Source organism: Kistimonas ophiarachnellae (assembly GCF_057552235.1).
Genome location: NZ_BAAJPA010000016.1, coordinates 1 through 98936, shown reverse-complemented (window position 1 = coordinate 98936; position 98936 = coordinate 1). Strand labels below are relative to the sequence as shown.

The 98936-nt window shown below is 50.6% G+C and carries 86 protein-coding genes and 1 pseudogene; 50 read left to right on the top strand and 37 right to left on the bottom strand.

All coding sequences use genetic code 11. The annotated features are described in order from the left end of the window. The 7 genes and pseudogenes from pglX to AC27K1_RS18340 all read right to left on the bottom strand — a co-directional run. On the bottom strand, positions 1-2385 hold a 2385-nt coding region (pglX, locus tag AC27K1_RS18370; RefSeq protein WP_487152244.1), incomplete at its 3' end, for a BREX-1 system adenine-specific DNA-methyltransferase PglX. Between the two features lie 29 nt (positions 2386-2414). Further along, positions 2415-6047 carry a BREX system P-loop protein BrxC gene (gene brxC / locus AC27K1_RS18365; RefSeq protein ID WP_487152243.1) on the bottom strand — a complete coding sequence of 1211 codons (3633 nt, stop codon included), beginning with the start codon at positions 6045-6047 and terminating at the stop codon, positions 2415-2417. A 46-nt stretch (positions 6048-6093) separates the two neighbouring features. Further along, positions 6094-6672 carry a BREX protein BrxB domain-containing protein gene (locus tag AC27K1_RS18360; RefSeq protein ID WP_487152242.1) on the bottom strand — a complete coding sequence of 193 codons (579 nt, stop codon included), beginning with the start codon at positions 6670-6672 and terminating at the stop codon, positions 6094-6096. After that, complete coding sequence (locus AC27K1_RS18355; protein ID WP_487152240.1) at positions 6653-7441, bottom strand: DUF1819 family protein; 789 nt, start codon at positions 7439-7441, stop codon at positions 6653-6655. Before AC27K1_RS18355 ends, AC27K1_RS18360 begins: the two co-directional genes overlap by 20 nt. Beyond that, positions 7431-7946, bottom strand: coding sequence for a BrxE family protein (locus AC27K1_RS18350; protein ID WP_487152239.1), 516 nt, complete (start codon positions 7944-7946; stop codon positions 7431-7433). The genes AC27K1_RS18355 and AC27K1_RS18350 overlap by 11 nt, the downstream gene beginning before the upstream one ends. Before the next feature lie 246 nt (positions 7947-8192). Next, complete coding sequence (locus AC27K1_RS18345; RefSeq protein ID WP_487152246.1) at positions 8193-8774, bottom strand: group II intron maturase-specific domain-containing protein; 582 nt, start codon at positions 8772-8774, stop codon at positions 8193-8195. Positions 8775-8834: 60 nt separating this feature from the next. Beyond that, positions 8835-9824 (bottom strand): annotated as a pseudogene (locus tag AC27K1_RS18340) (reverse transcriptase domain-containing protein); the annotation flags it as partial. Between the two features lie 1702 nt (positions 9825-11526). Here AC27K1_RS18340 and AC27K1_RS18335 point away from each other — a divergent pair. Next, entirely contained in the window at positions 11527-11733 is a 207-nt protein-coding gene (locus tag AC27K1_RS18335) for a cold-shock protein (protein WP_487152238.1), read from the top strand. Between the two features lie 233 nt (positions 11734-11966). Here AC27K1_RS18335 and AC27K1_RS18330 read toward each other — a convergent pair whose 3' ends face one another. Continuing rightward, positions 11967-12182 (bottom strand): hypothetical protein, encoded by a 216-nt coding sequence (locus AC27K1_RS18330; RefSeq protein ID WP_487152237.1) that lies wholly within the window; start codon positions 12180-12182, stop codon positions 11967-11969. A gap of 678 nt (positions 12183-12860) precedes the next feature. Here AC27K1_RS18330 and AC27K1_RS18325 point away from each other — a divergent pair. Further along, complete coding sequence (locus AC27K1_RS18325; RefSeq protein ID WP_487152236.1) at positions 12861-13331, top strand: hypothetical protein; 471 nt, start codon at positions 12861-12863, stop codon at positions 13329-13331. Between the two features lie 102 nt (positions 13332-13433). Here AC27K1_RS18325 and AC27K1_RS18320 read toward each other — a convergent pair whose 3' ends face one another. Beyond that, positions 13434-13676, bottom strand: coding sequence for a hypothetical protein (locus tag AC27K1_RS18320; RefSeq protein WP_487152235.1), 243 nt, complete (start codon positions 13674-13676; stop codon positions 13434-13436). An 834-nt stretch (positions 13677-14510) separates the two neighbouring features. Here AC27K1_RS18320 and AC27K1_RS18315 point away from each other — a divergent pair. From AC27K1_RS18315 to AC27K1_RS18265, 11 genes are all read left to right on the top strand, one after another. Continuing rightward, positions 14511-15335 carry a PDDEXK family nuclease gene (locus AC27K1_RS18315; protein WP_487152234.1) on the top strand — a complete coding sequence of 275 codons (825 nt, stop codon included), beginning with the start codon at positions 14511-14513 and terminating at the stop codon, positions 15333-15335. A 158-nt stretch (positions 15336-15493) separates the two neighbouring features. Further along, entirely contained in the window at positions 15494-16939 is a 1446-nt protein-coding gene (locus tag AC27K1_RS18310; RefSeq protein ID WP_487152233.1) for an McrB family protein, read from the top strand. 13 nt (positions 16940-16952) lie between these two features. Continuing rightward, positions 16953-18287, top strand: a complete 1335-nt coding sequence (locus tag AC27K1_RS18305; RefSeq protein WP_487152232.1) for an McrC family protein — start codon at positions 16953-16955, stop codon at positions 18285-18287. Between the two features lie 78 nt (positions 18288-18365). Beyond that, a complete protein-coding gene (locus AC27K1_RS18300; RefSeq protein ID WP_487152231.1) occupies positions 18366-21791 on the top strand; it encodes a TM0106 family RecB-like putative nuclease in 3426 nt (1141 codons plus the stop codon). A 205-nt stretch (positions 21792-21996) separates the two neighbouring features. Continuing rightward, positions 21997-23319, top strand: a complete 1323-nt coding sequence (locus AC27K1_RS18295; protein ID WP_487152230.1) for a PD-(D/E)XK nuclease family protein — start codon at positions 21997-21999, stop codon at positions 23317-23319. 135 nt (positions 23320-23454) lie between these two features. Continuing rightward, positions 23455-24198, top strand: a complete 744-nt coding sequence (locus AC27K1_RS18290) for an FtsZ/tubulin family protein (protein ID WP_487152229.1) — start codon at positions 23455-23457, stop codon at positions 24196-24198. Positions 24199-24559: 361 nt separating this feature from the next. Further along, the gene (locus tag AC27K1_RS18285; RefSeq protein ID WP_487152228.1) at positions 24560-24931 is read left to right on the top strand and encodes a type II toxin-antitoxin system RelE/ParE family toxin; all 372 of its coding nucleotides are present in this window, start codon (positions 24560-24562) and stop codon (positions 24929-24931) included. Then, entirely contained in the window at positions 24924-25226 is a 303-nt protein-coding gene (locus tag AC27K1_RS18280) for a helix-turn-helix domain-containing protein (RefSeq protein WP_487152227.1), read from the top strand. The genes AC27K1_RS18285 and AC27K1_RS18280 overlap by 8 nt, the downstream gene beginning before the upstream one ends. Before the next feature lie 667 nt (positions 25227-25893). Beyond that, complete coding sequence (locus AC27K1_RS18275; protein WP_395178856.1) at positions 25894-26100, top strand: cold-shock protein; 207 nt, start codon at positions 25894-25896, stop codon at positions 26098-26100. A 407-nt stretch (positions 26101-26507) separates the two neighbouring features. Next, entirely contained in the window at positions 26508-28562 is a 2055-nt protein-coding gene (locus tag AC27K1_RS18270) for a cation:proton antiporter (RefSeq protein ID WP_487152226.1), read from the top strand. A gap of 218 nt (positions 28563-28780) precedes the next feature. Continuing rightward, a complete protein-coding gene (locus tag AC27K1_RS18265) occupies positions 28781-29083 on the top strand; it encodes a TehB family protein (RefSeq protein WP_487152225.1) in 303 nt (100 codons plus the stop codon). A 120-nt stretch (positions 29084-29203) separates the two neighbouring features. Here the strand turns inward: AC27K1_RS18265 and AC27K1_RS18260 are convergent, their stop codons facing one another. Then, positions 29204-29389 (bottom strand): hypothetical protein, encoded by a 186-nt coding sequence (locus tag AC27K1_RS18260; protein ID WP_395178853.1) that lies wholly within the window; start codon positions 29387-29389, stop codon positions 29204-29206. Between the two features lie 536 nt (positions 29390-29925). Here AC27K1_RS18260 and AC27K1_RS18255 point away from each other — a divergent pair. Beyond that, positions 29926-30309, top strand: a complete 384-nt coding sequence (locus tag AC27K1_RS18255; protein WP_395178852.1) for a DUF2541 family protein — start codon at positions 29926-29928, stop codon at positions 30307-30309. Between the two features lie 54 nt (positions 30310-30363). Here AC27K1_RS18255 and AC27K1_RS18250 read toward each other — a convergent pair whose 3' ends face one another. From AC27K1_RS18250 to AC27K1_RS18240, 3 genes are read right to left on the bottom strand one after another with little or no spacing between them, the layout of a single operon-like run. After that, positions 30364-30615, bottom strand: a complete 252-nt coding sequence (locus tag AC27K1_RS18250) for a hypothetical protein (protein ID WP_487152224.1) — start codon at positions 30613-30615, stop codon at positions 30364-30366. Positions 30616-30645: 30 nt separating this feature from the next. Beyond that, positions 30646-31182: an Lcl C-terminal domain-containing protein gene (locus tag AC27K1_RS18245; protein ID WP_487152223.1), complete on the bottom strand. Its 537-nt coding sequence runs from the start codon at positions 31180-31182 to the stop codon at positions 30646-30648. Next, complete coding sequence (locus tag AC27K1_RS18240; RefSeq protein ID WP_487152222.1) at positions 31179-31826, bottom strand: Lcl C-terminal domain-containing protein; 648 nt, start codon at positions 31824-31826, stop codon at positions 31179-31181. Before AC27K1_RS18240 ends, AC27K1_RS18245 begins: the two co-directional genes overlap by 4 nt. Before the next feature lie 322 nt (positions 31827-32148). On the opposite strand from AC27K1_RS18240, the gene chrA reads away from it, so the two are divergent. Further along, a complete protein-coding gene (chrA, locus tag AC27K1_RS18235) occupies positions 32149-33312 on the top strand; it encodes a chromate efflux transporter (protein WP_487152221.1) in 1164 nt (387 codons plus the stop codon). A 112-nt stretch (positions 33313-33424) separates the two neighbouring features. Here the strand turns inward: chrA and AC27K1_RS18230 are convergent, their stop codons facing one another. Both AC27K1_RS18230 and AC27K1_RS18225 read right to left on the bottom strand, forming a co-directional pair. Continuing rightward, on the bottom strand, positions 33425-33889 hold the full coding sequence (locus tag AC27K1_RS18230; RefSeq protein WP_487152220.1) for a DUF3144 domain-containing protein: 465 nt from the start codon (positions 33887-33889) through the stop codon (positions 33425-33427). A gap of 251 nt (positions 33890-34140) precedes the next feature. Continuing rightward, positions 34141-34635, bottom strand: coding sequence for a protease complex subunit PrcB family protein (locus AC27K1_RS18225; protein WP_487152219.1), 495 nt, complete (start codon positions 34633-34635; stop codon positions 34141-34143). A 196-nt stretch (positions 34636-34831) separates the two neighbouring features. On the opposite strand from AC27K1_RS18225, the gene AC27K1_RS18220 reads away from it, so the two are divergent. Beyond that, positions 34832-37225: a DNA polymerase II gene (locus tag AC27K1_RS18220; protein WP_487152218.1), complete on the top strand. Its 2394-nt coding sequence runs from the start codon at positions 34832-34834 to the stop codon at positions 37223-37225. On the opposite strand, the gene AC27K1_RS18215 is transcribed toward AC27K1_RS18220, so the two are convergent. Beyond that, entirely contained in the window at positions 37217-37603 is a 387-nt protein-coding gene (locus AC27K1_RS18215) for a nucleotide pyrophosphohydrolase (protein ID WP_487152217.1), read from the bottom strand. The genes AC27K1_RS18220 and AC27K1_RS18215 overlap by 9 nt on opposite strands. 176 nt (positions 37604-37779) lie before the next feature. On the opposite strand from AC27K1_RS18215, the gene purT reads away from it, so the two are divergent. Together purT and AC27K1_RS18205 are read left to right on the top strand one after the other, a co-directional pair. After that, positions 37780-38961: a formate-dependent phosphoribosylglycinamide formyltransferase gene (gene purT, locus AC27K1_RS18210; protein ID WP_487152216.1), complete on the top strand. Its 1182-nt coding sequence runs from the start codon at positions 37780-37782 to the stop codon at positions 38959-38961. A gap of 562 nt (positions 38962-39523) precedes the next feature. Then, on the top strand, positions 39524-39721 hold the full coding sequence (locus AC27K1_RS18205; RefSeq protein WP_487152215.1) for a hypothetical protein: 198 nt from the start codon (positions 39524-39526) through the stop codon (positions 39719-39721). 698 nt (positions 39722-40419) lie between these two features. Here AC27K1_RS18205 and AC27K1_RS18200 read toward each other — a convergent pair. After that, complete coding sequence (locus AC27K1_RS18200; RefSeq protein ID WP_487152214.1) at positions 40420-40716, bottom strand: cold-shock protein; 297 nt, start codon at positions 40714-40716, stop codon at positions 40420-40422. A gap of 146 nt (positions 40717-40862) precedes the next feature. Next, on the bottom strand, positions 40863-41630 hold the full coding sequence (locus AC27K1_RS18195) for a DUF2927 domain-containing protein (protein ID WP_487152213.1): 768 nt from the start codon (positions 41628-41630) through the stop codon (positions 40863-40865). Between the two features lie 576 nt (positions 41631-42206). On the opposite strand from AC27K1_RS18195, the gene AC27K1_RS18190 reads away from it, so the two are divergent. Next, a complete protein-coding gene (locus tag AC27K1_RS18190; protein ID WP_487152212.1) occupies positions 42207-43937 on the top strand; it encodes an amidohydrolase in 1731 nt (576 codons plus the stop codon). A 162-nt stretch (positions 43938-44099) separates the two neighbouring features. Here the strand turns inward: AC27K1_RS18190 and AC27K1_RS18185 are convergent, their stop codons facing one another. The 9 genes from AC27K1_RS18185 to AC27K1_RS18145 form a co-directional block, all read right to left on the bottom strand. Continuing rightward, a complete protein-coding gene (locus AC27K1_RS18185; protein ID WP_487152211.1) occupies positions 44100-44525 on the bottom strand; it encodes a hypothetical protein in 426 nt (141 codons plus the stop codon). A gap of 431 nt (positions 44526-44956) precedes the next feature. Next, complete coding sequence (locus AC27K1_RS18180; RefSeq protein WP_487152210.1) at positions 44957-45724, bottom strand: SDR family oxidoreductase; 768 nt, start codon at positions 45722-45724, stop codon at positions 44957-44959. 118 nt (positions 45725-45842) lie between these two features. Then, entirely contained in the window at positions 45843-46742 is a 900-nt protein-coding gene (gene mmsB / locus AC27K1_RS18175; RefSeq protein ID WP_487152209.1) for a 3-hydroxyisobutyrate dehydrogenase, read from the bottom strand. A 204-nt stretch (positions 46743-46946) separates the two neighbouring features. Beyond that, positions 46947-48710 (bottom strand): BatD family protein, encoded by a 1764-nt coding sequence (locus AC27K1_RS18170; RefSeq protein ID WP_487152208.1) that lies wholly within the window; start codon positions 48708-48710, stop codon positions 46947-46949. After that, a complete protein-coding gene (locus AC27K1_RS18165; protein WP_487152207.1) occupies positions 48704-50578 on the bottom strand; it encodes a vWA domain-containing protein in 1875 nt (624 codons plus the stop codon). Before AC27K1_RS18165 ends, AC27K1_RS18170 begins: the two co-directional genes overlap by 7 nt. Next, positions 50579-51598: a vWA domain-containing protein gene (locus AC27K1_RS18160; RefSeq protein ID WP_487152206.1), complete on the bottom strand. Its 1020-nt coding sequence runs from the start codon at positions 51596-51598 to the stop codon at positions 50579-50581. Further along, complete coding sequence (locus AC27K1_RS18155; RefSeq protein WP_487152205.1) at positions 51591-52091, bottom strand: DUF4381 domain-containing protein; 501 nt, start codon at positions 52089-52091, stop codon at positions 51591-51593. Before AC27K1_RS18155 ends, AC27K1_RS18160 begins: the two co-directional genes overlap by 8 nt. Beyond that, positions 52088-53038 carry a DUF58 domain-containing protein gene (locus tag AC27K1_RS18150; protein ID WP_487152204.1) on the bottom strand — a complete coding sequence of 317 codons (951 nt, stop codon included), beginning with the start codon at positions 53036-53038 and terminating at the stop codon, positions 52088-52090. The genes AC27K1_RS18155 and AC27K1_RS18150 overlap by 4 nt, the downstream gene beginning before the upstream one ends. A 14-nt stretch (positions 53039-53052) precedes the next feature. Next, positions 53053-54012, bottom strand: coding sequence for an AAA family ATPase (locus tag AC27K1_RS18145; RefSeq protein ID WP_487152245.1), 960 nt, complete (start codon positions 54010-54012; stop codon positions 53053-53055). A 218-nt stretch (positions 54013-54230) separates the two neighbouring features. Between AC27K1_RS18145 and AC27K1_RS18140 the strand changes: the two genes are divergently transcribed. Next, positions 54231-59078, top strand: a complete 4848-nt coding sequence (locus AC27K1_RS18140; RefSeq protein ID WP_487152203.1) for an NAD-glutamate dehydrogenase — start codon at positions 54231-54233, stop codon at positions 59076-59078. Between the two features lie 62 nt (positions 59079-59140). On the opposite strand, the gene AC27K1_RS18135 is transcribed toward AC27K1_RS18140, so the two are convergent. From AC27K1_RS18135 to AC27K1_RS18125, 3 genes are read right to left on the bottom strand one after another with little or no spacing between them, the layout of a single operon-like run. Further along, the gene (locus AC27K1_RS18135; RefSeq protein ID WP_487152202.1) at positions 59141-60238 is read right to left on the bottom strand and encodes a class I SAM-dependent methyltransferase; all 1098 of its coding nucleotides are present in this window, start codon (positions 60236-60238) and stop codon (positions 59141-59143) included. 27 nt (positions 60239-60265) lie between these two features. Further along, on the bottom strand, positions 60266-60424 hold the full coding sequence (locus AC27K1_RS18130) for a hypothetical protein (RefSeq protein ID WP_487152201.1): 159 nt from the start codon (positions 60422-60424) through the stop codon (positions 60266-60268). Positions 60425-60449: 25 nt separating this feature from the next. After that, positions 60450-61781, bottom strand: a complete 1332-nt coding sequence (locus tag AC27K1_RS18125; protein ID WP_487152200.1) for a hypothetical protein — start codon at positions 61779-61781, stop codon at positions 60450-60452. Between the two features lie 691 nt (positions 61782-62472). Between AC27K1_RS18125 and AC27K1_RS18120 the strand changes: the two genes are divergently transcribed. Beyond that, on the top strand, positions 62473-62961 hold the full coding sequence (locus AC27K1_RS18120) for a transposase (RefSeq protein WP_487152199.1): 489 nt from the start codon (positions 62473-62475) through the stop codon (positions 62959-62961). A 6-nt stretch (positions 62962-62967) separates the two neighbouring features. Further along, on the top strand, positions 62968-63243 hold the full coding sequence (locus tag AC27K1_RS18115; protein ID WP_487152198.1) for a transposase: 276 nt from the start codon (positions 62968-62970) through the stop codon (positions 63241-63243). Positions 63244-63582: 339 nt separating this feature from the next. Here AC27K1_RS18115 and AC27K1_RS18110 read toward each other — a convergent pair whose 3' ends face one another. Together AC27K1_RS18110 and AC27K1_RS18105 are read right to left on the bottom strand one after the other, a co-directional pair. Beyond that, positions 63583-65421: an aminopeptidase P family protein gene (locus AC27K1_RS18110; RefSeq protein ID WP_487152197.1), complete on the bottom strand. Its 1839-nt coding sequence runs from the start codon at positions 65419-65421 to the stop codon at positions 63583-63585. A gap of 138 nt (positions 65422-65559) precedes the next feature. Further along, positions 65560-66504 carry a DMT family transporter gene (locus tag AC27K1_RS18105; protein WP_487152196.1) on the bottom strand — a complete coding sequence of 315 codons (945 nt, stop codon included), beginning with the start codon at positions 66502-66504 and terminating at the stop codon, positions 65560-65562. Between the two features lie 311 nt (positions 66505-66815). Between AC27K1_RS18105 and AC27K1_RS18100 the strand changes: the two genes are divergently transcribed. Beyond that, entirely contained in the window at positions 66816-67835 is a 1020-nt protein-coding gene (locus AC27K1_RS18100) for a quinone-dependent dihydroorotate dehydrogenase (RefSeq protein WP_487152195.1), read from the top strand. Positions 67836-67921: 86 nt separating this feature from the next. On the opposite strand, the gene rmf is transcribed toward AC27K1_RS18100, so the two are convergent. Further along, a complete protein-coding gene (gene rmf / locus AC27K1_RS18095; protein ID WP_345198996.1) occupies positions 67922-68131 on the bottom strand; it encodes a ribosome modulation factor in 210 nt (69 codons plus the stop codon). 502 nt (positions 68132-68633) lie between these two features. On the opposite strand from rmf, the gene rlmKL reads away from it, so the two are divergent. The 4 genes from rlmKL (at position 68634) to AC27K1_RS18075 (ending at position 74728) form a co-directional block, all read left to right on the top strand. After that, positions 68634-70802 (top strand): bifunctional 23S rRNA (guanine(2069)-N(7))-methyltransferase RlmK/23S rRNA (guanine(2445)-N(2))-methyltransferase RlmL, encoded by a 2169-nt coding sequence (gene rlmKL, locus AC27K1_RS18090; protein WP_487152194.1) that lies wholly within the window; start codon positions 68634-68636, stop codon positions 70800-70802. A 495-nt stretch (positions 70803-71297) separates the two neighbouring features. Then, positions 71298-72506: an ammonium transporter gene (locus AC27K1_RS18085; protein ID WP_487152193.1), complete on the top strand. Its 1209-nt coding sequence runs from the start codon at positions 71298-71300 to the stop codon at positions 72504-72506. Between the two features lie 280 nt (positions 72507-72786). Next, a complete protein-coding gene (locus AC27K1_RS18080; RefSeq protein WP_487152192.1) occupies positions 72787-74031 on the top strand; it encodes a lipoprotein-releasing ABC transporter permease subunit in 1245 nt (414 codons plus the stop codon). Beyond that, the gene (locus tag AC27K1_RS18075; RefSeq protein ID WP_487152191.1) at positions 74024-74728 is read left to right on the top strand and encodes an ABC transporter ATP-binding protein; all 705 of its coding nucleotides are present in this window, start codon (positions 74024-74026) and stop codon (positions 74726-74728) included. The genes AC27K1_RS18080 and AC27K1_RS18075 overlap by 8 nt, the downstream gene beginning before the upstream one ends. Before the next feature lie 68 nt (positions 74729-74796). Here the strand turns inward: AC27K1_RS18075 and AC27K1_RS18070 are convergent, their stop codons facing one another. Together AC27K1_RS18070 and AC27K1_RS18065 are read right to left on the bottom strand one after the other, a co-directional pair. Beyond that, positions 74797-75099: a hypothetical protein gene (locus AC27K1_RS18070; protein ID WP_345198988.1), complete on the bottom strand. Its 303-nt coding sequence runs from the start codon at positions 75097-75099 to the stop codon at positions 74797-74799. 84 nt (positions 75100-75183) lie between these two features. Then, positions 75184-75711: a DUF2062 domain-containing protein gene (locus tag AC27K1_RS18065; protein ID WP_487152190.1), complete on the bottom strand. Its 528-nt coding sequence runs from the start codon at positions 75709-75711 to the stop codon at positions 75184-75186. Positions 75712-75804: 93 nt separating this feature from the next. Between AC27K1_RS18065 and AC27K1_RS18060 the strand changes: the two genes are divergently transcribed. From AC27K1_RS18060 to murB, 8 genes are all read left to right on the top strand, one after another. Next, positions 75805-78093: a DNA internalization-related competence protein ComEC/Rec2 gene (locus AC27K1_RS18060; RefSeq protein WP_487152189.1), complete on the top strand. Its 2289-nt coding sequence runs from the start codon at positions 75805-75807 to the stop codon at positions 78091-78093. Positions 78094-78165: 72 nt separating this feature from the next. Further along, positions 78166-78801, top strand: coding sequence for a MotA/TolQ/ExbB proton channel family protein (locus tag AC27K1_RS18055; protein WP_487152188.1), 636 nt, complete (start codon positions 78166-78168; stop codon positions 78799-78801). Continuing rightward, on the top strand, positions 78798-79217 hold the full coding sequence (locus AC27K1_RS18050; RefSeq protein WP_395178819.1) for an ExbD/TolR family protein: 420 nt from the start codon (positions 78798-78800) through the stop codon (positions 79215-79217). Before AC27K1_RS18055 ends, AC27K1_RS18050 begins: the two co-directional genes overlap by 4 nt. Further along, on the top strand, positions 79214-80257 hold the full coding sequence (gene lpxK / locus AC27K1_RS18045) for a tetraacyldisaccharide 4'-kinase (RefSeq protein WP_487152187.1): 1044 nt from the start codon (positions 79214-79216) through the stop codon (positions 80255-80257). The genes AC27K1_RS18050 and lpxK overlap by 4 nt, the downstream gene beginning before the upstream one ends. Further along, positions 80250-80429 carry a Trm112 family protein gene (locus tag AC27K1_RS18040; RefSeq protein ID WP_395178817.1) on the top strand — a complete coding sequence of 60 codons (180 nt, stop codon included), beginning with the start codon at positions 80250-80252 and terminating at the stop codon, positions 80427-80429. The genes lpxK and AC27K1_RS18040 overlap by 8 nt, the downstream gene beginning before the upstream one ends. 6 nt (positions 80430-80435) lie before the next feature. Further along, positions 80436-81218, top strand: a complete 783-nt coding sequence (gene kdsB / locus AC27K1_RS18035; protein WP_487152186.1) for a 3-deoxy-manno-octulosonate cytidylyltransferase — start codon at positions 80436-80438, stop codon at positions 81216-81218. Further along, positions 81215-81694, top strand: a complete 480-nt coding sequence (locus AC27K1_RS18030; protein ID WP_487152185.1) for a low molecular weight protein-tyrosine-phosphatase — start codon at positions 81215-81217, stop codon at positions 81692-81694. Before kdsB ends, AC27K1_RS18030 begins: the two co-directional genes overlap by 4 nt. Next, on the top strand, positions 81691-82719 hold the full coding sequence (gene murB, locus AC27K1_RS18025; RefSeq protein ID WP_487152184.1) for a UDP-N-acetylmuramate dehydrogenase: 1029 nt from the start codon (positions 81691-81693) through the stop codon (positions 82717-82719). The genes AC27K1_RS18030 and murB overlap by 4 nt, the downstream gene beginning before the upstream one ends. Before the next feature lie 55 nt (positions 82720-82774). Here the strand turns inward: murB and rne are convergent, their stop codons facing one another. Then, positions 82775-85813, bottom strand: coding sequence for a ribonuclease E (rne, locus tag AC27K1_RS18020; RefSeq protein ID WP_487152183.1), 3039 nt, complete (start codon positions 85811-85813; stop codon positions 82775-82777). Positions 85814-86360: 547 nt separating this feature from the next. Between rne and rluC the strand changes: the two genes are divergently transcribed. The 3 genes from rluC (at position 86361) to AC27K1_RS18005 (ending at position 89103) form a co-directional block, all read left to right on the top strand. Further along, a complete protein-coding gene (gene rluC / locus AC27K1_RS18015) occupies positions 86361-87323 on the top strand; it encodes a 23S rRNA pseudouridine(955/2504/2580) synthase RluC (protein ID WP_487152182.1) in 963 nt (320 codons plus the stop codon). Between the two features lie 72 nt (positions 87324-87395). Continuing rightward, positions 87396-88049, top strand: coding sequence for an HAD-IA family hydrolase (locus AC27K1_RS18010; protein ID WP_487152181.1), 654 nt, complete (start codon positions 87396-87398; stop codon positions 88047-88049). 79 nt (positions 88050-88128) lie between these two features. Continuing rightward, positions 88129-89103 carry a S49 family peptidase gene (locus AC27K1_RS18005; RefSeq protein WP_487152180.1) on the top strand — a complete coding sequence of 325 codons (975 nt, stop codon included), beginning with the start codon at positions 88129-88131 and terminating at the stop codon, positions 89101-89103. Between the two features lie 53 nt (positions 89104-89156). Here AC27K1_RS18005 and AC27K1_RS18000 read toward each other — a convergent pair whose 3' ends face one another. Further along, entirely contained in the window at positions 89157-89747 is a 591-nt protein-coding gene (locus AC27K1_RS18000; protein WP_487152179.1) for a Maf family protein, read from the bottom strand. Positions 89748-89889: 142 nt separating this feature from the next. Here AC27K1_RS18000 and AC27K1_RS17995 point away from each other — a divergent pair, with 142 nt between their 5' ends. The 12 genes from AC27K1_RS17995 (at position 89890) to AC27K1_RS17940 (ending at position 98780) form a co-directional block, all read left to right on the top strand. Continuing rightward, the gene (locus AC27K1_RS17995) at positions 89890-90426 is read left to right on the top strand and encodes a YceD family protein (protein ID WP_487152178.1); all 537 of its coding nucleotides are present in this window, start codon (positions 89890-89892) and stop codon (positions 90424-90426) included. Between the two features lie 21 nt (positions 90427-90447). After that, positions 90448-90630 (top strand): 50S ribosomal protein L32, encoded by a 183-nt coding sequence (gene rpmF / locus AC27K1_RS17990; protein WP_211830453.1) that lies wholly within the window; start codon positions 90448-90450, stop codon positions 90628-90630. Between the two features lie 6 nt (positions 90631-90636). Beyond that, positions 90637-91650: a phosphate acyltransferase PlsX gene (gene plsX, locus AC27K1_RS17985; RefSeq protein ID WP_487152177.1), complete on the top strand. Its 1014-nt coding sequence runs from the start codon at positions 90637-90639 to the stop codon at positions 91648-91650. Positions 91651-91787: 137 nt separating this feature from the next. Next, positions 91788-92720, top strand: a complete 933-nt coding sequence (fabD, locus tag AC27K1_RS17980; protein WP_487152176.1) for an ACP S-malonyltransferase — start codon at positions 91788-91790, stop codon at positions 92718-92720. Between the two features lie 31 nt (positions 92721-92751). Further along, complete coding sequence (gene fabG / locus AC27K1_RS17975) at positions 92752-93495, top strand: 3-oxoacyl-ACP reductase FabG (protein WP_487152175.1); 744 nt, start codon at positions 92752-92754, stop codon at positions 93493-93495. 152 nt (positions 93496-93647) lie between these two features. After that, positions 93648-93881: an acyl carrier protein gene (gene acpP / locus AC27K1_RS17970; protein WP_211830445.1), complete on the top strand. Its 234-nt coding sequence runs from the start codon at positions 93648-93650 to the stop codon at positions 93879-93881. 168 nt (positions 93882-94049) lie between these two features. Then, a complete protein-coding gene (gene pabC / locus AC27K1_RS17965; RefSeq protein WP_487152174.1) occupies positions 94050-94871 on the top strand; it encodes an aminodeoxychorismate lyase in 822 nt (273 codons plus the stop codon). After that, the gene (gene mltG / locus AC27K1_RS17960; RefSeq protein ID WP_487152173.1) at positions 94864-95925 is read left to right on the top strand and encodes an endolytic transglycosylase MltG; all 1062 of its coding nucleotides are present in this window, start codon (positions 94864-94866) and stop codon (positions 95923-95925) included. The genes pabC and mltG overlap by 8 nt, the downstream gene beginning before the upstream one ends. Before the next feature lie 9 nt (positions 95926-95934). Next, a complete protein-coding gene (gene tmk / locus AC27K1_RS17955; protein ID WP_487152172.1) occupies positions 95935-96585 on the top strand; it encodes a dTMP kinase in 651 nt (216 codons plus the stop codon). Further along, positions 96572-97582 carry a DNA polymerase III subunit delta' gene (locus AC27K1_RS17950; protein WP_487152171.1) on the top strand — a complete coding sequence of 337 codons (1011 nt, stop codon included), beginning with the start codon at positions 96572-96574 and terminating at the stop codon, positions 97580-97582. The genes tmk and AC27K1_RS17950 overlap by 14 nt, the downstream gene beginning before the upstream one ends. Before the next feature lie 69 nt (positions 97583-97651). Then, positions 97652-97996 carry a PilZ domain-containing protein gene (locus AC27K1_RS17945; protein ID WP_395183247.1) on the top strand — a complete coding sequence of 115 codons (345 nt, stop codon included), beginning with the start codon at positions 97652-97654 and terminating at the stop codon, positions 97994-97996. Between the two features lie 7 nt (positions 97997-98003). Further along, entirely contained in the window at positions 98004-98780 is a 777-nt protein-coding gene (locus AC27K1_RS17940; protein ID WP_487152170.1) for a TatD family hydrolase, read from the top strand. The last annotated feature ends 156 nt before the right edge of the window (positions 98781-98936 follow it).

Sequence of the window (98936 nt, the reverse complement as noted above, 5' to 3'; positions counted from 1 at the left end):
AAACTGTTTGCCGTAAGAATTTTTGTCTACTTCCCAAAATAGCCTTAGAAAACGTTCATCATCGGCTGAGCTCATTCCTATTTTTGCTTCAACACCTTGTGTGTCTGCTTTAGACCAACTGGAAATGACATTTATTGCTTCTAAGGAAATCCAGTATGCTAGAACACATGAAGGGACATTTAATAAATACTGAGGTAGAAAACAGCCAGAATGTTTTGATTCACAATTTGAATTTAAATTTATTATTTCATTTTTTAAAGTACTCTCCTTTTGTGTTGATCTCAAACACGTAATATATGAAGACATGCTACGTTTAATTTTGCTGATATCTGTGATTGTATATGCTGCGGCCTCTACTACGGCGTCATCAAGTACATTGTACCCAAGATCAGAAAATAGCCGTAAACTGTTATTTTCTAAAATAGAACTTTTTCTCCAATCTTCATACGTGCTTAGCATAAAAATGTTTCTAGTAGATAGCGCACCTACTAGACCACCCATGTTAAGCATTGATTGAGTTCTGTCAATAAATACCGCTGCCAAATCCTTTTTGCTGAGAGGGTAGTATTTGTTTAATTCATATTTAATTGAATAGCATGGATTGCCAAAAGGCGGATTCATCAAAACCACATCAAACCGCTTCCGACACAACTCAATAAAAGCAAACCCCTTAGCTGCATCTTCCGCAAACAGCCGTTTCTGATCCGCAGAAGATTCTGCCTGATCCGCGTAATCACTTAACGCCTGCAAAATATGCTGTTCAGCATCATCCCAGAAGGTTTCATTATCAATACCGCGCAGATCAAACCCCAGCTTTTTCTGAGGCGTTGCCGCATCCAGCTCGGACGGGAACATATCCCCCATGGTCTGACTGCCGCTCTCTTTCAGCCACTGCTCCCGGGCTTTTTGAATGGCGGTTTGCATCTCTTCTTCAATTTTCAGCAGGGTGCCCGCTTCACCGGCCAGCTGCATCTTATCAAAAATTACTTCCAACAGTTGCCCCAGTACGGGCGGGTCCAGCTTCTCGGTAAACTCCTGTAACAGCACTTTTTCACCGGGCATGGGCTCAGCACAGACAATATTGGATTTAACAATGGCGGGGCGCTGCTGAGGTTTAATCCCTTGTTGATGCCAGGTTCGCTGGGCCCGTTGCCACAAGCTTAAGCCGGCAATCTGCACGGCACGGGGGTCGATATCCACCCCATGAATATTGTGTTCAATAATCAGTTTGGGAATCTGTTGCTCAAATTCTTCCCGGGAGGCAAAAGTGTTTTGCAGGGCATCCTGACCCGCTTCCCGAACAAACGCATCGGGCCCCAGCTGCTGTTCCAGTTGCCAGGCTTCCCGATAGATCCTTTCAAACAGATCAAAGGCGTAGAGGCCAAAGTGCATGGAGCCACAGGCCGGGTCCAGCATACGAATGGAACGTGGGTCTTTTAATGGCCGGTGCGGAATATAGACTGGCTGCTGCAGTAATTCCTCCTGGCTTAATGACTCCGTTTCACCCTCAGGATTTTCCGGCACGGCTTCATCGGGTTTTAGAAAAATCTCGGTAGGGCGACGCACCAAATAACGACAGTTGTCTGCCAGTGCAGTATTCCCCCGGGTCATTTCATACCAGATACGTCCCAGGGTATTGTCCGTTAAAAATTCCACCACATAGCGGGGCGTAAAGAACTGGTTGCGTACCGCCAGCTCCCGGCTGTTGCGGGGCGACTGGGATTCCGCACGCATTTGCCGCCGCTCTTCCTGGGAGTTGAAGTACTGGTAGATCCAGCCAATGGTTTCATCTTCCGCCCACAGGTGTTCAATATCGGGGTGATTGATCTCATCCAGCAGGGCCAGCAGGGCGCTTTCCCGTGGGAAGAGCTGCCCCTGGGCGCTATGGCGATCAAACAGCACCGCCAAATCCAGACTGAATTCATCAAACAGGCTGAACAGATAATTGCGGTAGGCATCACCGGTTTCCCCATGGGCCGTGCCGGCCAGTGGTTTGTACAGCTGGAAACCTTTGGAGCTATAACCCTTGGCTACCGATTCCAGCAGAAAACCCCGAGCCTCTGCCATCCGCAGTGCCGCCAGGCGGTTCAGCACGGTAAACGCCTGTTCACGTATGATTCGGCCAAGGGCCTGTTGGGTACGTTGCTTGTCCCCTGTGCCGGTGGTGGTGGCTAAATAGTGGGCAAGGGTCTCCCGCAACAGATGGGCCGTCTGCCGCTGGCGGTTATCCAGATAGGTCAGGCTGGCCATATCCGCCACTGCCCCTTCACCGGGGTCCAGGCCATAGGTGGCCTGGAGCTGACGGGTAAATTCCTCAACCAGCAGCGCACGGGCGCTGCTGACAAAATCGCGCAGGCGATTGCGGGTGCTTTGATCAAAAGACATTGAACGATGTTCCTGAAGGTCGCTGGCCGTTATTCGCTGAGGCTGATTTCCAGCTCAAATTCATGGGCGTAGGCCAACTCGCCCTGGAGTTGTTGCAGCTCGAGAATAAGCTGGCCCAACTCCTCCAGGCTGGTGATGCGTTTTTTCGGTTGCACGCTGCGGGTGATTTTTGCCGTGCCAGTGCCGGTTTGCTGGGCCGCTTCCTGCTCTTCCCGTAATTTGTCTTTCAGGCGCTGCTGGCCAATGCGCTGGATACGGTCTTTCATATCCTTCAGTTCGGCCTGAATGGTGAACTCCTGGTTGACCAGGGTTTGCAGGCCTGCCAGGTCTTCACTGACGCTACCGGTCAGCTTTTCCAGATCGGCCAGCAGGGTGTTTTGTTCCTGCTGGGTCAGGGATTGCCACTCGGGAATCAGTACCAGATCCTGCTCCGCCGCTTTGATGCGCTCCCCCTGTTCCGACTCCATGGCCAGCACGGTATCGCGGACCCGGTTTTTAATATCCGTCAGCTGCCCGGCAAACTGGCTGCGATAATTGAGAAACTCGCTGTGGCCCAGACGTTCGTCAAGATCGCTCAGGAGATCAGCCAGTTCGGTCTGCAACTGGCCCGGTGTGCCGCTGGTGGGTAGTTGTTTCAGGGCCTGACGATGCCGCTGGAGTTCCGTCAGGGTCTCTTCGAGGCCTTGCTCCAGGCTTAGTTTCAACTCTGCCGCCCATTTCAGGCTGTTGTACAGGTCAGAGGTTTCACCACCGAGCCGGGCTGGGGCATCGGAGGCATCGGTAGCCAGTACATCGCGAATATCGTTGCTGAGGGATTCAATCCGGTCGGCACCTGGCAGGCCCAGTCGCTTGAGTTTTTCCGCCAGCGGACTGTAGTTGTGCTGCAGCTGAGGAAAGAGTTTGCTGGCCGCTTTGCTGATTTCATCTTCCAGGGGCACCACCATATCGCCGCTCAGGTCGGTCAGGCGATCGGCCGCCCTGGCCATCACCTCCATACTGGGGCGCTCTTCACGCAGTGAGACGCCAATGGTGCGGAAGCTGTTATTGGTTTTCAGGGCATCAATGGCCTGCTGACCATTAACGGTGACTTCCCGACCGGCCACCCGGAGTTTGATTTCGCCGGCCACCAACATGGCCGCCACCAGATAGCGCAGGGTATCCTGGGACCAGCCATAGGGGGCATCGCTGAAGATGTCGCTGAGTCGTTTACCTTCAATGGAACCCTGCCGCTCGATCATATCCCGGATGCTGGTAATGGCTTTATGGTCGGTGTTGATGGAGGGTTGTCCACCGACGCGCTGTACCAGGCTGAGGGGGTCGATATCGCTGGTAATCCCGGCCAGGCTGTTGGTGTTCAGGAATTTTTCCGCCAGATTGGTGTTGGCTCGTACGGGGGCTTCGTTGTAGCGGTCGAACACCTGCTCCGCCACATCGGCCAGATGCTTTTTGGCAGCTTCTATCAGTTGCAGATCCAGGTTTTCGACGGCAGTGACTTCACCCCGGAAGATAAACGACCCCTGCAGTAAACTGCGGCGAATCAGACCTTCCAGCTCACCGATTTTGCGTTTGGCAATATCCAGCTGGCTGGTACAGTATCGGTTGACATCCTGGTCCGGCTCATTGCGATATTTATTGGCAATCTCACGGCAGCGGTGAATTTCGCCCACCAGTTCGTCCATTTCCAGTGTTGCTTTGCCTATGGCAAAAATGGTGGTGCGGCTGCTCTGGTGTCGGCTCTCATCGGTGAGTCGTGTTTTGGTGGCGTCGTAATCATTGGGGGATACCAGTTCCACAATGGTTTGCACGGTATTTCGCTCCCCCGCCAGGGAGGACGGTACGCCCCCCATATTCTGGGCTTTCAGGCCGGTCTGTACCGATAGGGAACCGTGCAGCTGGGTGGCAGGCAGGGGCGAATACGCATCTTTTAACGCTTCGTTATGGATTTTGCGCAAATCGATACTGCGCAGGGGGATAGCGGCCCGCTCCTGTTCGATATTGTTCAGATTTTCACTGAAGAAGCATAAGTTACCGTCCTGCTCGCCAAAGGGAACGATGGCGTCATTAATCAGTTCATCCACCGCCTGTTTAACGGCATCGGTGGCGGAGGCATCACTGACGCCGGCATGCATTAAGCTGGTGACGTTCTGTAGCGATACGGGCAGGTTTTCCAGAATCTGCAGAACACAGACGGTCTTGGCAATGTTCTGGTGCAACTCTGAATCGGGAAAACGAATCTGGACCTTTTTAACGGATGAGTAGAGGGCTTGATAGCCTTTTTCGATATCTTTCTTCAGGGCATCGTACAGGGTAACGGTATTGGCCAGCCAGCCGATGGGTTGATCGGCAATGGGCGTGGTGCCATCGGCGCCTTCTACCAGGATATCCTGAATAACTTTAATGGCCGAACGCAGCCCGTAGCCACCGGTGGATTTGGCCAGGCTGCCCAGCAGGTGCAGCAGGATATCAAAATGTGCCGGCAGGAATGGATAGAGGTCGATAAACGTCTGTTTATCAAAGTCGGCCCCGTAAGCCCGGGCATCCACCAGTTTGGTATGGTTGCGCAGCGCCTGACCGTGGCTGTCGAACATTGCGCCCAGTTCGGTTTCACCGGCGGGGGATTTACCGAGCAGTCGGGTGTAGCAGATCTCCTTGATATCATTCGCTTCCAAGTCAATTTGGATGGGGAAGCGGTCTTTCAGTTTATAGAGTTCTGGTGAGTTCAGGGTGGCCCTGGGGTCATCTTCGGTCAGGGTTTGCTGTGCGGTACCAATCACCCAGACTTTGCCATCGCCAATGTTTTTCAGGTTTTTGGCCAGGCCATCCAGATTAAGGATCAGGTTTTGCCGGGAGCCGACGTATTGGCCGACCTCATCAATAATAAAAATAATATGCTCTTTGCCCGTTGCTTCCCGGGCAATATCGATCATTTCCGCTACCCGGTCATTTTCAAAGCGGATAATTTCGCTGGCTTCTGTGGAAAATGAAGTGGGCGTTCTAAAGATGGCCGGATAGAGCTGGTGGGCCAGTTCTGGAATAACGCTGTCCACCACCAGATCGTCGTTGCGGTAATCGTTCCAGTCCAGTCCACCGGTGTAGTTGCTGAACAGATCGAGAAATTCGTTGTGCCGGTTTTCCTGTTTTAATTTGCGTTCGAAGGTGGCGACTTTCAAATTGCGAGAGTAACCGGCCCACTGGAGTACCTTGTAATAGAGGACGGTGGAGACCTCTTCCATGGTGGCACCGGCAACCTGTTCGCTGGCCAGGTCCAGCATCAGAACCGCTGCAGGAAATTTTTTGGCAACCGAACCCAGTAATGCCCGGGTGGTGGATTTTTGCAGTCGGTCTTGCAGGTGTTGAATAAAGGGGGTGCCATCAATAGTTACCTGATCATCAAAGGCCAGGCCCAGGTATTTGGTAAAGGAACTTTTACCGGAACCGTAGAAGCCGGATACCCAGACACCCACTTCATTTTGGCCACCGGCTTCCATGGCTGCCTGCATTTTACTGAGCAGTTTTTCAAATTGTTCTTCTATGCTTTCGGTGACGACATATTCGGAAATTTCCGCTTTTAGTCTGGCTTCCTGTGATACGCCATAGGTGATGACTTTTTCGATGGCGCGGTAGATGTCTCTGTTAGTGTCAAATAGCGTTTTGATGGCCATGGTTGCTTCCTTTAATTGTTTGTGGATCTTCGCTGATCTTCAGTGGTTAACCACCGACATGGACAGATCGATAGTTGCCATCTTCCGGGTAAAAACCGAGAAACTTCAGGCGGGTACCGGAGCGAACGCCGGGATAGAAAAAAATGGTGGGGACGTGGAAACGACCTTGTAGTTTGTTTTCAATGGAGCCGATACGTAAATAGGGGTGTATGGCTTCAATATCGGTAATAAGCAGAATATTTTTTTCCAGCCCTTCCAGCTCCGATAATACCGCTTCCAGTTTGTTTTGCAGGGCGTCGTTCTGGATGAGTGCCTGGGCCAGGGAGTTATTGGTTCTTTGCCATTGCAGGGGAGCGACCGAGTCCTGGGTTTCCCAAATATTCCGGATAAATGGTGGCATTCCCGCAAAAATCTCCTGGATCGCCTCTGCCATGGAAAAGTGATGGACTGTCCAGCCATCGTTCCTTAGTTTTGCTTCCCATGCTGGCAGCTGACGTTTAACGTCGAGAATTTGTTCTGGTCTGAATACCAGGTAAAAAATCGGTTCGAAACTGGCGCTGGCAAATTCACGACCCGCTCGCACCCGTTCCATGAGCTCGTTAAAATCAGCTTTCAATGATGACATTGATCACTTCCTCCATTGATTGAAATTGCCAGCTAATGCGCGTGACTTCCCCGGCCGACTGAACAATCAGCCAGCCATTTTTGGCTAATGTTTTTAGCTCCTCGCGCACGTCAAGGGGATCTAATCCGAACAGTTTCCAGCTGTTGTGGTTGATCAGGGTGTTATCGCCAAGACCTGAAAAATGCAGCCAGTACGCCAGGTAAAGAGATGTGGTTGATTGAATGCGAACCGGCTGAATGGTTCTTTTGGACACTCTTCCGGCGGATAAGAGGTGATAATCGGCGCAGCAACCCAGCAGGTATGAAGCGACCCGTTTTATGGTGGAGTCGGACCAGGTTTTTTGGGTTTTGCCTTCTGTAACAGCATCAGCAACAAAATTTTTGGCATCTTCTGTGCTGATCACATCATGCCCACTGGAGTATTTCTCCCAATAAACAGTCGCAATAAAATCAAGCAGTATTGTATTGGCTAGGGCTGTATGAATCAGCAATAACTGATTGAGTGGCTGGCGAGAGGCACTCTCGGCGATTGCTTTTAGGTAGATTGCTACAGCTGGTTTTAAATATCTTGGAGAGAAACACTCAGAGACTATATTTCGTAGTCTCCTGGCAGAAACATTTGGAAAAGAGCCAGAATTCAGTGCTTGGTCATAAAGCTGGGTTGAAGACATTTCCGGTTGGTACAGTGATAATAGATGTTTCGTCTCTTCTATTAAGCCCAACCCAGCTTGAAGCTGAGTGGTATAAAATGTTGTGGCATCAGGTTGCATTATTTGCTCCCTTCATAAACGGGTAGCATGTGATGCCTTGGGTAAACGCACTTAAGTAATAACCTGCGCTTGATTTGACCAGCTGCTCAAGGTCTGTATCGGAAAATGAGGCTATGTCCACTGGCCCATCTTTTGCCTGCTCCTGACTTGCAAGCTCGGCCAGTCTGCTTAATGCCGTGTCTTGAGAGCTTAAGGTGCTGCGCAGTTGTGCACTGCTGGATAGTTCCTGAACCGCACTGGCCACATCCCGCTCAATAGAGTCGGGTAAGCGATATAAGTGGTAGTTTATTCCGGTACCGATAAAACGGTCATGTACCGCCAGGGCCGCTTCACTTACGCCATGGTATTGAGCAAGAAGAATGGTGCGGGGATAGGTCGGCGTCAGGTAGGCGGTACTGGATGAGCTGAGGAAATTACTTTCCCACCAGTTGAATTGGCTCTTTTCTCCAAGGAAGCCAATGATCAATTTCAGTTCGGCGATCAGGTGTTTCGCTTGTTTGTTCATGTATTACTCGTATTGGCTTGCTCGTAATCTAGAGTAATTCGTAAATTCCAATAACCGTCGGTATTGGATGCTTATCGATCAAGTTTTGCTCTAAATCTCCACGAGAATGTAATGTCTTCAGCATGGACTTCGCGGTGAGCTTGTCTGCAGGTCGGGTAGCCGGGTGACATTGCTGCCACCCAGCCCCCTAAGAACCGTACGTGCGACTTTCATCGCATACGGCTCAAGCCTCTTGGGCATTCACATTCACAACCGTTGTGCTATTCGGCACCACGGATGCACCAATTGACGATCAGATAACAGGCTGTCCATAGAATCATAAACAGCCTGTGGATCATGCAGTGGATTGCCATGTTGGAATGGTGCCCCACACACGACACAGCTGTTCTGTTGTCGGAACAGCACCTCTCGTCTCTGCTTGTAGAAGGATTCTTTCAGCTGCCTTTTCCGACGGCGCTGCTCCCAATATTCCCTTTGATCGGGGTTAAGGGGGCTATTACTCCCCTTGACTTTGATGTGACGGGTGACGGGAGTATGCTTATGCCGGTATAGGCGTATGGTGTCGTTCCTGAACATCCAGTCCTGACCGGGAAAGTACCGGTATTTCACCCAGTGCCTGGCTTTGTTCGGGTGTCGGCGCTTTGCCCAGTTCCATGTCAATTTCCATATCCGGTGATCGACATAGCTGAATGTCCGCTTGCTGTTGCCGTGGCGATAGTAGTGGCTCCAACCGCCAATAATCGGGTTGCGGCAAGCAATAAGCCCGGTTTGTGTGGCCTGCTTATAGTTTGAGATAAGATCCTTTATCCGCTTGATATGTGCTTTCACATTGGCCTTTGCCGGGCGGACAAGTACGATTTTCCCGCTGTATCGCTTAATGGTAAAACCCAGAAAATCAAAACCCTCATCAATGTGAACGACACGGGTTTTGGCTTCGCTCAGTTGCAGTCCCTTTGTTGCAAGAAACTGCTCAAGCTTTGGGATTACATAGTCATTAATTACTTCACCCGAAGGTGCCGTAATGACAAAATCATCGGCATAGCGAATCAGGTTAATGCCTTTGTTGTCTCCCCGGCGTTGGGCCGGACGCAATTGCCGACCGCTTGCGCTGGTGCAACCAAACAGCCTCTCCAGACCATCCAGAGCAATGTTTGCCAGCAGAGGGGAAATAATCCCACCCTGTGGCGTTCCTGCTTCTGTCGGTTGCGTGTGATTCCATTCAACAACACCGGACTTTAACCACCGACGTATTGTCTTGGCGAACACCGGTGTTCTGTCCAATATGGCTTCATGCCTTATGTTATCGAAACAACCGGATATATCGGCATCAAGCACCTATTGACTGCTATTCTTCTGATGCAGTGTATAGGCAATGGCAGTGATGGCATCCATGCAGCATCGTCCCGGTCGAAAGCCGTAGGAGTTAACCTCGAAACGGCTTTCCCATTCTGGCTCCATGGACAATTTCACCAATGCCTGCATGACACGATCTTTAACAGTGGGAATTCCAAGAGGGCGTTGCCTGCCGTTGGCCTTGGGAATGTATACCCGGCGCACGGGCTTGGGCTTGTACCCCCTCAGCGTCAATCCTTCTTTCAGTAACGTCAGGCGTTTTGTCGGCGTATCGCATACTACCCCGTCAATACCCGGCGTATTTCTGCCGCGATTTTCCATCGTCACCTGTCGTATGGACAGGAGCTTCGCGGCCAGTGAACGAACGAGCAGTTTCTGAAGGCTTTTGACCTTTTTCCACAACCCATTCTCTGCCGCACGATAGATACGGCCCTGCAGCCGACGAACACTGGCTGAGACTTTCGACCAGTTAATACCCGGCCAGCCGGAGTGCTGGTGTTCTGTGGTCGGTTCAATGGCCAGCATTGTCTAACCCTCTCCACAGACAAACGTCATGGCAAAGCTTGTCTATCGCTGAGACCAGCCGGAAGTGGGCATCCTTTCGGATTGGGTCAAAGTTCGAAACCCTATCTGTCTCATTACAAGACAGCCTTCGCTTTCTCCGGCCTCCTTTACCCTTTCCACCGTCCCCTTTCCTTGCGGTCAGGATACCTTCTTGGAAGGGGTGAACAGGGCTTACCCAGTTGATAAGCTTGAGTCAAATGAACCGGGGAGGGTGGAGTCTGTACTCCGGCAGGCGTAATGACATCGTCAGATTTAGCGCGCAGAAACTCTGATCCTGCCTGCATCCCTTTTGGGCTCTGCCTGTCAGTCTCTTTGGCAGATTGGCGGTGACGAAGCTTGAAACTCTTCACTATCGTTCACCCGTCCGGTTCGCTCCTGGCCCGCCGCCGGTCGAGACTACCCGCTTGAAGGCTTTGTCCCCGGAGCTTCACACCTTGGATTACTCCGCAGCATGTCCGGGTAGGAGCATCTGGATGTACAGAAGTCCGAATCACTCAATGTGTCGGCACCTCAAACTTACCCTTGTGAATCGGGATTATATGCGACCCCCGATTCGCTGGTCGCACGCACGCTACCGCCCGGAGGGGTTGCACGATTGTTTAGTCATCGGCAGAGCATGGGCCTCGGTAGCTCGGAGAGAAGTATATTGAACGTTCGATCAAGGATTAAACCAGAATGTGATTTGTGGTGCTACATGTAGAGTTGACAAACGACATGAAAAGATCTTTATTATCGCGATAAAGTCTGTCTGTACAAGAAAAGTCTCTATGGTCGTAAAATGTAAGGGATCCTTGGGCGACGCAAGCTGCCAAAAATGCTCTGGAAAAGTGGGACCATATGTTATTGGGTGACTCCACCAATGTGAACCTTATGGCTCACGTCATCGGTAATGCAGAGAGTTTTAGCATTGGCGATTTTGTGGATGTGGGGCAGGTTGTTGAAGATTATGCAGGAGCAAACTCAACAGTTATATGTGGCAGTAACATTTATGTGGCAGTAACATTTCTGGGGAGTTGGAGATGGGAGAGTATGAGGTAATAGCCACGGTAGTGGCAAGTTGATCATTTGTAGTAAGAGAAACTGAACACACCCCCGTTACCCAACCACCGCCAAACGATGAAAGGCTCGAAACTTCTACAGTTTCGGGCCTTTTTGCATTTTGGCCCTGCTTTCAATGGGTTATGACAGCCCTTCGCCCCGTCCAGTTCACCGTATTTCTAACAGAATAGCTGATTTTCGGGCTTTTCTGCTCTCTGTTCTCTGCAAAGACCTCACTTTTGGATTTTTGAGAGGTCTTTGGATTCTGTATATATATCAAATGGTTATGTAGTTCCCGAAAGACCGGTGTCAAAGTGTGGGTTTTGGTAGGTTTGCATAACCAGAATGTGTAAAAGCACACCTGTTTGGCTTACGAAAAAAATTTACGGAAAGGCGGCTGTTAGCATAGCGATGTACGGTATGTTCTGGGTTATAGTACCTATGACTTGCGGCAGAGTGTTGCTGTAACATGGTGTGCGTTAAAAGTGAGTTTTATTTTTTATGGCAAGATTGTGTGTTACGGGTGGTATCGCTCGTCCGGCTCTTCATAACTAATAGCGTTACTCTTAGCTCAACCGCCTTGCTGCAAGGCACTATTTATTATGAACGAAGAAGGATGACATTAATGTCTTATACTACCGGTACCGTTAAGTGGTTCAACGACGAGAAGGGTTTTGGTTTCATCGCTCAGGAAAACGGTCCTGACGTCTTTGCCCATTTCCGTCAGATCAAGAGCGACGGTTTCCGTTCCCTGGCTGAAGGCCAGCAGGTTCGCTTCAAGGTGACCCAGGGCCAGAAAGGTCCTCAGGCTGAAGAGATCGAAGTGATCTAAGCGACAGCTTGTCACTGACCCTTCGGGGTAGGAGTGAATAGTGAAAGGGCGATACCTGCGGGTGTTGCCCTTTTTTACATCTGCGGTATACGACTGATCACCCGTGTTTGGCAAAAACGGCTTCTCCTGTTCAATCCAGTTATCGGAGAATGGTGCCATGGCAGTCGTCCAGCGTCAGAAGCCCCAAACCCTCACCGGTCAGAATCGCTTCCTGAATGGTGGGGGCAGGCTAATCAAGCGAAGGATGCGTGATGCAAGTCCTTGGCTGATACTCCTTCTTTCATGACGATCTCCCTGATGCTGTTGGCCTGAACGGTTTCCAGTCGTTGCATCCAGATGTGGGCGCGTACCAGAGCGTCACGGAGGGCAGGTGCCGGGTGTTGTGAACTGAGTCGTCGGATATCTGTAAGCCATGCATTGCTCAAGCATCCTGATCGGGTCAAGGTCACGCCGGAGCTCTCTGGACGACGCCGCAATGACGGCTTTCAGATGGTGATATGGGGGGGCTGTCCGCTATTTCTGCCCACTATCTAGGCAACCACAGGCAAACCCGATTATGCGTCAGAGCCGGGCGGCGGTTCTGGCAGGGCGTTTTTTTGATGCAGCCGGTCAATATTAGCCATGAGATGGTGTTCAAACGAGCGACGCACTGGCAGCACTGAAAGCAGCTTTCTCAACGCTCTGGCAAGGTGATGTGGATGGGATTGTCGATTGAGAAACAATTGTTGCCCATTTATGAGCAGACCGGTGATCTGTTGGCAGCACTGGAATCCCGTCTGCTGTAGTGTTTCAGTGCATTGTTACAGCAGGAACACAATTTTGCGTTTAACATTGAGGGCAGCAGTGGCTGGCCCAATACATTCTTTTGCACGGATTTCTGTGCGGATTGTTGCTGACTCATCGGCATCCTCCGTCGTTTGCCTGTTCACCAAGGATATACCTCAGGGAGAGAACCCATGTCACAAGTTGACCGCAGTTGTATCGGTGCCGACAGCATCCATATCCAGCCATACGATCAATCTGCGCCACTGTTGCCCGTGGGCAATGTCAGTGAGTTTACCTTCAGTTTTGAGTAGGAAAAGAAGAAGCTGAAAAACTATCTCTGCGCTGGCGGAAATCGCAATATAGTGTCACGTTTCTTCGGTATTACCGGTTCCACCACCGCCCATGATTTCACTGCTCAGAATATCGCTCTGGCTCTACGCGCCTCGCTCAGTGGGGTTGGTGGTGCGGTGATCCATGAACCCCATGCCAGGCATGGCATTGTTGATGAGCTGGTTCTTTTCGACAAACTGCCAGATCTTGGGCAGACGATCACGGTTCGTGACAGTCTTTCAAATTTGCTCACCGATAATATGGACTATGAACTGACCAAATCCGGTATCCGGGTGCTGGACGGCGGCGCCATTAACGACAAGGGCATTACGGTTTCCTGCACGCCGCTGGGCGCCAATGTGGTAAAGGCACTGGTGAAGTCGGGGAAGGAGTTCGCGCTATATTATGGAAGGACTCAACGATGCTCAGGAAGGTGTGCCATTCAGTATTCGGGTGCACCGGGTTATGTTTTCCCCGGTGCAGAACCTGGGCTCTATTTCTGAAGACTTTGCCAGCATTCCGCTGGCTATGGATATCTTGGCCGACCCGACAATTATCGGCGCCAGCCTAAGCCCATTTATGCGGCTGGATCTGGCGCAGTAGTTTTATTCAGTGATGGTAAGAGAGTCGTAGCTGACAAGACTCGGTGAACGCTTTGTGTTGACATCACTGACTCTTACCTTAAAGCCTTTTTTGAGGTGGTCCAGAATCTCCTCGTAAGTATCGACATAGATGTAATCTTCCTGGAATCGAGTCTTGCTTACGACGAATTTGCCCGCTTGGGTTTTGTGAGGCTCACAAACGGTACCGGCTTTTTTTCCACGCGTGATGATATATTTGATTTCCATAATCGCCTCATTTCTAGTTGATTGTTGTCTACTCGTGTTTATCAGACTTCAGAAATGGCGGCATTTCAATAGGATAAACGAAATTATGGATTTACCTTGATATGATTCGTGAATCCGCTATTCGACTTACACTTAATACTCGTGATCAGCTCTCCGGGGTTATCCTCAAATCGGCGGTCTCTTTCACGGCAAGATCATGAAACCCCTTGCCATTACCGGGCTCAAGCTGGATGGATATAACGATGCTCTCCAGCAGCTAATCTCACACTGTATAATTTCAGCACATTTCTTGCTATCCCCTGTGTGGTAAGGAATAACAGGACATTACTAATCTCAATCACGGAATCAAATATTTACTTGGTATCTGACCAGGTTGGTATTGGAGCCAGCAACCTCAAAATCACAGTAATCATTGACGCTCAAATTTTCCTCAATCCCAGTGATAACAAGGAGTTTCATGCGTTTTTCCTGAGTGTTGGTGGTAATTGCTCGTGAAGTCAATGATAGCAAGGTCTTTCATAATCTTTCCCTGGGTCACATGGTCGTTTATTGACCAGCGGAGCATAGGCCTCAGTAGCTCAGATATTGGCGAGATGAACAGTTGTTCAAGAATTGGGCCGGAATGAAGTATGCGGTTCTATATGTAGACCTTGCAAGTGATATGGAACGTACGTTTCTATTGCGATAAAGTCTGTTTCCAGTAGTGCGCTATGATCCATCCAGACAATAACAAGCCCTCCAAGGTGATGTATGGACTCAGTAAAATCCAGGAAGATCTCTACCAGTGCCCTGGCAAAATCCCTTTCTCTATCAGCAAAAGACCTATTCCAAAAAATGGAATCGGCGGGTTGGATTGCTCGTGTTGAAGATGCCTGGGAGTTAACTGAGAAGGGGAAGGCGAAGGGCGGCGAGTACATCACCCATCCGAAATATGGGAAATACATCGCCTGGCCAGAGATGATAAGGGTCAATAATAATGAGTCTGAAACTGGCACAAGTAATGTAAAGAAGTTGATGACAGCCAGTGCTGTTGGTAAGCAATTGGAGTTATCCGCACAGCGAATTAATGCGCTTTTTTCAGAACTTGGCTGGATCAAAAAGGCTCTCAAAGGCTGGGAAGTGACATCTCAGGGTAAAGCCATGGGTGGCCAGCAACGGGAAGATAACCGTACAGGCATTCCTTATGTCTGCTGGCCGGAAAGTGTGCTGGAGAGCAAGGCATTCACCTTGTCGCTGAAAGAGATCCGAGGGGACCTGAGCCAGGCGATCGGCCTTGAAGACAATAATGGCAGCGATGAAGCAGGGTTCAGGGACAAGTTTCCGGCCAAACTGCGTACGGCTGATGGCCACTTTGTACGTTCCAAGGCCGAGATGCTGGTGGATAATTGGCTCTATATGGCGGAAATCGTTCATGCCTATGAGCGTAAGTTGCCCATCGAGGAAGATGTTTACTGCGATTTTTATGTGCCGACAGGCAAGGTCTACATCGAATACTGGGGGTTGGAAGAAGACCCCAAATACCGTAAGCGCAAGGCAGAGAAACTCAAGATTTACGAGAAGTATGGCCTCAACCTGATCCAGTTGACTGATAAGGATGTTCAGAACCTGGATGATGTCCTGCCCCGAATGCTGTTGAAGTTTGGGGTGCAGACCTATTGATATTAGGTTCTACGGGTTTGGCAGGCACAATTTATATAGTATGACCATATCATTCAGTCGTTGTATCTGGATGTCAGGTATGCCATTACGCTGGCCAGATTAACAGGCAGAATCTGCAATCGCAGCATTCTTTATAGATAGCATACATAAGGAAGATCATGCTTAATTCTGAAGAAGTTCACAGAGCCTTGAATGCTTTGGGGTATCGCATTGAGCTGGGCATGAAAGAGCCATCCTATGCATATGAGCATTCTCTGGGTAATAACGGTTATGTTTATGTCAAGAGAAAAGCTGATAAACCAGTCGTGAAATCTCCTTTGGTGCTTGATCCTGCAACACGCAGTCTACAGACCTCCATAAATAGGATTAGTGGTATTCATGTAGACTGGCTCACTCCTGTCAAGAGTACTAGTTATAGGAAGTTTCCGAAATTTGAGGGTATATCCTCTCAATATGGTTTTGCAGCGCAGGTCATGTCTGTTGAAGGACTAGAAGCACTCATGAATGTAATCACAGGCGGAAGTATTGATGGAACGCGAGACATCGTAGAGCCTCAAAATCCCTTTATGCCTGAAAAGGAAGTATCCCTCTATCTTCCTCTTAACCAGATTCTCTATGGTCCTCCCGGAACAGGTAAAACCTACCACACGGCTATTGAGGCGCTAAAAATCCTTGATCCTGACTCTTTCGTTGGAATGGAAGGCGATTATCAATCTATTCGTGAACACTACGATTCCCTGTACAACGAAGGTCGCATCAGCTTTGTGACTTTTCACCAGAGTTTCAGCTATGAGGACTTCGTAGAGGGGATAAAGGCCGAGACAATTGATGGGCAGGTGCATTACACCATCGAGGATGGCGTTTTCAAGCAAATTTGCGCCTTGGCCAGTTCAGATGAAGAGTGTAAACCTTATGTTATTGTCATTGATGAAATAAACCGTGGGAATATCTCTCGCATCTTCGGTGAATTGATCACCCTGCTGGAACCAACAAAACGAGCGGGGGCGGTAGAGGCGTTGACTGTGACCCTGCCGTATTCCAAAAAACCTTTCTCTGTGCCAGGCAATTTGTATGTTATAGGCACCATGAATACTGCGGACCGTTCGCTGGCACAATTGGATATTGCGTTGCGCCGCCGGTTTGAGTTCGTGGAAATGATGCCTGATGCAGAACTCCTGAATGATGTTGAGGTGGATGGAGTGGCTATCGGACTCCTGCTGAAAACACTCAACGAACGTATCGAGGTTCTGCTCGATCGAGATCATACACTGGGGCACAGTTATTTCCTCCCGCTCAGGCAGGAAGGAAACAATACAATGGATAACCTGGCTCGCATTCTTGAGAAACAGATCTTGCCACTGTTGCAGGAGTATTTCTTTGAAGACTGGCGACGCATTCAATGGGTTTTGAACGACCATCAAAAGCCTGGGCAGTACCAGTTTGTCAAGCAGGGCGGTGAGACTGATCTGGTGAGCCTGTTGGGTGATGTAGTCAGTGGTGAGATCAATGACCGCAGGTGGTTGATCAATTCTGAGGCGTTCAAACGGCCTGACAGCTATCGGTATACCATCAGATCCCGGGGAAACGATGAAGCCCGTCAATAAGTGGTGAGTGCGCATGAAGGCCAAGGCCGTTATCGTCAGAGAATATGCTGAGCTGACTACCGCACCGGTTGAGTCCACGATTGACCGGGCGCATATCCCGCAGAGTTGCTATGACTGGTTGCTGGATCTGCATGCCAGGTTGGGACGTTCCGGTAAAGTCCTGCTGGGCGTGGCCGGACGCAAAAGCCTTAAACTGGATAGCTATGTTGGGTTTCTACAAAGTCCCTGTGGTTTCTCCATCGAAATATTGCCAAAACATGTCCGGCATGCGCCCAGTGAGGGGGAGAGGGAGCAATGTCGTGACATTCTCCTGAAGATGATCAGTGTTAGCATGGGGTTACCGTTTCGCGAGATGGGGACTGCCCAGCTGAAATTGCTCAAGTTTCCCCTGCCGGAATGGATTTTTGCCCGATTCCTTCAGGAGTTGGATCTTCTGTATAAAAAAGGGCTGCGATTTACTTATGAAACGATAGAAGAAGAAAATCGTTTTCTTCGTGGTCAGCTGAATGCGACATTACAACTCTGTCAGCCTCCCGGAAGAGATCATCTTTTCCAGATACGTCATGAAGTTTTTACTCCGAACAGGCCTGAAAACCGGTTGATAAAACGGGCTCTGGATACCGTCAGGCAACTGGTCCAGCAGGCAGATAACTGGCGTCTGGCCAATGAGTTCAGCCATCTGCTTGATGCCGTGCCGGCAAGTGACAATATTGACGGTGACTTTCAGCGCTGGGTGGATAACCGGTTGATGGCTGCCTATCGGAATATCCGGCCGTGGTGTGAACTCATTATTCGCCAGCTCAGTCCGGTTGCGCAAAAGGGGTTGCATGAAGGAATCTCGCTGCTTTTTCCCATGGAACAACTGTTTGAGAACTATGTAGAACGCTGCCTGCGAAAATCTCTCCAGCCTGGATGGCGCCTGCAAAGTCAGGCTGCGACTCATTACCTCTGCCGTCATCAGCCAGTACACATGGTTAATGCCAGAAGCATGTTCCAGATGAGGCCGGATATTGTTTTAAGCCGGGAAGAGCATAAGCAGGTCTTGGATACCAAATGGAAATTGCTCAACGGTAAGGAGGTAAGCGACAAGTATGGCCTCAAGCAGGGTGACTTCTACCAGATGTTTGCCTATGGACAAAAATACCTGAATGGCGCGGGTGAACTGATGTTGATTTATCCGGTAACTGAGGATTTTCAGGTTGCTCTGCCTGAGTTTCTATTTGACGACCATCTCCGGTTGTGGGTAGTACCTTTTGATCTCCGGTCGGGGAAGCTTGTTCAGGGCGACTATGGCAGACACTTTCCATCATTATTTCCGTCGCAGAGGTCTTTGTCGGTTGCTGTCTGATAACAGAACAGTGTTGGCTGGAAACGCCGGAAATCAAACAATGGCGTCTTCGTGACAGGTTTTTAAGCGAGCATCTTCATGTACAAAAATCAGGGAAAGCTCATCTATTCACCCACAGACCTTACTCGCTACATGGAGAGTCCTTTCGCGTCCTGGATGGATCGCCTGACCTTGGAGCAACCGGATAACCCATTGGATCAGGATCCTGATGACCCGATGATGCAGCTGCTTGCCACCAGGGGGCTTGCCCATGAAGATGCCGTACTGGAGGATTTCAGGGCGCAGGGATTGTCGGTGCTGTTGGTTGAAGCCGATAGTAACGCCACGAAAATGGAAAAGACGCTGACAGCATTGCACGATGGTATTGATGTGATTGCCCAGGCGCGATTGGCGCTGGGATCGTTTGCAGGCTACGCGGATTTTTTAGTGAAAGTACCCGGCGAGAGTCATCTTGGGAATTTTCACTACGAGGTATGGGATGCCAAACTGTCCAGCAAGGTCAAACCGGCTTACCCGGTTCAGCTTTGCTGTTATGTGGAAATGCTGGAAGCGATCCAGGGTTGCCGGGCCGAATATATCACGGTCGTATTGGGTAATGGTGTCTGCGAGCGTTTGCGAACCAGCGACTGCTTTTATTATTACCTCTCGCTAAAAGAAGGTTTCCTGGCGGAACAGGCTGCCTTCGATCCCGATCAGCCGCCCGATCCGGCAGATTCTAATCACTGGCTGAACTGGAGTGAGGTGGCCGAGAGCCAGTTGCTCGCCCGGGATCATCTTTTCCAGGTGGCTAATATTACACGGGGGCAAATTAAAAAGCTGTCGCGTGCCGGAATCAAGACGATGCAGGCGTTGGCAGATACACGGAAAACGCACGTTACTGGCATGAATCCGCTTGTGCTGGAGCGACTCAAGGCCCAGGCAGCCATCCAAAAAGCCAGCGAGGGACATGACAAACCTCTGTATGACATTCTTGCCCATGGCGGTGAAGAGCGTGTGGGGCTGGAATTGCTTCCGCCACACAATGACCTGGATGTCTTTTTTGATATTGAAGGGTTTCCACTGGAGCAGGGAGGGTTAGAGTATCTTTGGGGCTGTTCCTGCTTCAATGATCAGGGAGAGCGCGAATTCAGGGACTTCTGGGCCCATGATCGAGATCAGGAAAAGGCCGCTTTTGAGGGGTTTATCCGCTGGGTATATGGCCGATGGCAACAAGATCCCGCTATGCATATCTATCACTACGCCAGTTACGAGATTACAGCCTGCCGTAAACTGATGGGGCGCTTTGGTGTATGTGAATATGAGGTAGACCAGCTACTGCGTAACGAGGTGTTTGTAGACCTTTACAAGGTGGTGAAAGGTGGCGTGAGGTTGGGGGAGCCTCGCTACTCCATCAAGAACGTGGAACACCTGTACCGCGGCAAACGTGAAACTGCGGTCGGTACTGGTGGTGATTCGATTGTCGTTTACGAACAGTGGCGAACGCTCCATGAAATCGGGGAGGAAGGAGACAGTTGGCAGACATCCGATATTCTAAAAAACATACGCGACTACAACATTGATGATTGTAACTCCACGCAGGAGCTGGTGGATTGGCTTCGAGGGCAACAAAGGAATCATAACATTGTCTATAAAGGCAAGGTTGAGGTGGTGGAGCCTGAGGAAAAAACAGAGGTTACAGAGCGAACCGAATTGCGGGATCGGTTACTGAAACAGGCAGAAAAAGAGCGTGTGACAGATCTTGAAAAAGCACAGCTGACAGCAAATATGGCCTGGTTTCTGGAATTTCACCGCAGGGAGTCAAAACCGATATTCTGGAGGCGGTTTGACCGGCTGGGATTGAGCCATGAAGAATTGCTGGATGACCTTGACTGCCTCGCCTGCTGTCAGCGAACCCGTCGCCCTGCGTTTAAACACACGGATCGTGCCCGCCAACTGTCATATGAATATCGGTTTGAACCTCAAGAGTATAAAGATGTGCATGAGTCCTTCTTCCTGGCTGGACGTGAGTCAAGTGATGGAAAAGGTATTAAGGTTAAATTCCTGAAAGAAGCCAGTGACATGGACAACGGTCTCGTGGTGATTCAGGCTGCTAATGAGCCACCGCCTTTTATCTCGCTGGTGCCGGATGAGTTTGTTCCGGCTCATGTCATTGAAGCGGCTATCATGCGGTCAGTGGAGGAGTACGAACAAGGAGATTTGGTCGGGAGTCGGGCCGCTATTGTGGATTTCCTGACCCGTTCCCGACCACGTATCAAGCATATTTCAACGGGCAGTGATATTGCGCCTTCCCATGATCCAGATGAACGCTTGGGGCAGATAATCAGCGCGGTAAAATGCCTCGATAATAGTTACCTTGCCATACAGGGGCCACCGGGGGCGGGGAAAACACATACTGCCAGGCATGTCATTGCGGAGCTGCTAAAGAGTGGCGCAAGGGTCGGGATCTCGAGTAATAGCCATAAGGCGATCAATCACCTGCTCCTCAGTACAGCGCGTTACTGTAGCCAGGAAAAAATAACGGCCAACTTCTACTGTACCCGGGATACCAGTCCTGAATTGGAAAAAACAGGGGTTTCAATTACCAAAAATTCAGATCTGGAGAATATCAACAAGCCCCCTTATGTTATCGGAACAACTGCCTGGGGTTTTTCCCGTAAGGATATGGAAAATACACTGGACTACCTGTTTGTGGATGAAGCCGGACAGGTCAGTGTGGCCAACCTTATCGCCATGGCGCGCTCTGCCCGCAACCTGGTCTTGATGGGGGATCAGATGCAGTTGGGGCAGCCCTCGCAAGCCAGTCACCCGGAAGACAGCGGTCTTTCTATCCTGGATTACCTCATGCGTGATACGCCCACGATACCAGCAGATAGGGGAGTTTTTCTTGATATCACCTGGCGGATGCATCCAGCGGTTAACCAGTTTATCAGTGAACAGGTGTATGAGGGCAGGCTGGAATCTCATCCTGACAACTATGGGCGGGTTATAGATGTTCCTGATAATGCCAGTGAACCGCTGACCAAGCATGCCGGTATTGTTTTCATTCCGGTTGAACATGAGGGAAATACCCAGGGATCAGATGAGGAAGCTGAGGTTATTCAGAGAATGGTGCAAGACTTGCGGGGCCGAAAATTCCACTTTACAGAGGATGACTCATCAGGGAGAGCCATTGGCTGGGAAGATATTCTTTTTGTCGCGCCATACAACCTGCAGGTAAACAAGCTGAAAAGAGCCTTGGGCTCAAGGGCGAAAGTGGGGAGTGTCGACAAATTTCAGGGGCAGGAGGCGCCGATCGTTTTTCTGAGCATGTGTGCGAGTGATGCCAGCGAATCCCCGAGGGGGATGGACTTTCTGTTTGATCGTCATCGCATCAATGTGGCAATTTCCAGAGCGCAGTCGCTGGCGATTGTTGTAGGTAATCCATCGCTGGGTCGTACATCGGTTAACCGGGTGGATCAGTTGCAGCTGGTCAATCTGTTTGATGCTATGGCGCAGTATGTCTAAACGTCAAGTTCAGATACAAAACACTTGTGATGTCGTCAGAAGTATGCTGCTCTTGTGCTCAGCTTCTGACTCCTTTTCTTCCTCAAGCTGCACTGACAACAGTGTCGTACTCTTTACTTATCAGGCAATTACTGACATGACGCAATTTGCCTCAATGACTAACCAGTACAATATTCAGAAATTTGATCTGTAAGAGATGCGAGTTGTGGACATTGGAAAAGCATTGAAGCTGGCCGAACAATTTGTTACTGATCCGCGTTACTCACAAGCTGTTTTTTACAATCAAAATCGTCAACTCTTTGATGTGCTTGGCCTGAAGGAGACAGGGCTGACGGAAGTGATCGCTTGGTTACTGCATCCACAGGAAGGACATGATTTAGGGGACTACTTTCTCAAATCCCTGTTGAAAGCTGCAATAGCTGCTCAGTCGGAAAGTGAAGTTCAACTGCCTTTAACCGCTCTGGAAGTCGATCAGTTGCTGCTCAGTAGCATGAGCATATATACAGAATACACGATCAGTAGCGGACGACGTATAGATATACTGGCCACCGACATAGTCAACAACCTGGTCGTGGTTATTGAACATAAATATGGCAGTAGTGAGAATGGCGACCAGCTGGCTGCTTATTCTGACTGGGCAGAGACCTTTATTGCTGCCAATCCTAATTCTGACTTCAGGTTAATGCGCATTCTGATAGATGGATGTGAAGTGCTTGATAAGAACAAGTTGCAGGAAAGCCAGCAGGACAAGTGGGCAATAGTCAGTCATCAGTGGCTTATAGATGCTCTGAGCAATGTTACCGAGACTGATATCATTACGGAATCCCGTAAGTGGATTCTGAAGGATTTGCTTATTCATCTCGATGGGCGTTACGGTCTGGATGGTACCTTGGCAAAGCCTCATGCATTCCGGAAAGAGTTTGCGGCATGTCATCGTCAGTTGGTGGATAACTTTGCTGATATCACGTTAGAGGATGAAAGTGGAGAGCAGTTGAACCTTTACAGTTTTGATGACATTGACTTTATCAAGCATCAACACTTACTTTCTCTTGGCATTAGAGATGGTGCTTTGCAGCTTCATCAATTTTTGAAGAAAAACGCAGGTCTTCTACAGTCTCTGGCGCAGTATTCATGTCTGGAGTGGTTACAGGAAAGCCTTGAGAGAGCATACCCGAATCAGTTGGAGTTTGAACGGACTTCTGGTAAGAAAACCGAACTGAGTTTCTTTCATCTTTCATGGGCGAAATATCAGAAAGACAAAGATGGAAAATGGCCGATCTGTCTGAACATCTCTGATAATGGCGATCAAAAAATACTGTACGCATGGATCCAGAGAGAGGGCCTGTCTGATCCAGAGATCGCGGAGTCATTAGCGCAATACTTTGGCAGCAAACTGCAGAGTAACTGGAAATACAAGAAACTGATCGAGAAGGATGTAAGTGAGTTTGGTGCAGGTGATCGTAAGTTGCTGGTTGAAATTCATGAAATGTTTAACCTGGTGAATACCGCCCTGGCTGGCATCCGGTAATCAAAAGTTTTGTGTCAGAACTCCTTTTAAGGCAGTAGACATAAGTTTGCCTAAAAGTGTAACGAGTATTCAGAAATGCCGGGGTTGACGGCGTGTTGGCCCCTATAAACTCAGGTGTTTGAGAGAGTGCTAGAAATGGAATTATCAGACAAGAACTTGACCAGGATCACCATTATTTCTTCAGGGCTGGAAGCTGAACAATCGGTTGGATTGTGGCATCAGGCTTTCCAGCAGAAAAAGCATGAGGAAGTAATACTCAGTCATTACACTCTTTCCACCCTGTCTGAAAATTTTGACCAGCTTGAGCAGGAAGATTTGATCATCGTTGTAGTAGGCTCTGAAGGTAAATCCCTGTCTACATCTTTTGGACGATATGTCAGCAAACGAAAAGTCCAGACGGTATTGCTAATGACTGATGCTTTAAAGCAGAAGCCAGGTGATGTGGGTATACAGGAAGATCTGGTCAGTGTCATCAGACATGATGTGCCAGTAGATGTTGCTGTTGAGAAATTGCTTGCGCCTTTTGTCTCAAAAGAGCTTATGAATGTAGACGTGAAGGATTTCGCACTGATTGCCCCTTCATGTTCTAGTGGCTTTATGGCTGTCGCCCGCGCGAAGGGGCCGTCAGGGGCAACGGAAGCTGCCCAACAGGCCCTTAAAAAGTGTGTTCAAATGTTATTGGGTGACTCCACCAATGTGAACCTTATGGCTCACGTCATCGGTAATGCAGAGAGTTTTAGCATTGGCGATTTTGTGGATGTGGGGCAGGTTGTTGAAGATTATGCAGGAGTAAACTCAACGGTTATATGCGGCAGTAACATCTCTGGGGAGTTGGAAATGGGAGAGTATGAGGTAATAGCCACGGTAGTGGCAAGTTGATCATTTGTAGTAAGAGAAACTGACCACACCCCCGTTACCCAACCACCTTGGGTAACGGGATTTGTATGTTCATACGAACCATCCGGTCATTGACAGCTGATTCCAGAACGGTTTCTGCTCCCGGGAAACAGTGCCGGTAAATACGATTATCGGCATGCAGGAGAAGTCAGGTAGGAGCTTCTACATGGCTAGTATGATTGACTACTGGGGGCTTAGGGGCTGAGAGTCATTAATGGTTTCCTATAACAATGTATTCTGATATTTCGGCCATCTCTCTGATAGAGAGGTGATCAACTAGATTTTTTTCTCTACAATATTGCACTAGGTGCTATATTTGTTGTCAAAAGGGTTGTCCTGAGCCGTGAGAGTCTTCAAAACCCGTTGGTTTCAGCGTTGGGCCAAGAAAGAGGGGCTTTCTGATAAAGTGCTTCTGGCTGCTGTCCAAGAGATGGAGCAGGGGCTGGTTGATGCCGACCTTGGCGGTTCGGTATATAAAAAGCGTGTTCCGCTAATGGGGAAGGGAAAGCGAGGAAGTACCAGAACGCTTCTGGCTTTCAGGATGGGTGAGTGTGCCTTTTTCATCTTTGGATTTTCCAAGAATAAACAGGCCAATATTGATCAAAAAGAGGAACGGGCCATCAAGCTGCTGGCTCGCGAGTTTTTGGGGTATACAGAACATGCCCTGAAAAAGGCACTGGATGCCGGTGAATTAGTGGAGATCCCGTATGAGTGAGTTATTAAATGCAGTCCATGAGACCGCCAAGGGCTTATATGATGCTGGTGTTATGGATGCCACTACCATGCACGAGTTCGATGCCTTATGCCTGACGCCAGTGAAAGAGCTTGCACCGCAGCAAATCAAGCGTTTGCGGCTGAAATGCAAGGCAAGCCAGGCAGTGTTTGCGGCGTTTCTGAATGTCAGTCCATCGACAGTACAGAAGTGGGAAAGTGGTCAGAAGCGGCCAAACGGGCCTTCTCTTAAATTGTTGAACCTGGTGAAGGATAAAGGGCTAAATGTTCTAGCCTGATCATCTGGAGATGGAAATAGAGAGCGGAAGCTCTTGCCCAGATAGCCGAATCATCACAACTGACAGGGGCTCAACTGCAGAGAATAAATGGTTGCCTGTTACCCAACCACCGCCACACAATGCAAGGCTCGAAACCTAACGGTTTCGGGCCTTTTTTATTTTGGCTTTGCTTTCAATACGTTACGATAGCCTCAGATCCCGCCGAGTTCACCGTTTTCTCTTACAGAATAGCTGACATTTACGCTTTTCCGCGCTTACAAAGACCCCATGTTCAGTGCTGGATATTGGGCTGGAATTTTAGTTTCCCCGTATATATCAAATGGTTATGTAGTTTCCGAAGAGAGCGTGCCTTAAAGTGGCTGATTTTTTGGTTTTAAGTCATAAAACTGTTCAAAAAATAGCCGATTTGGGTTGGAGTGAGAATTTTTACGTGTAAACGGTCAACCAAGTAACGATGTCCGGTGTTTTCTGAGTTATAGTACCTATGACTTGTGGCAGACTGTTGCTGTAACATGGTGAGTGTTAAAAGTGAGTTTTATTTTTTATGCCAAGATTGTGTGTTACGGGTGGTATAGCTCGTCCGGTTCTTCATAAATAATAGCGTTACTCTTAGCTCAACCGCCTTGCTGCAAGGCACTATTATTTTGAACGAGAAAGGATGACATTAATGTCTACTACTACCGGTACTGTTAAGTGGTTCAACGACGAGAAAGGTTTTGGTTTCATCGCTCAGGAAAACGGTCCTGACGTGTTTGCCCATTTCCGTCAGATCAAGGGTGATGGCTTCCGTTCACTGGCTGAAGGCCAGCAGGTACGCTTCAAAGTGACTCAGGGCCAGAAAGGTCCTCAGGCTGAAGAGATCGAAGTTATCTAAACAGCAGCTTGTTCCTTACTTTGTAGGGTATAAGTGAAAAGAAAAGGGCAATACCTGAGGGTGTTGCCCTTTTTTTATCCAATGATTTTGATAGCAAGGTGAGATGGGGGTGTCCTGCCATCTCCTGTCAGTCCTGACTCAATAAAAATATTATCCCTGAACTTTCTGTGTGTTTGTCGATAGCTGACAGTGCCAAAGACTGAACTCGGTCGCAAAATGTTCAGAATGAACCCTTGTCAGCATCAGGCATAGCGAGTGGGGTGAGTCCACATTAAGTCATTTGTTATTGTGTGGTTATCAGGGGTAATGATGTTCGAGCTTTCGCGCTCTGCCGGATCAAACTGAGAAAGTTTGCAAATAATGAGCGGTGACCTAATGTGAAGTAAAACAGTATATAGATAAATGTCATGGAAACGACGCTTCTTATCCTGGTCTTCGTGGTGCTGTCTATCCTTGTCGGAGTCACAGTCCGGGCTCTGCTGAAGAATACAGCGATCCCTTACTCCGTCGCGCTGCTGGTTTTTGGCTTGCTGCTTGGGTTGATGTCGCAGGCGGGCTACATCAAGGAACCAATAGAAGAAATCAATTTATCGATTCGCCTCGGTGCGGCGCTGGACCCTAACCTCATACTGTTTATTTTCCTCCCTGCTCTGGTATTTGAGTCTGCCTTTGAGCTTGAAGTACATCTGTTCAAGCGGATGTTTTCCCAGATAGCCCTGTTAGCGGTGCCTGGTCTGGTTATCTGTACCTGTATGACGGCATTTATGGTGTTGTGGCTACTCCCCTGGGAGTGGAGCTTTCCGGTGGCATTGATGTTCGGGGCGATTGTCAGTGCGACAGATCCCGTGGCCGTAGTGGCGCTGCTCAAAGAAATGTGTTCCCGTGCCCGGTTACAGACGTTGATCGAAGGTGAGTCGCTGATCAATGATGGTACCGCCATCGTTCTTTTCTCCCTCTTTTTGACCCTGGCGACACAACTGAATGCGGAAATGCACATCCCTACGGTTGTTTTTGAATTCTTCAGGGTTGTGTTTCTTGGCATCATCCTGGGATGCCTGGTTGGTGCAGTCAGCCTGATCTTTATTAACCGTGTGTTTAATGACAGCTTGATAGAAATTACCTTGACCCTGGTGACGCCTTACCTGGTGTTCTATGTCGCAGAGCATGTCTTCCATGCTTCAGGTATCGTGGCCGTTGTTACGCTGGCATTAATATATGCAGGCCCGGGGAGAACCTGCTTTTCTCCGGAAGTGATTCATCACCTGCATCACTTCTGGCAGACACTGGCGTATCTGTTCAATACCTTGATTTTCATTCTTGTGGGTCTGGTTGTCGCGACACGGGTGACCGATGCGTCTCTTGATTCCTGGGGTTATCTCTTTGTGATATTCCTTGGTGTACTGATAATCCGATCGTTGGCGGTGTTGGGATTGATGCCATTTCTCTCTCGTCTGGGCGTTGGCATCAACAAGGAAAAAGCCATTGTTTTAACGTGGGGCGGGTTGAGAGGCGCAGTATCCATGGCTCTGGCGCTTATGGTAGCTGCCAACGACTCGCTGCCGCTGGATATCCGAAATCAAATACTGTTTTTAACAGCCGGTGTTGTTGTTCTGACTATCGTCATTAACGGTGGCTCCATGCGATTTGTTATGGCAAAGCTCGGGCTGGACAAGCTGCCTAAAGCCAAGCAGAAGACACTCGAAAAAGTAAAATCCGCGATTCATCAGGATGTGGAGTCACTTAAGGGAACATTGAAGTCGGATCCGTCGATGCAAATGGTGAATTGGGACAAGGTGGAATCTAAACTGTCCGATTTGAAGCCCAGTGATGAAACATTGGCTCAGCAGGGGAAGGAAGAGGAAACGGGCACGGAATACCTGAGAAAACTGCTGGAAACTGAACGTCAGTATTACTGGAATCAGTTCTCCCAGGGCTTGCTCAGCAAGAAGGCGACATCGTTATTGGTGACGGCTATTGAGCAGGCGCTGGATGGGGAGCCCAAAATTGCGCCCCGTCCACATCTGGAAAAAAGCTGGGTTGTACCGAAGTGGATCGAGTATCTGGCATCCGTTCCATTGGTCCGGCGCTACGCCACGCAATATCGTTACATGCAACAGGTCCTGGTTTATGAAAGTGCTCGCGGTTTATTGGCGGCCAATCGTCAGACAATTACGCTTGCGAAAAGTATATCCATGTCGGAGAAAGACAGGGATGCGGCTCTGAGGGATATGGAGCGCAATATTCACCTGGGTGAAGAGGCGCTTGATAATATCAAGTCTCTGTCACCGGAGATCGTCGCGAAAATTGAAACGCATACGGCACTTCGTATCCTGCTGAACAAACAACGAAATAGTTTGACAGCTTTGTCGCATGAAGGCGTTATTTCCGAGGTCGATGCAGAAAAACTGGTGTCGGAAGTTGAATTCAAGATGCACAAAGCCGGTCAGGATAAGTTCAGTTAACGTTATCTGGTTCATCTCGGCTTCCTGGCTGCAGTCTATGTGTCGGGAAGCTACTTCTCCATATCATTGATCTGCTGGGAAGTTTGTCAGCATCATACTTTGACTCCCGCCATTCCTATACTTACACCTCTTTAGATGTAAACGTTGTGTCTGCCATCAAAAGCCACTTTTTTAATAGCTTTTGATGAGGGAAGTATCTCTCAGCAAGAGAAACTGTTATGAGTCATTTACGCATTCCTGTGAACTGGACGATTCAACGATCTACCCCTTTCTTTACCAAGGTGAACGTGCCCGCGGCATTGTTGTCCCATCACAATACGGCAGCAGGTGTTTTTGGTCAGATCTGTGTTATGGAAGGTACGGTAACCTACTATGGTTTCGCGGATGAATCGGCAACTGAACCGGAATTAAAAGTTGTCATCAGAGCGGGAGAGTTTGCAACCAGTCCACCCCAGTATTGGCATCGTGTTGAGTTAAGTGATGATGCACAGTTCAACATTAACTTCTGGTCTGAAAAATAGGTGGATCAGCCCTTGTTTCAACCCCGTTGAGTCATGTCAGCATTGCACAATAGTGGGAAATGTATCTGTGGCTGTATGCCTGAAATTGGTAAGCCACGCTGGCGTGGCTTACTGATGCGCCTAGCGTGAACGGCGTGTCCCGTTGCCGGACTCAACGGGAATAGCCTGCAGTACTTCGTCCCTGGCATGCACCTGGTAGATACGTCGAAAATATTCCGACTCAATGCCTTCTTTGGTGAGCGGTTTCAGCTTGACACCGATTCGCTTCAGATAGGCGAACATATGGCTCAGTGTCGGTTTACCCATGGCTTCACTTCCTCCGGGAAAACAAAACCCTGTTTCCACAGGGTATCTGGCCTGCTAAGGAACCTGTCGTGCTTTCACCCGTCCTTACGGTTGGTCGTCCTTGCCTGCCAATTTTCCTTTTTCCCTGAGAGGAAGTTATTGACAGGCAGCAAGTGGTTATCATCCGTAAAAAAATTAGCAGGGGATATGCCAAGTTTTCCATGTCCCCGTCTGGCGCAGTCCTCGTGCCACTACCTTACCGATGATGACGCTATCGTAAGTGGCTTTTGTGACAGTTTGGAGAATAAGGCTGTCACGGAAGGAAACTCTTGGTAACGGACGTCAGTACAATGTAAACATGGCCAGAGAAACGCATTTGTACTGTTGTTCGTATGAAAAGCAGCAACCTGTAGGACAGGTTTCCTCCGTATGTTTAGACGATCGTATAGCTGTATTCCACGGAGTGCTATCGGCGCATACTGATTATTCAGCTGTTCGATATTTGATTATGATTCAGCCAAAAGTACACCTGTTTATTTATACAGATAAGGATCACCATGAAAAAGCTTTTGGCGCTTGCTCTTATGAGTGTTATCAGTGTCGGAGCGGTTGCAGATGACTGGAAAAAACTCGGTGAGCGCCGTGTTTCCTTCAATCGCGAAACCGATACGATTCATGTCAGTGGCTTTAAAGGAAAGTTTGACAAGATTTTCCTCCGTGTTGAAGACGCACCTATCCGTCTGGAAAAGATCAAGGTCGTTTTTGGTAATGGCGGTCACCAGAATTTCTATATCAAAAAACGTCTTGAAAAAGGGCGTCAAACTGTTCCGCTGAGACTGATTGATGGTGACCGGATCATTAACAAGATTGAGCTGGATTACCGGACCGCCATGGGTGGCTACAAGACCGCAGAAGTAAAGGTCTATGGTCTGCGCAGCTGATCAGGCATCCATAGGATAGTTTCAGGCAGGTGACAGGCAACTGTTGCCTGTTTTTTATTGTGGAGGCTGGGAAATATCGACACACTCGGTATGCGTCGGAATCAGTAAGGGGTGATCTTCCGGTAATTCCGAAAATGTGGCGGGATAATCATTCGGATCAAACAGGTTGAGCGCCTCACAGCGTGCACTGAACTCGTCTTCCGCCATTACGACAGGGGGCTCTGGCAGGGTTGCAGGATCAAATCCCCATTGGACCCAAACCGGATGTTGCGGATTAATAATGCGAATAAGATAAGCGGCCATCATGCTGTCCCTGCAGTAACAGAATATCCTGAATTACTCTTTGACCAGTCGAAGGTAACTCCAGATGTTCTTGTGCATGCATTGCCTGGTTCCGGAGTAGAGTGACGAACTGAAGTAATAATGTGCACTGTCGTGCTTTACGTAACGATAATCTTCAGATGTCATCTGTAACCCCTTATAAGGTGAATCTGGGAATACCGCTAAATCAATCGCAGGTGTCTCACAGGCTTTAACGACCAGGGTTTCCAGTTCCTGATAGGTTGGCAGTCTAAAACCCTGGAGTGAGTGGACGTGTTTGACGCCTCTATTCCAGTCGAATTCAGTGGGTACTCCATCGCAGTGATCATCAGTAAAGTTGTCTGGTGTGCCCGCATCGTTATAGGTTTGACCGACAAGGCAGCGCTGCCAGGTCAAACCGGTGCGTGTATCGGTCACCGTGCCGTCTGTAGAAAACCGGTAGTATTCGCGCTCTGGCGTGTAATTTTCTTCACAGGTCTGTTCTTTGGCTATCAGTGAGCTGGAAAGTATTATCAGGCCGGCGGCAGCACAAACGCTTATCTTTTTGATCACTGTTCTGATTCCTGTTGCTTATTGCTGGCAGGGATGATCTTGGCTTTTTCTTTGGGTAGTGATTTTTTGATCAGATTTTTCTTGTCATTTTTTGTGACGACCTGTTCCCTGATGAATCTTGCATAAGCGCGACTGTTTTTCTGGAAAAGCTGCATGGATGAAGAATAGAGGGAGATGGCATAAAAATATCGGGCTGTTTTGTCATTGTTCTGAATTTTCTCGTCCGCTGACATCAGTAATCCCTTGTGCGGTGTTCCAGGGAAAATAGTCAGGTTGACGGCGGGCGTCTTGCATTCGGCAATCATTGTGGTTTTCAGTTCCGTGATACTGGGGAGTCGGGCGCCAGGGTTCCGCTCCGTGAGTTCCTGCATATCAAACCAGCTGAGTTTGCCGGGTTTGCCTTCGCAGTGGTCGTCGGTGAACTGAGTGGGTGTACCCGCATTATTCAGCGTTTGCCCGACCAGGCAGCGTTCCCAGACCAGCCCTGTTGTTCGATGGCGAACAGTGCCGTCAGTATTAAAATGGTATGCCGTGGTGTCGGCCTGGTAGCCGGGGTCGCAGTGTTGCTTGTTTCGGACGGATGGCAGTAATTGCAAGAAAATAACAATACTGATGAGTGCGGCAAGCATTCCATACTTATTCATGCCAAATTCCTTCGGACAGCATACGGCGATTGCCTGATGACAGTCGGCAATCAATATCGCTTGGCCATATAACGATTGGTTCGGGTTGGGCTGATCTGAACAGCGCCTTCTCTTTTAAAGAATAGTGTTTGGTGCGGCTTTGTTTGTCTCACGCAGCTGACATTTTATTGACGTTTCAGGCTGTTTTGTTGCCAGTACGTAAGGGTACTTATTTGTCATGAAATTGAAATAAATGGCTAATAATAATAGGCTCCAGTAACACATATAACGCACCTGCCTGCACCGTTTGTGCAGAAACCAGGTTCCAGGTTCTTCTCCTTTAGTGGTAAATCAATCTGTGATCAAAACACTGGAAATTTTCTGGCAGTTTTTTCTGCTGGGGTGGACCAGCTTTGGTGGTCCGGCGGCGCATATCGGTTACTTTCGTCATGCCTTTGTGGAGAAGCTGCAATGGCTGAGTGATGAGCAGTATTCTCAATTGGTGGCCTTAAGCCAGTTTCTGCCGGGACCGGGATCCAGTCAGGTAGGCTTCGCCATTGGCTATCGACGGGCCGGCCTGCCGGGTGGCTGCGCGGCATTTGTCGGGTTCACCCTGCCGTCTTTCTTTATCCTGCTGGCCGTCGCCATGAGCAGTCATGCGTTTTTTGACGCCAGCTGGTACCAGGGGGTGATTGCGGGTCTGAAGCTACTGGCCGTTGTCGTGGTGGCGGATGCCATCATCCAGATGTATCGGAGTTTCTGTCAGCGTTCGCTGACAGTGGCGCTCTGCGTATTCAGTGCAGCCATTCTCCTGATGGTTCCCGGCGTGCTGGCCCAGATGGCGGTATTGGTACTGGCCGCAGGCATTGGCTGGCGATGGCTGCCTGCGTCAACTGATAAACATGAAGACTACCGGGTAAAAGTCTGGCCACTGGTACTGTTTGGCGGTCTGCTGTTGTTATTGCCGCTGGTGGCGGGGCAGCGTCCGTTACTGACATTGTTCAGTGACTTCTATCAGGCGGGCAGTATGGTCTTCGGCGGTGGTCATGTGGTTCTGCCTTTGCTCCAGAACACCACGAAAGATCTGATCAGTACCGATACTTTTCTGACGGGCTATGCCGCCGCACAGGCGATCCCCGGCCCCATGTTCACCTTGTCTGCCTACCTGGGGTATTTCGTATCCGAGTCGATGCCGGTTCTGGGGGCCGTGATTGCTACCATCGCCATCTTTCTACCGGGCTTTCTCTTGGTGATCGGGATGCTGCATGCGTGGCAGGCTGTTGCCGGTAGGGCCAGGGTGGCAGGGGCTATCAGTGGCATTAATGCCTCGGTGGTGGGGCTGCTGGTGGCAGCGATGTACTCCCCGGTCTTTGTCTCGGCGGTACATACGTCGCTGGAATTTGCCCTTGCACTGGTTGGTTTTTACTTGCTGAGGGTCAGACGCTGGCCTGTCTACTGGTTGGTCGGTTTAGCGATTGCATTGGGAGCGCTGGTTCTTAAAGCCTGACAGGCTGATAACAACCGCTATGCGAGTGAGTATGCATTGTTGGCGGTTTAAGTTCAGGAAAGTGAGTAATGATGGGGGAGGGTTCCGGCGGTTTGCCGGAACCCTGATCCGATCAGAGCGGGTTCTTCTTGTAGAACTCGAAGTGGTCTTTGAGCATGGCTTTGTATTGCTCCATGAAGGCTTCCACATACTCCTTCTGGTTGGTTGCGATGCTTTTCTGGTCAGCTGAGGCAACCAGGAAGGCATTGTAACGAGCCGCCGCGTAAAGGAAGGCGTCGCTGATAATGTTGATCGGCAGCTTGCGACCTTCGGCATGTTTGTTCGCCAGGCTGATAAAGGAGTTCACAATCTCCAGGATTTGCGCTTCCGTTTCTTTGTCGATTTCGAAGGGCATGTTGTCGCCACTGGCGCCCTTATCGTTGTTGGTTTCAGTATCCTGTGCCGGTTTGGTTGGCGGTGTAAATTCTTTTTTTGCACCTGGATCGCCAGGACGGTTGAACTGATTATTTGCGGCAGCGGCTTTCTGTTTCTCAAAGAAATCCTTCATGTCGAAATCACTGCTGTTACCTTTATCCATAACCAAGCTACTCCTTACATAATAAAAATGACGTTATTTGAATCAGGTGTCTATTACGTAAGAAAGGTATTTGGGGTAAAAGTTCCTGAAATAATTCTGTTTTTTAGCCTTGTTAGCCCACGATTTATCCAGGGGGGATGGCGGGCAGGAAACGGGTATTGTATCTATTAGCCAATAGTCGCAACGTTTTGGGTCAAGATCGATTTCGGTTGGCAGTTAATCCCATTGTTCGACATATTTAAAACAGATGGTTATAAGCAACTTTCTTTACTGAAAACTTCTTTAAATAGTATGGGTTTTGAGTCATACGACTTAGGTATAGTGACCAGCTGATGTGGGAAGGTAAGGGCCTGTGTAGTTAAACAGCCAGTTCCCGGTTCTCGATTCTCAACCCTGACTTCCAGATAATGGCATCTGTCCTCAACAGCTGTGATATGAATGTGGTACCCGCCTGAAGGCTGTGTTCCCATCTGGGCATAGAGTGCTACCTGGGTATTGAAATCAATGTTTTTAGCCATTTTGGAACTTTTAGACAGCGTATTGAGCGTCTCAGTGTTACGGATGACCAGCAGCGCCTTACTCGGATTTTGATGCAAGAAGTCATAGGTATTGATGATGCTGATCGGAATTTCTCTGGCGATACAGGCATCAGTTTCGTTATCAGATGCGTGGGCAATAGATAGCGTTGTGAGAAACAGTAAACTGCCGAAATGAATGAGTTTGATTGCCAGATGTCTGTATTTCATAGATAAGGCCTGAAAAAAACGGTGATGTGTATTTTGGAATTAAGTCTGTTTGGCATCAATTGATGTCTTTCTGTCCAACTCTGACTGCCGCGGACGATTTTAGTTCAAAAAAGCCTGTAGAGAGCAGGCTGGTGGATGTGACCTTCTTGACAGTCACACGGTATCATGGGGCTTTGAATAGCAGGGAACCGTTCCCTTGAATCGCAAGACTCATTCCCGGATTTATGAAGGGTTTCTCATTGGTCGTCATAGCTTTGATCATGCTGGCATGACAGAGATTCATCTCTGGGTGGTTACGGCGGATGCAGGGGTTGCGAAGCTCATTATCACGGGTGAACGCCCCGTGTTTTTTGTCCGGCATGAAGAACAGCCCAGACTGTCCGACAGCCTGACAAAGGCGGGTATACCTCATGAATGTCGACAGGTAGCCCTGAAAACCTTTAATCATGATCCCGTACAGGCCGTTTATACACCGACGCTTGAAGCTGGATATCAGGCTCAGGACAGACTCCGGCAACTCGGTGGGACGCTCCTCGAAGCAGACATTCGGTTGCATGAGCGTTATCTGATGGAGCGTTTTATTACTGGCGGCATGGCATTTACAGGGCAGGCGGTCAGAAAGGATGGTTTTACTGAATTCCATGATGTGAAGATTCGTCCTGCTGATGTGAATCCTGACTTTTCCGTGGTGTCCCTGGATATTGAGTGTGCGGCTGATGGCAAGCTTTATTCCATTGGACTGGTGGGGGCTTCCGTCGAACGGGTTCTGATGATTGGGGCAGAGATGACATCGGAAGCCTGTGCTGACCTGCCTGGTGGCACAATACGCTGGGTTACGGATGAGCGATCATTGTTGAAAGCGCTGGAGGAGGAAATTGAAGCGCTGGATCCCGATCTACTTATTGGCTGGAATGTTATCAATTTTGATTTTCGGCTCTTGATTGAACGGGCGCGGTTACATGGCTTCCGGTTATGCCTGGGGCGCGGAAGGCAACCGGCCATCTGGCGTGAACGCCGGGGAGAGCCGGGTGCTGGTTATGTCACCGTGCCGGGACGCGTCGTTATCGACGGCATCGATTCGCTGAAATCGGCGACCTATCAGTTTGAAGACTTCAGCCTGGAAACTGTGTCACAAAACCTGCTGGGCCGAGGTAAGGCGGTAGAGGATGTTGATAACCGGCTGGCAGCGATTACCCATGACTTTCATCATGATAAATGCAAACTTGCCCGCTATAACCTGGAAGACTGCAGGCTGGTTCTGGAGATATTCCAGCAGACCCGGATGCTGGATTTTCTGAGGCTGCGCAGCCAGCTGACGGGGCTGGAGCTGGACCGGTTGGGCGGTTCCGTAGCGGCTTTCACCCACTTGTATCTGCCCAGGGTGCATCGGGCAGGTTATGTGGCGCCGAATCTTCCGGAAGGTGGCGGCCTCGCGAGTCCTGGTGGCTATGTGATGGATTCAAGGCCCGGTTTGTACAACAACGTGTTGGTACTGGATTTCAAAAGTCTTTATCCCTCAATTATTCGAACCTTCAGAATTGATCCGGTGGGGCTGGTTGAAGGCCTGAAAGAGCCCGGGAACGGGATTCCCGGGTTCCGGGGCGCGGTTTTTTCCAGGGAGCAGCACTTCCTGCCTGCGATTATCACCTCTCTCTGGCAGCAGCGGGACGAGGCGAAGCAGCAACAGGACCGCGCGCGTTCCCAGGCCATCAAGATCCTGATGAATTCCTTTTATGGTGTGCTCGGTTCCGGTGGGTGTCGTTTTTATGATACCCGCCTGGCCAGCTCCATTACGCTTCGGGGACACGCCATCATGCAACAAACTGCCCGCTGGATTGAAGCCGGTGGCTACCAGGTGATCTATGGGGATACAGACTCCCTGTTTGTCAGGCTGGATGATAGTCTCAGCCCCATAGACGCTGATCGCATAGGCAATGCGCTGGTGACAGATATCAATCAGCGCTGGCGAGAGTCGCTGCAAAAAGAATGTCGGCTGGAGAGTTATCTTGAGCTGGAATTTGAAACACACTATGTACGCTTTCTGATGCCAACCATTCGAGGTTCCGAAACAGGCAGTAAAAAGCGTTACGCGGGATTGAAGTGGACCCCGGAAGGCGAGCAGCTGGTGTTCAAAGGGCTTGAATCGGTCCGTTCTGACTGGACGCCTCTGGCCAGACAGTTCCAGGTTCAGTTATTTGAAAAGGTATTTGCCGGGCAATCGCCTGCTGGGCTGGTCAGAGAAACCGTCATGCAGACGCTGGCAGGAGAGCGCGACAATGAGCTGGTATACAGGAAGCGCCTGCGACGTCCCCTCAGCCAGTATGTCAGAACCAGCCCGCCTCATGTGAGGGCGGCGCGTCAGGCCGATGAACATAATCGCAGCGCGGGTAAGTCGCTGCGTTATCAGAACAGGGGCTGGATCAGTTATATCATTACAGTGAACGGGCCTGAGGCTGTGGAATATTGCGTCAGTCCCATCGATTACCAGCATTATATCGATAAGCAGCTCAAGCCTGTTGCGGAAGCTGTGCTGCCTTTTATCGGTGAGGACTTTGTTCAGCTGTATGACGAGCAGTTGCGATTATTTTGATTCGGGTGCTGCTTGATTGATTAAATGTCCCGGATATTCGTTGTATTTTTTGCTTTGTCCCCTGACAAGGTGCGCTGGATATTTTTTACAGTTTTCTGCAAATTTTTCACTGACGCTCTGCATTAAGTCGATGTTCAGCTTGTCTGCAAGGCGAACGAGATAGATCTGGATATCTGCCAGTTCCTTGGAAACTGCCTGCAGCTTTTCCTCGGGTAATTGCCGGGATTGTTGTTCGGTCAGCCATTGAAAGTGTTCTAGCAACTCGGCAGATTCGACGCTTAAAGCCATTGCCAGATTTTTGGGGGAGTGAAATTGGTCCCACTCCCTGTCCGCTGAAAATTGGCGTAGCTCCAGTTTTAATTGATCCAGGTTTTTCATTCGACAAATTTCCGATTAATGCTGTAGACGGCGCAATGGTATACCGAAACAGGGAATCATGCCGTCGATGTCACCTACTGGATAGCGTCAGAAAAAGCGTATAAACGTGAACTTTTATACACTTTGTAGAATTGCGTTACACTGATTGGCGATTTGATGATCATACAGGCATTTCAATGACAATTCTTGGCACGCCTTTCAGTCCCTCCGCAACAAAAGTTTTGCTCTGTGGTTCTGGTGAGCTTGGAAAAGAGGTTGCCATTGTCCTGCAGCGGCTGGGTGTGGAGGTGGTCGCACTGGATCGTTATGCCAATGCCCCCGCCATGCAGGTGGCTGACCGAAGTCATGTCTTGTCAATGCTGGATGGAGAGGCGCTTCGGGCTGTTATTGAGGCAGAAAAACCGCATTATATCGTGCCGGAAATTGAAGCGATTGCTACAGAAACCTTGGTGGCGCTGGAGAAGGAAGGGTATACCGTCGTCCCGACGGCACGGGCTGCCCAGCTGACCATGGATCGTGAAGGTATAAGGCGGCTGGCTGCAGAGACGCTTGGTCTGAAAACATCGCCTTACCGTTTTGCTGATAGCTGGGATGAGTTTCAGGCGGCAGTTGAGCGCATCGGTATGCCATGCGTGGTTAAGCCCGTAATGAGCTCTTCAGGTAAAGGGCAGAGTCTTGTAAAGCGCGATTCTGACCTTCAGCAAGCCTGGGATTATGCCCAGGAGGGCGGCAGAGCCGGAAGAGGGCGTATTATTGTCGAAGGATTTGTTGAGTTTGATTTTGAAATTACGTTGCTGACTGTAAGGCACAGCGCTGGCACGTCTTTTTGTCAGCCGATAGGACATCGACAGGAAGGGGGAGATTATCGGGAGTCATGGCAGCCACAGGCGATGTCGGTAGCTGCACAGGCGTCGGCAGAAAGTATCGCTCAAACTATAACCGATGCCTTGGGCGGATGGGGACTGTTTGGTGTTGAGCTGTTTGTATGTGGTGATGATGTGATTTTTAGTGAAGTTTCACCCCGGCCCCATGATACTGGGTTGGTGACTCTGATTTCACAGAATTACTCGGAATTTGAATTGCATGCGCGTGCATTTCTCGGGCTGCCGATTACCAATATTCGACAGTATGGACCGGCAGCTTCTTCTGCGTTGTTGGTTGAAGGGAAATCTGCGGATGTGCGTTTTGGGAATCTGTGCGAAGCATTAAATCAGGTAGATACAGACTTACGGTTGTTTGGAAAGCCTGAGGTGGAAGGAATGAGGCGTATGGGGGTAGGGCTTGCTTTGGGTGATAGTTGCCAGGCGGCGATTGAAAAAGCGATTGCTGTTACATCCCTGATCAAAATTGATCTGTAATCATTCTCTTTTTTTGTCGTGGAGGATCAGGTGCATCGCATCCTGGTGGGTTATGTGATTTTTGTATTTTTATGTTGATACTATTTTTAAAGTTGACTATTTGTTCAATAAAATAATTTCAAACTATATAAGGGAGCCACCTTAGAATTTCCACAATATAACTATAGAAAGGTATGTCGTTTTGCGTGGAGGCAGAATATCAAATTAAATAGTACGTTGGTACATAATGGGAGGGTTGAAACTGTTACTCGGTTCTTTGGTGCAGTAACGCTTCGTGTGGTCAGGAAACAAATCATTTGTCGCTGAATGACGTAACGAATAATTTAAACGTTTGTTTGAAATGCTGAAAGTCTACTGTTTATAAGGCTTTCTTCATTTTTCTTCTGAAATAAAGCGTTTTTGGCACGAACAATGAAACAAGAAATAGTGCAAAAGGACGAAGCATGGCTTTCAGTCGTTTCAGGTGTTGAGTCATGTTCATTCATTTACCACCATGCTGTGAACAACTGGGGTGGACGCTCAGTGGAGGTCTTGCAGCAGGATGTGATTAGGGAGCGTTACCATGAATGTTTCAGAAGGTTTTGTCACTGAATTTTTCGGAATGGATGTTGAGAAAGCGAATCTGCGCCGCATGCTTGAGCAGCAGGTTGCGCATTTTCTGGCTCAGGGAGGACGTGTTCAGAGTGTTCCTAACCGGCTTGAAGAAAATGGTGGCGCTAAGCCGGTGAGACTAACAAGAAGTAGTGGTGGTAATTACTGAGTCGTTTGGATAAGCCAAACGATGGATAAAAAAGCCGGGACAAATGTCCCGGCTAAAGTCGCTAGAGTTAACATGCGCATGTAGCCCGTGTGAAGCCGTCGTTCACAGAGCCTCTGATAACATAGTACCAGTTCGCAAAAAGTCAAAACAAACACCCCCCTCTCCACCTGTCGGAAGTGAAGTACCTGTGTCTGAATGAGTTTTCCCTTTTAGGGCGTATATTTTTCTGTGCTGGCTAAGTTTCCTCTGGCGCGTGAAATATGTAAGCATAGAAAATAGGACGTTCAACTATATTTTGCAAAATTTCATAGGTGTTGTTTTTAATTTTAAAGGTATCACTTGTATGAAGGCTTTTGTGTTTATTATGGTTTTAATGTCTGTTATGGATAAATGAAAGTTAATCATTTTATGTGTTACAGGTGTTTACTGTGGGCAGCGTAATTCTATGCTTGGGTGTGGTGGTGCGGTGCTTGGATTTAATGGATAAGTTTTAGTGATAGTAGCTTGCTGTTTGTGGTGTGGTTTGAGGATGGGGGTTGTTGTCTGCTGTGCGTAAGACGCATTAATAAATGCTATTGAAAGCGGTGTAAAGGATAATCTCGCAACCTTGTCGGTTGTTGATAAGAGTATCGTTTAATTCATCAATATCTGGCTGGAGCTATTGATGCGAGATCCTTTTGATACGGCAAGGCCGGCGTTTAGCCAGCCTCTGTATCGGATGTCTCAGGTCGCGTCTCACGCACAATAACCGCTTCAGGCTTGCTGCGGTTGGGCCAGACGCTTTCTGGAATAACTTCCGTGGCCATGTAGCCTTTTCCTCCCTTACCCATCAGAAAGCGAACTGACTCGCCTGCCTTGAGCGATTTAAAGCCATCCATAATGATGACGCTGTAATGAACGAATATGTCTTCGTTCTCAGAGGCTGCTACAGGCTCGATAAAGCCAATGCCTTTGGCGTTATTGAACCACTTGATAGTTCCGGTTAAATATTCCATATCCCTGTCTCATTATTATCGCTTCCCACTAACACAATAACGCTAGTTTACCCAAGGGGCAATACCCAGCATGATATTCTTCTAATGGTTCGGCATTATCAAGAAAATCATCGGAGTATCAGGCCTTTCAGGAAGGAAAATCTTAATCAGGGGTGTTGATAATGCAGGTATTGTTTATCTTCGGAGTGATCGTGGGGATCATCGACTTGGGTGTGTATCACATGATAAATAATGTCCAGCACATCATTCCACCTTACTCCGGGTTGGAGGCGTTCGTCATATAGGATATGCAGCAGATATTTATCCAGTGGTGTCAGTTGCTGGAAGATGCTGCTGTCGTTAAAGATGCTGGGATATAAGTCATCAACATCGTTGGTCAGGCCCATGATCTGGGTCATTTCCTCTATAACGCAGGATTGCAGTTTTCCATAGGATCTGGCCAGATCCTCCGGGATCAAAATCCAGGCCTTAATAATTTGCCCGCTACGATTAGCCAATATGCTGAACGTGCAAAGGCTATTACTCAAGTGGGGATTTTTATCTGATTTGATTGCCTCGTAAAAGTCTGTCTGATTCATAAAGTAGATCAGAACATTGGCTTTCTTGAGCTCTGACTCAAGGGACATAGGTACCTGTGTATGCTCTGACAGGATTTGCATTTGTTCCTTGACCATTCTCTCATGCAGCCCGGGGTCTCCCAGAGCATTAAGAATATGAATGCGCATAGGGGACGTCCATTTCAGCAAGGGACGCTCTTTACCGTCATTGAATTCACTAAAAAAAGCAACTCTATAGAAGGCGTCACGGACATAGTCAGTTTCCATCCAGACGGGATATTGGGCTTGCGTTTTTGAAAGCCAGAGAACCCCACTGAAAAACAGTAATTGAATGGATAAGTTACTTATGAATCTCAACGCTCAACATCCTGCTGATATCTGTTTCTTGGTAATAAAATGTATTATCAATAATCAGGCTTTGTATTGCTTTTTGTATTGCTTTTTGTATTGCAAAATGCATGTTAGCTTCTGTGAAATTATAGATGCTAGAGAAGAGTGATTTTGGTGCTCGTACCCTTTGTTTCAGGATTGTTTCGCTATATCTTATTGAGGACTACCTGAGGTCGTAGTTGCTATAAATAGATTTCTGAGATAATTACTAGCTATTTATATCAATCATTTCTTAAGCAATGTGCATTCGTATACCCGTTGGGTGGTACTGCTAAGGGTAGAGGAACTGTCCATATTTATGGACAGTTCCTCTGAGAACGCCATCGGTGATTTTCAAGGAAGATGTCGCCTCAACCTATGCAGCTAATATCTGTTGCTGAGTAAACTCTGACCGTTCCGGATCTAGCCAGAGTTTCAGAGCTTCCCGCTCACTGTCCCATTCGCTGCGCCAGGATGGCGTGGTCTCTGCTTGCTCGACGCCGCGTTACATCGTTACACTCGGACGGCGTGTTTTCCTGCAAGTAATAATAAAAAGGTGGAGTTATGCCTGGAATGCAGAGGCGTCGTTGGATTGTGGGATTGTTATCCGTGTTGGGCGGGCTGGTTGCATTACTGGCGGTTGTGGGAAGCAGTATCTGGTTCTATCTCAATCCGCAGCCTGCCGGGGAACAGGTATTTATCAACGGTCATATCCTGACCATGGATGATGAACATACCGTGGTTGAGGCGATGCGCCTGGAAGGTGATCGTATTGTTGCAACCGGAACAACTCAGTCGATATTGCAGCAGGTTGATGAGCAGGCCAACATCATTGATCTACAGGGTAAAACGGTTACACCGGGTTTCATCGAAGCACACGGTCATTTTCCCGGTAGTGGCCTGAAAGCGGTTGCAGAAGATCTCAGTAGTCCTCCTGTTGGCACAGTACTGACCATTAGTGATGTATTGAAGCGACTCCGACAGCGCGCCAGTGAGACCCCACCGGGCGAATGGGTGATTGGTTATGGGTTTGATGATTCGCTGGTGGCCGAACATCGCTTCATAACGCGAGAAGCGTTGGATACGGTTTCCACGGAACACCCAATCTTTGTGCTTCATGTCTCAGCCCATATGGCTGTTATTAATACTCGAGCACAGGCTATCGCGGGGATCGATCAGGATACTGTTGATCCTGAGGGTGGTGAAATTGTCCGAAATGCCACGGGTGAATTGACAGGCCTGCTGCTCGAAACAGCCCATGATCCTGTGCGGGATATGGCTTTTGATTTTTCCTCCTTTAAGAATCTCAAAATTGTACAGACATCCGTTGATGACTATGCGAGTCAGGGCGTAACCACCGTACAGAGTGGCAAGGCGACGGAATCCTTTTATCGTCCTTTACGTCTGCTGTCACGCCTGGGCATCATACCACAGCGTGTCGTTGTCTGGCCGGATCTTGATCTGGCCAGGTCGATTGATGCCGGTAAGATTGCACGTCATCAATCCGATAAATTGTCTGTAGGTGCGTTGAAGCTGACAACAGACGGATCAATCCAGGGATATACGGGCTATCTCTCGACCCCCTATTACCAGACACCGTCTGAACGCGCTGCAGATTTTCGAGGTGATCCTGTTATGAAAGCCAATCAGCTGAGTCGGCTGGTCTCAGAATGGCATGGCAAAGGGTGGCAGCTGGCGTTACATGCGAATGGGGATGCTGCGATTGATAATGTGCTGTCTGCAGTAGAAGCGGCACAGAATGCGTCGCCTCGATCGGATGCCCGTCATGTGATTGTGCATGCCCAGATGAGCCGGCATGATCAACTCGAAAAAATGCAGGCGCTGGGTGTGACGCCGAGTTTTTTTCCTGCTCATGTCTACTATTGGGGGGATCGTCATAACGCCCTGTTTTTAGGCGCAGAACGCGCCGCACGGATCAGTCCTTTGAAATCAGCGGGTGAATATGGGGTGCGCTACAGTATTCATCTGGATACCCCGGTCGTGCCGGTTCAGCCATTGTTGCTGGCGTGGTCAGCGGTTCAACGGGAAACCAGTGGTGGTGAGGTGCTGGGACCGCAAGAGCGGATTGATGTTATGCAGGCTCTGCGTGCTATTACGATTGATGCGGCATGGCAGGTGTTTCAGGAAGACAACCGGGGATCGTTGGAAGCGGGCAAGTATGCGGATTTTGTCGTGTTGTCAGAGAACCCTTTAGTCAATGCGAGTCGTTTACACCAATTGGCGGTTGAGCAGACCTGGATTGGTGGAATTCCTGTATTCACAAAAAAGAATTAGAGTAGAATTCTTCTACTAATATATTTCCCGCAGCAGCCCACAGATGGTGGGCTGGTACGCTGAGAAAGCATTGATCTGGGTATTTAGTGCTGTGATCTTTTGCCATAATGGAAAAACTGGATTTTTTGGTTTCTCCATTAGGCTTATCAGCATAGAATCTGATTAGAAATCAAATTCGTACTTCTCTTCGATGCGGCGTTTTTCCAAAATGTAATCTTGAGTAGTGATTAACTGCAGTTGAAGTTTTTCCTCAAGGCGTTCGAATTCTTTATTTCTCAGGCGTTTAATATTGGACTTGGTTGCGTAGTAGTTGACTGAGTTGGCGCCATTGTATCCGCTTATAGGATCCCAAAAAATAGAGATCGGCCAGGTTAAAAGGTTTAAAACGCCTAGGCCGGGCTCTCGGACATAGAACGATCCACCCCCCGGCAAGAAACCCAGTATTGCGGCAGTTGTTGGATTCTTTTCTTCAACAGCCATGCCATTGGCGTGATAATAGCGCATTTCATTTTTTTGATAGCTATTTATTCCGCTAGCGCAGCCTGAAAGAAAAACAATGCATGAGATAAAGGTGATAATTTTATGCATAAATAAAATTCTACAGAGAGTCCCTTTGTGCTTGAAGCTTCCAAAATTATCAAGGATTGATATGGCGTACTGCGGCTTGAAGAAGGTATTGATTTCTATACCTCATTTCAAGTCGTGATTTTTTCCGTGTCGAAAAAAGATATCTATCATTTCATTTTTAAAGTGTTTAATTACCCGTGTGAAAGTAATCTCACATTTTGTCATCTACAGCCCGCAGGGGTCAGCTGCTGGTGAAAATACTTATCTCTGGGTCATTATAGGAAGTCTACCGTGATTGATTAAGATGTATCTGATAGTCGAGGTGTAGGAAAAGTCACAATGATGCGAAGCGAGATATAAATAAAGTACCCTTTAATGTGCCATTACGCATGTGTGATCAATGACCCGTTTGTCAAAGGAGAGTCCTTCCTCCTTATATCTTGCGCTGGTTTTCAGGTGGTCAGATACCCGCCATCGACATTAATACAGGTTCCTGTCGTATAGCTGGCGGCATCGGACACCAGGTAGAGCACCGTTCCTGCCATTTCCTCCGGTTGAGCCGCACGGTTCATGGGAATCTTGGGCAGGATCTGCTTGAGCATGGCGTCGTTTCGGGTAAGCGCTGATGCAAACCTGGTATCCGTCAGTCCGGGAAGCAGTGCGTTCACGCGAATGTTCATTGGTGCGCATTCACGGGCAAAGGCTTTGGTCATGGCAATGACGGCTGCCTTGGTAATGGAATAGATCCCCTGGAATGGGCCGGGTGTCACGCCATTCACCGAGGCAACATTGACAATGCTGCCACCGCCTTGATGACGCATCACCTTACCGACTTCTGCAGACATCATGAAATAGCCTTGAATATTGACGTCAATGGTTTTTTGCAAGGCATCGGTCGGTGTATCAAGAATGGCGCCGAAATAGGGATTGGCTGCCGCATTGTTGACCAGGATATCGATCTGGCCATGTTTTTCTACGATGGCGCTGACAGTCTGTCGAATCGCGTCCGGATTCCCGATATGGCAGGCCATAGGTTCAGCGGAGCCTCCTTCATCGACAATGCTCTGGCTGACGGCTTCACAGCTTTCCACTTTGCGGCTGGTGACAATGACATGGGCATTGTATCGGGCCAGCAGCCGGGCAATGGCTTCGCCGATACCACGGCTGGCACCGGTAACCAGGGCAATTTTGCCGTTCAGGTTGAACGGGTTTTCATTCATAACAGTACCTCAGTTTTTGTTTTTTTTTGACCGTAGGGGCAGTGTTATGCCCAGTCTTGCGCTGCTGTTGTGACAGCAGCGTTCAAGTGCAAAGCACGAAAGTGTTTCGGTTATGTGATTATGAACATTCGTTGTCGTAAAGGCGGAAAATGCTGGAGAAGTCTAACTGTCCATTATTCTCTGTCTGATTGGCATGCAGGTTATAGAGGTTTCGTGCCAGGCTGCCCATCGGCGCTGAGGCGCCGGAGGCTGCTGCGGCGTCCAGCGCCAGCTTCAGGTCTTTCAACATCAGGTTGACCATGAAACCACCCTCGTAGTCTCTTGATGCTGGCGCATTTTCCATAATGCCGGGTACCGGGTTGTAGACCTCAAGCGACCAGTTTCTCCCGGAACTTTTCAGCATGATTTCAGAGACTGTTTCCGGTGAAAGCCCATTGCGAATGGCCAGGGCGAGAGCCTCTGCTGTACCGGTCATATGGATAGCCAGGAGCATGTTGTTGCACATCTTCGCAACCTGACCGCAACCTGCGTCACCGGCATGAAACAGATTGCTTCCCATGGCTTTCAGGATAGGGACGGCTTGCTCGTAATGGGGTTTCTTGCCACCGATCATGAATGACAAGGTTCCCTGTGCAGCACCGGCTGTACCACCGGAGACAGGCGCATCAATAAAGGCTTTTCCCTGGGCATCGGCAGCCGCAGCGACTTTCCGTGCGGTTTCTGCATCAATCGTGCTGGAGTCAATAATGAGGGCATCGGTGCTGATTGCATCAAGCAGAGCGGTTTCACCGAGATACAGACTTTCAACATGCTGGCCAGCGGGTAACATGCTGATCACAAAATCCGCCCCTTTGACAGCATCTGTCGCCTGTTCTGCAGCCGTTGCGCCTTGGTCGGACAGTGTTTTCAGTGCATCGGGATTCAGGTCAAAGACCGTGAGTTGATGACCGGACTTGATCAGGTTGATCGCCATGGGGGCTCCCATGTTACCCAGTCCGATGAATGCAATCTGTGCCATGGTGCGTCTCCTTTTACTTGTTGCTATCAATCAGGAACAGCGGCCGTATTGTGGCAAGCGTCATCTAACTATAAGCGCATGGTCTTTGCAGTGCTATTTCTGTTGCTGCCTGGAAGCTCTTTGGATGTTTGTATGTGTATAAATCAGATAAAGCAAAATCCGGATTATGACGTGTGGTTTCATAATCCGGATAACAAAGGCAGGTCAGGGATTGATCGGTGAGAGAGCCGTATCCCTGGAATGGTGTTTCTGGCGCGCGTGTGTTTTACGCAAATTCGATACTATTTCCTGTAATCGAGCGCTGTTGAATGTGTTTTCCGATTTGCCAGAGTAGAGCGACTGCTCAAGGCCGTTCAATAAATCGTTTAATTCCTGATGATCAAAGCTATCTGCTGCTGCAGACAGGCTGTAAAGGTTATCGAGATTGTTAAAGCTGCCAGCCCAGGCAATGAATCGCTGTTTTATCTGCAACAGATCGTTGTTCTGACAGGCCTGTTGCAACTGCTGGAAAGCGGCTTTTTCACTAAGGTTCTCCGATGGCATCGGTGAGGGGCTGCTATCACCCCCATCACTGATCGATACTTTCCTGCCCCTGATATACAAGCCGAGTGTCACCAGCCAAAGCAGGGCAAAAACGGCTGTTGCGATAATCCAGGGTAAGGAGGATCCCTGTTTGGTCATGGGAGCCCCTAAATCGAGAGGGACATTTGTCTGCGTTGGTACGCTGTCCGGTAAAGCGGTAGTGGTCGCTACTGGCGTTGGCAGGCTCGGTGTTGCCAGTGTATTGCCGGGGGCAACGGTAATCGTTGTTGCCGGCAATACCGCTTGTTCCACTTTGCCTGTCGTGGTGTTGAACCAGGTGTACTGAACTGCCGGCAGTGTCATTGTGCCCGCATGGGTAGGAACCAGTGCAATGGCTTCCGTGCGTTTCCCTGTAATCCCATCCGTGCCGGATAGGTCTTCATTCTGTGCCTGATCCGGATAGGTTTTCAGACCGGATACTGTCGGCAGTGTTACTGGCGGCAGCTGGGCAGCCGTCAGGCCTTCCGCTTCAATCGTAATGGTTCGGGTTACTGAGTCACCGGCCTTAAGATCATCCGGGTTACTGCTCCATTTCTGGGTCAGACGCAGATTGCTGGCGGGGAGCCAGGGGGCATTGGCAGGGTAATCGTCAGGTACTGGTTTGACGTCCAGTTTGATATCCGCCGACTGGGCGCGCACCGGTCTCGCCCGTTGCATGGAGAATAAGTTGTTATACGGATCACTGCCGGTCGCAATGCTTGAGGTGAAAGTCAGCGATGGGATCGTCAGTGTACCGCTTTCCTGGGGATTGATGGCATATTGCACTTCAAACACCCCGTGGCGACGACCGTTAACCAACTCTTCGTATTTTTTGACTTCGCCCAGTTGCTGAACAATCGCGCCATTGACTTCCAGTGGTGTCAGGCTGCTGTCGCCGACTAGCTGGGTGCTGTAATAAATTTTCAGGGTCAGCACGGTTTGCTGCTGAATATAGAGCTCCTGACGGCTCAATGACGTCTGCATGAAGACCGGTGAAACACTATTGGTGCTGCCTGCGGTCGTGTTGCCATGACGAACATCAATATGAATCGGTTCAGAGGTTTCACCGTTATAGGAAAGGGCCGGAATTGTGATGGCGCCGGTGCGTTTGGGCGCCAGGGTGATAATCCAGTCTGTCCAGGATTCGGTCTTGCCATTAATCATCTGGAACTGGCTGCTGCGCCGGTTGCCCAGAATATCAAAATCTTTCTTTAGCGGCGTGGTGTCCGGCTGGCTGCGGAACGACTGGCTGTCCACCCGCAGGGTCAGGTCCAGTGTTTCGTTCTGGGTGATGACGCTCCGGTCGACACTGGCGGTAAACGTAGCCAGTGCAGGTGTGGCTGAAAGCATCAGAAGCGCTGTCACCAGGACGGACAGCAGTGATGGAATGAAAGTCTTCCTTACCATGTTTGTTCTCCCCGGGGAGCGGGTTGGCGTTGCTGTTGCTGCTGTTCGAACTTCCGGCGCAGCAGACCGCCGGGATCATCCGGTATGCGTCTCAGCCAGTTTTCGACTTCCTGGCGTGACTGGGTGTTTTCCTGTCGTTGATCCATCGCATAGGGCTGCTGATCGTCTTGTGACTGCTCGTCCTGTTGTTCAGGCTGAGTCGGAGATTGGGCTGCTTGCTCCTGCTCGGAGGATTGCTCGTCTTGCCTGTTTTTTTGCTGCTGGTCTGAGGTGTTCTCCTGATTCGACGCATCCTTATCGTCGTTAGCTGACTGATCCTGCGATGAATCAGAACGATCCTGTTCATTCTGTTTTTGATCGCCCTCCTGATCTCCGGTTTGTTTACTGGAGGTTTCCTGATCGTCACCCTGATCTGGTTGCTGTTGCTGTTGCTGTTGCTGTTGCTGTTGCTGTTGCTGTTGCTGTTGCTGTTGCTGTTGCTGTTGCTGTTGCTGTTGCTCCAGCAGTTTCTTTACCAGTTCAGCATTGCTCTTGGCATCGGCCATATCGGGCGACAGTTCCAGTGCTTTATCATAGGCGGCCAGGGATTCCTGCAGTTTTCCGGCCCGGGCCAGGGCATTGCCCTGGTTGTAAAAGCCATCGGCGTTGTCCCAGTCCGCAAATCCTTTAGCGGCTGCTTCATAGTCTTTAGCCTGATACAGGGCTTCAGATTGCCACTGTGGATCTGTGAACAGATCAGCGGCTTCTTCCGCCTTACCTTCCTGAAGTAATTTTGCGGCCTGTTGATCCGGTGTTTCCCACAGGTTGGTCCAGACATCCGCATAGCTGGTGTCCGGTTGGAGCAGCGTTGTCGCAAGAATGATTGGCAATACCCATCCACGCCGGAAAGCCAGCGCGGCTATCGGCAATAATAAGAGCACCAGCCAGAATCCTTCGTCATGCCAGCGATCAAACTGTCGATCGACAGCAACGGTTTTGCTGAAAGTGTTGGGTTTGGGGAGCAGGGCATTGATATCGCTGTCGTTAATGCTCATGGTGCGATATTGGCCATGGTGCTGTTGAGCCAGTGTCTGGAGTTGTGACGCGTCCAGCCGACTCATGACGATGGCGCCCTTGCTGTCGCGAACAAACCCGCCGTAGGCATCAGGGACAGGTGCACCGGTTGCTGTGCCGACACCGATAATGTTCAGTGTATGGTTCGTACCTGTCAGGACTTTGTTGACTGCGGTCAGCTCTGGGGCAGACATGCCATCGGTCAATAACAGCAGTGATCCCGACTCACCAGCTCCCTGTGCAAGCAGATCAACAGCCTGTTGAATGCCGCTGACCGGATGACTGCCGGGCACTGGCATGATGTCAGGCGATAGCGCTTTCACCAGGTTGGCCAGTGTCCCGTTATCATCGGTCAGTGGCGCTACGGTATAGGCGTCACCGGCGTAAGCGACCAGTGCCGTTAGTCCTTCCTTGCGCTCCTTCAGGATATCCAGCAGTTTGTGTCGGGTTCGGGTCAGCCGGTCTGGTTGGATATCTGCCGCCAGCATGGAGCGGGAAAGATCCACGACCAACACCAGTGGCGCCAGGCTTTTTTCAACCGGTGTTGAGATTTGTCGCCAGGTGGGCCCTGCCAAAGCGATTGCGCCAACCATCCAGGCGAGTGTCAGGCCGATCAAAGGCCAGCGGCTGGCGCCAACGGGCTTGACGGGCATCAGGTGGCGCAGGAGTTCCCGGGGAATAACCTTCTGCCAGCTACCCGACTGTGTTTGACGTTTCCAAAGGAGGTAGCCGGTTATTGCTGCCGGAATCAGCATCAGTAACCAGAGTGGCCGGATAAAGTGAAACTGCGCCAGCGTCGTTACCAGTGCGTCCATTCAGCGTACCCTCCTGCGGATAGTGGGCAGGAGGAAGGACAGCGCCAGCGCAAAACTGCAGAGCAGGGCAGCCGCCAGGGGCCAGTAATACAGCGATTGCACGGGACGGAAGGTCTCCTTGCTCTGTTCGACGGGTTCCAGTTGATTCAACAGACCGTAAATCTGTTGAAGTTCTTCCGTGTTTCTCGCACGGAAGTAGCGGCCACCGGTCTGGTCTGCGATTTTGGTCAGCATGTCTTCATCCAGATCCGCAGAGGGATTGACGCGTCGGGCGCCAAAACTGGAACCAAAGATACCGGGCTGGATCATTTCATCAGCGCCAACACCGATGGTGTAGATACGCACCTTTTCCTCTTCTGCCAGCTCAGCGGCCTGGTCCGGTGATACTTCGCCCGCCGTATTGGCGCCATCGGTCAGCAGGATCAGGATGCGCTGGTCTTCGGGCCGCTTGCGCAGGTGGCGTACGGCCAGACCAATAGCGTCGCCGATCGCGGTCTTTTCACCGGCGATACCAATGGTGGCTTCATTCAATAGTGTCTGGACGGTTTTCAGGTCAAAGGTTAAGGGTGTCTGCAGGTAGGCATTGGTGCCGAACAGGATCAGGCCCAGACGATCACCTTTGCGTTGCATCACGAAATCGCTGACCACATGTTTGATGACATCCAGTCGTGTCACCGATTCACCCTGAAGTTCAAGATCCTGGATTTCCATACTGCCGGAGAGATCCACGGCCATCATCAGATCCCTGCCGGTGACCGGTAGGCTGACAGGGTCGCCTACCCATCGTGGCTGGCTGGCGGCCAGTAACAGCAATAGCCAGGTGGCTATCAGTAACCCTTTCCGCCACAGGTTACGGGTGAGATGGGCTGGACTGTCGCCCGGCAACGCCTGTTCCACCTGCTGGTAAAACGGAACCTGAAGCGCGGCCTGGTGCTGCTCGTCCGCAGGCGGTGTAAACCGATAAACCAGCAATGGCAGTGGCAATAGCAGCCATATCCAGGGCCAGTACAACTCAAACATGGTGTTTCCTTATCCAGCGTTCGACTAAACGCTGAAGTTGATCAATCTCAGTCTGATTCAGCGTGTGTTCACCGGGCGCAAAACGTTCATCGCCAAAGACCTGCCCGGGACCTGTTGTGAAATCATTCGAACGAGAGGTTTTATCAAGAAAATCGAGCCACTCATTACCATGCAGGGCGGCAACGGTTTCCCGTGGCCAGGCTGACAGTGCTACTCGCTTGAGTAGTCGGTTTAGGTGACTAATCAGTACATGGTTGTCTCCGCCGTTTTCCAGCTCTGCGGCGATATTCTGGCTTTCCAGTAAAGCCGCCCGGCGATAACGGTTACGGGCATAGTGGCGGTACAGCAGGAATGTGGTTATTCCGGCACCAGCAAGAAGAATAAACCCTGCCAACCACCATCCGGGAGCGGGTGGCCACCAGGTTACCGGATCAGGGAGATGGTTGGGGCGGAGTGCTGCCAGCGCCTGCTGCAGGGGATCCGTTGGATTCACCGGCTATCCTCCATCTGACGTCGACGTGGTGTCGGCGTACCCTGAAGAACAGCGAACAGTTGCTTATCCGTCGGTAACGCTGAATTTAGCGAGAGGAGAGGGATGTGCAATCGGTTCATGGTGTTCTGCAGATGTTCCTGCCGGAATGTGGCTTCCCGTGCATACTGGCTTCGATTCTGTGTTGAACGGGTGTCAAGCTGCCTGCTTCGGGTGCCGTCGGTTATGGTATACAGACCATCCTGTGGCAGATTGGATTCCATGGGATCCTGAACCCGGATAGCAAGTACCTCACTGTGCCGGTGAAGCAGGGAGAGTTGGCGCTGGCAACGATCATCCAGGGATTGGAAATCACTGATCATCACAATCAATGAACCGGGTTTCACAATTCGGCGGGTCTGCCTCAGTGCGTGGACCAGAGTATTTTCTTCTGCAGTGTTGGCAACTGGCTTCAGGCTTAGAGCGAGATTCATATCTGTCGCCTGCTGCAGCAATCGCAATACGGCTTTCTTGTCCCGACGCGGTTTGAATTCGTGGTGTTCAGTGTCGTTATAGAGAAAACCACCCACCCGGTCACCACGATGCAGTGCCTGCCAGGCCAGCAAGGCAAGGGTTTCTGCCGCCGTCACAGATTTGAAATTCAGTTGGCTACCAAAGAACAGGGACTGCCCTTGGTCCAGCAGGAAGAAGACCGGCTTTTCCCGTTCTTCACGAAATACCTTGGTGTGAGGTTTGCCGGACCGTGCCGTGACACGCCAGTCAATGGTGCGGATATCATCGCCCGGCTGGTAGTTACGGAATTCATCAAAATCCATGCCCCGGCCGCGAAGTCGGGAGGCATGACCGCCACTTTGCTGGGCCTGGGCGGTTCCCTGCCGCAGGCTGGGCAGTCGGCGGGCGGAAACATGCAGTCGGGCCAGTTCCTCAAGGCTGGTGTAAGCGCCGCTCATCAAGCGTCCTCCGCTCAGGATACGGCAACTCGGGCCAGTAGCTGGTCGATGATATGGTCGGTGGTGACGCCTTCGGCCTCCGCCTCATAGCTGGGGATGATCCGGTGACGCAGCACATCGTGGGCGATAGCCTGCACATTGTCCGGACTGACGAAATCCTTGCCATTCAGCCACGCATGGGCGCGGGCACAGCGATCCAGGGCAATGGTGCCGCGGGGGGAGGCGCCGTAATCGAGCCAGTTACCCAGTTCTTCCCGGTAAGCGCCGGGACGGCGGGTGGCATCAATGAGTTGGACAATGTAGTCCTCAACCGCCGGATCCATGTGCAGCTCCAGCACTGCGCGGCGAGCCGCAAAAATGGTTTCCTGGGCGATATGGGCAGGTGGCTGGATATCCTGATGAAGGGCTTCACCACGGGCCAGCTGGAGAATGGCCTTTTCCGAGGCTATGTCCGGATAGCTGATCCGCACATGCATCAGGAATCGGTCAAGCTGGGCTTCCGGTAAGGGGTAAGTGCCTTCCTGCTCAATCGGGTTCTGGGTCGCCATGACCATGAACAGTGAGGGCAACTTGTGTGTGGTGCCGCCGACGCTGACCTGTTGCTCCGCCATGGCTTCCAGCAGGGCGGACTGCACTTTGGCGGGCGCCCGGTTGATTTCATCTGCCAGCACCAGGTTGTTGAACACCGGTCCCTGCTGAAACCGGAAACTGCCATCTTCAGGGCGATAAATCTCTGTTCCGGTGATATCTGCCGGGAGCAGATCAGGTGTGAACTGGATACGTTGAAATTCAGCTTCAAGCCCGCGGGCCAGATCCTTGATCGCCTTGGTCTTGGCCAGGCCCGGCGCGCCTTCGACCAGCAGGTGGCCATCGGCGAGCAAGGCGATGAGCAGGCGTTCCAGCAGATGCTCCTGGCCGATAATGACCTTGCTGAGGTAGTCGTGGAGTTGGTTCAGTGCTGTGAAGGGCGACATCGACATGCGTTTTCCTGTAAATGGTGCCTGCAGATGGTACAAGCGCGGAATACCTTTTTAATGTGTCCCGCGGGCAGAATTTTCAAGTCTCAGCCATTTCTGACAACAGAATGACGGAAAAGTTCCATTTAGTGTACATAAGTCCCGCAAAAACCGCTGGTCATTGTTGCAGGCTATATAATTTTCTGTAGCGTGCCACTGATCAGGGATTGAGTTGTATGAGCCATCTGTACGCCGATAATAAACAGGAGTTTGTTGCTGCGCTGGGCAAGGAGCTGTCCAGTCATATTGCCAGTGAGCAGTCTTCGAGTTTTACGGCCTTTCTGGAGATTTTCTTTAATATCACGTCAATGGATGACCTGAAATCATACCGTCAACGGGATCTTTCCGGCTGTACGCGGGCTTTCTGGCGGTTTCTTCAGGACCATGATTTCAAGACACCCCGGGTGGATGTCTTCAATCCTGATCATGAGCATCATGGCTGGCACTCAACACACACGATTGTTCAGCTGGTGCATCCAGATATGCCGTTCATCGTTGATTCTTTGCGCATGCGTCTGAACGAGCGCGGCTCAACCATTCACCATATCCGTAATGGCGTGGCGCTGATCACCCGGGATGACCAGCATCAGATGATGAGTCTGGCCCCAACCTGTACGATCAACCGCGATAATGGCGCGGCGCGGCGCGAGGCATTCGTTTATATCGAAGTGGATCGTCTGGAAAGCCCTGATGAGCTGGAATCTCTCAGGGTGGATATGGAAGCTGTGCTATCCGATGTGAAGTTGGCCGTCAGCGGTTACCGCCCTATCTGTGCCAAGGTCAAGGGGCTTGTGGAAGAGCTGTCAGCGATGCCTCAGAACGAGGAAGTCACTGAAACCATCGCCTACCTGAACTGGTTGCTGGATAACAAGTTTACCTTTCTGGCCTATGAAGAAGTGGAAGTCCGTAATGAAGAAGGCCAGCGTCGGATCCGTAAACCCATGGAATCCCGTATAGGGTTGTTACGACCGCGTCGTACTGATGAAAATACCAGTGATACGGCAGAACCCTATATCGACAGGGATTTCTTTACCGATAAGACGGTGCTTTCTTTTGGTAAAGCCGCTTTCCGTTCCAGTGTGCACAGGCCTGCTTACCCGGATTTTGTCATTATCAAGCGCTTTGATGAGAAGGGTAATGTGACCGGCGAGAGCCGGTTCATGGGGCTTTATACCTCGCCGGTTTATAAGGAAAGCCCCTGGCGTATTCCGGTACTGCGCCGGAAAATGGCTGCAATCACGGCTCGCTCAGGGCTTGATCCAAGTACCCATCACGGTAAAGAACTGGCCCAGATCCTGGAGGTCCTGCCCCGTGAAGAACTGTTCCAGATGCCGTTGGAACAGTTGTTTCACACCGCGATCAGTATTCTCAAAATACAGGAACGAAACCGGATTCGGGTGTTTATCCGCCGGGACCGTAATGGCCTGTTCTGCTCGGTGCTGGTGTATGTGCCGAGGGAAGTTTACAGCACTGAACTGAGACATCGCATGGAGGAGATTTTCTGTCGTCGCCTCAATGCCATGGACAGTGAATTCACCACTTATTTCTCTGAGTCTACGCTTGCGCGTGTGCATTTTGTCTTGCGTCTGGCGCCGTCCGGTGAAGCCCAGATCAATCAGCAGGTCATCACAGATGAAATCATCCGTGCAGCCAATACCTGGGAAGATGAGTTCAAGGAAGCGGTATTGGAAGCACGGGGTGAAGTGCTGGGTAACCGCTTGATTAAGGATTTCGCCAAAGGTTTTTCTGCTGGTTATAAGGAAGTATTCAGCCCACTGCTGGCGGTGGCTGATGTCGAACATATTCGTAAGCTGAATGCCGACAATCCCCTTGCGATGAGTTTTCACCGGCCGATGGACCAGGATCACCGGTTGCACTTCAAGGTATTCCACTTTGGCGAAGCGTTACCACTGGCAGACCAGATTCCCATTCTCGAAAACCTTGGGCTTAAGGTTGTGGGTGAATACCCTTATACCCTCCGCAAGTCTTCTGGCGACGCCATCTGGTTGCATGATTTTTCTCTGGATTTTTCTCAGGCTTCAGGCGAAGTGGATATTCAGAAAGTTGCGAGCCTGTTCCAGAATGCTTTCCGGAAACTGTGGTACCGGCAGGCTGAGAATGATTTGTTTAACCGGCTTGTTCTCGCTGCCGGTATGGAATGGCGTGAAGTGATGATGTTCCGCGCCTATGCACGCTACCTGAAACAGATCCGGTTTGGTTTCAGTCAGCATTACATCGCGGAAACGCTTTACAGCAATATTGCGATTACCCGTCAATTGCTGGATCTGTTCAAAACCCGGTTTGATCCTGATCTTGGACTGGGTCAGACAGAGCGTCATTCCCGTGAACAAACTATTCGTCAGTCCATTTATGAAGCCCTTGAGCAGGTCAGTGTACTGAGTCAGGACCGTATCCTGAGACGGTTTGTAGATGTCATGTGCGCCACCTTACGTACCAGCTTTTATTGTCAGGATGCACAGGGCGAACCGCTGGACTATATGGCACTCAAGTTTTCTCCGATGGCGATTCCCGATATTCCCAAACCCGCACCGATGTTTGAGATCTTTGTGTATTCTCCACGGGTTGAAGGCGTCCACCTGAGAGGTGGAAAGGTTGCCAGGGGCGGACTGCGCTGGTCAGACCGGGTGGAAGATTTCCGGACAGAAGTGTTGGGTCTGGTAAAGGCACAGCAGGTGAAGAACTCGGTTATTGTGCCTGTTGGTGCAAAAGGCGGTTTTGTACCCAAGCATCTGCCTTCGGGTGACCGTGATGCCATCATGGCCGAGGGGATTGCCTGCTACAAAATATTTATCCAGGCCTTGCTGGATGTCACAGACAACCTGGTAAACGGTGAAGTAGTTTATCCCGATCGGGTCATTCGTCATGATGAGGATGATTACTACCTGGTTGTGGCCGCGGACAAGGGAACGGCAACATTCTCTGATATTGCCAACGGAATTGCGGAAAGTTACGGCTTCTGGTTAGGCGATGCCTTTGCCTCTGGCGGCAGCGCCGGTTATGACCATAAGAAAATGGGCATTACCGCCAAAGGCGCCTGGGTTTCGGTACAACGGCATTTCCGGGAGCAGGGCATCAATGTTCAGAAAGACCGTGTCAGCGTCGTTGCCATTGGTGATATGAGCGGCGATGTTTTTGGCAACGGTATGCTGCTCTCTCAGTCCCTTGCGCTGGTGGCCGCATTCAATCATCTGCATATCTTTGTGGATCCGAATCCTGATGCGCCGACCTCCTGGCAAGAGCGTAAACGTCTCTTCGATCTGCCTCGCTCCAGCTGGGAAGATTATGACAAGTCACTGATTTCAGAAGGTGGCGGCGTCTTTTCACGAAGTGCCAAGAGTATTGAAATCACACCACAGATGCAGACCTGTTTTGGCATCAGTGAAAAGCGTCTGACACCGACGGAATTGATCAGTACCATTCTTCGCGCGCCGATTGACCTTATCTGGAATGGCGGCATTGGCACTTATGTTAAAGCGAGTGTTGAATCCCATGCAGATGCGGGTGACCGTGCCAATGACACCTTGCGTATCAACGGTGATGAGCTCAATTGCCGTGTTGTCGGGGAAGGTGGCAACCTCGGGCTGACACAGCTGGGACGGGTCGATTTCGCCCTCAAGGGTGGCAAGATGAATACTGATTTCATTGATAACGCCGGCGGGGTCGACTGTTCGGATCATGAAGTCAATATCAAGATTCTGCTCAATGAAGTGGTTGCCCGTGGTGATATGACCCGCAAGCAACGGGATGTATTGCTTGAATCTATGACAGAGGAAGTCTCTGATCTTGTGCTTGGCAATAACTATCGCCAGGCGCAGGCCATTTCCCTGGCTGAACTCGAAGCCCGGGAAAAGATGGAAGAATACAAACGTTTCATTCATTACCTGGAGTCACAGGGCAAGCTGGATCGTGCTATTGAGTTCCTGCCGGACGATGAAGGTTTGAATGAGCGCATTGCCGCAAATGCCGGCCTGACACGCCCGGAGCTGTCTGTGCTGATTTCCTACAGCAAGGCAGACCTGAAAGAACAGCTGGTGGACTCCCGTGTACCGGATGATGATTACCTGGCACAGGCAGTCACAACGGCGTTCCCCGCCACGCTGGTGGAACAGTTTGGCGATGCCATACAGAATCACCGTCTGCGGCGCGAAATTGTGGCGACCCAGGTTGCCAACAGCATCATCAATACCATGGGTATCACGTTCATAAATCGCATGCAGCAGTCGACAGGATCGAATGCGGCAGCCATTGCCCGGGCCTTTGTGATTGCCCGTGATATTTTTGGCATGGAACACTACTGGCAGCAGATCGAACAGCTGGATTACCAGCTTGATGCCACGTTGCAGCAGCGGATGATGATGGAGTTCCTGCGCCTGCTCCGTCGAGCAACGCGCTGGTTACTGCGTGTTGAAGTGCACGAACGTCCAGCCCGGGAAGCGGTGGATTACTATGGTTCCCGCATCCAGGTGCTGATGAAAGTGCATGATACGCTGCTCAGCGGCGCTATGCGCAAGCGCTGGGAAGAAGGCGTAAGGGAATACACCCAACAGGGCGTTCCTGAAGCCTTGGCAAGAGTGATTGCAGGATTACGCCATATGTTCAGCTTCCTGTCGATCATTCAGGCCGCCGAACAGACGGGTCAACCACTGGAGCGTGTCGCCGCGATGTTCTTTGCGGTGGGTGACAGGTTGGAGCTGAACTGGTTCTACCAGGAACTGAATCGGCTGGATGTGGGGAACCACTGGCAGTCACTGGCCCGTGAAAGTGTGCGGGATGAACTGTCGTTCCAGCAGCGTTCCCTGACGGTTGCACTATTAAAAATGCAACATGCAGCCGGTGATCTGCCTGCTCGTCTGGATAACTGGATCGGTGAGAATCAACCCTTGGTGGATCGCTGGATGGGTATTCTTGGCGAGCTGCAGACAGGCAATAACAATGATGAGCTGGCCATGTACATGGTGGCAGCCCAGGAACTGGCAGTTTTATCCCAGAGCTGCGGTCAATAAATCAGTCAGGTATTCTGAATAGACAGGGTTGATGGTGTTGCTGTTTTTATCAATACACCTTGCTATTCAGAGTGCCGACAGCACGAACCTTCCAGCAAAACGTTCTTTTTTATAGCGAGCGTAGCCATATGTAATGGCGTTAGTTGGTTGAGTGGTGTTGACGCGTCATCCCAGCCATCCTCGTAGAAACCTGCAATGATAAAACCGGCTGCAATCTGACCTCCTATCTGGTCTTCCAGAGAATGCCCGAACCGGACAGCGGTATCGGATTCGATAATGTCGGATAACTGATCACCAGGAAGACTTGTCAGGTCCGAATACGGGCTGGCGTATTTGGCATGAAACTGGTGGGTTTCCTGAATTTCTTTATTGTCAAAAAGAAAGAAAACAGGGTTCACGAAACCGGATAACAGCCTGCCATTCGGTTTCAATACTCTATAGCATTCACGCCATACAGGCTGAACTGCTTTGACAAAAAGGTTCGATACCGGATGAAAAATCAAATCAAAAGATTGATCCCTGAATTCAGATAAGTCCGACATGTCACCTTGTACGGTGACAAGATTTAAACCGTCGCGTTCTGCCACATAGCGGTCTTTTTCGAGCTGAATATCGGAATTGTCTAAGCAGGTCACCTTTGCGCCTGCCGCTGCAAGTATGGGAGCTTGTTGGCCACCCCCTGATGCCAGGCACAAAACGTGTTTGTCGATAATCTGGTCAAACCATGATCCTGGTACCGATTTGTTGGGTGTCAGGATTACCTGCCAGGTGCCCCTGCGTGCAGCATCAATGATGTCCGGATTGACAGGTTCGGACCAGCGGCAACCTTCCCTTGCTTTTTTATTCCAGGCTGTTCGGTTATGGGAAACAATATCCATCAACAAGCCCCCATCACTTTGAGAAAATAGGAAAGAGAAAGCCGCTAGCCTAGTTGTCCATAGTTCAAAAATGAAAGAACGATTTGTTTTTGAAATGTTGCAAATACTAGAGATGGTCTCAAAACTGCAGCCGTGATAACCGGGCTGTTCTTCCAGAAGGGCTTTAATCTTGTCGGCGAGTACACTTTCGTCCAGCACTTGTGTGCCTGCGGCGACTTCCCGATCCAGCCATGCCAGGAACTTTGTGGTAGCAATGTCGGCATACAGGTGAGCCTGACGCATACCCTCGATTTCGACAGCGTTTTTGATCTATTTCATGGCCATGCAGGGATCATCGCCATGAATGACCTGGACACCGTGATGTAGCAGGTTAAGCGGAATCCATGCATTGCTGTTTTCATAATCCAGCCGATCATCTGCACCATACATATTGGTTGTGCTACCTCGCAATTCTCCTGTTTGACTCACTGAATTTCCACATAGTCAATTCCTGTCACCTCGGTGGAGGATTGATGCCGTAGTGTATGAAAAGTTTATCAAACCAATATATCAGCTCTCTTTTTTCTGAAGATCTCATGAGTTTGTCTTTGGTTCCCTGGATGTATTGATAAATATTTTTATCACTGTTGGTTAATGTTATGAGAGGTAGTTCTCTGACCTCTTTCTTAGTACTTATCGATAAGAAAAGTTTTATTTCATATAAACCACATTTCTTACTGTCACACGCTTTCGGTAGAATTTTGCGTAATTTTTCACGCCATATATCTGATGAATATTCAGACTCAATATAATTGAAATAACATTTGTCAATATGGCTCCAAAATTCAATTGGGCTATAACAAAAATTATGTTTTGTCAGATCATGATAACTCCCAAAACATAAACAAGAAGGATTTATTGGGAGAGACTTTATATATGTATAGGGTTTGACTGGAAATCCTTCAAAATCACATGGATTTTTCTTATAGAAATTATCAATGTAAAACACAGAGTTGGTCACATTTAGAACAGTTATTTTTGCGTCTAAATTTACAAGCAATTTTGCAAGACGGCTCATGTCTTTTTTATCAAAAAGATTACAGTACACTGGTATGCAAGCAATCTCAGTAGAGACTTTCTTGACTTTGGTTAGACGATTTTTTGAAGAAAATGGCCAATACTCTGCCATTGCCTTTTTTGCCCTCCCAAAGCACTTTTCAAAAGACGCTATACGTGAGGGTGAAGCATTAGATTTTTGTTTGATATACTCAGTAAACTTATCTAGAAAGACTTCTTCACAGTCAACTTCATTACAATCCTTAATCAATCTTAATTGTTTTTTATTGCCGTGCAATATAAATGCATCGTAATCTGTTAACAAAATCACATCAGCATTATTCGCAATCTCTGGCAGGCAAGAGAGCAAAAATGATTCACCTACCAATATTGCAACACGAATACTGAAACCTGAAGCATTTGCCCTATTCGTTTTCAGGGTGTCAGGCATCAATCTGGCGATCATTGTATTATCTGGATTCTCTCCTGATGAGTAGTCGTTGCTAAGCCAGTAGCGGTTATCACTTTCTGCACCTTTTCGAACACGGTCACGCATGCCTTTCAAGCTTGGCAAGGGAAAATCTGATGCAACATCAACTTTCATCCTATGGATGGTTTCTTTTAAGATTTTTTCCTGATCAATACTGTGATCCGCTTCGGTTCTTTTCTGTAAAGGTATAGAAATTACCCTTACCTTCTGTGCGGAAGGATTACCGTGCTCAGAATCCGGTACAAATGGTGCGGCACGTGCAGGCTGACACCCGACCTTAACCTCATGGATAGCAAACATCCCGAACATCTCCTCTGTTACTGACTACACCGTAATTTAGATGTCCATTAAGTTGTTTTGTTATCTCTATGTCAGCATTACTAACCTAAAAGTCATCTTTGCAGGCCCCTGATACCGGCTACTTTTAGCTGCTTCCGGAATCTTTCTGATCATGGTTCGGGGGGAGTAGTCATCGATGGTGAGCACTAAAGACAAATTCATAGCAGCAAAGCCAGCTTTACCACGTTGTTTGAGTGAATGCTCAATCGTAGAGATTTCCAGCAACCGGGCATCGCCACCGGCATGTGTGTAAAAGCAACCATTAAGCCCATCACCCGCAGAAAACCTGCCTGAGACTCAGGGGGGCATCCCGTTCGACCAAACTTGATATACCAAACAGCAAGTCTTACTGGTCGCCCGAGAGGAACCACTCTGAGATTAGCTCTATTCAACACCGTTTGCAGGTAACTCTTTCAGAAACCTGGCTGAATAAACAGGCTGAATCCTGCGGTTTCTTGACCCGATATAGAAAAATATTGCCTTTCCCTCTGGTGGTTTCACTGCTGGCGGCGCTGGGCAAAGACAGTAATGTTGAGTCACTGGCTGATATCCAGCGGAAGTTTAATGAAATGACTGGGCTGGATGCATCCTGCCACGTCTGGAGGGTTCAGGTTTCATTATCGTATGGATTTTCCTGCGAAGCCTTGAAGAGATGACCCAAAAGGTACTGTCTTTCGACAAAACAAATCCTTTTGCGCAATTTCGACATATTTGGCTGCATGATGGTTCCTCTCAAGCTGTCACCGACAGTCTCAAGGATGTGTTTCCGGGGCGCTTCAAAACAGTCAGTCCGGCAGCGGTTGAACGTCATACGACCATGAATTTGTTGAAAGACAACTTTGTCCGTATTGAGCTGACAGAAGACACCCACGCTGAAAGAGCCTGTCTACCCGCTTTGGCAAATGATCTCTCTGACACGCTTATGTTGATTGATGCCGGTTACTTCGACCTGGAGCACTTTGCAGCGGTCAGTGATCGGGGTGGAAACTTCCTTTGTCGTGCATCACAAAGCATTAATCCTGTCGTACGACAGGCGATTCATTCCGATGGGAAAGCGCATAACAGGTACAAAGGGCAAAAGCTGAAAGATATTTTGCCTCGTTTTCCCAAAGACAATGCCATGGATCTGGATGTAGAGTGACCCCGGATGCGGGGACAGCGATTTCGCCAGGTTGTTCGATGGAACGGGAAGAAAGATAAGTGGATTTTTATCGTGACCAATCTTTCTCGGGAACTTTTTTCTCTCAACGATATATCTCAGTGCTATCGACTGCGCTGGCAGATAGAGCTGGCTTTCAAGGAAGCCAAATCCTATGCAGGCTGGCACCGCTTCAACACAAGCTGCGAAACGCTTGCTGCCAGTCTGATTATTGCGTCGTTTACGGTGGTCATTATCAAAAGATCACTGGCTCATGCCGCTTAACAGGGGATAGATGAAGAGATATCTACTCGCAAGACAGGCATGAGTGGTACCCACTTGTTTGGAGACCTGATGCTGGCTTTACTTGCAAAGAGCAGGCGCAGGGTTTCATCGCTTTGAACAAGTTGCCCGAACTCTGGCAAAAAAATGGAAAGCGTGAACATGCCGCTCGAGACAGACGAATCGGGCGTTCAGCTCTGGGGTTGGTTGCTATAGGGAGTTTTTAATGTCCTCTCTATGAACAAATATTAGACAGTGGTCATGCCCTTACTCAGAACTCATGGTAAGTCACACATCGCGTTAAGAACGGGAATTGTAACCAATTCCCGTGGGCACTATGAATCAGGCCTGCTGTTCTGCAAGAGGACGAGTCACCTGGTTCAACCAGGTCAGCTCTTCATCGCTGAGATAAGAGCCAATGATCTCGCGCACCTGCTGATGGTAATCATCCAGCCATTGAATTTCTTCTGTGCTTAACAGTTCCTGTTTGATTAAACGGCAGTCAATCGGTGCAAAGGTCAGTGACTCCATTTCCAGCATGGGCACATCACTCGCTATCGTTGACGGTTTAACCACGTACAGATTTTCAACCCGCAGGCCATAAGCATCTTCCTTGTAATAACCGGGCTCGATGGTAATCATCATGCCAGCTTCTAGGCGGGATTCGGCCTCCTGGGGAGACATGCGCAGCGGTGCTTCATGCACACCAAGGAAGTGGCCCACACCATGACCGGTGCCATGATCATAATCACAACCTGCTTGCCACAAAGGCTGACGGGCAATCGTATCAAGTTGAATGCCCCTTGTGCCTTTCGGGAACCGTGTGGCAGCCAGCCGGATATGGCCCTGTAACACCTGGGTGTAACGGGTACACATCTCGTCGGTGACGTCACCCACCTTGATCGTGCGGGTCATGTCGGTAGTGCCTTCGGGGAACTGGCCGCCGCTGTCGATCAGGTACAATCCGTCCTGACCGAGTTTTCGCGGTGTGGTCAGGGTGTGGTTGTAATGGCACATGGCGGCATTGGGACCGATGGCGGAGATGGTCTCAAAACTGCAGCCGTGATAACCGGGCTGTTCTTCCAGCAGGGCTTCGATCTTGTCGGCGAGTACACCTTCGTCCAGCGTATGTGTGCCTGCGGCGACTTCCCGATCCAGCCACGCCAGGAACTTCGTGGTTGCAATACCAGCATACAGGTGAGCCTGGCGCATACCCTCGATTTCGACAGCGTTTTTGATCGATTTCATGGCCATGCAGGGATCATCGCCATGGACTACCTGGGCACCGTAATGCAGCAGGTTAAGCGGAATCCAGGCATTGCTGTTTTCATAATCCAGCTGAACATCGGCGCCGTTTTCACCGAGTTGTTTCAGTGAATGCTCGATCGTAGAGATTTCCAGCAGGCGGACATCGTCACCGGCATGTAAGTAAAAGTGGTCGTCGAGCTTGCCGGTGGGGGCAAACAGATCGGCGCTGCCATCCTGGTAAACAATCGCGTAGCTGAGGACCACAGGCAGGCAGGGAACATCGCCACCCCGGATATTGAACAGCCAGTTGACGGCATCGGGCTGGGTGATCACCAGGGCATCCAGTCCTTTCTGTTGCAACATCTCAGACAGACCCCGGCGTTTATCCGCACTGCTGCGGCCGGTGTATTTTTCGTCCAGTAGTAATCCGGGTGCATCACTGGCCGCAGGTCTGTCATGCCACAGTCTGTCGATTGGATTCTCTGTCAGCTCGACCAGTTGAATATCTTTGTCTTTAAAGGTGGCAACCGCCTCCTGATACCAGTTATAGGTGTGCAGTGTGGCGTCAAAGCCCATCCGGTCACCCGGTTGCAGTGTGGTATTGAGCCAGTTGAGATGAGGCTCTTCAATCAGGTGGTGGTATTCAAACAGTGATGCGGGGACTTGCTGGCGGACCTGAACGGTGAAACGGCCATCGACAAAAATAGCCGCCCGTTCCGGCAGGACGACTGCGATGGCCGCTTCGCCAGTGAAGCCGGTCAACCAGCGCAGGCGCTGGACATCCGGACCCAGGTACTCACCCAGGAACTGGTCAGCGCAGGGGACAATAAACGCATCCAGGCTTTCGCGTGCCATGAACTCACGGATGCCCGCCAGACGTTGTGCCAAGGTAGCACTCGCTGCGTCGATACTTTCAATGGACGGCAAACTCATACAGTATCTCCTTGTTTCATGACTGCTCACGCGTTAGCCGTGGCAGGGGTTGTTGTACTTCCAGTGATAACGGGTTGGTCAGGACTCGTTTTGCTAAGCTCGCATGACAGACAACGGCGTCTTCAGGCGAGAGGTTCGTTACTGTTCAATTGTGACGGATACTACCTTGGCGTCGGCTTTGGCTGGTTTGTTGTCTTGAATGACTGTTTTTTGCTTTTGCTGAATCACAACCGCAGAAACAATAATAATTAAACCGGCGAAGGTGGCTGGTTGAATCGGTTCTCCCAGAATAAACGCGATAAAGACCAGCGATAAGAAGGGGGAAATAAAAATCAGGTTGCTGACCCGGGCAATATGGGTAGCTTTCTTGAGCGCTGTCAGCCACAGCACAAAAGTAATACCCATCTCGAAAAGTCCCACATAGATTGCACCGGCAATGCCTTTCCAGTGCCAGGTCAGGTCACCCATAACACTATTGGCCGCAATAATAAAAGGCAGGCCGCACAGGAAACAGAGCAGCAGGGCGATGACCGGATTGTCGGTGTTGCGGGTGTTGTATATCCAGTACAGCGCCCAGAGCAGTGTGCTGAGCAGTGCCAGTACCACACCGGTCGGGCTGTCAAATGACAGGCTCAGGACATTCCCGCCCGTGGCGATGATCAGTGCACCGATATAGCCCATGCAGCAGGCCAGGATATCAATGCGTGTCAGCCGCTGGCCCAGCATCACGACAGAGAGAATTGTCAGTGTCAGTGCCCAGGTGTAATTCAGGGGCTGCGCCTGTTGGGCGGGTAGCAGATCGTAGGCTTTGAACAGAACCACGTAATAAAGGAAGGGATTGAGCAGCCCCATCAACAGGTAATAGACCGGCCGACGTTTAAAGGTCTGAATGAGCGCCTTTCCCTGACCTTTGACAATAACCCAGCCGCCCAGGACCAGTACGGATGTCAGGCTGGCAAACAGCACCAGCTGGATCGGTGTCAGGTATTCCAGACTGAGCTTGAATGCCGTGGCGACGGTCGACCAGAGCAAGACGGCGCTAAGGCCAAAGAGCATGGCCTGTCGCTGGGATTGTTGTTCCATCGAAAATTCTGTCCAGATTATTGGGCTATGGGTTGTCAGGATGACCTGCATCATGCCGGGCTGAGAGACTACGGTGCTGACCGTCAGGTTACATTGACCATGATCAGTGTTGCTGAAGGGAGTTTCAACGAATTCTGTTTCGAAATGTTTCTTTTTTCAGGGAGGGTGTCAGTAACCTTATGGGACAAGGCTTGAGAGGGAATCGCTTGTTGCACTTTGAGGCCACTTTAATGGCTTTTCTGTACTGGTTTTTGGTAGTAGTCCCGTTATAATCCGCCCGGATTTCACCGACCCGGTATCAAGGAGTTTCGATGTATCAGCTGGCCCGCAAAGTTCTGTTCCAATTCTCTCCGGAGACAGCCCATGACCTGACCATGGATATGCTGTCTGCGTCCCAGCGTCTCGGACTGCTCAAGTGCCTGTTCAAGCCGGTGCCGTCTGTTCCCACGGAAGTGATGGGGCTGACGTTTGATAATCCCGTTGGCTTGGCGGCTGGTCTGGATAAAGACGGTGAATGCATTGACGCCTTCGGCTCACTGGGGTTCGGTTTTGTTGAGGTCGGCACGGTAACTCCGCGGCCGCAGCCGGGTAACCCGAAGCCCCGCCTGTTCCGGATTGTGGAACGGGAAGCGATCATCAACCGGATGGGCTTTAACAACAAAGGCGTTGATCACCTGGTTGAAAACCTGAAGAAGACCCGTTATCAGGGCGTGATTGGGGTGAATATCGGTAAGAACAAAGTGACGCCGGTTGAGGAAGCTGAAAGCGATTACCTGACCTGCTTGCGCAAGGTCTACGCTCACTCCGGCTATGTGGCCGTTAACCTTTCTTCACCGAATACCCCCGGGCTGCGTCAGCTGCAATTCGGCGATACCCTGAAGTCACTGTTGAATGTGCTCAAAGAAGAACAGGGTAGACTGGCCAAAGAACACGGCAAGTATGTCCCTCTGGCGATCAAGCTGGCGCCCGATATGACCGATGAAGAAATTCGTGATATCGCTACCCAGCTGGTGGCTTATGAGATTGATGGTGTGATCTCCACCAATACTACGCTGGAGCGGGAAGCGGTTCAGGGTTGCAAGAATGCCAATGAAGACGGTGGTCTCAGTGGCGCGCCCTTGACTGATCTTTCCACCCAGAAAATTCGCGTACTGGCGGAAGCGTTGGATAACAAACTCCCCATCATTGGTGTGGGCGGGGTTATGGATGCGCAATCAGCTGCGGATAAAATCAAGGCGGGCGCCAGTCTGGTGCAGATTTACAGTGGCTTTATTTATCGTGGCCCCGACCTGATCCGGGAAGCCTCGGAAGCCGTAGCAGCCTGCCGCTGAATCTACCCAGTCTCCAGATACAACAAGGGCCCTTAACCGGGCCCTGATTTCACTCTATTTTCGGATACTGAGCGATCAACGCCGACTCAGAGGTAATGTTGATTGCTTTTTTGTATACCGGAAACGCCGGTATAACCATCCACATGGTCCGACCAGCCCTCTCGCCAGCCCGTGAGCCATGCCTGTCGCTGGTTTAGCTCGTCATGTGGACAGATGTCCTTTGACCGTCCCGATAGCCCGTTTTGATAACCTTTCGTGTAGGCTCTTTCGGTCTTGTCCCTCTTTTGTCTTTTCATGGTCGGTCTTGCCTCCCGTTTCGGTGACTACATCCCGGGCCATCCTGACCGCGAGATCGGTGGGAAAGAGTCGGTCTTGCCGCTGAAGCTCCTTTTTCTGCGTACTGCTTCAGTGAAAAATCAGGGCATAAACGGAACTTGTTCCGTCATACAGAAACCCTACAAGGTTATTTCTATAGGAAGTGAGCCTGACTGTCGAGGAATCTTTGTGAATAGCGTCAATGTTTTGATAATGTGAGTGCTTATATAGACCTGCTGACTGGTTATATAAGTCATTGATATTACGCAGGAAGTGTGACCGGTAAGGTCTGGGTGAAGAAATATCTCTTCCGGGAAAAACACAATAAATGTCAAAATTCCGCATATTTTTTAGCGGGGATCATGGCTAGAATGCCGCCATTACTTCACTTTCACTAATCCTCCCTCTTAACTAGCCTGTATCTTGCTGATGCCGGGAGGATGGTTTTCCACCGAATCAATTGAATGGGTGCTGCAGGTACTGATGAGTACTTCCCCGGAATTTTTTGCCTCTTGCCCGAAGGGCATAGAATCACTGCTGGCTGAGGAGCTGGCGGGTTTTGGCGCTGACACCGTCAGGGAGACGGTTGCCGGCTGTTATTTCAGTGGTTCCCTGGCCGTTGCCTATCAGGCGTGTCTCTGGTCACGGTTGGCCAACCGTATCTTGCTGATGGTTGCCCATTTCCCGGCTGGTGACCGCGATGTCATTTATGCGGGTATTCAGACCGTTGACTGGGATGATCATATTGATCCCGGCAAAACCCTTGCTGTGACTTTTACCGGTAGCAGCCCTGAAATTCGGAATACCCATTTTGGTGCATTGCTGGTCAAGGACGCCGTGGTGGATCAGCTGATTGCGCGCACTGGTAAGCGTCCGTCGATTGCCACGAAATCCCCGGATTTGCGTATTCATGTCCGCCTGCATAAAGGCAAGGTGCAAGTGGGAATCGATTTGTCTGGTGACAGTCTCCATATGCGCGGTTACCGGCAGGATGTCGGTAAGGCGCCGCTGAAGGAGAATTTGGCATCCGCGATTCTTTACCGTGCCGGCTGGCGTGAATTGGCCAGAGAGGGAGCCTCTCTGGTCGATCCGATGTGCGGGTCCGGCACCTTCCTGCTGGAAGGGGCGATGATAGCCGCAGATATCGCACCGGGACTCTTGCGCACTCGCTTTGGTTTTGATCGCTGGCCCGGCCACATTCCCAGTATCTGGCGCGATGCAATGGGTGATGCCCGTGAGCGTCGTCAGGCTGGTCTTGATAGCATGAAAAATGTCTTTCTGGGCTACGAAGCGGACCAGTGGATCGTCCGGCAGGGATTGGCAAATGCGCAACGCGCTGGACTGTCAAAACGGGTTCGTATCGAACAAGCCGAGCTGGCAAACTTGCATCAGGTTGACAGCCCTGAAGGGTTGGTTGTCGTGAACCCACCTTATGGTGAGCGTCTGGGCGATGAAGCAAGCCTTGTTTATCTCTATCAGAACCTGGGTGAAAAGTTCAGAACCACCTTTAAAGGTTGGCAGGGTGCTGTCTTTACCGGTAATCCGGGGCTGGGACGTCGCATGGGTATTCGCAGTCGCAAGCAGTACACGCTCTATAACGGTGCGCTGGAATGTAAGCTGCTGATGTTTGCCAATGAGGAACAGTGGTTTGCAGGTTACGATGCCAGGGATAAAGAAACAACGAACAAGGCATCAGTGCAGTCTGCACCTCTCACCGCTGGCGCCACAATGTTTGCTAACCGTCTGCGTAAAAACCTCAAGCAGATGAGCAAATGGGCCAAGCGTCAGGATATCCAGTGCTATCGCCTGTATGACGCGGACATGCCGGAATATGCCGTCGCTATCGATCTGTACGGTGACAAAGTGCATGTTCAGGAATACAAAGCACCGGCATCAATTGATGAGGCAAAAGCGACTGAACGATTGCAGGATGTCATGTCTGCGCTGCCAGAAGTTTTGTCTGTCTCGCCAAAAGATATCGCCCTCAAGAGCCGTGCAAAGCAGTCCGGTAAGAGGCAATACGAACGTCAGGCTGACAAAAATGAATTCTTTGAAGTCAAAGAAGGTAGTGGTCGTTTCTTGGTCAATCTGAACGATTATCTGGATACTGGTCTCTTTCTTGATCATCGTCCGTTACGTCTGCGAATTGCACGGGAAGCGGCGGACAAGCGTTTTCTTAACCTGTTCTGTTACACAGGCGCGACAACAGTCCATGCGGCCTTGGGCGGCGCTCGCTCGACCACCAGTGTTGACCTTTCCAAAACCTACCTGGACTGGGCTCGCAAAAACCTCTCGCTGAATGGTTTCAGTGATCGTCATCAGCTGGAACAGGTGGACTGCATGCGTTGGCTCGCTGATGCTAAAGGTCAATATGATCTGATTTATATTGATCCGCCAACATTCTCCAACTCCAAACGCATGACCGATGTGTTTGATGTACAGCGTGACCATGTTGAGTTGCTGCGTTTGGCAATGAAGCGTCTTGCCCATGGCGGGACGCTCTATTTCTCCAATAATTACCGACGCTTCAAGCTGGATGAATCTTTGATGGATGAGTTTGAGGTGAAGGATATTACCAGCGAAACCCTTGATAAGGATTTTGAGCGTAATCGCCGTATTCATCAGTGCTGGAAGATTCAGCACAGGCTGTAAAACTTTTATAGGTAGTGCGGTGTACCTGATCATCGGGGCACCGCAGGCTATGGGGTACCTGCTTGCCGCTCCGTCATGCAGTCCTGCATGAAGTCGCTCTCGGTACGTCCCTGTACCTTGCAATCAGATACCCCATAGCCCGCTTACAAACCTTTTTGTTGCCTGCAGGTTTGTATTTTCTGTTTTTTGCATTCTATCGCCTTCCTATCTGGTGCTTTTTTGTATCTATTTTGAATCGTTTGTTTGCTTTGCCCCAATGCGTGGCATTTTTATTGCATTAATGCAGTGCGTTGACTGGCTAGGTTGCACTGATATGCAGCCTTATTAGGTGAATGATTCACGGAAGAACGTGTGTGGCTTCGTTTTGAGCAGATTTTTATCTGCACAGTGAAAAGTCGAGGCTGAAGATAATAAATAAAAATGATCTTTATTGGTGCGCAATATCTTTGGGTGAATCGATATGGTGCGCGATAAAGAGGGGTGACGAGGTGTTTGATGGATAACGTTGGGAGTGCGGTTGAAACGTTGATGCAGGGGACAAATACCCTGTTTATCCTGCTTGGGGCGATCATGGTACTGGCCATGCATGCAGGGTTTGCGTTTCTTGAAGTAGGAACGGTACGGCAAAAGAATCAGGTCAATGCGCTATCCAAGATCATTACCGATTTGGGTGTGTCCACACTGGCTTACTTTTTTATCGGTTACCAGGTGGCCTATGGCATGGATTTCATGGCAGATGCGGCAACCTTGACGGCCAGTCACGGCTATGAATTGGTGAAGTTCTTCTTTCTGATGACATTTGCGGCGGCGATACCTGCCATTGTTTCCGGTGGCATTGCTGAACGGGCGCGTTTTTACCCGCAGTTACTGGCCACGTTTCTGATTGTTTCCCTGGTGTATCCATTATTTGAAGGGATGATCTGGAATGGTAACTATGGCTTCCAGGATTGGCTGGAAGGTTTTGCTGGTGCACCGTTCCATGATTTTGCCGGTTCCGTGGTAGTGCATGCTGTGGGTGGTTGGATAGCACTGGCCGCGGTCGTGTTGCTTGGTCACAGAAAGGGACGTTATCGCAATGGCAAGCTGGTTGCGTTTGCGCCTTCGAATATACCATTTCTGGCGCTGGGAGCCTGGATTCTTGCCGTCGGCTGGTTTGGCTTCAATGTGATGTCAGCCCAGACGGTTGACAGCATCAGTGGACTGGTGGCAGTCAACTCGCTGATGGCGATGGTCGGTGGCACATTGGCCGCCATGCTGGTGGGTAAGAACGACCCGGGTTTCATCCATAATGGACCGCTGGCCGGACTGGTAGCTGTTTGTGCGGGCTCAGATGTTATGCATCCTGCGGGTTCTCTGGTGGTTGGTGCAGTAGCGGGTGCGTTATTTGTCTGGACATTCACAGCGACGCAGAATCGCTGGAAGATTGATGATGTATTGGGTGTCTGGCCATTACATGGTCTGTGTGGTGCCTGGGGCGGAATTGCAGCAGGCATCTTTGGTTCGACGGCACTGGGTGGCTTGGGTGGTGTATCCCTGACAGCGCAGCTGATTGGTACTCTCGCTGGTGTTGGCGTTGCACTTGTGGGTGGCCTGATTGTTTATGGGGCTATCAAAGCGCTGGTAGGCATACGTCTGTCAGAGGAAGAAGAGTATCAGGGGGCGGATCTTTCTATTCACAAGATTCATGCGACTTCTGATGAATAAGTCGATAGTGCAGTGCTCGGGTTGATCAGTCACGTCCTGTTTCTGTTGGGATGCAGGATGTGACTTTTTATCGAGCTAATGTACAAGTGCGTAAACCTTCAATCATTCAAGGGTTTATGTTGATGAGGGGATGAAACAATCGTCCTTTCTGCGCGTTATCTGGCATAATTAATCCCTTTGACGTGGCCATTCATCTGCCGGTTCTGTTGTTCCGCTGAATGGTGATCGATCGTCTGGCCCGGCTTGTCGTCGGGCAGGGTTTCAGCTGCAGGAGCGCCTGATGTTCAGACCTTTGCCGGTATTTATCGGCCTTCGTTATACGGGGGCCAAACGGCGCAATCACTTCATTTCTTTTATTTCTGCCATGTCCATGGCCGGTCTTGTGCTGGGGGTCATGGTGTTGATCATCGTACTGTCGGTGATGAACGGCTTTGACCGGGAATTACGTCAGCGCATCTTGGGAATGGTGCCTCATGCAACGATAACCTCTGCCTATGGCACCATGACGGATTGGGAATCCATCAAGTCGAAAGTTGAAGCTGTGCCGGGTATAGAGGCTGCTGCACCTTTCATTGACGCCCAGGGCATGTTGACCAATCAGGGGCAGGTCAAGGGTGTCATGTTGTATGGCATTGATCCTGAGTTGGAACAGCGAGTCTCTATTCTTGATGAACATATGGAAAGTGGTCAGCTGACCGATCTCAAGCCCGGTGAATTTGGCATCGTGCTGGGAGAGATACTTGCGCGTCAGTTGGGGGCGGGTATTGGCGACAAAGTTACTGTGGTATTGCCGGAAGCTTCTATTAATCCGGCGGGTGTGTTTCCTCGTCTCAAACGTTTCACGGTAACCGGATTGTTTGCAGTAGGCGCGGATCTGGATGCCAGTCTGGCCTTTATCAATATCAAAGATGCTGCACGCTTCATGCGTATCAGTGAGGGAGTACAGGGACTTCGCTTGCAGACGAAGGATTTGTTTGCGGCACCTCGCTTGGCCTGGGAAGCGGCCATGACCTTGCCAGGACGTTACTACGTTCGTGACTGGACCCAGACTCATGGTCGCCTTTTCCAGGCGATCCAGATGGAAAAAACCATGATTGGTTTGTTGCTGGTGCTGATTATTGCGGTAGCCGCATTTAACATCGTTGCAACGCTGGTGATGGTTGTTACCGACAAGCAATCTGATATTGCGATCCTGAGAACCTTTGGTGCAACGCCCGGCATGATTATGCGAATTTTCATGGTACAGGGTTGTGTGATTGGTTTAATAGGAACGGGGCTGGGCGTTGCCCTCGGGATTCTGGGGGCGCTCAACGTGGCCAGTATTGTCGGTTGGATTGAATCCATGCTGGGGATTCATTTCCTGAGTCCTGATGTGTATTTCATTAGTTATCTACCTTCCGAGCTGCTTTGGCAGGACGTTGTCAGCATCGCGGTTGCGAGTTTGATGTTGAGCTTTCTCGCTACCCTCTATCCGGCGTGGCGCGCATCACGCACTCAACCTGCCGAGGCATTGCGTTATGAGTAAGGATGTAGTTCTGGAATGCCTGGAGCTGGGCAAGGTATACCGTGAAGGGCCCGGCGATGTAGAGGTTATTCGTGATGTCAGCTTCGCAGTGGGGCGCAGTGAGCGTATAGCCATTGTGGGGAGTTCCGGTTCTGGTAAGACAACCCTGCTGAATCTGTTGGCAGGGTTGGATGTGGCAAGCCGCGGAGAGGTTCGAGTTTGTGGTGTTTCTCTTAATGGTCTCAATGATCGTGAAAAGAGTGCCCTGAGAAACCGACACCTTGGCTTTGTGTATCAGTTTCACCATTTGCTGCCTGAATTCACGGCACGCGAAAACGTCGCCATGCCGCTGTTAATGCGCCGTGATGTAGCGGTTTCTTCAGCAGCACAGAAAGCCGAAGAACTGTTAACGCTGGTAGGGTTGGAAGCGCGTCTTGATCATAAACCGGGCGAGCTGTCGGGTGGTGAGCGTCAGCGCGTAGCTATTGCGAGGGCATTGGTGACTGAGCCTGATCTGGTTCTGCTGGATGAGCCGACCGGTAACCTGGATCAGCATACGGCAGAGGTTGTCCAGGGGCTGATTATGGATCTCAGTCAGCGATTACAGACCAGTTTTATTATTGTCACTCACGACTTGTCGCTGGCGGCCAAAATGGATCGTATCTGGCAGCTTCAGGATGGCGGGTTGATCGAGCAGGTGAGCGATTCAGACCTTTGAGAGATTAACGTTGTCGACATCCGGATGGCTGACTGCGGGACAGACAGTATCCGGATGTCGACCGATCATCAGCTCTGTTGCTGCATGAAAGTGGCGGGGTCGATGGCAATACCGAGTGAGCGCTTGTCGATACGCTTCTCTTTGCCCATTTCCTGGTAGCGGAAGCAGACCAGGTCACCGGGCGTGACTTCCAGTGTGGCTTCGGCCGTCAGGTATTTATAATCGTCACCGTCTACGGTCAGTGTGTGGATGTAGTAATCCGGCATGCCCAGCCAGTCGCTGTGAGGGCCGTCGGTGGTGATGGTTTCCAGTTTTCCCCGCCCTTGTAGTTTCTGCTTTTTTCGTTGGAATGAACGATTATTTCTGTTCATGTTTCAGCCAGACTGTCTGTAGTGAATGAGTGATAGGAAGAACGGCGATGCCGGTGTTGCCGAAGGGCGTGACCGTCGTCGGCATCAGTTCAGAAAGAGTTTGCGCTTTTTGTGGCGTTCACGCCAGTTACGAATGATATGCCAGCGCCAGAACAGGCGAATGCCGACATAACTGAGAGCGCCTGCTATCAGTCCGGTAATCACCGAGCCAAGATAGAGTGGAAGCCAGATCCGCGATAATTCGGTTTTCAGCCACTCCAGCGAAACTTCAAAGCCCAGTGGACTGACAGGGGTCTGCAATATATAGCAACCGACCTTGTAGGTGAAGTAGAAAATCACCGGCATGGTAAAGGGGTTGGTAATCCAGACCAGCGCGACGGACAACGGCAGATTGCAGCGCAACATAAACGCCAGAACCGCTGCCAGCAGCATCTGGAAGGGTATGGGCAGGAACGCACAGAAAATACCCACGAAAAAAGCCATCGCGGCAGTGCGGCGGTTCAGGTGCCACAGGTTGGGGTCGAACATATGTTCGCCCAGGAAGTTCAATGACCGGTTTTCCCGAAGTCGGGAAGGGTCCGGCATAAAGCGTTGAAACAGTTTTTTTGCCATGCAGATATACTTGTGACCCGGGTACCGCTTAATTGCGAGAGTAAGGATATCGTAAAACCGGAAAATTATGCGCTTAATTACTAAGTACACCAAATGCGGCTTTCACTGATATGCCTCGTTCTGGGTCTTTCCCTGACATTATTCTTGCCAGAACTTCCTGCCCGATGGGTGTTGGGCCTGACGGTTCTGGTTGCCCTTAGTTTGACCGTAGCAGCTGGCTTCAGGTTCCGTGTATTTATTTTTCCGGCCATGGTGCTTTTCGGGTTTGCTTATGGAGGCTTTCATGGGCTGATGCTAATGGATCGCCTTTTGCCCGCTGATTTGGAAAGAATCGATCTGCGTCTCAATGCTGAAATTGATGAATTACCCCTCAAGCGTGAAGGTTATGCCTCAATGCTGATGCGTGATGTTGTGATTGAGGGGAAACCCTATCCGGGACGGGTTCGGCTTAGCTGGCATGGAGCGCCTGAAATAAAACCAGGGCAACGCTGGGATTTGACGGTCAGGTTGAAGCGGCCGAGTGGGTTTTCCAGTCCTGGCGCGATGGATTATGAGGGTTGGTTGCTTAGGCAGCAGGTAATCGCAACGGGTTATGTGCGAGATGGGAATGTCCAACTTCTGCAGGATAACGAATGGATACGTGTTGATCGGTGGCGATGGAAACTGGCCGAGTTTATTGAGAGCCATTACGCTGGTGACAGGGCGGCCATCTTCAAAGCATTGCTGTTAGGGGATAAGCGCAACATTTCACCGCAGCTTTGGGATTCCTTTAGCCAGACAGGCACGACACATCTGCTGGTGATCTCTGGTTTGCACATTGGACTTATGGCGCTGGTTGGCTGGTGGTTTGCGAGGTTGCTCGCCATATCAGGAGTGATCCCTCTTGAGGCTTGGCCATTGCCAAAGGTCGGTGCATTGATTGGCCTTGGTTTTGCGCTTGTTTATGCCTTTATGGCTGGGTTTTCGATTCCTGCACAACGGGCTCTGGTGATGTTGTCGGTTGCGCTGGGCGGAATCCTCCTTGATCTCAAAATTAAACCATTCACGCTACTTCTGGTGGCCTTGACGGTGGTTGTGCTTCTGGATCCCCTGGCATTCATCAGCAATGGTTTCTGGTATTCCTTTATTGCGGTTTCGGCATTGTTGTATGTGTTTTCTGGTGTGCAGTCTACGCGACGCGTTAGTGAACGTTTTGTTCGGCCTCAGGTCACGGTGTTTGTCGCGTTGGCGCCATTGCTGGCATTGAATCTGCAACCTGTGAGTGTGTTATCACCTTTGGTCAATTTGATATCCATCCCACTGGTGGGTTTGCTGGTTGTTCCTTTGTTATTTGCAGGTGTGGCTTTATCGTTTGTTTCAACATCTTTGGGACTGCTGGTCATGGATTTTGTCGGCGTAATACTGGATGTTTGGATATCAGCACTCCAATGGTCTGAAAGTTTAACGCTTGATTTGCCGCCGCTTGCTGTTCCTGATGGACTGGCGCTGATACTTGCGATGGTGGGTGTGGTTTTATTATTAACTCATTCAGGATTGGGCTTTCGTTGGCTGGCACTGGCGTGTTTTCTTCCATGGTTAGTGCCAGCAAATGACCCTTTACCCGAAGGGATGGCGGATGTCGCTGTATTTGATGTGGGGCAGGGGCTGGCCGTGCTGGTCTGCACGCGCAATCACTGTCTCATTTATGACACCGGTGATCGATTCAGTGATCGTTTCACGGCTGCGGACGCGGTCATTGTCCCTTACTTGCGGCATCACCCTGGCGTTAAAGATCCGGATGTAATTGTCATTTCCCATAATGACCGGGATCATCGTGGCGGTCTGGATACCTTGCTGAGCGCTTTCCCTTTCTCGCATGTGTATGTTTCCGAAGCAGATGACTATCCGTTGCCCGTTTCCTTATGTCATGATCAGGAGGAGTGGTTTTGGGATGGTGTTCGGTTTCGCTTTTTGTCGACGGGGGAGGGGCTGAGCAGTCGTAATGATCGCTCCTGTGTGCTGCAGGTTCAGGCCGGTGAACATGGGGTATTACTGACGGGGGATATCTCCACCCGTGCTGAGCAGCGACTGGCAAGGCGATACGGTGAGGAACTGGCCAGTCAGGTGCTGGTGGTGGCTCACCATGGTAGCGCCGGATCCAGTGGTAATCCCTTTCTGTCGCAGGTGAATCCGACCTATGCGAGCATATCCGCAGGGTATCGAAACCGTTTCGGCCATCCGTCTCCGCGCGTCAGGGAACGGCTGGGGCTTGTGGGAGCTGAGGTTTTTGAAACGCCACTGACGGGCACGCAGGTGTTTCGGGTCGGCGGGGAGAGGTTGCCGCCACCCTATTGCCACCGGTTGCAGAAACCGGGATATTGGTCACGAAAACCCCTGTCGTAGAGCCGCTGTACCGGTGTGCCTGATAAACCGGTTGTGATAAAGTTTTCTCATTTGGTAAAGGGAATAATAAACGTGTTTGAACTGGTGAAAGCGGGCGGATGGTTGATGCTTCCCATCATCCTGTGCTCCATCATTGCAACAGCGATCGTGATAGAGCGTTTCTGGACCCTGCGGGCCGCCAAGGTCGCGCCCGGCAATCTTCTGGCCCAGGTCTGGAAATGGATCAAGGGTAATGAACTGGATGGTCGACGTCTTGCGCAGTTACGCACGCATTCCCCGCTGGGTGAGATCCTGGCCGCCGGTCTTGGCAGTGCCAAGTACGGGCGCGAAATCATGAAGGAAAGTATTGATGAGGCGGCTGGCAAGGTCATTCACGAGCTGGAAAAGTATTTGAACACGCTGGGCACGGTTGCCGCCGTTGCCCCGTTGCTGGGTCTGCTGGGCACCGTTATCGGTATGATTGATGTTTTCACCGTGATCATGCTGCAGGGCAGTGGTAATGCCGCGGTCTTGGCTGGTGGTATTTCCAAGGCGCTGATTACCACGGCTGCGGGTTTGACGGTGGCGATTCCCTCCGTAATTTTCCACCGGTTCTTTACCCGCCGTGTTGATGAGCTGGTCGTTGTCATGGAGCAGGAAGCGACCCGCCTGGTGGAAGTGGTTCAGGGCGAGCGGAAAGTGGATTACACCGAAGGTGCCCGGTCATGAAGTTTCGCCGTCAGCGGAATGAGGAGGTTTCAGTCAATCTGACGCCTTTGATCGATGTGGTGTTCCTGCTGCTGATCTTTTTCATGGTTTCAACCACGTTCACCCGGGAAACCCAGCTGACCATTGATCTGCCGGAAGCTACCGGGGAAGAAGTCAGGAAACCACCCCGTCAGATAGAGATCGGTATCGATAAAAACGGGCATATTGCAGTCAATGGTGAGCGGTTGGCCAGTGACGGACTGGAAAACCTCAAGCAGGCGCTTATTCAGGCATCACAGGGTAACAGCAAATTGCCGCTGGTGATTACGGCTGACGCCATGACGCCCCATCAGGCCGTGGTTACCGCCATGGAAGCCGCCGGTGATCTCGGCTTTTCCCATCTCAGCATTACGGCTCAGGAGCCGCCCAGTCAGTGAGCAGTTTTTCCGACAGGCTGGTATCGGCATGGTACCAGCCTGATTTCAATCCGCTGTTAGCGCCGTTATTGCCACTATCGAAACTGGTGGAATGGCAGGTTAGGCGTCGACAGCACCAATATCATTCAAATCAAGAGCATCTTTGGCAATCGCCGGTTCCTGTTATCGTTGTGGGTAATATCACGGTAGGTGGTACAGGCAAGACGCCACTAGTTGCTGCCTTGGTGTCTGCGTTGCAGCAGAGAGGGCTTAGGCCCGGTATCATTAGTCGTGGTTATGGCGCTGAGGTTGATACCTTTCCTGCTGACGTATTTCCCGATAGTAATCCTGCCAGGCTCGGGGATGAGCCAGTGATGCTGGCAGGGATGACAGGCGTACCTGTCGTTATCGATCCGGATCGCCCATCCGCAGCACGTTATTTGCTAACCAATCATGAGTGCGATGTGATCATCAGTGATGATGGTCTGCAGCACTATGCCCTTGTGCGTCACATTGAGATGGTTGTTCTGGATGGCGCGCGATGGCTGGGCAATGGCCGATGCCTCCCTGCCGGTCCTTTGCGAGAACCCGCCGATCGCCTTACCACCGTGGATTTCATCATTTCTAACGGGAAACCTGTTGTCGAGATCGATGATGTCTCCTGTAATATCATGACACTCGTACCTACCCGTCTGGTGAACCTCAAATCAGGCAAAGCCATACCGTTATCTGAGTGGAAGGATTTTACGACTCCGGTTCATGCCGTGGCCGGTATTGGTAATCCTGGCCGTTTTTTTGATTCTCTCAGGTCTCTGGGGTTTGCGGTCAGTGAGAAGGCTTTTCCGGATCATCACGCCTATTGCCCGGATGATTTTGTCTTTGCGGGCGGGCAACCCGTTATAATGACCGCCAAAGACGCCATCAAGTGCCGCCGCTTTGCGCATGACAACTGGTGGTATCTGGCCGTTGACGCTAAATTGCCAGACAGCTTCTGGGAGCAGGTCTCTGCCAGACTGTCCGACTTTCCATCATCTTTTCAGCCGGTTTCTGCTAATGGATAAAAAACTGTTCGAAATTCTCGTCTGCCCGCTGTGCAAGGGCGATCTCAAGGTCGATCAGGACAAGAAGGAGTTGATCTGTCGTCCCTGCGGGCTGGCTTATCCGGTACGGGATGAGATTCCCGTTATGCTGGAGTCCGAAGCGCGTACCCTGACTACGGAAGAGAGGCTGTAAGCTGCGATGTCGTACTCAGTGATTATTCCTGCCCGCTATGGTTCAAGCCGCCTGCCGGGTAAGCCTTTGGCGGATATTGGTGGCAAACCGATGATTCAGCATGTCTATGAGCAGGCCTGCAAGAGTCGTGCGGACAAAGTCATTATCGCTACCGATGATGAGCGCATCCGTGGTGCCGCTGTCCGTTTTGGTGCTGAAGTGGTGATGACTCGTGCGGATCATCCGACCGGGACAGATCGGTTACAGGAAGTGGTTGCCCGACAGGGGTTTACGCCGGATGACATCGTGGTGAATGTTCAGGGGGATGAGCCCCTGATTCCGCCTGCTGTAATTGATCAGGTGGCGGATAATCTTGCAAACAACCCGGATGCATCCGTAGCGACGTTGAGCCATCGCATCCGTTCAGCCGATGACCTGTTTAATCCTGCTGTTGTGAAGGTCGTGGCTGATGCCCGTGGCATGGCCCGTTATTTCAGTCGCGCGGTGATTCCCTGGGATCGTGACCGTTTCGCCGATGGCCTGACTGACGAGATTGCTGACAGCCCCCTGTACCAGCGCCATATTGGTCTTTACGCCTACCGTGTTGATCTCCTGAACGCGTTTGTGGGCTGGGGTGTTTCGCCGCTGGAAGACCTTGAAAAGCTGGAGCAGCTGCGGGTGCTTTGGCATGGCCGTTCGATCCACGTAGCAGAAGCTGCCGAATTGCCGCCAGCCGGGATTGATACCAGTGCTGATCTGGAGCGTGTCAGACGGTTCATTATTGAAAGGGATTTGAGTGTTTCTGCATGATGCGGATTTTATTTGTTTGTCTAGGGAATATTTGTCGGTCACCAACAGCACAGGGTGTTTTTGAGCACATTGTAGAGCAGGCGGGCTTAAGTGATCTGGTTGACGTGGATTCTGCCGGAACCAGTGCCTGTCATGCAGGTGAAACACCTGACAGTCGGGCAATAGAGGCTGCTTCCCGGCGGGGCTACCGAATGTCCCATATAAGATCGCGGCAGGTTCAAACGGAAGATTTTGAGCGTTTTGACCTCATTCTGGCTATGGATAAGGCCAATCTTCAGGCATTGTTATCCTGTTGTCCGGCGCCTTCGCACGGTAAGGTGCGACAGTTTCTGGACTATGAGGGAAGTGTGCAGACGGAAGTGCCAGATCCCTATTATGGTGGAAAGGGTGGTTTTGAAACGGTGCTCGATCTTATAGAAGAAGCATCGCAGGCGCTGCTTTCTTCATTGAAGCCAACGTTGGAAGGGGCGGCATGAATCTGAAGATTGAGGAGTATGTCAATCTTAAAGCATTGAATACGCTGGGGCTTGAATCCATTGCTCGTTATTTTGGGCGGGTTGAGTCTCTGGTCGCACTTCGAGAGGCTCTCGTCTTTGCCCATGAACATAATCTGCCCGTTATTCCGCTGGGTGAGGGAAGTAATGTTGTTCTAAGTGAATGCCTGGATGCCTTGGTTCTGTTGATTCGCTTGAAAGGACGAGAGGTTGTAGAGAGTCAAAATGACTCGGTCTTCTTGAAAGTGGGGGCTGGTGAACACTGGCATTCGCTGGTCTGCTGGAGTCTTGAACAAGGCTTTTATGGCTTGGAAAACCTGGCTTTGATACCGGGTTGTGTTGGTGCCGCACCTGTTCAGAACATAGGGGCTTATGGGGTAGAGCTTAAAGATCGTTTTGTCAGTCTTGAGGCGATAGATTGGCAGACCGGTGAGATCATGACATTGTCAGCCGAAGACTGTGCCTTTGGGTACAGGGATTCAGTGTTTAAAAATCGTTTGCTGGATCAGGTCATTATCACTTCGGTGACGCTGAGACTAAATAGAACCCTGATACCTGAACTGGATTATGGTGCGCTGAAAGAAAAGGCAGAAGAATTGGCTTGCGAAGGAGAGCAGCCTACAGGCATGGATATCTGTCATGCTGTCTGCGATATCCGCAGGGAAAAGTTGCCGGATCCGAAGGCCATAGGCAATGCAGGGAGTTTCTTCAAAAACCCGGTGGTTTCAGATGCGCATAAGGCTGCATTAAAGGAGAAGTTTGCAGATATGCCAGCCTATCAGGTGTCAGGCGGATGGAAGCTTGCGGCTGGCTGGCTGATCGAGCAGTGTGGCTTTAAGGGCTGCACAAAGAAGGATGGCGCAGGTGTTTATGAAAAGCAGGCGCTGGTGCTGGTTAATCATGGTAATGCCTGTGGAAAAGCAATCTTGAAGTTGGCTGAGGAGATTCAGGCAACAGTTAAAGAGCGTTTTTCTGTGAACCTTGAAATAGAGCCAAGAATCTATTGAGTAAGAATCAATAAAAAAGGGAGTCGATTGACTCCCTTTTTTATTTTGTCACCCTTTAGCGCTGAGCTTCAGAGGTTTCCTCCTGAGCTTGCACTGAAGGCGTGCTCGCTGCCTCTTGGCTCATAGTCTGTTGCTCAGCCAGTCTGCGCTTCAATTCCCGAGGATCATTGTGCGCCCGGCTGCGTCGTTTTCTGGGTGCCTCTGCTTCAGCATTCTGAGCGCTTTTCACCTCAGCGGTCGGCGTCGGCTTGGAAGCTGGGGCAGGTGTGCTATCAGCGACCGTTGCTTTTGCAGGCTGTGCAGTCTGAGGCTGTTCGCGTGAAACATTGGCTTCTGCAGCAACGTCTGCGGTCTTCGCTTCAGGTTTAGAGGCCGAGTCGGATGCCTTGGGTGCAGCGTGTGCTGGCTGTGCAGTCCTTTCTTCCCTTTCTTTCCGCTCTCTTCTGGCAGGTCTCTCAGCGCGAGGCTTGGGAGTCTCAGCTGTTTCAGTTGCCAGCATGGGTTTCGGTGCCTGACTTGGCTCACCCTGTGTGGCGGCAGTTGCTGCCTCGATGCCGGTGGGTTTTGGGTGATTCTCTGATCTTGCGCTCGCAGAGATAGCTTCAGCCAAACCTGTCATTTTCGGCGCTTCTGGCGCAGCAGCTGGTTGTTGCTGCTCAGAGGCTTGTCCTGAGGGTTTGCGCGCTGTTTCAGGTTTTTCTTGTGCCTGAGTTTCAGTCGCTTTTTTCGCAGAGCTAGGCGCTTCCTTGGTTTCTGGAGTTGATACCTGAGGCGCTTTGCTCTCAGCAGGTGTTGCCGGAGTTTCAGTGACTGTAGATTCTTTGGTAACAGTCTCGCTCACAGGGCGGGCAGTTGTACTGCGTTCCTGTTCCTTGCGAACCTTGTCTTGCTGTTGGGGTTCGCTCTGGCGAGATTGCTCTGATGCGCGCTTTTCAGCGGATGCCGGCTCGTTTGAAATGACAACCTGCTCATTGTTTTCAATCTGCTCGGGCTGCTGACGATCGCGTTGTGAAGGGCGATTGCTTCTGCGACGATTGGCCAGGTTGCGTGGGCGGCGACGGCGCTCATCTGAACCAGTAGCCTGATCAGGCTGGCGTTCTTCGCGTGTCGGGCGATTGCCTTGTTTGTTGTCATCCTGAACCGGACGTTCCTGTTTAGGCGCCTGTTTAGTACGCTGAGCAGGAGCTTTGGCTGTATCGCGTTCGCGTTTTTGATCCGCATTGCGAGAGTCCCGACGCTGGCGCTGGCTAGGACGTCCCTGGTCTTGCTGCTGACTATTACGTTGATCGCGACGATCACCGCGGTCGCTTTGACGACGCTGGCCTTGTTGCTTGCCAGCATTGTTGCGGGGTTGTGATCTTTCCTGGCTTCTTGCAGTGTCTGCAGTCTTGCTTTGAGGCTGCTCTTCGCTCTTGAACAGGCCTGACAGGAAGCGGGAGACGGAGCCGATCAGTCCAACCTGCTCTTGGGTGGCGGGTTTCGCCGGTGCAGGTTGTGCAGGTCTGATATTTTTGACAGCTGCTTCACTGGTCTTGATAGCAGGTTTTTCCTGAACAAGCTCTTCAGCGGCTTCATCAATCTCTGTAGTGATTTCGAAGCTGTTCTCTTTTGCCTGAACCGCGGCGTGATCATCCCGGAGGCGCTGGACTTCAAAGTGAGGTGTTTCCAGGTTTGGATTCGGGATCACCAGAACACGTACGTCGTTGCGCTTCTCGATTTTGCTGATAACGCCACGCTTTTCGTTCAGCAGGAACGTGCCAACGCTGACGGGAACTTGCGCACGAATTTCAGAGGTCCGCTCTTTGAGTGCTTCTTCCTCCATCAGTCTCAGGATAGACAGTGCAAGAGAGCTGATATCGCGAATCGTGCCCTGGCCGTGGCAGCGTGGGCAGACGATACCGCTGGTTTCACCCAGAGAAGGACGCAGGCGCTGGCGAGACATTTCCAGAAGGCCGAAGCGGGAAATACGGCCAATCTGGACGCGGGCGCGGTCCATCTGGAGGGCGTCTTTCATCCGGTTTTCGACTTCGCGCTGACTCTTGTTCGAGTTCATATCAATGAAGTCGATGACAATCAGTCCACCGATATCCCGTAACCGAAGCTGGCGTGCGATCTCGTCGGCGGCTTCAAGGTTGGTGTTGAGTGCAGTCTCTTCAATGTCACCCCCGCGGGTGGCACGGGCGGAGTTGATGTCAATGGATACAAGTGCTTCAGTGGGGTCGATGACGATCGAGCCGCCTGAGGGAAGGTTGACTTCACGCTGGAAGGCTGTCTCGATCTGGGTTTCGATCTGGAAGCGGTTAAACAGGGGAACCGTATCTTTGTAGAGCTTGATGCGGTTCTGGTACTGCGGCATAACCTGACGGATAAAGTCCAGAGCTTCTGCGTGAACCTTGGGGTTATCGACCAGGACTTCACCGATGTCCTGGCGCAGGTAATCCCGGATAGCACGGATAATAACGTTACTTTCCTGGTAGATCAGGAAGGGGGCTGGATTGGTGGATGCTGCTTCCTGAATGGAGTTCCAGAGTTGCAGAAGGTAGTCCAGGTCCCACTGAAGTTCTTCGCTGCTGCGACCGAGGCCGGCAGTACGAACGATCACACCCATTTCCTGGGGGATATCCAGCTGACTGAGAGCTTCGCGGAGCTGAGTGCGTTCGTCGCCTTCGATGCGACGGGAGATGCCGCCTGCGCGAGGGTTATTGGGCATCAGTACCAGGTAGCGACCAGCAAGGCTGATAAAGGTTGTCAGTGCAGCGCCTTTGTTGCCGCGCTCTTCTTTATCAACCTGAATGACGACTTCCTGTCCTTCACGGATCACATCCTTGATATTGGGACGACCGGAAGACTGGGTCTTGTTGAAATATTCGCGGGAGATTTCCTTTAAGGGGAGGAATCCGTGCCGTTCAGCGCCGAAATCGACAAACGCAGCTTCGAGGCTTGGCTCAATACGGGTGATTTTTCCCTTGTAGATGTTGGCTTTTTTCTGTTCCCTGGCGCCGGATTCGATGTCCAGGTCATAGAGTCTCTGGCCATCGACCAGTGCAACCCGCAGCTCTTCCTGCTGGGTCGCATTGATAAGCATTCTTTTCATGAATTACCGATAGTATGTGGCGGCCATCCTCTTCAAGCGCGGTATCTCCTATTATTCATTCTTGTTGTTGCTTGTGTTGCTGTATATCGCTGCAAGCGCGTGTTCAGTGATGCCCATGAATGTCGGTCATCAGGCTGATACGGCTTGCCAGGCCTTTCTGGCCTCAACATGGGCATACAGGTCTTATCTTGTGCGTTCTGCAGGCGGGTGAGTGGCCCGGCTGCAGTCAGCGAAGCATGAGTGCCTGTGCGCCGACTTCTGAAATCTTAATAGGAGCGCCTGACTGAAAAGGATAGCGCTAGTTAACTTTTGTCAGAGTCACGGCATTTCATCGTGCCGTTCTCGCTGACTCTTTTTTACCCTTGTCACACATATTTGGACACCGTCTACGGGAAAATTCTCCGTGGTCCTTGTGACAATTAATGGGTGCTAAATCAATTGCTTATAACTTTCCGTCGTAATCACGTACTGATTTACGGTCGGTATCTGAAATATATCAGCAATTCCCGAGTGCAGCAAATGACCTGAAAGCTGGTAAGATGGCCGCATGAGTAATGAACATCCTATATCGCCAGTAGTTGATGTCCGGGTGCGTTTCGTTGAAGTGGATGACGAACGAGCCGGGCAGCGACTCGATAATTTTCTGAAATTGCACCTGAAAGGGGTGCCGAAGACCCGTATCTACCGGATTATTCGTAAGGGTGAAGTGCGGGTCAACAAGGGGCGTGTCACGGCCGATTACCGTTTGGCGGCCGGTGATAATGTGCGTATTCCACCGGTTCGTATGGCTGAAAAAGCGCCAGCGCCATCGCCCAGTGCCGGAATGAGTGGAGCCATTGAACAGAGCATTATTTATGAAGACGATGCCCTGTTGGTGGTAAACAAGCCAAGCGGTATGGCTGTGCATGGTGGCAGCGGTGTGTCTTTGGGCGTTATCGAGGCATTGCGCGCCATGCGTCCGGAGAGTCGTTTTCTGGAATTGGTGCATCGTCTGGATCGTGACACCTCAGGTTGTCTTTTGATTGCCAAGAAGCGCAGCATGCTGAAGCACCTGCATGTGCAGATGCAGTCCGGTAAAACAGAAAAAATCTACCAGCTATTGGTCACAGGTCGCTGGCCAAACAGGCGCCAGACAGTCAAGGCGCCCTTGCTGAAGAATACCCTGCGTTCCGGTGAGCGGATTGTTGTGGTTCATCCCGAGGGTAAAGCCTCCGTTACACATTTCCAGGTGCTTGAGCGGTTGGATGGTTGCACATTAGTAGAGGCTCGTCTTGAAACAGGGCGAACTCATCAGATTCGCGTACATTCCCGGCACGTTGGCTGCCCCATTATCGGGGATGAAAAATATGGCGATGATGAAGTCAATAAAACCATGAAGCAGCAAGGCGTTCGCCGATTGTTTCTTCATGCGGCCCGTTTGAAGGTGCAGTTGCCTGATCGGCGTGAAATGGTGTTTGAGGCGCCTCTGCCAGAAGATTTGTGTGAAGGGTTACAACAACTGCGGGGCTAATTGCCCTGCAGATCTGATTATCTTGCTTGAGTCAAAAAAAGACGAATAACCCTTGATACAGGGATGAGTGTGATGGAAGTTCTACCTTACAAGCTGGTTGTCTTTGACTGGGATGGCACTTTGGTGGATTCGGCGGAGCGTATCGTTGAGTGTCTTCGGCACGCGTCCCAAAATGTACGTCTGCCGCTCCTGTCGGATCGTGAATACAGCAACATCATCGGTTTGGGAATGTTTGAAGCGATCAGGCAGTTATATCCTGATTTACCCGAATTAGATATTCATGTTTTTCGTGATGCTTATCGTGATGAGTTTCTGGGCAGGAGTCATGAGCCTTCCCCGTTCTTTTCTGGTATTCCGGATATTTTAAGTTTGCTTCAACGTAAAGGTTATGCATTGGCGGTAGCAACGGGTAAATCCCGTAGGGGGTTGGCTCGAGAGTTGGAAACCCGTGACATGGGTGGTTTGTTCCATGCGACACGCTGTGCTGACGAAACGCGTTCCAAACCCGATCCTATGATGCTTAACCAGTTAATGGCGGAAGTGCGTTGTCAGCCAGAAGATGTGCTGATGATTGGCGATAGTATTTACGATATGGAAATGGCGGCGAATGCTGGGGTTGATCGGTTGGCTGTCACATGGGGGGTGCATGATCGTGAACGTCTAGCATCCTTTGGGCCGGTACGTATTGCTGAACGGGTCAGTGATATTTCAGATTCTCTGCTGTAATGATGAAAGGGTGCGGGTGTGAAATGCTGTTTCCCGCTGGCATTGTGTAATTGATCGTTGATGGTGCTTGAGGAGCTATATGTCGGATAAAGAGTGGGGGGGCGATGCGTCGTCCAGTGAGGATCGGCGTTTGATTGAAAAGCTCTTGTCAGGTGCGCTTGTAGAGCAACGACGAGCCCGTCGCTGGGGGGTCTTCTTTAAGTTGATGACGCTGCTATGGTTGTTTGCCGTGGTGGGTAGTCTGTTTATGTCATCACGTTCCATGGTGCCGGCTCCGGCGGGAAAGGGTGAAGGTTATACAGCGCTGATTGAGATTGATGGCGTGATAGCGTCAGGTGAGCAGGCCAGTGCTGATAATATTGTGGGTGGGCTGCGAGAGGCGTTTGATGATCCGAATGTGAAGGGGATTATTCTGCGCATCAATAGCCCTGGTGGTAGCCCTGTGCAGTCTGGCTATGTCTATGACGAAATTCGCCGCTTGAAAGCGGATCGCAGTGATCTCAAGGTGTATGCCGTTATTGTGGATATCGGGGCCTCGGGCGCTTACTACATTGCATCAGCAGCAGATGAGATTTATGCAGACAAAGCGAGTCTGGTAGGTTCAATTGGTGCCTATATGGCCAGCTTTGGTCTTGATGGTGTGATGGAAAAAGTGGGTGTAACCCGCCGCTTCTATAAGTCAGGTGATTTCAAGGGCTTTTCTGATCCGTTCCAACCAGAAGATCCGGTGGCTGCAGAGCATATCAAGTCTACCGTGGCCTCAATCCATCAGCAGTTCATTGACAGCGTCAAGCTGGGGCGTGGTGATCGTCTGAGTGATGATCCGCTGCTTTACTCCGGTTTGATCTGGTCGGGTGAGCAGGCGGAAGATTTGGGCTTGGTTGATGGTTTGGGTAGCTCAAGTTATGTCGCCCGTGAATTGATCGGTGAAGAAATGATTGTGGATTTTACGCCGCAATTGACGCCGTTTGAGCGGTTTGCCCGCCAGTTGGGTATGGGGGCCATGCATACTATGGTCAATGTGCTGGGGCTGGATGGTCTGAGCGTTCGCTAAGATATTGCATGTCGATTATGTGGCCAGCCGGTGGGGCTGGCCTTCGATACACTTTATGGTAGCTGTAATTGATAATCTCTAAGCATTTTTGATAATGCGATCAGTGGTAGTCCTTCCAGTGCAGTTGGGTCATCGCCGGACAGTGATTCAAAGAGCGAAATCCCCAGTGATTCCCACTTGAAGCTTCCGGCACAATCCAGCGGCTGATCCTTCTCTATATAGCGTGTGATCTCATCATTGCTCAATTCCCTGAATGTTACGTGAAAGGGTATTACCGTTGATTGATGCTTTCCTGTCGCAGAATCCAGAAGGCACAGACCGGTAAGGAATTGCACGGTTTTTCCGCTGCACAGGCTCAGCTGTTCAAAGGCTTTTTCAGTTGTTTTGGGTTTGCCTAGAATCTGTTCGTCCAATACGGCAACCTGATCTGATCCGATAATCAATGCATCAGGGTATTGGTTGCTGCAGGCAGTTGCTTTGTTCAGGCTTAACCGCTCGGCCATCTGGTGAGGGGGCTCATCTGCCTGTCTTTGTTCAGCAATGTCAGGGGCGTGCCATGAGAAGGGAAGCTGCAGTCGTTCCAGTAACCTGCGTCGGTAGATTGAGCCTGAGGCCAGGATGAGAGGTTGTGCTGTTGCCGGCATAATAGGTAGGAAGTTGGTTGCGGAAGGTGGCCAGTGTATCGTTCCGTTGTGTTGAGCGCGAGCGGCTGAGGTTAATGATATTCCGCAAAAGCGTTTGAAGCCCTTTGACAGGCATTGAGCATGGCCCTATCATTGCGCGCTTATGTTAAATGGGCAGTTACCAAAACACATCACACCGCGCAAGTTTGCTCAGAATGAGACGGAACTTGCCGGTCGCATCGCGGTCAGAGAACTTGACCGGTTGGCAGATATGCTGGCTGGCGAGGACGCAGAGGTGGCCTTGTCACTGGCATTTTCCCTGGATGAGAATCGTCGTCCCAGGATTGCCGGTGAGCTGGAGGCCGAGTTGCCGATGCTCTGTCAGCGTTGCCTTGATGTTGTAAATGTTAAAATTCGGACTGGACTTAATCTGGCGGTTGTCTGGTCCGAAGAGCAGGCGAAGGCCCTGCCGAAGGATGTTGACCCGTTAATTCTTGAGGACGACACCACGGATCTGCGTCAGCTGGTTGAAGACGAGCTGTTGCTGAGTGTTCCCCTGGTGGCTTATCACGAGAATACGCAGTGTCATGCCGGGCAGGTCTTCAGTACGGATCCTGATTACAGTGAAGACGTTGCTGAAGAAACGCAGGACAAGCCTAACCCGTTCAGTGTGCTGGCACAGTTAAAGACTGGCGATTAATCCATTCAGGAGAGTTAACTCATGGCAGTTCAGCAGAACCGCAAAACCCGTTCACGGCGCGACATGCGTCGTTCTCACGACGCGCTGGGCACTTCCGCCCTGTCCGTTGATGCAGCCAGCGGCGAAACCCACCGTCGTCACCACGTGACTGCAGACGGTTTCTACCGTGGCAAGAAAGTCGTTGCCGGCAAGAACGACGAATAAGTCGTCTTGAGCCAGCAAAAGACGATTGCGCTGGATGTGATGAGCGGGGACAGGAGTCCCCGCTTTCGTATTGCTGCAGCGCTGGATTGTTTGTCCCTCCATCCAGGTCTTCACTTCATTCTTGTCGGCGACCGGCACTTTATCCGAGATTCTCTTACTGGCAGCGCGACTGAGCTGCGTTCACGTATCACTGTGGTTCATGCCGACCAGGTAGTCACCATGGATGATCGTCCCTCCCTGGCGTTACGCAGGAAACAAAATTCCTCCATGTGGCGTGCGCTGGAACAAGTGTCTATGGGCGTCGCTCAGGCCTGTGTGAGTGCCGGTAATACCGGTGCCTTAATGGCGATGGGACGCTTCCTTCTGAAGACGCACCCGGGCATTGATCGTCCCGCCATTATTGGCCAGATACCCTCTATTGGTCGTGATACGTTCATGTTGGATCTCGGTGCCAATGTGGATTGTAACTCCGAACATCTCTATCAGTTTGCGGTACTGGGTTCGCTGATGTTGTCGGAGGTCATCGGTATCACTGCGCCGACAATCGGACTGTTAAATGTCGGTCAGGAAGATATCAAGGGTGATGAGCGGGTCAGGTTGGCGCAGGAATTGATTCTTGCAAATCCCGGACTGAATTATCAGGGTTTTGTCGAAGGGCATGATATTTTCCGTGGCACTGTGGATCTGGTGGTTTGTGACGGGTTCCCTGGCAATGTCGCCCTGAAGGCTGGAGAAGGTGCATCCTCTTATATCAGTCATGTGATGCGGCAAGGAACCGGTTTGACTGGCTGGCGTAAGATCTATCGCTATCTGGCGTTACCGTTTATTCGGCATATGGTTCGGCAGATTGATCCCGGTTGTTTTAATGGCGCCAGTTTTCTGGGGCTTCAGGGTGTGGTCGTGAAAAGTCATGGTGGCGCTGATCAGCGCGAGTTTGGCTATGCCCTGGAGCGAGCGGTCATGGAGGTTGAGCGCAACGCCATTTACCGCATCAATGACAAACTTGAATCCTATTTCTGATCGCTTCGGTCAAACTTTTTGTCTGTTGTTACCAGCCGGTAATGTATGCGCAACATATTTTAACGGTTGGATGGAAATCATTCCTTATAATGGCCCAATTCGACAGGTGTCCATGAGGCAGAGTGGCGTAAGCAATAATGAGTGACAAGTTCGCAGTGGTTTTTCCCGGCCAGGGATCGCAAAAGGTAGGGATGTTGGCGGAAGTGGCTGCCAGCAGTGATGTGATTAGCGCTACCTTTGCGGAAGCGTCTGAAGTGCTTGGCTATGATCTGGGGCAAATGATTGCCGAGGGTCCTGCCGACATGCTGAATCAGACGGAGCATACGCAGCCTGCTTTGCTGGCTTCCAGCGTTGCATTGTGGCGCCTCTGGGCCGAGCGGGAAGGTGCGCCGGTCATGATGGCAGGGCACAGTCTGGGCGAATATTCTGCGCTGGTCTGTGCGGGTGTGATCTCCTTTGCTGATGGTTTGAAGCTGGTTCGTAACCGTGGACGCTATATGCAGGAGGCTGTGCCTGCCGGTACCGGTGGCATGGCAGCAGTCCTTGGTTTGGCTGATGAAGAGGTGGTGCGAGTTTGCAGTGAAGTTGCTGCGCAGTCCGGTGAAGTCCTTGAGGCCGTGAATTTCAATGCGCCCGGTCAGGTCGTTGTTGCTGGCAGCAAAGTGGCCGTTGAACAGTCTGTCGCTGCTTTTTCGGAAGCGGGTGCGCGTAAGGTGATGCCTTTACCGGTCAGTGTGCCTTCCCATTGCGCGTTGATGAAACCTGCTGCAGAACGGCTGTCTGAAGATTTGGCTGCAGTGATTTTCAGTGCGCCAATCATTCCCGTTGTTCAAAACGTGACGGCGCAGGTTGTCGACGATGTTGAGCAAATTCGTGAGAACCTGGTACGTCAGCTTTATAGTCCTGTGCGCTGGGTTGAGACCATTCGCCTGATGGCGGACTCCGGGGTTGCCCGTTTGTATGAGTGTGGTCCGGGTAATGTGCTGGCAGGTCTTGGTAAGCGGATTGAACGTTCACAGGCATACACTTCTCTTGAATCAGCTGCCGCTTATGCTGAACTGTCTTCCTGATCATGGATAAATTCGGGACCAAGAGGTTTTTATGGCTTTAACGGATAAAGTGGCGCTGGTGACCGGCGCGAGTCGTGGAATCGGTCGAGCTATCGCCATGCGGCTCGGTGCTGAAGGTGCCATTGTTGTCGGTACAGCGACTACCGAGGCTGGTGCCGAGGCAATTTCACAGGCCCTTGCAGAAGCGGGTATCCGTGGTCGTGGCCTGTGTCTGGATGTGGCAGACAATGAGTCAGTGACGGCTGTCGTTAAAGCAGTGACTGAAGAATTTGGTGCTCCGGTAGTTCTGGTTAATAATGCCGGCATTACCCGTGATAACATCCTCATGCGAATGAAGGATGACGAATGGGATTCCGTGATTAACACCAACCTCGGATCCATTTATCGTCTTAGCAAGGCCTGTGTACGTGGTATGACCAAAGCCCGTGAGGGGCGGATCGTCAATATCAGTTCCGTGGTCGGCTCCATGGGTAATGCGGGACAGTCCAACTATGCCGCGGCGAAAGCGGGGTTGGAAGGTTTTTCACGATCGCTTGCGCGTGAACTGGGCAGTCGCCAGATTACAGTCAACGCGGTGGCCCCCGGATTTATTGACACCGACATGACACGTTCCCTGCCGGATGAGCAGCGCGACATGCTGTTGACCCAGGTTCCCCTGGCGCGTCTGGGGCAACCGGAAGAGATTGCCGGTGTGGTTGCTTTTCTTGCTGGTGATGCAGGTGGTTACATCACGGGCGAAACCATACATGTCAACGGTGGCATGTATATGGGCTAATGCCCAATGAATGATACCGGCAACTGCGGTTAGTGGTCGGTCTGATTGCGATAAATACTCTTTGAGTGGCCTTGAAATTCTCGCAATCGTTTATATAAACTTACTTTTCGCAGCTGAGGCTGCATGGAATGTTAACAGGAGCACAACAAGGCATGAGTACCATTGAAGAGCGCGTCAAAAAGATTGTTTGCGAACAGCTTGGCGTGAAAGAAGAGGAAGTGACCAATGATGCGTCCTTCGTCGAAGATCTGGGCGCGGATTCTTTGGACACTGTAGAACTCGTCATGGCGCTCGAGGAAGAGTTCGAGACTGAAATTCCTGACGAGGAAGCAGAAAAGATTACTACCGTGCAGGAAGCTATCGACTACGTCGTTTCCCACCAGTAATTCTGCAAGAATTTCTGAAAAAGCCGCACTGGCAGTTCTGTGAGTGCGGCTTTTCTGTATCTGTCTTTTTTCTTTTTGGCGTTCTTTTGTGTGCTGCTGAAAGACGTCCAGTCCACTCTTCAGTCAATTTGTGGTATCAATCCGTCATGATTGGTATGGGAATCGTTCATGATCACGGCAAATGTGTGGATTGATGGTGAGCCTTGTTCAGTCGTTCCATCGGATGATCGTGGTCTCGCATACGGTGACGGTGTTTTTGAAACGGTGAGGGTTGTGTCCGGTAAAATGACATTGGACGACTATCACTGGAATCGCTTGCAGACCTCCTGTCATCGGCTTGGGATAGACACTGATCTTGTATATCTGCAGAAGACTGTTTCTCGTTTTCTTGCGGATCGAGCGTCGGGCATCCTCAAAATGATTGTCTCCAGGGGAAGTGGCGGGCGAGGCTACAACCCGAAAGGTTGCCGCAGTCGATTTATACTTTCATGGCATGATCTTCCAGAATATCCTGCTGAGTACTGGCAAGATGGGATTGCGCTCTATGCCTGTACAGCGGAGCTTGGTTTGCAGCCATCACTGGCCGGCATCAAACACCTCAATCGTCTGGAGCAGGTGCTTGCGCGATCAGAGTGGGACGATTCTCGCTATGCCGAAGGACTTTTAAAAGATCTGAATGGCAACCTGATTGAAGGAACAATGACCAACCTGTTTCTGGTAACGTCTGAGGGGTTGTGCACGCCGGATTTGAAAATGTCCGGCGTGGCAGGTGTCATGAGGCAGTGGATTCTGGATAATATGCCTCAATACGGAATCAAAACGCAGGTTTGTGATATCGCGCCGGATGCGATGTATCAAGCCTTCGAGGTGTTTGTCTGTAATAGTGTGAATGGTGTGTGGCCTGTTGTCGCTTATGCCGATATGCGGTGGGCGCCAGGACCTGTTACACGGCGTGTGCAGTCTGCCGTTTCTGGGATGTTGAATGTCTGAAAATAACGTGCCTCGAAAGCCTTTGTTTTATGTGCTGCTGATGCTGCTGGCAGCCGCTTTGTTAGTGCTTCTGTCATGGCGCTGGTTGCAGGCTTATCTGGATGAGCCTGTGAATACGCTGGAAGAAGGCACGGTCTTTGTGGTGAATGCCGGGGAATCGTTCAGTCGGGTCAGTCGCCGGCTCGAAGAACGGGGTATTTTGCGTCTGCCTGATGTTTTCAGGCTCTATGCCCGGGTGATAGGTGAAGATACTGGATTAAGAGCTGGTGAGTATCTGGTTAAACCCGACACTACGGTTGCCGGGTTGCTGGAACTGTTAACGTCCGGACGGGTCATACTCCATAGTGCAACCCTGATCGAAGGGCGAACACTGTCAGAAAACCTGGCCATGCTGTCAGAAAACAAAAAACTGGTGTTTGAGCTGACGGGATTGAATGGTCAGGAAATACTGAAAAAGCTGGGGTTTTCTGATGCCTCGGCGGAAGGCATGTTCTTTCCTGATACCTACTATTTTGAAGCAGGTGATACCGATACCTCCATACTGCGACGTGCTTATTTGCGTATGCAGGAAGTGCTGGCCAAAGAGTGGGCCAGAAAGGCATCGGGTCTGCCTTATCAATCGCCGTACGAGGCGTTGATCATGGCATCATTGATAGAGCGTGAAACCGGCGTTCCCAAAGAAAGAGGGCAGATTGCCGGTGTTTTTGTCCGACGCTTGCAGAAGGGGATGCGATTGCAGACGGATCCGTCAGTGATCTATGGTTTGGGGGACGCCTACCAGGGGAACCTGACCCGAAAGCATTTGAAAACCTATACGCCGTATAACACCTACAGGATCAAAGGGTTGCCGCCTACCCCTATTGCTTTGGCGGGGCGTGAGTCGATTCGTGCTGCATTGCATCCGGAGGCGGGCGATACGTTCTATTTCGTGGCGCGCGGCGATGGCTCCCACAAATTTTCCAGAACATTGGCTGAGCATAATGCGGCAGTCAGGAAGTACCAGTTAACACGACGCAAGGGGTATCGCAGCTCGCCCCTGGTCACCACGGAGTAAGGTGAAAACATGTCTGACAGACAATATCCCGGTTTTTTCATGACGGTTGAAGGTGGTGAAGGCGCCGGTAAAACGACGAATATCGCCTATATCAGGGAATGGCTGACGACACACAACATCGCATTTGTCCATACCCGTGAACCGGGCGGTACGCCGTTAGCGGAAAATATCCGGGAGCTGTTATTGGCCAAATCGGATGAAGCGATCGCGGAAAAGGCAGAGCTTTTGCTGGTATTTGCGGCAAGGGCGCAACACCTCGATCAGGTGATTATTCCTGCGCTGCAGGCGGGCAAGGTGGTGTTATGTGACCGTTTCACGGATGCAACCTATGCCTATCAAGGGGCTGGGCGTGGGCTCAGTAAAAGCGATATCGCCACGCTGGAAGGGTTGGTGCAGGGACCATTGCGGCCGGATCTTACTCTGTTGCTGGATCTCCCGGTAGCTGCCGGTATGGCGAGAGTCAATCAGCGCGGTGATTTGGACCGTTTTGAGCAGGAAGCCATGACGTTTTTTGAGCGTGTTCGTGAGGGCTACCTGGAAAGAGCGGCAATGTTTGAGAATCAATATGCAATTGTCGATGCTTCACAGGAATTGGAGAGTGTGCAGGCAGATATTGGTGTGATTCTTCAGAACAGGTTGTCAGCCTATGCCGGAGAATAAATCGTTATTCGAACCTTATGCCTGGCAGGATGTTCAGTGGCGCCAGATGACCGGGCGTTTCGCTGAAGGAAGGCTGGCGCACGCTTACCTGATGCGCGGAGCTGCCGGTATCGGCAAGCTGGATTTCGCCCGGGCGTTTGGCCGTTATGTACTGTGTCAGGATAAGGTGGATGGACAGTCTTGTGGTTGTTGCCGTAGCTGCCAGTTGAATCTTGCGGGAACGCATCCGGATTTTTTGATGATTGAGCCGGAATCTCCGGGAAAGGGAATAAAGGTCGACCAGGTTCGTGCATTGATCGAATTCTCGGGTAAAACCGCCCAGCAGGGGGGGTATCGGGTGGTGGTGCTCAGCCCGGCTGAAAGCATGAATACCAATGCGGCGAATGCCCTGTTGAAATGTCTGGAGGAGCCGGGTGAAAACACGCTGTTGATGCTCGTCAGCCACCAGATATCAGCGATTCTTCCTACAATCCGTAGCCGCTGTCAGTTGCTGGCATTTGATAAGCCTGATGAGCAGTCCTCCCTGAATTGGCTTATGCCGTTATGTGATGATGCAGAGCAGGCGCAAAATCTCTTGACGCTATCCGGTGGCTGCCCTCTCGGCGCGCGTACTTATCTTGATGATGGTCTGGAAAAGCAGCTCGCACGCATGCAGAAAGACCTTGGCGCCGTAACGCGTGGAGAGGTGGCGCCCGTCGAAGTCGCGCTGGCATGGCAGGATTTTGAACCCGTCATCGTGCTGGAGTGGCTGGCTGGCTGGTCCGCGGAAATGGCCGGTTATGTATCGACATCGAATGATGCCTGTATCCGCTCTCAATCTATGGCCAAAATGCTGTCCTATATTGCGAAAAAGGCCGGAGCCAAGCGGTTGCTGGCGTTTCATGCCTGGTTATTGCAGCAGAAAAGCCGTTTAAGTGGGCAGATCAACCTGAACCGGCAGCTGCTCATGGAGGCGGTGCTATTTCGCTGGTTGCAGCTTACAATGAAACAGGGATGACAAGAATAATCACGCCCGAGTTTCAGCAATTCTCAGATGAATGCGCCGTAGCAGGGGAGAGGGGGCATTATGGTAGGTATGGCTAAAGGCAGTATTCTGTCGGTTTCGATCAAGGATAAAGCAGTCTTATACGAGTCTTACATGCCATTCCTGGTGAATGGTGGTCTGTTTATTCCGACCAACAAGAAATATCCGATGGGTGCCGAGGTTTTCCTCCGTCTTTCGCTGATGGACGAGGCGGAGAAGATTCCTGTGCCGGGTAAGGTGGTGTGGATTACACCGCCAGGTTCCCAGGGGAACCGCAACCCCGGTATTGGTGTCCAATTCACAGAAGCTAATGAGGTGGCGCGAACCAAGATAGAAGCCTATCTGGCCGGTTCGGTAACATCGGATCGCCCCACCAGTACGATGTAGTTCAGGTATGTTTATAGATTCACATTGTCATCTTGATCGTCTCAAGCTTGACCCTTACGAAGGTGATGTCAGCAAAGCTGTCGAGGCTGCCTTTGCTAACGGGGTCAGTGGAATACTGTCCGTCTGTATCGATCTGGAGCATTTTCAGTCTGTGCTCGATATGACCTGTTTTGATAATGTCTGGGCCTCTGTGGGCGTTCACCCGCTCGATCTAGATGGTCAGGCGCCAACTGTTGAGACATTAAAGCAGTTGTCTGATCATCCCAAGGTTGTGGCGATCGGTGAAACGGGGCTGGACTATTACTACAGCAAAGATCGCAAGCAACAGCAGCAGGAGTGGTTTGCTATGCAGTTGACCGCTGCTGCTGAACAGCAGTTACCGATCATTGTTCATACCCGTGATGCCCGTGAAGATACGTTAAGCTTGATTGCTTCTCATGGTTCGAGAGAGTCTGCAGGCGTCATGCATTGCTTTACGGAAAGCTGGGATATGGCTAAAAAAGCCATGGACATGAATTTCTATATCTCGTTTTCAGGCATTGTGACATTCAAAAATGCTGATGAGCTGCGTGAGGTTGCCCGTAAAGTCCCGCTGGATCGGATTTTGGTTGAAACAGATTCTCCTTACCTAGCACCGGTTCCTTTTCGCGGTAAATCCAATGAACCGAAATATGTGCCGGAAGTGGGTAAGTTCATTGCTGAGTTGAAAGGTGTTTCTGTCGAAACTCTGGCTGAGCATACGACAAATAACTTCTTTACCCTCTTTAATAAAGCAGCCCAATAGGCTGCTTTATTTCATTAAGTCACCTCTTTAAATACCGTTCTGGGTGTTCATACTTATTGTGAATGTATCTCTGCTCCCTATAATTCGCCTCCTGTTGCGGTCAGCTTCTTAGCGACCCGGTCGTCAAACGCAGGATTATCCACAGGATGAAACGAG

Coding starts and splice junctions, on each gene's coding strand:
- AC27K1_RS18080 (WP_487152192.1), top strand. CDS start 72,787: ATGTTCAGACCTTTGCCGGTATTTATCGGCCTTCGTTATACGGGGGCC.
- AC27K1_RS18250 (WP_487152224.1), bottom strand. CDS start 30,615: ATGATGGCCGCTTATCTTATTCGCATTATTAATCCGCAACATCCGGTT.
- mmsB (WP_487152209.1), bottom strand. CDS start 46,742: ATGGCACAGATTGCATTCATCGGACTGGGTAACATGGGAGCCCCCATG.
- AC27K1_RS18280 (WP_487152227.1), top strand. CDS start 24,924: ATGAGTGAGTTATTAAATGCAGTCCATGAGACCGCCAAGGGCTTATAT.
- AC27K1_RS18300 (WP_487152231.1), top strand. CDS start 18,366: ATGTACAAAAATCAGGGAAAGCTCATCTATTCACCCACAGACCTTACT.
- AC27K1_RS18040 (WP_395178817.1), top strand. CDS start 80,250: ATGGATAAAAAACTGTTCGAAATTCTCGTCTGCCCGCTGTGCAAGGGC.
- AC27K1_RS18030 (WP_487152185.1), top strand. CDS start 81,215: ATGATGCGGATTTTATTTGTTTGTCTAGGGAATATTTGTCGGTCACCA.
- AC27K1_RS18085 (WP_487152193.1), top strand. CDS start 71,298: ATGGATAACGTTGGGAGTGCGGTTGAAACGTTGATGCAGGGGACAAAT.
- rluC (WP_487152182.1), top strand. CDS start 86,361: ATGAGTAATGAACATCCTATATCGCCAGTAGTTGATGTCCGGGTGCGT.
- AC27K1_RS18315 (WP_487152234.1), top strand. CDS start 14,511: ATGGAATCGGCGGGTTGGATTGCTCGTGTTGAAGATGCCTGGGAGTTA.
- AC27K1_RS18065 (WP_487152190.1), bottom strand. CDS start 75,711: ATGGCAAAAAAACTGTTTCAACGCTTTATGCCGGACCCTTCCCGACTT.
- AC27K1_RS18150 (WP_487152204.1), bottom strand. CDS start 53,038: ATGAGCGGCGCTTACACCAGCCTTGAGGAACTGGCCCGACTGCATGTT.
- AC27K1_RS18005 (WP_487152180.1), top strand. CDS start 88,129: ATGTCGGATAAAGAGTGGGGGGGCGATGCGTCGTCCAGTGAGGATCGG.
- AC27K1_RS18270 (WP_487152226.1), top strand. CDS start 26,508: ATGGAAACGACGCTTCTTATCCTGGTCTTCGTGGTGCTGTCTATCCTT.
- tmk (WP_487152172.1), top strand. CDS start 95,935: ATGTCTGACAGACAATATCCCGGTTTTTTCATGACGGTTGAAGGTGGT.
- AC27K1_RS18000 (WP_487152179.1), bottom strand. CDS start 89,747: ATGCCGGCAACAGCACAACCTCTCATCCTGGCCTCAGGCTCAATCTAC.
- acpP (WP_211830445.1), top strand. CDS start 93,648: ATGAGTACCATTGAAGAGCGCGTCAAAAAGATTGTTTGCGAACAGCTT.
- rne (WP_487152183.1), bottom strand. CDS start 85,813: ATGAAAAGAATGCTTATCAATGCGACCCAGCAGGAAGAGCTGCGGGTT.
- AC27K1_RS18145 (WP_487152245.1), bottom strand. CDS start 54,012: ATGTCGCCCTTCACAGCACTGAACCAACTCCACGACTACCTCAGCAAG.
- AC27K1_RS18225 (WP_487152219.1), bottom strand. CDS start 34,635: ATGAAATACAGACATCTGGCAATCAAACTCATTCATTTCGGCAGTTTA.
- rpmF (WP_211830453.1), top strand. CDS start 90,448: ATGGCAGTTCAGCAGAACCGCAAAACCCGTTCACGGCGCGACATGCGT.
- AC27K1_RS18120 (WP_487152199.1), top strand. CDS start 62,473: ATGACCCAAAAGGTACTGTCTTTCGACAAAACAAATCCTTTTGCGCAA.
- AC27K1_RS18105 (WP_487152196.1), bottom strand. CDS start 66,504: ATGGAACAACAATCCCAGCGACAGGCCATGCTCTTTGGCCTTAGCGCC.
- mltG (WP_487152173.1), top strand. CDS start 94,864: ATGTCTGAAAATAACGTGCCTCGAAAGCCTTTGTTTTATGTGCTGCTG.
- murB (WP_487152184.1), top strand. CDS start 81,691: ATGAATCTGAAGATTGAGGAGTATGTCAATCTTAAAGCATTGAATACG.
- AC27K1_RS18190 (WP_487152212.1), top strand. CDS start 42,207: ATGCCTGGAATGCAGAGGCGTCGTTGGATTGTGGGATTGTTATCCGTG.
- AC27K1_RS18180 (WP_487152210.1), bottom strand. CDS start 45,724: ATGAATGAAAACCCGTTCAACCTGAACGGCAAAATTGCCCTGGTTACC.
- purT (WP_487152216.1), top strand. CDS start 37,780: ATGACAATTCTTGGCACGCCTTTCAGTCCCTCCGCAACAAAAGTTTTG.
- brxC (WP_487152243.1), bottom strand. CDS start 6,047: ATGGCCATCAAAACGCTATTTGACACTAACAGAGACATCTACCGCGCC.
- AC27K1_RS18265 (WP_487152225.1), top strand. CDS start 28,781: ATGAGTCATTTACGCATTCCTGTGAACTGGACGATTCAACGATCTACC.
- AC27K1_RS18135 (WP_487152202.1), bottom strand. CDS start 60,238: ATGCGTCAGGCTCACCTGTATGCCGACATTGCTACCACAAAGTTCCTG.
- AC27K1_RS18185 (WP_487152211.1), bottom strand. CDS start 44,525: ATGCATAAAATTATCACCTTTATCTCATGCATTGTTTTTCTTTCAGGC.
- AC27K1_RS18010 (WP_487152181.1), top strand. CDS start 87,396: ATGGAAGTTCTACCTTACAAGCTGGTTGTCTTTGACTGGGATGGCACT.
- AC27K1_RS18275 (WP_395178856.1), top strand. CDS start 25,894: ATGTCTACTACTACCGGTACTGTTAAGTGGTTCAACGACGAGAAAGGT.
- AC27K1_RS18260 (WP_395178853.1), bottom strand. CDS start 29,389: ATGGGTAAACCGACACTGAGCCATATGTTCGCCTATCTGAAGCGAATC.
- fabG (WP_487152175.1), top strand. CDS start 92,752: ATGGCTTTAACGGATAAAGTGGCGCTGGTGACCGGCGCGAGTCGTGGA.
- AC27K1_RS18140 (WP_487152203.1), top strand. CDS start 54,231: ATGAGCCATCTGTACGCCGATAATAAACAGGAGTTTGTTGCTGCGCTG.
- AC27K1_RS18075 (WP_487152191.1), top strand. CDS start 74,024: ATGAGTAAGGATGTAGTTCTGGAATGCCTGGAGCTGGGCAAGGTATAC.
- kdsB (WP_487152186.1), top strand. CDS start 80,436: ATGTCGTACTCAGTGATTATTCCTGCCCGCTATGGTTCAAGCCGCCTG.
- AC27K1_RS18230 (WP_487152220.1), bottom strand. CDS start 33,889: ATGGATAAAGGTAACAGCAGTGATTTCGACATGAAGGATTTCTTTGAG.
- AC27K1_RS18160 (WP_487152206.1), bottom strand. CDS start 51,598: ATGTTTGAGTTGTACTGGCCCTGGATATGGCTGCTATTGCCACTGCCA.
- AC27K1_RS18290 (WP_487152229.1), top strand. CDS start 23,455: ATGGAATTATCAGACAAGAACTTGACCAGGATCACCATTATTTCTTCA.
- AC27K1_RS17945 (WP_395183247.1), top strand. CDS start 97,652: ATGGTAGGTATGGCTAAAGGCAGTATTCTGTCGGTTTCGATCAAGGAT.
- AC27K1_RS18320 (WP_487152235.1), bottom strand. CDS start 13,676: ATGGAAATCAAATATATCATCACGCGTGGAAAAAAAGCCGGTACCGTT.
- AC27K1_RS18255 (WP_395178852.1), top strand. CDS start 29,926: ATGAAAAAGCTTTTGGCGCTTGCTCTTATGAGTGTTATCAGTGTCGGA.
- AC27K1_RS18335 (WP_487152238.1), top strand. CDS start 11,527: ATGTCTTATACTACCGGTACCGTTAAGTGGTTCAACGACGAGAAGGGT.
- AC27K1_RS18110 (WP_487152197.1), bottom strand. CDS start 65,421: ATGAGTTTGCCGTCCATTGAAAGTATCGACGCAGCGAGTGCTACCTTG.
- AC27K1_RS18205 (WP_487152215.1), top strand. CDS start 39,524: ATGAATGTTTCAGAAGGTTTTGTCACTGAATTTTTCGGAATGGATGTT.
- AC27K1_RS18050 (WP_395178819.1), top strand. CDS start 78,798: ATGAAGTTTCGCCGTCAGCGGAATGAGGAGGTTTCAGTCAATCTGACG.
- AC27K1_RS18355 (WP_487152240.1), bottom strand. CDS start 7,441: ATGCAACCTGATGCCACAACATTTTATACCACTCAGCTTCAAGCTGGG.
- AC27K1_RS18165 (WP_487152207.1), bottom strand. CDS start 50,578: ATGGACGCACTGGTAACGACGCTGGCGCAGTTTCACTTTATCCGGCCA.
- AC27K1_RS18215 (WP_487152217.1), bottom strand. CDS start 37,603: ATGAAAAACCTGGATCAATTAAAACTGGAGCTACGCCAATTTTCAGCG.
- AC27K1_RS18115 (WP_487152198.1), top strand. CDS start 62,968: ATGCGGGGACAGCGATTTCGCCAGGTTGTTCGATGGAACGGGAAGAAA.
- AC27K1_RS18240 (WP_487152222.1), bottom strand. CDS start 31,826: ATGAATAAGTATGGAATGCTTGCCGCACTCATCAGTATTGTTATTTTC.
- fabD (WP_487152176.1), top strand. CDS start 91,788: ATGAGTGACAAGTTCGCAGTGGTTTTTCCCGGCCAGGGATCGCAAAAG.
- rlmKL (WP_487152194.1), top strand. CDS start 68,634: ATGAGTACTTCCCCGGAATTTTTTGCCTCTTGCCCGAAGGGCATAGAA.
- AC27K1_RS18360 (WP_487152242.1), bottom strand. CDS start 6,672: ATGTCATCATTGAAAGCTGATTTTAACGAGCTCATGGAACGGGTGCGA.
- AC27K1_RS18310 (WP_487152233.1), top strand. CDS start 15,494: ATGCTTAATTCTGAAGAAGTTCACAGAGCCTTGAATGCTTTGGGGTAT.
- AC27K1_RS17950 (WP_487152171.1), top strand. CDS start 96,572: ATGCCGGAGAATAAATCGTTATTCGAACCTTATGCCTGGCAGGATGTT.
- AC27K1_RS18070 (WP_345198988.1), bottom strand. CDS start 75,099: ATGAACAGAAATAATCGTTCATTCCAACGAAAAAAGCAGAAACTACAA.
- AC27K1_RS17995 (WP_487152178.1), top strand. CDS start 89,890: ATGTTAAATGGGCAGTTACCAAAACACATCACACCGCGCAAGTTTGCT.
- AC27K1_RS18305 (WP_487152232.1), top strand. CDS start 16,953: ATGAAGGCCAAGGCCGTTATCGTCAGAGAATATGCTGAGCTGACTACC.
- AC27K1_RS18060 (WP_487152189.1), top strand. CDS start 75,805: ATGCGGCTTTCACTGATATGCCTCGTTCTGGGTCTTTCCCTGACATTA.
- AC27K1_RS18100 (WP_487152195.1), top strand. CDS start 66,816: ATGTATCAGCTGGCCCGCAAAGTTCTGTTCCAATTCTCTCCGGAGACA.
- rmf (WP_345198996.1), bottom strand. CDS start 68,131: ATGAAAAGACAAAAGAGGGACAAGACCGAAAGAGCCTACACGAAAGGT.
- AC27K1_RS18200 (WP_487152214.1), bottom strand. CDS start 40,716: ATGGAATATTTAACCGGAACTATCAAGTGGTTCAATAACGCCAAAGGC.
- AC27K1_RS18170 (WP_487152208.1), bottom strand. CDS start 48,710: ATGGTAAGGAAGACTTTCATTCCATCACTGCTGTCCGTCCTGGTGACA.
- pabC (WP_487152174.1), top strand. CDS start 94,050: ATGATCACGGCAAATGTGTGGATTGATGGTGAGCCTTGTTCAGTCGTT.
- AC27K1_RS18350 (WP_487152239.1), bottom strand. CDS start 7,946: ATGAACAAACAAGCGAAACACCTGATCGCCGAACTGAAATTGATCATT.
- AC27K1_RS18125 (WP_487152200.1), bottom strand. CDS start 61,781: ATGTTTGCTATCCATGAGGTTAAGGTCGGGTGTCAGCCTGCACGTGCC.
- AC27K1_RS17940 (WP_487152170.1), top strand. CDS start 98,004: ATGTTTATAGATTCACATTGTCATCTTGATCGTCTCAAGCTTGACCCT.